The organism is Kocuria sp. SL71, from assembly GCF_026672465.1.
Lineage (GTDB): Bacteria > Actinomycetota > Actinomycetes > Actinomycetales > Micrococcaceae > Kocuria > Kocuria palustris.
Genome location: NZ_JAPPRE010000001.1, coordinates 1313740 through 1427626, shown reverse-complemented (window position 1 = coordinate 1427626; position 113887 = coordinate 1313740). Strand labels below are relative to the sequence as shown.

General features: G+C 70.6%; 103 protein-coding genes, 1 tRNA gene, 6 pseudogenes, 1 riboswitch and 1 other annotated feature (2 of these 112 running past the window's edge). Of the genes and pseudogenes, 85 read left to right on the top strand and 25 right to left on the bottom strand.

Features of this window, described 5'->3' with window-relative positions; genetic code table 11:
* Positions 1 to 107: pseudogene (locus OVA15_RS06405) on the bottom strand (integrase core domain-containing protein); its annotated part reaches 52 nt to the left of the window's first position; the annotation flags it as partial.
* 49 nt (positions 108 to 156) lie between these two features.
* Between OVA15_RS06405 and OVA15_RS06400 the strand changes: the two are divergent.
* Positions 157 to 1391, top strand: a protein-coding gene (locus OVA15_RS06400) for an IS3 family transposase (protein WP_268143815.1) whose coding sequence is annotated in 2 segments (ribosomal slippage) — positions 157 to 439 and positions 439 to 1391 — 1236 coding nt in all. Because the reading frame shifts where the segments join, the coding sequence is not laid out codon by codon here.
* Positions 438 to 534: a sequence feature (AL1L pseudoknot), on the top strand. (Overlaps the previous gene by 97 nt.)
* Before the next feature lie 14 nt (positions 1392 to 1405).
* Here the strand turns inward: OVA15_RS06400 and OVA15_RS06395 are convergent.
* Positions 1406 to 2266: pseudogene (locus OVA15_RS06395) on the bottom strand (IS481 family transposase); the annotation flags it as partial.
* 669 nt (positions 2267 to 2935) lie between these two features.
* Positions 2936 to 3643 (bottom strand): FAD-binding protein, encoded by a 708-nt coding sequence (locus OVA15_RS06390; RefSeq protein ID WP_326493264.1) that lies wholly within the window; start codon positions 3641 to 3643, stop codon positions 2936 to 2938.
* A gap of 480 nt (positions 3644 to 4123) precedes the next feature.
* On the opposite strand from OVA15_RS06390, the gene OVA15_RS06385 reads away from it, so the two are divergent.
* Both OVA15_RS06385 and OVA15_RS06380 read left to right on the top strand, forming a co-directional pair.
* On the top strand, positions 4124 to 6103 hold the full coding sequence (locus tag OVA15_RS06385) for a heavy metal translocating P-type ATPase (protein WP_442786728.1): 1980 nt from the start codon (positions 4124 to 4126) through the stop codon (positions 6101 to 6103).
* Between the two features lie 70 nt (positions 6104 to 6173).
* Positions 6174 to 6809, top strand: a complete 636-nt coding sequence (locus OVA15_RS06380) for a YdhK family protein (RefSeq protein ID WP_268143811.1) — start codon at positions 6174 to 6176, stop codon at positions 6807 to 6809.
* A 91-nt stretch (positions 6810 to 6900) separates the two neighbouring features.
* On the opposite strand, the gene OVA15_RS06375 is transcribed toward OVA15_RS06380, so the two are convergent.
* Complete coding sequence (locus OVA15_RS06375; protein WP_268143809.1) at positions 6901 to 8772, bottom strand: FAD-dependent monooxygenase; 1872 nt, start codon at positions 8770 to 8772, stop codon at positions 6901 to 6903.
* 233 nt (positions 8773 to 9005) lie between these two features.
* Between OVA15_RS06375 and OVA15_RS06370 the strand changes: the two genes are divergently transcribed.
* Together OVA15_RS06370 and OVA15_RS06365 are read left to right on the top strand one after the other, a co-directional pair.
* Positions 9006 to 9230: a hypothetical protein gene (locus tag OVA15_RS06370; RefSeq protein ID WP_024290124.1), complete on the top strand. Its 225-nt coding sequence runs from the start codon at positions 9006 to 9008 to the stop codon at positions 9228 to 9230.
* A gap of 93 nt (positions 9231 to 9323) precedes the next feature.
* Positions 9324 to 9473: a hypothetical protein gene (locus OVA15_RS06365; RefSeq protein ID WP_206391014.1), complete on the top strand. Its 150-nt coding sequence runs from the start codon at positions 9324 to 9326 to the stop codon at positions 9471 to 9473.
* 86 nt (positions 9474 to 9559) lie between these two features.
* On the opposite strand, the gene OVA15_RS06360 is transcribed toward OVA15_RS06365, so the two are convergent.
* Both OVA15_RS06360 and OVA15_RS06355 read right to left on the bottom strand, forming a co-directional pair.
* Entirely contained in the window at positions 9560 to 10060 is a 501-nt protein-coding gene (locus OVA15_RS06360; protein WP_268143806.1) for a helix-turn-helix domain-containing protein, read from the bottom strand.
* Complete coding sequence (locus OVA15_RS06355) at positions 10054 to 10752, bottom strand: hypothetical protein (protein WP_268143804.1); 699 nt, start codon at positions 10750 to 10752, stop codon at positions 10054 to 10056. The genes OVA15_RS06360 and OVA15_RS06355 overlap by 7 nt, the downstream gene beginning before the upstream one ends.
* Positions 10753 to 10866: 114 nt before the next feature.
* On the opposite strand from OVA15_RS06355, the gene OVA15_RS06350 reads away from it, so the two are divergent.
* Together OVA15_RS06350 and OVA15_RS06345 are read left to right on the top strand one after the other, a co-directional pair.
* On the top strand, positions 10867 to 11919 hold the full coding sequence (locus tag OVA15_RS06350) for a ferredoxin reductase (RefSeq protein ID WP_206391018.1): 1053 nt from the start codon (positions 10867 to 10869) through the stop codon (positions 11917 to 11919).
* A 51-nt stretch (positions 11920 to 11970) separates the two neighbouring features.
* On the top strand, positions 11971 to 13110 hold the full coding sequence (locus OVA15_RS06345) for a fatty acid desaturase family protein (RefSeq protein ID WP_081749241.1): 1140 nt from the start codon (positions 11971 to 11973) through the stop codon (positions 13108 to 13110).
* A 54-nt stretch (positions 13111 to 13164) separates the two neighbouring features.
* Here the strand turns inward: OVA15_RS06345 and OVA15_RS06340 are convergent, their stop codons facing one another.
* A complete protein-coding gene (locus OVA15_RS06340) occupies positions 13165 to 13755 on the bottom strand; it encodes a TetR/AcrR family transcriptional regulator (RefSeq protein ID WP_241180513.1) in 591 nt (196 codons plus the stop codon).
* Between OVA15_RS06340 and OVA15_RS06335 the strand changes: the two genes are divergently transcribed.
* Together OVA15_RS06335 and OVA15_RS06330 are read left to right on the top strand one after the other, a co-directional pair.
* Entirely contained in the window at positions 13660 to 14811 is a 1152-nt protein-coding gene (locus tag OVA15_RS06335) for an MFS transporter (protein ID WP_268145634.1), read from the top strand. The two genes, OVA15_RS06340 and OVA15_RS06335, sit on opposite strands and share 96 nt — an antisense overlap.
* Positions 14754 to 14996: a hypothetical protein gene (locus tag OVA15_RS06330; RefSeq protein WP_241180512.1), complete on the top strand. Its 243-nt coding sequence runs from the start codon at positions 14754 to 14756 to the stop codon at positions 14994 to 14996. The genes OVA15_RS06335 and OVA15_RS06330 overlap by 58 nt, the downstream gene beginning before the upstream one ends.
* Before the next feature lie 122 nt (positions 14997 to 15118).
* On the opposite strand, the gene OVA15_RS06325 is transcribed toward OVA15_RS06330, so the two are convergent.
* The 3 genes and pseudogenes from OVA15_RS06325 to OVA15_RS06315 all read right to left on the bottom strand — a co-directional run.
* Positions 15119 to 16534: a sugar porter family MFS transporter gene (locus OVA15_RS06325; protein WP_206391023.1), complete on the bottom strand. Its 1416-nt coding sequence runs from the start codon at positions 16532 to 16534 to the stop codon at positions 15119 to 15121.
* A 3-nt stretch (positions 16535 to 16537) separates the two neighbouring features.
* The gene (locus tag OVA15_RS06320) at positions 16538 to 17365 is read right to left on the bottom strand and encodes a YbiU family protein (protein WP_268143798.1); all 828 of its coding nucleotides are present in this window, start codon (positions 17363 to 17365) and stop codon (positions 16538 to 16540) included.
* Between the two features lie 163 nt (positions 17366 to 17528).
* Positions 17529 to 17747 (bottom strand): annotated as a pseudogene (locus OVA15_RS06315) (YbiU family protein); the annotation flags it as partial.
* A gap of 239 nt (positions 17748 to 17986) precedes the next feature.
* Between OVA15_RS06315 and OVA15_RS06310 the strand changes: the two are divergent.
* Both OVA15_RS06310 and OVA15_RS06305 read left to right on the top strand, forming a co-directional pair.
* The gene (locus OVA15_RS06310) at positions 17987 to 19108 is read left to right on the top strand and encodes an ROK family transcriptional regulator (RefSeq protein WP_206391028.1); all 1122 of its coding nucleotides are present in this window, start codon (positions 17987 to 17989) and stop codon (positions 19106 to 19108) included.
* Between the two features lie 41 nt (positions 19109 to 19149).
* On the top strand, positions 19150 to 19782 hold the full coding sequence (locus OVA15_RS06305; RefSeq protein ID WP_268143796.1) for a GNAT family N-acetyltransferase: 633 nt from the start codon (positions 19150 to 19152) through the stop codon (positions 19780 to 19782).
* A 32-nt stretch (positions 19783 to 19814) separates the two neighbouring features.
* On the opposite strand, the gene OVA15_RS06300 is transcribed toward OVA15_RS06305, so the two are convergent.
* Positions 19815 to 21179, bottom strand: a complete 1365-nt coding sequence (locus tag OVA15_RS06300) for an NAD(P)/FAD-dependent oxidoreductase (protein ID WP_268143794.1) — start codon at positions 21177 to 21179, stop codon at positions 19815 to 19817.
* A 166-nt stretch (positions 21180 to 21345) separates the two neighbouring features.
* Between OVA15_RS06300 and OVA15_RS06295 the strand changes: the two genes are divergently transcribed.
* Positions 21346 to 22236, top strand: a complete 891-nt coding sequence (locus OVA15_RS06295; protein ID WP_268143792.1) for an aminotransferase class IV — start codon at positions 21346 to 21348, stop codon at positions 22234 to 22236.
* A gap of 12 nt (positions 22237 to 22248) precedes the next feature.
* On the opposite strand, the gene OVA15_RS06290 is transcribed toward OVA15_RS06295, so the two are convergent.
* On the bottom strand, positions 22249 to 22752 hold the full coding sequence (locus tag OVA15_RS06290; RefSeq protein ID WP_268143790.1) for a hypothetical protein: 504 nt from the start codon (positions 22750 to 22752) through the stop codon (positions 22249 to 22251).
* A 219-nt stretch (positions 22753 to 22971) separates the two neighbouring features.
* Positions 22972 to 24468, bottom strand: coding sequence for a transglycosylase family protein (locus OVA15_RS13240; RefSeq protein WP_442786727.1), 1497 nt, complete (start codon positions 24466 to 24468; stop codon positions 22972 to 22974).
* A 477-nt stretch (positions 24469 to 24945) separates the two neighbouring features.
* On the opposite strand from OVA15_RS13240, the gene OVA15_RS06270 reads away from it, so the two are divergent.
* From OVA15_RS06270 to OVA15_RS06255, 4 genes are all read left to right on the top strand, one after another.
* The gene (locus tag OVA15_RS06270) at positions 24946 to 25734 is read left to right on the top strand and encodes a phage holin family protein (protein WP_006214438.1); all 789 of its coding nucleotides are present in this window, start codon (positions 24946 to 24948) and stop codon (positions 25732 to 25734) included.
* Between the two features lie 349 nt (positions 25735 to 26083).
* Positions 26084 to 27004 (top strand): DMT family transporter, encoded by a 921-nt coding sequence (locus OVA15_RS06265; RefSeq protein WP_024290132.1) that lies wholly within the window; start codon positions 26084 to 26086, stop codon positions 27002 to 27004.
* A gap of 62 nt (positions 27005 to 27066) precedes the next feature.
* On the top strand, positions 27067 to 28350 hold the full coding sequence (locus OVA15_RS06260) for a glycosyltransferase (protein WP_268145630.1): 1284 nt from the start codon (positions 27067 to 27069) through the stop codon (positions 28348 to 28350).
* A gap of 84 nt (positions 28351 to 28434) precedes the next feature.
* Positions 28435 to 28508 (top strand) — tRNA-Ile (locus tag OVA15_RS06255).
* Between the two features lie 61 nt (positions 28509 to 28569).
* On the opposite strand, the gene OVA15_RS06250 is transcribed toward OVA15_RS06255, so the two are convergent.
* Complete coding sequence (locus OVA15_RS06250) at positions 28570 to 29247, bottom strand: M23 family metallopeptidase (RefSeq protein ID WP_268143787.1); 678 nt, start codon at positions 29245 to 29247, stop codon at positions 28570 to 28572.
* A gap of 455 nt (positions 29248 to 29702) precedes the next feature.
* On the opposite strand from OVA15_RS06250, the gene rpsB reads away from it, so the two are divergent.
* The 21 genes and pseudogenes from rpsB to OVA15_RS06145 all read left to right on the top strand — a co-directional run bounded on the left by rpsB (position 29703) and on the right by OVA15_RS06145 (position 50233).
* Positions 29703 to 30605 (top strand): 30S ribosomal protein S2, encoded by a 903-nt coding sequence (gene rpsB / locus OVA15_RS06245; RefSeq protein ID WP_024290135.1) that lies wholly within the window; start codon positions 29703 to 29705, stop codon positions 30603 to 30605.
* 171 nt (positions 30606 to 30776) lie between these two features.
* Positions 30777 to 31613 (top strand): translation elongation factor Ts, encoded by an 837-nt coding sequence (gene tsf / locus OVA15_RS06240; protein WP_006214445.1) that lies wholly within the window; start codon positions 30777 to 30779, stop codon positions 31611 to 31613.
* Positions 31614 to 31885: 272 nt separating this feature from the next.
* Positions 31886 to 32680 carry a UMP kinase gene (gene pyrH / locus OVA15_RS06235; RefSeq protein ID WP_006214446.1) on the top strand — a complete coding sequence of 265 codons (795 nt, stop codon included), beginning with the start codon at positions 31886 to 31888 and terminating at the stop codon, positions 32678 to 32680.
* Positions 32681 to 32805: 125 nt separating this feature from the next.
* Complete coding sequence (frr, locus tag OVA15_RS06230) at positions 32806 to 33363, top strand: ribosome recycling factor (protein WP_006214447.1); 558 nt, start codon at positions 32806 to 32808, stop codon at positions 33361 to 33363.
* The gene (locus OVA15_RS06225; protein WP_024290136.1) at positions 33363 to 34238 is read left to right on the top strand and encodes a phosphatidate cytidylyltransferase; all 876 of its coding nucleotides are present in this window, start codon (positions 33363 to 33365) and stop codon (positions 34236 to 34238) included. The genes frr and OVA15_RS06225 overlap by 1 nt, the downstream gene beginning before the upstream one ends.
* 6 nt (positions 34239 to 34244) lie before the next feature.
* A complete protein-coding gene (locus OVA15_RS06220; RefSeq protein ID WP_268143784.1) occupies positions 34245 to 34871 on the top strand; it encodes a DivIVA domain-containing protein in 627 nt (208 codons plus the stop codon).
* 183 nt (positions 34872 to 35054) lie between these two features.
* Positions 35055 to 35384 carry a DUF485 domain-containing protein gene (locus tag OVA15_RS06215; protein WP_053448291.1) on the top strand — a complete coding sequence of 110 codons (330 nt, stop codon included), beginning with the start codon at positions 35055 to 35057 and terminating at the stop codon, positions 35382 to 35384.
* Between the two features lie 4 nt (positions 35385 to 35388).
* The gene (locus OVA15_RS06210) at positions 35389 to 37008 is read left to right on the top strand and encodes a solute symporter family protein (protein WP_268143782.1); all 1620 of its coding nucleotides are present in this window, start codon (positions 35389 to 35391) and stop codon (positions 37006 to 37008) included.
* 214 nt (positions 37009 to 37222) lie between these two features.
* Positions 37223 to 37510 (top strand): GlsB/YeaQ/YmgE family stress response membrane protein, encoded by a 288-nt coding sequence (locus OVA15_RS06205; protein WP_029643713.1) that lies wholly within the window; start codon positions 37223 to 37225, stop codon positions 37508 to 37510.
* A gap of 151 nt (positions 37511 to 37661) precedes the next feature.
* Positions 37662 to 38936, top strand: coding sequence for a 1-deoxy-D-xylulose-5-phosphate reductoisomerase (gene dxr, locus OVA15_RS06200; RefSeq protein WP_268143780.1), 1275 nt, complete (start codon positions 37662 to 37664; stop codon positions 38934 to 38936).
* Positions 38937 to 39045: 109 nt separating this feature from the next.
* Positions 39046 to 39158, top strand: a riboswitch (SAM riboswitch).
* A gap of 99 nt (positions 39159 to 39257) precedes the next feature.
* Complete coding sequence (locus tag OVA15_RS06195; RefSeq protein ID WP_268143778.1) at positions 39258 to 40133, top strand: MetQ/NlpA family ABC transporter substrate-binding protein; 876 nt, start codon at positions 39258 to 39260, stop codon at positions 40131 to 40133.
* A 35-nt stretch (positions 40134 to 40168) separates the two neighbouring features.
* The gene (locus OVA15_RS06190) at positions 40169 to 41251 is read left to right on the top strand and encodes a methionine ABC transporter ATP-binding protein (RefSeq protein WP_268145627.1); all 1083 of its coding nucleotides are present in this window, start codon (positions 40169 to 40171) and stop codon (positions 41249 to 41251) included.
* Positions 41248 to 41907 carry a methionine ABC transporter permease gene (locus OVA15_RS06185; RefSeq protein ID WP_268143777.1) on the top strand — a complete coding sequence of 220 codons (660 nt, stop codon included), beginning with the start codon at positions 41248 to 41250 and terminating at the stop codon, positions 41905 to 41907. The genes OVA15_RS06190 and OVA15_RS06185 overlap by 4 nt, the downstream gene beginning before the upstream one ends.
* Before the next feature lie 183 nt (positions 41908 to 42090).
* Positions 42091 to 43441: pseudogene (locus OVA15_RS06180) on the top strand (M50 family metallopeptidase).
* Positions 43442 to 43547: 106 nt separating this feature from the next.
* Positions 43548 to 44711, top strand: a complete 1164-nt coding sequence (gene ispG, locus OVA15_RS06175; protein ID WP_268143775.1) for a flavodoxin-dependent (E)-4-hydroxy-3-methylbut-2-enyl-diphosphate synthase — start codon at positions 43548 to 43550, stop codon at positions 44709 to 44711.
* Positions 44708 to 45589 (top strand): GNAT family N-acetyltransferase, encoded by an 882-nt coding sequence (locus OVA15_RS06170; RefSeq protein WP_053447618.1) that lies wholly within the window; start codon positions 44708 to 44710, stop codon positions 45587 to 45589. Before ispG ends, OVA15_RS06170 begins: the two co-directional genes overlap by 4 nt.
* A gap of 143 nt (positions 45590 to 45732) precedes the next feature.
* Complete coding sequence (locus OVA15_RS06165) at positions 45733 to 45924, top strand: hypothetical protein (protein ID WP_268143772.1); 192 nt, start codon at positions 45733 to 45735, stop codon at positions 45922 to 45924.
* A gap of 212 nt (positions 45925 to 46136) precedes the next feature.
* Complete coding sequence (locus OVA15_RS06160; protein ID WP_024290147.1) at positions 46137 to 46952, top strand: hypothetical protein; 816 nt, start codon at positions 46137 to 46139, stop codon at positions 46950 to 46952.
* A gap of 2 nt (positions 46953 to 46954) precedes the next feature.
* A complete protein-coding gene (locus OVA15_RS06155; protein ID WP_155930989.1) occupies positions 46955 to 47092 on the top strand; it encodes a hypothetical protein in 138 nt (45 codons plus the stop codon).
* 534 nt (positions 47093 to 47626) lie between these two features.
* Positions 47627 to 48142, top strand: coding sequence for a hypothetical protein (locus tag OVA15_RS06150; RefSeq protein ID WP_024290149.1), 516 nt, complete (start codon positions 47627 to 47629; stop codon positions 48140 to 48142).
* A 291-nt stretch (positions 48143 to 48433) separates the two neighbouring features.
* A complete protein-coding gene (locus tag OVA15_RS06145; RefSeq protein WP_268143769.1) occupies positions 48434 to 50233 on the top strand; it encodes a proline--tRNA ligase in 1800 nt (599 codons plus the stop codon).
* Positions 50234 to 50306: 73 nt separating this feature from the next.
* Here OVA15_RS06145 and OVA15_RS06140 read toward each other — a convergent pair whose 3' ends face one another.
* Together OVA15_RS06140 and OVA15_RS06135 are read right to left on the bottom strand one after the other, a co-directional pair.
* Positions 50307 to 50549 carry a hypothetical protein gene (locus OVA15_RS06140; protein WP_268143767.1) on the bottom strand — a complete coding sequence of 81 codons (243 nt, stop codon included), beginning with the start codon at positions 50547 to 50549 and terminating at the stop codon, positions 50307 to 50309.
* Positions 50546 to 51271 carry a hypothetical protein gene (locus OVA15_RS06135; protein WP_268143765.1) on the bottom strand — a complete coding sequence of 242 codons (726 nt, stop codon included), beginning with the start codon at positions 51269 to 51271 and terminating at the stop codon, positions 50546 to 50548. The genes OVA15_RS06140 and OVA15_RS06135 overlap by 4 nt, the downstream gene beginning before the upstream one ends.
* A 234-nt stretch (positions 51272 to 51505) precedes the next feature.
* On the opposite strand from OVA15_RS06135, the gene rimP reads away from it, so the two are divergent.
* From rimP to OVA15_RS06085, 10 genes and pseudogenes are all read left to right on the top strand, one after another.
* A complete protein-coding gene (gene rimP, locus OVA15_RS06130; RefSeq protein WP_051452692.1) occupies positions 51506 to 52027 on the top strand; it encodes a ribosome maturation factor RimP in 522 nt (173 codons plus the stop codon).
* 218 nt (positions 52028 to 52245) lie between these two features.
* The gene (nusA, locus tag OVA15_RS06125; RefSeq protein WP_024290153.1) at positions 52246 to 53232 is read left to right on the top strand and encodes a transcription termination factor NusA; all 987 of its coding nucleotides are present in this window, start codon (positions 52246 to 52248) and stop codon (positions 53230 to 53232) included.
* Between the two features lie 156 nt (positions 53233 to 53388).
* Positions 53389 to 53799 carry a YlxR family protein gene (locus tag OVA15_RS06120; protein WP_006214466.1) on the top strand — a complete coding sequence of 137 codons (411 nt, stop codon included), beginning with the start codon at positions 53389 to 53391 and terminating at the stop codon, positions 53797 to 53799.
* A 214-nt stretch (positions 53800 to 54013) separates the two neighbouring features.
* Positions 54014 to 56929 carry a translation initiation factor IF-2 gene (gene infB / locus OVA15_RS06115; RefSeq protein WP_268143763.1) on the top strand — a complete coding sequence of 972 codons (2916 nt, stop codon included), beginning with the start codon at positions 54014 to 54016 and terminating at the stop codon, positions 56927 to 56929.
* 175 nt (positions 56930 to 57104) lie between these two features.
* Entirely contained in the window at positions 57105 to 57590 is a 486-nt protein-coding gene (rbfA, locus tag OVA15_RS06110) for a 30S ribosome-binding factor RbfA (RefSeq protein ID WP_006214468.1), read from the top strand.
* A 61-nt stretch (positions 57591 to 57651) separates the two neighbouring features.
* A pseudogene (truB, locus tag OVA15_RS06105) lies at positions 57652 to 58568 on the top strand (tRNA pseudouridine(55) synthase TruB).
* A gap of 52 nt (positions 58569 to 58620) precedes the next feature.
* Complete coding sequence (locus OVA15_RS06100) at positions 58621 to 58992, top strand: hypothetical protein (protein WP_268143761.1); 372 nt, start codon at positions 58621 to 58623, stop codon at positions 58990 to 58992.
* A 14-nt stretch (positions 58993 to 59006) separates the two neighbouring features.
* Positions 59007 to 59534, top strand: a complete 528-nt coding sequence (locus OVA15_RS06095) for a hypothetical protein (RefSeq protein ID WP_268143759.1) — start codon at positions 59007 to 59009, stop codon at positions 59532 to 59534.
* A gap of 70 nt (positions 59535 to 59604) precedes the next feature.
* A complete protein-coding gene (locus OVA15_RS06090) occupies positions 59605 to 60138 on the top strand; it encodes a GNAT family N-acetyltransferase (protein WP_326493305.1) in 534 nt (177 codons plus the stop codon).
* 200 nt (positions 60139 to 60338) lie between these two features.
* Positions 60339 to 61403, top strand: a complete 1065-nt coding sequence (locus OVA15_RS06085; protein ID WP_268143757.1) for a bifunctional riboflavin kinase/FAD synthetase — start codon at positions 60339 to 60341, stop codon at positions 61401 to 61403.
* A gap of 121 nt (positions 61404 to 61524) precedes the next feature.
* Here OVA15_RS06085 and OVA15_RS06080 read toward each other — a convergent pair whose 3' ends face one another.
* Positions 61525 to 62433, bottom strand: a complete 909-nt coding sequence (locus tag OVA15_RS06080; RefSeq protein WP_006214487.1) for an aldo/keto reductase — start codon at positions 62431 to 62433, stop codon at positions 61525 to 61527.
* A 268-nt stretch (positions 62434 to 62701) separates the two neighbouring features.
* On the opposite strand from OVA15_RS06080, the gene rpsO reads away from it, so the two are divergent.
* The 18 genes and pseudogenes from rpsO to dapF all read left to right on the top strand — a co-directional run bounded on the left by rpsO (position 62702) and on the right by dapF (position 84362).
* Positions 62702 to 62971: a 30S ribosomal protein S15 gene (rpsO, locus tag OVA15_RS06075; protein ID WP_006214488.1), complete on the top strand. Its 270-nt coding sequence runs from the start codon at positions 62702 to 62704 to the stop codon at positions 62969 to 62971.
* 435 nt (positions 62972 to 63406) lie between these two features.
* Positions 63407 to 65668, top strand: a complete 2262-nt coding sequence (locus OVA15_RS06070) for a polyribonucleotide nucleotidyltransferase (protein ID WP_268143754.1) — start codon at positions 63407 to 63409, stop codon at positions 65666 to 65668.
* A gap of 212 nt (positions 65669 to 65880) precedes the next feature.
* The gene (locus OVA15_RS06065) at positions 65881 to 67359 is read left to right on the top strand and encodes a DHA2 family efflux MFS transporter permease subunit (RefSeq protein ID WP_268143752.1); all 1479 of its coding nucleotides are present in this window, start codon (positions 65881 to 65883) and stop codon (positions 67357 to 67359) included.
* A gap of 114 nt (positions 67360 to 67473) precedes the next feature.
* Positions 67474 to 68820, top strand: coding sequence for a M16 family metallopeptidase (locus tag OVA15_RS06060; protein WP_268143750.1), 1347 nt, complete (start codon positions 67474 to 67476; stop codon positions 68818 to 68820).
* 85 nt (positions 68821 to 68905) lie between these two features.
* The gene (gene dapB / locus OVA15_RS06055) at positions 68906 to 69676 is read left to right on the top strand and encodes a 4-hydroxy-tetrahydrodipicolinate reductase (RefSeq protein ID WP_053447609.1); all 771 of its coding nucleotides are present in this window, start codon (positions 68906 to 68908) and stop codon (positions 69674 to 69676) included.
* Positions 69673 to 70311, top strand: a complete 639-nt coding sequence (locus OVA15_RS06050; protein WP_137803024.1) for a tetratricopeptide repeat protein — start codon at positions 69673 to 69675, stop codon at positions 70309 to 70311. Before dapB ends, OVA15_RS06050 begins: the two co-directional genes overlap by 4 nt.
* A 21-nt stretch (positions 70312 to 70332) precedes the next feature.
* Positions 70333 to 71247 carry a 4-hydroxy-tetrahydrodipicolinate synthase gene (dapA, locus tag OVA15_RS06045; RefSeq protein ID WP_024290163.1) on the top strand — a complete coding sequence of 305 codons (915 nt, stop codon included), beginning with the start codon at positions 70333 to 70335 and terminating at the stop codon, positions 71245 to 71247.
* A 164-nt stretch (positions 71248 to 71411) separates the two neighbouring features.
* Positions 71412 to 73109, top strand: a complete 1698-nt coding sequence (locus OVA15_RS06040) for a ribonuclease J (protein ID WP_024290164.1) — start codon at positions 71412 to 71414, stop codon at positions 73107 to 73109.
* Positions 73110 to 73203: 94 nt separating this feature from the next.
* The gene (locus OVA15_RS06035) at positions 73204 to 76218 is read left to right on the top strand and encodes an FtsK/SpoIIIE family DNA translocase (protein WP_268143748.1); all 3015 of its coding nucleotides are present in this window, start codon (positions 73204 to 73206) and stop codon (positions 76216 to 76218) included.
* 103 nt (positions 76219 to 76321) lie between these two features.
* Complete coding sequence (gene pgsA / locus OVA15_RS06030; protein ID WP_024290166.1) at positions 76322 to 76954, top strand: CDP-diacylglycerol--glycerol-3-phosphate 3-phosphatidyltransferase; 633 nt, start codon at positions 76322 to 76324, stop codon at positions 76952 to 76954.
* Positions 76954 to 77538: a CinA family protein gene (locus OVA15_RS06025; protein WP_241180479.1), complete on the top strand. Its 585-nt coding sequence runs from the start codon at positions 76954 to 76956 to the stop codon at positions 77536 to 77538. The genes pgsA and OVA15_RS06025 overlap by 1 nt, the downstream gene beginning before the upstream one ends.
* A 206-nt stretch (positions 77539 to 77744) precedes the next feature.
* A complete protein-coding gene (locus OVA15_RS06020; RefSeq protein WP_051452693.1) occupies positions 77745 to 78107 on the top strand; it encodes a helix-turn-helix domain-containing protein in 363 nt (120 codons plus the stop codon).
* Positions 78108 to 78255: 148 nt separating this feature from the next.
* A complete protein-coding gene (locus tag OVA15_RS06015; RefSeq protein ID WP_006214502.1) occupies positions 78256 to 78477 on the top strand; it encodes a DUF3046 domain-containing protein in 222 nt (73 codons plus the stop codon).
* Positions 78478 to 78774: 297 nt separating this feature from the next.
* Entirely contained in the window at positions 78775 to 79902 is a 1128-nt protein-coding gene (gene recA / locus OVA15_RS06010; protein ID WP_006214503.1) for a recombinase RecA, read from the top strand.
* 194 nt (positions 79903 to 80096) lie between these two features.
* Positions 80097 to 80816, top strand: a complete 720-nt coding sequence (locus tag OVA15_RS06005; RefSeq protein ID WP_268143746.1) for a regulatory protein RecX — start codon at positions 80097 to 80099, stop codon at positions 80814 to 80816.
* Between the two features lie 127 nt (positions 80817 to 80943).
* Positions 80944 to 82437, top strand: coding sequence for a tRNA (N6-isopentenyl adenosine(37)-C2)-methylthiotransferase MiaB (gene miaB / locus OVA15_RS06000; protein WP_268145623.1), 1494 nt, complete (start codon positions 80944 to 80946; stop codon positions 82435 to 82437).
* Entirely contained in the window at positions 82434 to 83360 is a 927-nt protein-coding gene (gene miaA / locus OVA15_RS05995; RefSeq protein WP_235444493.1) for a tRNA (adenosine(37)-N6)-dimethylallyltransferase MiaA, read from the top strand. The genes miaB and miaA overlap by 4 nt, the downstream gene beginning before the upstream one ends.
* Positions 83361 to 83477: 117 nt before the next feature.
* Positions 83478 to 84362 (top strand): annotated as a pseudogene (gene dapF, locus OVA15_RS05990) (diaminopimelate epimerase).
* A gap of 113 nt (positions 84363 to 84475) precedes the next feature.
* Here the strand turns inward: dapF and OVA15_RS05985 are convergent.
* Entirely contained in the window at positions 84476 to 85111 is a 636-nt protein-coding gene (locus OVA15_RS05985) for a class I SAM-dependent methyltransferase (protein ID WP_268143745.1), read from the bottom strand.
* Positions 85112 to 85290: 179 nt separating this feature from the next.
* On the opposite strand from OVA15_RS05985, the gene hflX reads away from it, so the two are divergent.
* From hflX to OVA15_RS05970, 3 genes are all read left to right on the top strand, one after another.
* Positions 85291 to 87030, top strand: coding sequence for a GTPase HflX (gene hflX / locus OVA15_RS05980; RefSeq protein WP_268143743.1), 1740 nt, complete (start codon positions 85291 to 85293; stop codon positions 87028 to 87030).
* Between the two features lie 2 nt (positions 87031 to 87032).
* Positions 87033 to 89117, top strand: a complete 2085-nt coding sequence (locus OVA15_RS05975) for an ATP-dependent DNA helicase (RefSeq protein WP_326493263.1) — start codon at positions 87033 to 87035, stop codon at positions 89115 to 89117.
* A gap of 102 nt (positions 89118 to 89219) precedes the next feature.
* Positions 89220 to 90860 carry a DASS family sodium-coupled anion symporter gene (locus OVA15_RS05970; protein WP_268143741.1) on the top strand — a complete coding sequence of 547 codons (1641 nt, stop codon included), beginning with the start codon at positions 89220 to 89222 and terminating at the stop codon, positions 90858 to 90860.
* Between the two features lie 75 nt (positions 90861 to 90935).
* Here the strand turns inward: OVA15_RS05970 and lexA are convergent, their stop codons facing one another.
* Positions 90936 to 91712 (bottom strand): transcriptional repressor LexA, encoded by a 777-nt coding sequence (lexA, locus tag OVA15_RS05965; RefSeq protein ID WP_235586845.1) that lies wholly within the window; start codon positions 91710 to 91712, stop codon positions 90936 to 90938.
* A 393-nt stretch (positions 91713 to 92105) separates the two neighbouring features.
* Between lexA and OVA15_RS05960 the strand changes: the two genes are divergently transcribed.
* The 7 genes from OVA15_RS05960 to OVA15_RS05930 all read left to right on the top strand — a co-directional run bounded on the left by OVA15_RS05960 (position 92106) and on the right by OVA15_RS05930 (position 97321).
* Positions 92106 to 92693: a LysM peptidoglycan-binding domain-containing protein gene (locus tag OVA15_RS05960; RefSeq protein WP_006214513.1), complete on the top strand. Its 588-nt coding sequence runs from the start codon at positions 92106 to 92108 to the stop codon at positions 92691 to 92693.
* Positions 92694 to 92762: 69 nt separating this feature from the next.
* On the top strand, positions 92763 to 93947 hold the full coding sequence (locus OVA15_RS05955) for a histidinol-phosphate transaminase (protein WP_204781970.1): 1185 nt from the start codon (positions 92763 to 92765) through the stop codon (positions 93945 to 93947).
* A gap of 70 nt (positions 93948 to 94017) precedes the next feature.
* Positions 94018 to 94650 carry an imidazoleglycerol-phosphate dehydratase HisB gene (gene hisB, locus OVA15_RS05950; RefSeq protein WP_006214515.1) on the top strand — a complete coding sequence of 211 codons (633 nt, stop codon included), beginning with the start codon at positions 94018 to 94020 and terminating at the stop codon, positions 94648 to 94650.
* A gap of 41 nt (positions 94651 to 94691) precedes the next feature.
* Positions 94692 to 95450: an imidazole glycerol phosphate synthase subunit HisH gene (gene hisH / locus OVA15_RS05945; protein WP_268145619.1), complete on the top strand. Its 759-nt coding sequence runs from the start codon at positions 94692 to 94694 to the stop codon at positions 95448 to 95450.
* On the top strand, positions 95447 to 95614 hold the full coding sequence (locus OVA15_RS05940) for a DUF945 domain-containing protein (RefSeq protein ID WP_137803089.1): 168 nt from the start codon (positions 95447 to 95449) through the stop codon (positions 95612 to 95614). The genes hisH and OVA15_RS05940 overlap by 4 nt, the downstream gene beginning before the upstream one ends.
* Before the next feature lie 41 nt (positions 95615 to 95655).
* Entirely contained in the window at positions 95656 to 96423 is a 768-nt protein-coding gene (gene priA / locus OVA15_RS05935) for a bifunctional 1-(5-phosphoribosyl)-5-((5-phosphoribosylamino)methylideneamino)imidazole-4-carboxamide isomerase/phosphoribosylanthranilate isomerase PriA (RefSeq protein WP_024290180.1), read from the top strand.
* 4 nt (positions 96424 to 96427) lie between these two features.
* Entirely contained in the window at positions 96428 to 97321 is an 894-nt protein-coding gene (locus tag OVA15_RS05930; RefSeq protein ID WP_268143735.1) for an SseB family protein, read from the top strand.
* Positions 97322 to 97339: 18 nt separating this feature from the next.
* Here the strand turns inward: OVA15_RS05930 and OVA15_RS05925 are convergent, their stop codons facing one another.
* Positions 97340 to 97837, bottom strand: coding sequence for a DUF1844 domain-containing protein (locus tag OVA15_RS05925; RefSeq protein WP_061711563.1), 498 nt, complete (start codon positions 97835 to 97837; stop codon positions 97340 to 97342).
* Positions 97838 to 98451: 614 nt separating this feature from the next.
* On the opposite strand from OVA15_RS05925, the gene infC reads away from it, so the two are divergent.
* The 8 genes from infC (at position 98452) to OVA15_RS05885 (ending at position 106877) form a co-directional block, all read left to right on the top strand.
* Positions 98452 to 99882, top strand: coding sequence for a translation initiation factor IF-3 (gene infC / locus OVA15_RS05920; RefSeq protein ID WP_268143733.1), 1431 nt, complete (start codon positions 98452 to 98454; stop codon positions 99880 to 99882).
* A 143-nt stretch (positions 99883 to 100025) separates the two neighbouring features.
* Entirely contained in the window at positions 100026 to 100220 is a 195-nt protein-coding gene (rpmI, locus tag OVA15_RS05915) for a 50S ribosomal protein L35 (RefSeq protein ID WP_006214522.1), read from the top strand.
* A gap of 113 nt (positions 100221 to 100333) precedes the next feature.
* Positions 100334 to 100723: a 50S ribosomal protein L20 gene (gene rplT / locus OVA15_RS05910; RefSeq protein WP_006214523.1), complete on the top strand. Its 390-nt coding sequence runs from the start codon at positions 100334 to 100336 to the stop codon at positions 100721 to 100723.
* A gap of 13 nt (positions 100724 to 100736) precedes the next feature.
* Positions 100737 to 101681 (top strand): TrmH family RNA methyltransferase, encoded by a 945-nt coding sequence (locus OVA15_RS05905; RefSeq protein ID WP_268143731.1) that lies wholly within the window; start codon positions 100737 to 100739, stop codon positions 101679 to 101681.
* Entirely contained in the window at positions 101678 to 102187 is a 510-nt protein-coding gene (locus OVA15_RS05900) for an NUDIX domain-containing protein (protein WP_268143729.1), read from the top strand. Before OVA15_RS05905 ends, OVA15_RS05900 begins: the two co-directional genes overlap by 4 nt.
* A gap of 143 nt (positions 102188 to 102330) precedes the next feature.
* The gene (gene pheS / locus OVA15_RS05895; protein ID WP_058872308.1) at positions 102331 to 103464 is read left to right on the top strand and encodes a phenylalanine--tRNA ligase subunit alpha; all 1134 of its coding nucleotides are present in this window, start codon (positions 102331 to 102333) and stop codon (positions 103462 to 103464) included.
* 1 nt (position 103465) lies between these two features.
* The gene (gene pheT / locus OVA15_RS05890) at positions 103466 to 106066 is read left to right on the top strand and encodes a phenylalanine--tRNA ligase subunit beta (RefSeq protein ID WP_268143726.1); all 2601 of its coding nucleotides are present in this window, start codon (positions 103466 to 103468) and stop codon (positions 106064 to 106066) included.
* Positions 106067 to 106139: 73 nt separating this feature from the next.
* Complete coding sequence (locus OVA15_RS05885; RefSeq protein WP_268143725.1) at positions 106140 to 106877, top strand: hypothetical protein; 738 nt, start codon at positions 106140 to 106142, stop codon at positions 106875 to 106877.
* An 89-nt stretch (positions 106878 to 106966) separates the two neighbouring features.
* Here OVA15_RS05885 and OVA15_RS05880 read toward each other — a convergent pair whose 3' ends face one another.
* From OVA15_RS05880 to OVA15_RS05860, 5 genes are all read right to left on the bottom strand, one after another.
* Positions 106967 to 108514 (bottom strand): AbgT family transporter, encoded by a 1548-nt coding sequence (locus OVA15_RS05880; protein ID WP_268143723.1) that lies wholly within the window; start codon positions 108512 to 108514, stop codon positions 106967 to 106969.
* 7 nt (positions 108515 to 108521) lie between these two features.
* On the bottom strand, positions 108522 to 109544 hold the full coding sequence (locus tag OVA15_RS05875) for an alpha/beta hydrolase family esterase (protein WP_259870355.1): 1023 nt from the start codon (positions 109542 to 109544) through the stop codon (positions 108522 to 108524).
* Positions 109545 to 109746: 202 nt separating this feature from the next.
* Complete coding sequence (locus OVA15_RS05870; protein ID WP_268143720.1) at positions 109747 to 110517, bottom strand: creatininase family protein; 771 nt, start codon at positions 110515 to 110517, stop codon at positions 109747 to 109749.
* Entirely contained in the window at positions 110514 to 111221 is a 708-nt protein-coding gene (locus OVA15_RS05865; RefSeq protein WP_251714727.1) for a FadR/GntR family transcriptional regulator, read from the bottom strand. Before OVA15_RS05865 ends, OVA15_RS05870 begins: the two co-directional genes overlap by 4 nt.
* 146 nt (positions 111222 to 111367) lie before the next feature.
* Positions 111368 to 112327, bottom strand: coding sequence for a quinone oxidoreductase family protein (locus OVA15_RS05860; protein ID WP_024290188.1), 960 nt, complete (start codon positions 112325 to 112327; stop codon positions 111368 to 111370).
* Positions 112328 to 112458: 131 nt separating this feature from the next.
* Here OVA15_RS05860 and argC point away from each other — a divergent pair, with 131 nt between their 5' ends.
* A complete protein-coding gene (gene argC, locus OVA15_RS05855) occupies positions 112459 to 113511 on the top strand; it encodes an N-acetyl-gamma-glutamyl-phosphate reductase (protein ID WP_053447591.1) in 1053 nt (350 codons plus the stop codon).
* A protein-coding gene (gene argJ / locus OVA15_RS05850) for a bifunctional glutamate N-acetyltransferase/amino-acid acetyltransferase ArgJ (RefSeq protein WP_268143716.1) crosses the window boundary here: on the top strand, positions 113508 to 113887 show its 5' end (the start). 841 nt of this gene lie beyond the right edge of the window; only the first 380 of its 1221 coding nucleotides appear in the window; it begins with the start codon at positions 113508 to 113510; its stop codon lies off the right edge, out of view. The genes argC and argJ overlap by 4 nt, the downstream gene beginning before the upstream one ends.

Sequence of the window (113887 nt, the reverse complement as noted above, 5' to 3'; positions counted from 1 at the left end):
GGGGGCTGATCACCACAGGACGTATGCGGGCGATGGTAGTTGTAGTGATTCACCCACACCTTCACGGCCTGCCGACGGGCCTGCTCAGAGTCATAGGCCCTCGCGTAGTGAAGCGCCCTGGGTTTGGTTCCGAGCTTCCTGAAGGAGAATCGGATCATGCCCAAGAAGTTCACCCCCGAGTTCCGCGAACGCGCCGTGCGGATGGTCTTCGACCGCCAAGCCACCGAGGGCGGACCACGCGCGGCCTCCATCCGAGTCGTGGCCGAGTCGCTGGGCTGTGGCCCCGAGACCCTGCGCGCCTGGTGCAACCAAGCCATCACAGCAAGCAAGGCGACACCGGCACCCGCCACTGACGAGAGCCTGGGCGAAGAGAACCGCAGGCTGCGTCGAGAACTCGCCGAAGCCCGCCGCGCCAATGAGATCCTGAAAAAGGCCTCGGCTTTTTTCGCAGCGGAACTCGACCGCCCCACGACGAGATGATCCGGTTCATCGACAAGAACCGCGACGATTTCGGGGTCGAGGCCATCTGCCGCGTGATGCGCGAAACAGAATGTGGGTTCATCACCTCTCGTGCCTACCGGGCTGCGAAAACACGGCCGGCCTCAGCTCGTGCTCTGCGTGATCAATCATTGATCCCGGAAATACAGCGCGTCCATGCGCAGAACTACAGCGTCTACGGGGCGCGGAAGATGTGGCATGCGATGCGCCGAGCAGGCTGGGACCTGGGCCGCGATCAGGTCGCTCGTTTGATGCGTAGCGCCGGGTTGCACGGGGTCCGCCGGGGCCGCAAGCCCAACACCACCCGTCCAGCCCAGGCAGATGATCATCGCCCGGACCTGGTCCAGCGCGACTTCACGGCCGCGGCTCCGCATGAGCTCTGGGTCGCCGACATCACTTATGTGCGTCTCGTGTCGGGATTCTGCTATGTCGCATTCATCACGGATGTCTGCACCCGCAAGATCGTCGGCTGGTCGGTCGCTTCAACGCTGCACACAGATCGCCTGCCGCTTCTGGCTCTGGAACAGGCATTATTGACGACTGGTGCCCGTCGGGATTCTTCTGGCTTGACGCATCACTCGGATCGAGGGTCTCAATATGTGTCGCTGGCCTACTCGGATGCGCTGATTGCTGCAGGTGTGACTGCTTCGGTCGGTACGGTCGGGGATTCTTACGACAATGCCCTGGCAGAAACGGTCAATGGTCTCTATAAGACCGAGATCATCTACTCCAAGCGCGTCTGGCCCTCGGCTACTGCGGTGGAGATCGCGACGTTGGACTGGGTCCATTGGTGGAACACGGCTCGGCTCCACGAACGACTGGGGTACCGGACCCCGGTCGAGGTCGAGGCTGCTTACACTGAGGCCGAGGTGACCGCGCCCGCGGTGCCCTGACCTCGGAACGAAACCCAGGGCGCTTCATAGAGGACCTCATCGACCATCAGCCGGTTATAGCGCTCGATCTTGCCGTTATGCCGAGGCGTGTACGGGCGGATCCGCTGATGCCGGCCCGCCAGCGACTGCACCGTACGGATGAAGTCGGCGGCGCGATAGTTGTTCCCGTTGTCCGTGACCACCCGCTCCAGGTCGGTGATCCCGTGAGCGGCGAAGAACACCCGCGCCCGGGAGAAGAACCCGATTGTGGTCGCAGCACGCTCGTCAGCTAGGGCCTCGGTGTAGGCCAGGCGCGTGTGCCCATCGATGGCCGAGTGCAGGTACGTGTAGCCGACTCGCCCCTGGCGCTTGGAGGCCAGAGCCGCTTGGCTGCCACGGCCATGGGCCCACCAGCCGCCGCCATCGGGGATGCGCCCGAGCTTCTTCACATCCAGGTGCACCATCTGCCCCGGCCGCCTCGTGCGAATGCGCTGTGGCGCCCGGCGCAGCTGTTCACCGGTCGGGGTGAGATCCCGCAGTCGGGAGATCCCGAGTCGGTGCAGCCACCTGCCTACGGTGCGCAGATGCAGGTCATGGCCTTCGGCGCGCAGGTGGTGATGGATCCGTCGGGCTGACCACTTCCGTTCCCTGCGCAGGTCCTCGATCAGCCCGATGAGCAGCGGATCGAGCTGACCGGTGGTCGTGTGCGGTCGGCTGGTGCGGTCCTTCAGCCCCGGGGCGCCCTCAGCGCGGTAACGGGCCACCCAGGTCGTCACAGTCGGGCGGGAGACGCGGAACTCCGCGGCCACGTGGGCGATGGGGATGCCGCCATGGAGGTGGCGTTCGATCATGCGCAGGCGGCCGGTCGGGGTCAGTGGTGCATTAGCGTGGGGCATGAGCGGGCTCTGTCTTCCGTGGATGGGTTGTGTAGGAACTTCCATCCTGTGGCTAAGGGGCCCGCTCGCCTCATCTGAGCACGCCGCTGGTGACAAGAACCTCATGCCCCACAACACCTAGCGGGGTGGTGGAGTGGAGTGCCGCCGAAGATGCCACAGCAAGGCGAGAAGCATGATTCGTGGCCCGATGCGTGTGACCTGGAGCGAGTAATCGAAGGGTTACTGGTTCGAGTCCAGTCGGGGGAGCAGCAAGAACGAGGCCCACCAGGCATGATGCCCGGTGGGGCTTTCGTCATCTCTCATCGAGTGGCCCCGCTATGTGCGCTTCAGCGATCTCCGTCGTCGAGCGGCCCCGTGGTGTGCTTTGCCGCCCCCTAGGCCACACCAAGAGGCTTCTCGATCTGGGGCCCCACACCACGGGGCCGCTCGATGGAGGTGGGGCTCGCAGGCTCCTTCTCGAGCGGCCGATTCCGGCCCGCTCAGCGATCCACCGGCCGAATCGCCACCGTTCACGAGCCTGAAGCGGTGGCGATTCGGCCGGCGGATGGCAGAGAGGTGTGGAATCGGCCTCTGCGTCCTTGGAGTAGGGGTTGGTCATCTCGTTGTCCCGAGCCCGGATGATGCTCTCGACCGCGCTGCGGCCCAGGAGGTCGTCTCCGATGAGGGCGTTCATCCCATCGACGAGCTCGGGCAGGGTGTCCGCGATGACGAAGTCGTCGCCGTGATCCATGAATTCCTGCACCGGCCCGGGGCGGGCAGCTGGCGCCCGCGCGCATCGAGCCAGACCGACGACGGACCGGGGAAGATCCGGATCGCGTGATCGGGCCAGACGGGGTCCCAGTTCTGCAGGCCCTCCGTGCAGTGCCACATCTGATCCCGGTTCATGAGCCGGACGCCCTGATCGGTCGCGATGTCCAGCATGCGTCCGTTCACGTACTCCGGGACGCCGGCGATCATCTTCTGCGGCGGCGTGCCCAGGCGCGAGGGCCACCACTTGCGCACCTGTTCGTGATTGCCGCCGATGCCGCCGGTGGCGATGACGACGGCCTGGGCGCGCAGCTCGAAGCTGCCGACGGGACTGCGGCTGGACGGCGCACCGCGGCGGGCGGCCTCCGGCTCAAGCGCGGTCCCGAGCACGCCGGTGACCTGGTCGCCGTCGAACAGGAGGCCGTCGATCTGATGCCGGAAGGCGAAGCGCACCAGAACTGATTCGGCAACCGCCCGAGCCTTGGCGACGAACGGGTCGGAGATGCCTGTGCCGGTGCCCCAAGTACGTGGAACCTCGGCACGGAGCTGCCGTGGGCGCGTGCGGTGAGGTCGCCTCGCTCGGCCCAGCCCACGAGCGAGGTGAACTTCACGCCCTGCTCCTGCAGCCACGGGAGCTTGTCATCGGTGCGAACTCGACGTAGGCACGGCCACTGCCGGGCCCATTCGTCCTCGGGGTGCTCGCCCTCCAGGCGGTCCCAGCCCTCGGAGCCCTGCCAGTCCTGCCAGGCGAGCTCGAAGGAGTCGCGGACTCCCAGGCGGCGCTGCAAGGGGAGTCCACCAGGAACATGCCGCCGAAGGACCAGTGCGCCTGGCCGCCGAGGTTGGCCTCGTTCTCCTGCTCGTCGACAGGCGGCCGACGGGGCGGCTCGGCGGAGCCGATGCCGCTGGGGGCGGATGGCGCCGATCAATTGGAACCTATACCCCATGGGGGTATGCTTATAGGGAGGAGGAATCATGGAAGCGACGCACTCACAGCATCAGCAGCACGGTCATCCGGCCGCGCACGAGGAGCATGACCACCAAGACCATGGCGGCCATGAAGGCCACGGGGGCCATGGGGGTCATGGCGGCCATCACGACCATGTGGCCATGTTCCGCCGTCTGTTCTGGATCTCGGCGGTCCTGGCGATCCCCACGGTCCTGCTCAGCGGGGCCTTCGCGCATCTGGTGGGCTACGACCTGCCGGACAGCCCTGCCATCGCCTGGATCCCGGCGATCCTGGGCACCGTTCTCTACTTCTGGACCGGCCGCCCGTTCCTGACGGGCGCGGTCGACGAGATCACGCAGCGCAGCCCCGGCATGATGACCCTGATAGCCCTGGGCATCACCGTGGCCTTCCTGGCCTCGTGGGGAAGCCACCTGGGTCTTCTGGACCCGCAGCTCGAGTTCTGGTGGGAGCTGGCGCTGCTGGTGGTCATCATGCTGCTGGGCCACTGGGTCGAGATGGCTTCCCTGGCTCGCACGTCGAGCGCCTTCGACGAGCTGGCGGCGCTGCTGCCGGACGAGGCGGAGCTGCTGCAGGACGACGGCTCCACCCGCACCGTCGCGCCCTCGGAGCTCAGTGTGGGGGATCGGGTGGTCGTTCGCCCGGGTGGACGCATCCCGGCCGACGGCCGCGTCATCGACGGCCAGGCAGACGTCGAAGAGTCCATGGTCACCGGCGAGTCCACCCCGGTGTCCCGTGGTGAGGGTGAGCGGGTCGTGGCCGGGACCGTGGCCACCGACCGGCCCCTGACCCTCGAGGTCACCGAGATCGGCGAGGACACCGCTCTGGCCGGCATCCGTCGGCTGGTGGAGCAGGCGCAGTCGTCGTCCACCCGTGCTCAGCGCCTGGCCGACCGTGCCGCGGCGCTGCTGTTCTGGTTCGCCCTGGGAGCGGCGGTGATCACCGCGATCGTCTGGGCGATCGTGGGCACGCCGGACATGGCACTGACCCGCGTGGTCACGGTGCTGGTCATCGCCTGCCCGCACGCCCTGGGCCTGGCGATCCCGCTGGTCGTGTCCATCTCGACCGGTCGGGCCGCCCGTCAGGGCGTGCTGGTCACCGACCGCAGCGCGCTGGAGACCATGCGCGGGATCGACACCGTCGTCTTCGACAAGACCGGCACCCTGACCCGCGGCGAGCCGGCCCTGCTGGGCGTCCAGCTGGCCGACGATGCCCCCGAGGGCCTCGACGAGGACCGGCTGATCGCCCTGGCGGCTGCGGCGGAGGCTCGCAGCCAGCACCCGCTGGCCCGTGCCATCGACCGGGCTGCGCAGGATCGCGGTCTGGATATCCCGCAGGCCTCGGGGCACGACAGCTCCACGGCGATCGGCGTGTCCGCCGTCGTCGACGGCGCGCAGATCCGCGTGGGCGGGCCCGGGCTGCTCGAGCAGACCGGCGCACAGGCGCTGCCCTCCGAGCAGTGGGACCGCGACGGCCGCACCGTGCTCCACGTGCTCAGCGACGGCCGCACGATCGGCGCGCTCGCCCTGGCCGACGAGGTGCGGCCGGCGGCCCGCGAGGCGATCGAGGCCCTGCATGATCTCGGCATCGAGACCGCCATGCTCACCGGTGACGCCCAGAATGTGGCACATGCCGTGGGTCGAGAGCTCGGGATCGACCGCATCGAGGCCCAGGTGCGCCCGGAGGACAAGAACGAGCGCGTCAGCGATCTACAGTCGAAGGGCCGAAAGGTCGCCATGGTCGGCGATGGTGTGAACGACGCCCCCGCCCTGGCTCAGGCGGATGTTGGTCTGGCCATCGGCGCGGGCACAGACGTGGCGATGGCCTCGGCCGGGATCGTGCTGGCCTCGGACGATCCGCGCTCGGTGGTCTCCGTGGTGCGGCTGTCCAGGGCGTCCTATCGGAAGATGGTGCAGAACCTCTGGTGGGCCGCCGGGTACAACCTCATCTCGGTGCCGCTGGCCGCCGGCGTGCTCGCCCCGATCGGCTTCGTGATGCCGATGGCCGTGGGCGCGCTGCTGATGGGCGCCTCGACCGTGGTGGTCGCGCTCAACGCCCAGACCCTGCGCGGGCTGGACCTCTCGCCAGAGGCGTCCGTGCAGTGGGCCTCACGCCAGGGCTGACGCCCTCCCCACAGGGCCGCAAGGCCCGCCATCCAGCACGGCAACTGAAGAATCAGAGGAGATCGATCACATGAACAGCACCTTCAGGACCATCGGCGCGGCAGCTGCAGCCGCGGCAGGACTGCTGCTGCTGAGCGCGTGCGGCACCGGTGAAGAGGACCAGAGCGCCGGAGGCGGCCACGAGGGCCACTCGGCCGCTGCGTCGTCGACCTCGGAGTCCTCGGGCGCAGCCTCCGAGAACGCGCACGAGGGCCACTCCGAGGAGGGCGGGCACGCCCACAATCCTGACGGCGGGCCTGCGCCCGAGGGCATCCAGGAGGCGTCGGACCCGACCTTCGCCGTGGGGGACACGGTCCGGGTCACGGCCGATCACATGCCCGGCATGGAGGGCGCGGAGGCCACCGTCTCCGGGGCCTTCGACACGACCACCTATTCCGTGTCCTACACCCCGACCGATGGCGGCGAGTCCGTGGAGGACCACAAGTGGGTCGTGCACGAGGAGCTGCAGGACCCGGGGGAGGCACCGCTGGCCGACGGCACCGAGGTCGTGCTCCAGGCAGATCACATGGAGGGCATGGAGGGCGCCGAGGCCACCATCGACAGCTCCACCGACGAGACCGTCTACATGGTCGACATGACGATGGACGGCATGGAGATGACGAACCACAAGTGGGTCGTGGAGAGCGAGCTCGAGCCGGTGGAGTGATCCATCGGCGACAGCGTCCCGAGCATGTCGCGGACGAGCTGCGCCCCGGTCGCCAGGCGGCGGCCGGGGCGCAGGCCTGTTCGGTGAGGGGTCAGGCGGTCGGGACCACCATGTTCTGCGCGAAGAACTCGGCGATCTCGTCCGTCGCACTCAGCGGCAGGACATGGGCCACGTACATGTCCGGACGCTGGATCACCAGTGCGCCTGAGCGGTCCACCTGGCGCAGGTCGAAGATGTCGGCGTCCTGATCGGCGGCGAAGACCTCCTCGCGGTCGGTGAGCGCATATGGTCCCACCTTCGGCAGGAACAGCGACGGGACATCGGCCAGCTCGATCTGCGTGTACGGCTGCTGGTAGATGACCTTGGCGTCGAACACGCTGTTGAGATCGGCGCTGGCCGGCGTGAAGCGGCGCACGGGCGAGTCCTCGGAGCCCTCCAGCCATTCGGCCAGCTCCCGGACGGCCGAGCCGTCCTGGTCGGCGAACGCGTACAGGCGCCAGCGGCCGTCGGCCTCGAACAGGTGCCCCAGCTCTCGTGGGGACGTATCGGCCACTCGGCGCACGGGCGCGGAGTGGAATCGCTTGCCGATCGGGAATCCGGCGGCCAGATGCTGGTGGGTGTCCTGGCCGATGATCGAGGACGCCGGGTACTGCGTGGCGAAGCCGTTGGGGAACTCGGCGTTCTCGGCGTAGAAGCGCCCGATCTCCTCGGGGTCCTCGAGCTCCTCCGGGCGCTTGGACATCATGGACGACCATTCCTTGTCGAACGCGATGAGGTTCTCGGCGATCTGCTGCCGCTCGGCCGAGTACGTGGCCAGCAGCGAGGGATCGCTGCGGCCCTCGAGCACCTGACCCAGCTTCCAGGCCAGGTTCCAGCCGTCCTGCATGGAGACGTTCATGCCCTGACCCGCCTTGGCGCTGTGGGTGTGGCAGGCGTCGCCGGCGATGAACACCCGGGGGAGCTGGGCGCCGATCCGGTCCACGGGGACGTCGTCGAACTTCTTGGCGACCGTGTGGCGCACCTCGTAGACGCTGTACCAGGTCTCCTCCTTCACCTCGATCGAGTACGGGTGCAGGATCCGGTTGGCGCGCTCGGCGGCCTCCTCGACGGTCGTGGCGCGCAGCTGCTCACGGTTGCTGTCGTCGATGTCGCCCAGGGACACGTAGAAACGGAACAGGAAGCCGCCCTCGCGAGGGATCAGCAGGATCGAGCCGTCCTTGTCCGAGAGGATCCCGCACTTCTGGCGGATGTCCGGGAAGTCGGTCTCGGCCAGCACGTCCATCACCGCCCAGGCGTGAGCGGACGGGTCCTTCTCGACCTCGATGTCCGTGCAGTCGCGCACCCGGCTGCGGGCTCCGTCGTTGCCGATGACGTACTTGGCGCGCACCGTGCGCTCGCGGCCCTGGGGATCGCGCAGCAGCACCTTGACCGGATGCTCCTGGGACTCGTCCACCTCCAGCTCCAGGAACTCGTAGCCGTAGTCGGGCGTGATCCTGGCCGGGCCGCGCTCGGCGTACTCGGCGAAGTAGTCGATGACCCGTGCCTGGTTGACGATCAGGAACGGGAACTCGCTCACGCCCGAGGGCGGGTCCTCGGCTCGCACGCCGCGCATGATCCGGCTGGGATCCTCGGGATCGGGCCCCCAGAAGTGCACATCGACCAGCCGGTGCGCCTCGGCGTTGATGCGATCGAAGAAGCCGTAAGCCTGGAAGGTCTCGCTGCTTCGGGCCCAGAGTCCGTCGGCGCGGCCTACCTCCAGGCGGCCCGGGCGGGAGTCGATGATCCGCGTGCTGATGCCGGGGTAGCGCGAGAGCTGGGCGGCCTGGATGATCCCGGCGGGTCCCGCGCCCACGATGAGCACGTCCATGGTGTCCGGCAGGTCCGTCGGCCGATCGACTCCTGTGCCGGCCGGCTCCTTCACGAGCGGATCATGGGCGACGTATCCGTGATGGTGGTACTGCACAGTGCACCTCTGTCTTCCTCGCCGGGTGATGCTGCGGTCGTCGGACGGATCGGATCGATCTGCGGTCCTGACGACGCGGTAGGCATCGGGATATCTTGAACGTTACGTAGATCACACGCCGGGGTCCAATATCTGGAACTGAATGATCGGCAGCGGGGAGGGGCAGGGTCTGCTGACGGACGGTGTGATGAGCAGCGGCCGCTCCGGTCCTCCGGCTCAGCATCGGCTACGTCGTGGTGGCCTTCGTGGTGGCCGCGGGGATCGGACCGCTGATCGCCGCGGTGCCTCTCGCGCTGACCGCGGTGACTCTCGTGGGGGCGGTCTATCTGATCGTGCTGAGCATCGGAGTCCTGCGGGCCCCGCGCCCCGATGTGGGCTCGCTGGCCTCGTCGGTGCAACAGGGGCGGCGCTGGCCGCGCCGAACGGGCGATCGATCATCCGTCAGGGCGCCACGGTGAGCGCGCTGAACGCCAAGTCGCTCGTGTTCTTCGTGGCGTTCCTGCCGCTGTTCGTCTCCCCGTCGGCCGCCCCCCCCGCTGTGGGTCCAGCTGGTGGTGCTGGGCCTGACGTGGGCCGCGATGGCCGCGGTCTTCAACCTCGTCCTGGGCCTGGCCTCCCGCCGGCTGCTCACCGGTCAGCCGACGGCCGCCGGGATCATCAGCCGCATCACCGGCATCGCCATGGTGGTCATGGGGCTGTGACTGATCGGCGAGCGGATCTGGGCCCTGGTGGCCCACCAGGGCTGACCCGACGGGCCATCGCGGTCCCGAGCCGACGACCGAGCCGCTCAGGCTGTGGCGTCGTGCTCCCGGGCGCGCAGGGCGAGCTCCAGCTCGAAGCGCGACTGCGGATCATCGAGCTGATCGCCGAACAGCGCGCGCAGCTGATGCAGCCGATAGCCCACGGTCTGGCCGTGGACGCCCAGCTCCGCGGCCATGGGGGAGCGGTGCCCCTGGTGGCGCAGCCAGGACAGCAGCGTGGCGCGCAGTCGGCCCTGCGGGCCGTCCTTGAGGTGGCGCAGGGGCCCCAGCCGCTGCTGGGCGAGCTCGTCCACGAGCACCCGGTTGCTCGTGAGGATCAGCTGGGGGAGGTGGTCGGTGACCCAGCGGGCGGAGCGGTCCTGGGGCGCATCCGCGGCCAGCAGCCCGCGGGCGGTCTCGGCGAGGGCCAGGGACTCGCCGGCCGCGCTCCACGGCCTCCCGGGCCCGATCATGGCGTCGTGCCCGGCCAGCGCGGTCTCTAGCCCAGCCCGCTGCGCGGCGCCGAGCGGCTCGGGGGCGATCAGCACCGCTCCCTCGCGCGCGTCAGCAGAAGGCTGCGGTCATCGAGCCGGGTGCGCAGGCGGGCGTGGTGGTCGGTTTCCAGGACGGCGACGACGATCCGCTCCGGCAGTCTCCAGCCGGCCGCATGCGCGGCAGCGCGCACGGCGGCCTCGTCGGCGTCGCCGCGGATGAGCAGGGTGGCCGCCGCCTCTCGCAGCCGGTCCCGCTCCCCGGCGCGCTCGGAGCGCTCCATGGCGTAGCCCTCCGCACCGGCGGCGGAGAGCTCTTCGATGTAGGCGAAGACCGACTCGGCCAGCCCCACCAGCACGGCAGCGCCGTAGCCCGCGGCCATGGTGTGCTGGGACAGCGAGTGCAGGGTGGTGCGGGCCCCGGAGCGGTACGCCGCGAACAGCGCGTTCAGGGGCCGGCCCTGCTGGAACTCCCGGTGACCCAGCCCCAGATGGAGCCGGTGCTGCTCCTCCGTCAGGGCCTCGTGGTTGGTGCCGAGCACCTCTAGGAAGCGGGCGAGGGAGACCAGCACGCGCTGGCGGATCGGCTCTCGGGAGGCGCCTCGCAGCACCGCGGCGTAGTCGGGGACGTCGTGCTGGGCGGCTTCCAGGAGATCGTCGGCCACGGTCTCGAGGTGCGGCAGGAGCTCTGCCGAGAGCCCCTCCGGGAGCATGGCCCAGGGCTGCTGCCGGGTCTGCCACTTCCCCATGGGGGCTCCTCGTCGTCGAGCTCGTCGAATTCATCGCCGCACAACAGTTTACGGTGTCCGAACAGTATCCCTGATGACGAGAGCGGAAGGCCACGGCCGGAACAGACTGGTCTCATGCACCGTCCGACCCTGCTCTCCCGCGCCGCCTCCGTATTCACCACTCCCCGCTCGCCCCAGGACTTCCTGCGCCTGGTGGATCCCCTGGCCAGCTCGCGTCAGCTGCGGGGGGCCGTGACCGCCGTCGTGCCGGAGGGGCCCGACGCCGCGACGATCCGCTTCCGCCCCGGTCGAGGGTGGCAGGCGCACCAGCCGGGCCAGTGGGTGCGCATAGGCGTGGAGATCGACGGCGTGCGCCACTGGCGCTCCTATTCGCTGAGCTCGGCCGGCGACGAGGACCCGGCCATCACGGTGACGGCCTGCGGTCTGGTCTCCGAGGCCCTCGTGCGCCGGACCCGCCCCGGCAGCATCCTGTTCCTGGACCGGCCCGAGGGCGACTTCGTCCTGCCCTCGGCGCCTCGGCCCCTGCTGATGCTCACCGCCGGCAGCGGCCTGACGCCCGTGATGTCCATGATCCGCACGCTCGTGCCGCGGCGCGTCGATGCCGATGTGGTCCTGGTGCACTGCGCCCCCAGCGCGCCGCGCAGCCTGTTCCGCGAGGAGCTGGCCGAGCTCGCGGATCAGTTCCCGTCCCTGCGGGTCGTCGAATGGCTGCGCGAGGACCGCGGCCGCCGCCTGGATCTGGCGACCCCCGACGATCTCGCGGCGGCCTGCCCCGACTGGCGCGATCGCGCCGCCTACGCTTGCGGCCCGGGGAGCTTCCTCGATGACGCCGAGAGTCTCTGGGCCCGCTGCGGCGGTCACCTCCAGGTCGAGCGCTTCGCCGCCCCCGTCGCACCGGGCCCGCCCGGGGACGGGGGACCGGTGGTCTTCGAGGCCTCGACCGTCGAGACCGTCGCCGACGGCACCCAGACCCTGCTGGAGGCGGGCGAAGCCGCCGGCATCGCACTGCCCAGCGGCTGCCGCATGGGGATCTGCCACTCCTGTCTCACCCCGCTGGGCTCCGGGCGCGTGCGCGACACCCGGACCGGTCAGATCCACGGCGATCCCGGCGATCTGATCCAGACCTGCGTCTCCGCCGCGGCGGGACCCGTCAGCCTGCGCGCCTGAATGCTCGCGACCACCCCCTCAGCTCCCATCACCGCACCTGGAGGATCCTCGATGACCATCGCCCCGCAGCGCCTCGACCAGCCGCTGGAGACAGAGTCCGAGGCTCCGGCTCATCGCGAGCCGGCGCCCCGACCCCGCACCTCCGCCCACCTGAGCAGCGAGCAGATCGACGAGCTGGGCCGTGAGCTCGATGCCCTGCGCGCCGAGATCATCGATGCCCGCGGCAGCAGGGACGCCGCCTACATCCGTCGGGTGATCGCCGTGCAGCGCAGCCTGGAGCTGGCCGGGCGAGCCGCCCTGCTGCTGGCCAGGCACCGTCCTGCCTGGATCGCCGGGACGGCCATGCTCTCGGTGGCCAAGATCCTGGAGAACATGGAGATCGGCCACAACGTCCTGCACGGGCAGTGGGACTGGATGCGCGATCCGGACATCCACTCGCGGACCTGGGAGTGGGACTTCGTGACCCCGGCCCGCGCCTGGCAGCACACCCACAACGACCTGCACCACGTGTGGACCAACGTGCTGGGCAAGGACCAGGACATCGGCTACAACCTGCTGCGCATGGACGAGGATCAGTCGTGGACCCCTCGCAGCCTGGGCAACCCGCTGTACAACGCGGTGCTGGCCCCGTTCTTCGAGTGGGGCATCGCGATCTACGACCTCGAGCTCGAGGACTACCGACGGGGTCTCAAGTCCCGCGAGGATCTGGTCCTGGGCCTCAAGGCCCTCGGCCGCAAGTTCGTCCGCCAGGCGGCGCGCGACTATGCGGCCACCCCGGCCGTCGCCGCTCTCACGGGCTCGGGCCGTCAGGCGCTGACCGCGGCCCTCACGGCGAACGCGGTGCGCAACGTCTGGGCGCACGCCGTGATCTTCTGCGGTCACTTCCCGGCGGGCGCCGAGACGTTCACCGAGGAGCAGATCGAGGGGGAGACCCGGGGCGACTGGTACGTGCGTCAGGTGATCGGCTCCGCCAACATCTCCGGCTCCCGCCTGCTGCACATCATGACGGGGCACCTCTCGTTCCAGATCGAGCACCACCTCTTCCCCGACCTGCCGTCGAACCGGTACCCGGAGGTCGCGGTGCGGGTCCAGGAGATCTGCCGGCGCTACGGGCTGCCCTACACGACCGGCCCGCTGCCCAAGCAGGTCGCCTCCGCGTGGAAGCGGGTCTGCCGCCTGGCGCTGCCCTGACCCGACGGGGGCTCTGCGCGCCGCTCGCCGGCGGCCTGCAGAGCACCGCAGAGCTCAGGCCCCGGGCTCCGCGGAGCGGTGCCCCTCCGGCAGGGGATCGTGCTCGGCGGCGGCGGCCACGACGTCGTCGAAGGTCTCCCGGAAGATGCCGCTGAGCAGCGCGGTCGCGTCGTCGTCGGTCCCGGCCAGGTCGGGCAGGCGCAGGCTGAGGATGGTGTTGATCAGCATGCCGTGGGCCAGGAACGCCCGGGTGCGCTGCTGCGACAGCCTGATCTCGAAGCGCAGCAGGCGGTAGATGCTCAGGAAGCCGTCGCGGGCCATGGGCCCGAAATGCGGGTCGTGGCCCATGCTGAAGAGATGGCTGACGGTGCGCAGCACGCCGGGCTGGTGCATCAGGCGCACGTAGGCGAGTCCGAGCCGGTCATCGAGCGGAGCCTGGGCCTCGGCCTCCTGGGCCGCGGCGCTGCGGAAGGCCTCCTCCGTGCGCTCGTGCGCACGCTGGGCGACCTCGGCGAACAGCGCTTTCTTGGAGCCGAAGGTCCGTACCACATAGGCCTGGCTCACTCCCGCGGCCAGGGCCACGGCATCTGTCGTGGCGCCGGTGTAGCCGCGCTCGCCGAAGACCCGGCTGGCGGCCTCGAGCATCTGCTCCCGGCGCTGGGCCGCCGTCGGGTCTTCCTGGGCGACCTGATCATCTTCACCCTGGCCTCGATCGCCCGCGGGCTCAGCAGCGAGGTCTGGATGCTCATCCTGGCCCGAGCGATCCAGGGTGCCGGGGGAGCGGCGATCATGCCGCTGTCGCTGACCCTGCTGTCCACATCGGTCCCGGAGAAGATGCGACCCATGGCCATCGGCGTGTGGGGCGGCGTCTCCGGGCTGGGCATCGCCCTCGGTCCGCTGATCGCAGGAGCCGTGGTCGAGGGCCTGAGCTGGCAGGCGATCTTCTGGCTGAACATCCCCATTGGAGTGCTGCGCCTTCCTCCGATCCTGGCTGCACTGCCGGAGTCCTACGGACGGCCGCAGCGCCTGGACCTGCTGGGGCTGGCGATCGCCGGTGTCTTCCTGGTCGTCTTCGGCATCGTGCGCGGCGAGGAGGCCGGCTGGTCCAGCGGCGAGGTCCTGGCCTCGCTGATCGGCGGCGGCGCGCTGCTGATCGCGTTCATCGCCTGGGAGGCTCGCGCCCCGGAGCCCATGATGCCGCTGCGTCTGTTCCGCAATCGCAGCTTCGCCGTGGCCAACATCGTGGGCGTGCTGTTCTCGCTGGGCATCTTCGGGGCGGTGTTCATCCGCATCCAGTTCCTGCAGGTGGCTCAGGGCGCCTCGGCACTGAAGGCCGGCGGGCGGACCATGCCGTGGACCATGGCGCCGCTGGTCGTCGCGCCGCTGGCCGGGCTCATCACGCCCAGGATCGGCGTGCGCCCTGCGATCGTGGCCGGGCTGGCCTGCATGACGGCCAGCCTGGTCTGGATCGCGCTGGTGTGGAGGCGGACGTCGAGTACATCCGGCTGGTGCCTCCCTACGCGCTCGCGGGGATCGGCATGGGGTTGGTGTTCGCCCCGATCGCCTCCGCCGTGCTGGAGGGGATCGCCCCGGAGGACCAGGCCGTGGCCTCCGGGACGAACTCGACGGCCCGTGAGATCGGCGTGGCCCTGGGCATCGCGGCGCTGTCGGCTGTGTTCACGACCGCAGGCGGCGAGCTGACGCCCGACGGCTTCATCAACGGCGCCGTTCCCGCGATCGCGGCCGGTGCCATCGCCTTGGCCGCAGCCACATTGGCCGGGCTGTTGCTGCCCGGGTTCAAGCCGGTGCGGATCTCCCCGCTGACCGGCGAGCCGGTGGTCCGTCACCGCGCCGAGACGCCTCGGGCCAAGCACCTCCAGGGGTGAGCCGATCGACGTGGGGCCGGCGTGCGAGCCCGTGAGCCTCGCCGAGGCATGCGGCGAGGGCCCCGCCTCGGAACGTTGCCGGTGCGGGGCCCTGTGCTGCGCCTGAAGCAGGACGCTCAGACTCAGGCCACCATGTCCTCGAGCTCCCTGCCCTTGGTCTCGCGGATCATGAGCCGGACCACGAAGAACGAGATCAGCGCGAAGCCCGCATAGAGGCCGTAGGCCAGGGCCAGGCTGGCCGCCGAGAGGACCGGGAACGTCGCGGTGACCACGAAGTTCGCGACCCACTGAGCGGCGCCTCCGATGCCCAGGGCCATGGCTCGGATGCGGTTCGGGAACATCTCGCCCAGCAGCAGCCAGACCAGCGGTCCCCATGACGCCGCGAAGCCGACGACGAACAGGTTGGCGGCGATCAGGGCGATCACACCCCACGGATCGGGCAGCGACAGCGCGCCGTCGACCGTGGTCGCCTGCGAGAACGCGATCGCCATGGTTCCCAGCGACACGGTCATCACGACCGAGCCGATCATCAGCAGGAGCTTGCGGCCCAGGATGTCCACGAGCGCGATGGCGATCACCGTCGAGACGAGGTTCGTCAGCGAGGTGATCACGGAGATCGTGAACGAGTCGGACTCCTGGAATCCGACCGATTTCCAGAGGGTCGTCGAGTAGTAGAAGATCACGTTGATGCCCACGAACTGCTGGAGCACCGAGAGCAGGATCCCTGCCCACACGATCGTCTTCAGCCCGAAGCGCCCGCCCAGCAGGTCGCTGAAGCGCTGCCGGTGCTCGGTGTCGACGGTCTGCTGGATCTCCTCGATCTTCTGCTCGACGGCCGGGCCGGAGGCGATGCCCACGAAGCCGGTGAGCACCCGTCGTGCCTCGTCAGGCCGGTTCTTCTCGACCAGGTACCGCGGGGATTCCGGGAGGCTCAGTGCGAGCGCCCCGTAGACGATCGAGGGCAGCAGCGCCGAGAGCAGCATCCATCGCCACGCGGCCAGACCGAGCCACGGCTCGGCGGCGCCGCCGGCCACCCGTGCCAGGGCAGCGCCCACCAGCAGCGCCAGGAAGATGCCGGTGACCAGCGACAGCTGCTGCAGGGTGCCCAGCCGTCCGCGCAGATGCGCGGGAGCGACCTCCGCGATGTAGGCGGGAGCGATCACGGAGGCGAAGCCCACGCCCACGCCTCCCACGAAGCGCCACAGGATCAGATCCCAGACCGAGAAGGCAAAGGCGGAGCCGATCGCGGCAACTGCCAGCAGGCCGGCAGCGATCAGCATGGTGCGCACGCGTCCCACGCGCTCTGCGAAGACGCCCGCGTACCAGGCGCCCAGAGCGGCGCCCAGCAGCGCGCAGGACACGGCGACGCCGAGCATCCCCGGGCTCAGATCGAAGGCCAGCTGGATGGCGTCGACACCGCCGTTGATGATCGCGGAGTCGAATCCGAACAGGAAGCCGCCCAGGGCGGCGATGCACACGGCGAGCAGCAGGCGGCCCGAGAGCCGCCCGCTGCTCGTCGAGATTTCCCTGGTCTCCATGGATCAGTCGACACCCAGCCCGAGACCGCGCTGGCCGACCTCGTTGAGCTCCTCCGGCTGGAACCGCTCCTGCCAGTCAGTCTCGTAGTCCTCCTCGGGGAAGTCGCTCGGGGAGCGGCCCTCCTGGAAGTCCTGAGCCACCGCGGCGGCGTAGGCGCGGTTCTTCTCGCACATGGGGGCGGCCGGGATGTACATGACGTTGCCCCAGCCCTTCTGATCGTCCACCGGGGCGACCGAATGGATGACGTCGGCGTGCCACCACACCGAGTCGCCGGCCTGCAGGTTCGGGATCGGGGTGAGCGCGCGCATCAGCAGCGGGTGCCACTGCTCGGAGATGGGCAGCACGTGCTGGGGCGTGACGCCGCACAGCTCGTCCTCCGGGACATCGTCCTGCAGTGCGCGCAGGAGGATGTAGGCCATCGCCTCGGGGATGGGGACCACGTGCAGCACGCCCTGGTCGTTGTCCATGTCGGACAGCGCTGTCCAGCCCTGGAAGGTGCGGAACATCGAGCACATGGTCGTCCCGCCCTCGTACTCGAAGACGTCGGTGCGGTATGCGGCATCCCAGGGGTTGTAGTCCTCGATGTCGCCGTCGAAGACGTGGCGGAAGACCCTCTGGTAGGCAGGCAGCAGCCATCGCTCGAGGGATCCTGAGTCGGTGTGCGGACCCAGGCCGCCCGAGTCGGTGCCCGGGGCGCGGCGGCGGACGCGGTCGGGGTACATGGCGTCCTGATCCGGGTCGAACCAGGTCCTGCCTTCGGTCTCGAAGTCCCACCGGTGGTTCAGGAAGGACTGGACGGTTGCCATGCGCTTGTCCTGGCGAGCCTCCATCTGAGGGCGCGACCAGTAGATCGGGAAGATCTCCGGGCGCGAGGCGCTCCTGGCCGAGGGTTCCGAAGAAGTCGTCGCCGGGGCCGCGGTACTTGCTGTCGAAGTCGTTGAGCTCGACGTACTCCACGAGCTTCTGGTCCCATTCCAGGGCCAGGTCCCGGGGGAAGTGCTCGCGCACGACCAGGCACCCGCGCTCGCGCAGCAGCGCCGCGGTGTCCTCCGGGACCTTGCCGCCCTCGAGGTCGGCGTAGTCGACGACCGGCCATACGGGATCGCCTTCGGCTCGCAGGGCCTCGATGCGCTCGACCTTCTGCTCGACGATCCTCGACAGGCGCTCGAAGGCGTCCTTCACGTCGATCTGCGAGCGGATCTTCTGCTTCATCGCGCGGATCTCGCCGGCGACGTCCTCGGGCACCTTCGGTGCGGCGGGGGCTGTGGGCTGCTGTGACATCATTGTCTCCCAGTTCTAGTTAAGGGGATTTACTAGGAGCCCCGTGGGCGCAACGGTACAGGTGACGCAGCGCATAGTAAAGGGACTTTCCTAGAAACGTGCGGGAGGTCCGCGGCGTTCCGGTTGGACAGCCCTGCGGTAGTGTCGAGGCCCGAGCGAGAGGCGCGTCGATGATCGAAGCGGAGCAAAAGCAGGTCGGAGGGGAGCCTCGCAACAGCGATCTGGCGTTCCTGCGCGCCGTGATCGAGCACGGCTCCATCTCTCGCGCCGAGGCCGCGACGGTCACCGGGGTCTCCAAGCCCACTGCGTCGGCCGCCGCCTCCCGCCTGGAGTCGGCGGGCGTCGTCCGCGATGTCGGGAAAGGGCAAGGGGGCCGAGGCAGGTCGCCTCAGATCTACGAGGTGTCGCCGGAGTTCGGGACCGCTGTGGTGGGAGCGGCTCGGGCAGGCTCCCTGACGCTGGGGGAGGTGGACCTGCGCGGCGACCTCGTGCGCCAGCAGCGCTTTCCGCTCGATCTGCGCATCACCGAGGATGACTTCGCCCGTGTGCTGGCCTCCTCCGCGCGAGAGTTCTGCAGCGCAGCGGCTCCGCCCCTGTGCGCAGCCATCTCCGTGGCGGCACCCGTGGATCCTCGGACCTCCCGACCCGTTCGCCTGGAGGAGGCGCCCTTCCGCGCTGCGGATGTGGACGTGGTGGGCATCCTCGCGCCGTTCGTCAGCGGCCACGTGGTCGTGGACAACGACGTCAACTGGTCCGCAGCGGCAGCGTGCGAGCTGCACCCTGAGATCGCCCGCGGACTCAGCCTGCACCTTCATCTGGGGACGGGGCTCGGTGCTGCGCTCACCGTGGATGGACGACTGGTACGGGGACGTCGCGGGGCGTTCGGCGAGATCGGCCGGCTCCGCGGGGCCGGCCGCACGGTCTCGGCCCGGCTCGAGCAGCTGGCCGTGCTGGGAGGTTCCGGCCACTCGCTGGATGTCGAGCGAACGGCTGAGGTGCTCAAGGCCGACGACGCGCAGTCCGAGGACCTGAGGCAGGTGCTCGCCGAGGCCATCGGCAACGCCATCCTGATGATCGATCCCGAGCACACTGTGCTCAGCGGCCCGTTGGCAGAAGACTCGGAGGCGCTGGCGATCCTTCGCCGTCGGGTGGTCCGGACCATCGACGAGGAATCCCTTCCAGCCTCCATGGTGCTGCCCTCAGATCCCGATCCGGCTCTCCTGGGGGCCGTGGTCCACGCCCAGAGGATGCTCCACGAACTGGCCTCACAGGCGGTGGCCGCCGTCGGGTGAGCCGCAGCGGGCGCGGCCCGGGCGCAGCCTAGCATGGCCCCATGAGCGCATTCCTGAGCATCCCCGCCCTGCGGGGTCCGCTGGCCTCGCTGGTCGCCCTGGGGGACGAGCATGCCGAGGACCTCGCGGCCGCCGCTGGCCAGCCGGGCATGCAGTCGCTGTGGTACACCCGCATCCCGGCTGCCGAACCAGCATCCGTGGCCGAGGAGATCGCGCTGCGCCACCGCCAGCACGCCGCGGGCTCCATGGTCCCGTGGGCCGTGCTCGATGCCGACGGCCGCGCGGTCGGGATGACCACGTTCATGCACATCGAGCCCGAGCATCGGCGACTGGAGATCGGCTCAACCTGGCTGGCCCCCAGCGTGCAGGGGACAGGGGTCAACTCTCAGATCAAGCTGCTGATGCTGGCCCGGGCCTTCGAGGACCTGGACTGCATCGCCGTCGAGTTCCGCACGCACTGGCACAACCGCCAGTCCCGGGCCGCGATCGCCGCGCTGGGGGCCAAGCAGGACGGGGTGCTGCGCAGCCACCAGCTCATGGACGACGGCTCGCTGCGCGACACCGTCGTCTTCTCGATCACCGCCACGGAATGGGCGATCGTGCGCCGCGGGCTGCTCGAGCGGCTGCGCTCGCGGCATGGGATCGAGCCCGCCGAGGCCCTCGGCGGGCCCTGAGCGTCCGAGGGGACGGGCCCGCCGGCCGGGGCTCAGCCCTGGTGTCCCGGCCCGAACCTCCGCCTGTTCGAGTGCTCGGTGAACTCCCTGGCGGCGCGCATGGAATCGACGTTGCCGGTGACCGGATTCGGCTGGTGCCGGCTGCGTGCGGCGTAGAGGGAGATCAGGTTCATGGTCACGGCGCGGCGATTGCGTCCGCCCATGAGCTTCATGACGTGGATCCCCAGCCAGGCGAACCATCCGGCGGTGCCGGTGATCGCGACCTCGCCGGGGGCGACCACGATCGCAGCGCGTCGCCCGATCGTGGCAGCCTCGCCCAGGTTGGTGTAGTGGAACGGCCGCAGCGACTGGCCCTCGACCTCGGCGCGGACCATGCGCGCAGCATGTACGCCGGTCTGGATAGCCGGCTGGGCGAGCTGGGCCAGGGGCTCGTCGAGCGAAGCGATGTCTCCTGCGGCGTAGATGCCCGGATGGCCCTTGACCTGCAGGGTCTCCTCGACGGCGAGCGCACCGTGGCCCGTGACGGGCAGGCCCCATTCGGAGACCCGCTTCTCCGGGCCGGTGCCGGCGGCCCAGATCGTGATGTCCGATTCCAGCACGGTGTCATCGGCCAGCACCACGAAGTCGTAGCCGACGGCCTTGACCCCCTGGCCGGTGCTGAGCTCCACGCCGCGCTCGCGCAGCTCGTCGGCCGCGTAGTCGCGCAGCTTCTGGTCCTCGAACTGCTTGAGGATGTCCTTGCCGCGCTGCAGGATCCGGATCTGCAGGACGCGCTCGTCGAGCTCCGGGTACATGGTCATCAGCTCGTCGCGGCGGAAGTCGGCCAGAGCACCGGCGACCTCCACGCCCGTGGCTCCGCCGCCGACGATCGAGACGTGCAGGAAGTCATCGGGATCGGAGCGGGTCGAGCGCTCGAGCTCTGCGAAGATCCGATCGCGGATGGCCGTGGCGTCCTGGCGGGTGTACATGGGCATGGCGTGGCGTCGTGCCCCCGTGGTGCCGAAGTAGTTCGCCGAGATGCCGTTGGCAATGATCAGGTGGTCGAAGGCGATCTGCTGCGTCTGCGCACCGCCTTCCTCGACGGACACGATGCGGCGCTGCGGATCCACGCCCACCACGTCGCCCTGGCGCACACGGAGGTTGGGGGCCTTCCGTGACAGCCCGCGCAGCACCATGGTGACGTCGCCGGGGTTCAGGCCGCCGGTGGCCACCTGGTACAGCAGGGGCTGGAAGGTCTTGTAGATGTTGCGATCGATCAGGGTCACGCGAACGCGCGCATCCCGCAGCTCGAGCGCGGCATTGGCCCCGGCGAACCCGCCGCCGATGATCACGACGTGCGGCCAGGACATCCCGTCGGGCGCCGGGATGCGGCGGCGGAAGGCGGACAGCGGGGACATGGCGCTCCTTCGCAGAAGGCGGTCGGTGAGATCTGATGGCTCGGCAGGGTGTTCGGGCCCGTGGCCCGGACATCGCCGCCGGCTCCCCAGTATGCGACCTGACTCGGACGCCGCGCGGTAGCGTGGGGCGGATCACCCCGTCAGTCCCGCAGTCGAGAGGCGGAGCATGAGCCCGATCGTGGCGCTGGTCGTCCTGCACCCCGTGAGCGCCCGCGCGGCGGCAGGGCGTCCCGTGAGCGAGTGCGTCCATCCGCTGCCCGCTGAGGCACCGGCCCTGCGGGTCGAGGACCGCGGCGTCTCCCGCGGTGACGGCGTGTTCGAATCCCTCACGGCCTACGACGCAGACCCCGTGGATCTGCCGGCGCATCTGCAGCGCCTGGCCCGCTCTGCCGACCGCCTGGAGCTGCCGGAGATCTCGGGCGCCGTCGTGGAGGCAGGTGTGCGCCGCGCCCTCGAAACGGCCGGAGCGGGGGAGACGACCGTGCGGATCGTGGTGACCCGCGGCCCGGAGGGCGCCTCCGAGCCCACGGCCTGGGTCACTGCCGCCCCTGCTGCGGATCTGTCCGACCAGCGCCGCGACGGAGTGCGAGTGGTCCTGCTCGATCGCGGCATGCGCTCGGATGCTGGACGAGAGGCCCCCTGGCTGCTCACCGGCGTGAAGACGCTGTCCTATGCGATCCACGCGGCGGCAGCTCGGGAGGCGCGGCGCCGCGGGGCGGATGATGCCGTGTTCGTGAGCACCGACGGATTCGTGCTCGAGGCCACCACGGCCTCCGTGCTGGTGCGCCGAGGGCGGCGGATGATCACGCCGCCGCAGGAGCACGGGATTCTGCGGGGCACCACGGTGACCCGCGCTGCCGCGGTTCTGTCGGAGCTGGGGATGCCGCTGGAGTCTCGTGCGCTTCCGGCTGCCGAGCTCTCGGACTGCGATGCCCTGTGGCTGCTGTCGAGCGGGCGGCGCGCGGTGCCGGTGATCGAGCTCGACGGCCGCCCGGTGCCGGTGGACCGCGAGGTCACCGCGGCGCTGGAGCGGGGGCTGGGCCGCCCGCAGGACTGATGCCGGGAGTGATCAGACGAAGACGCTGCAGGACGCGGTCTTCGAGGAATCGGTGCCCTTGTGCTCGAACACGACCTCGTCGTCGAGCTTGATCGAGCACTCGAGGGACAGGTCGCTGTCCTTCGTGTCGCCCGTGACCACCAGGCGGGGCCAACTGCCTGACGGGATCTCGATCTCCTTGGACCAGCTGTCGCTGAATTCCTCGGTCTCGACCTGGCCGTCGACCTCCCACTCGACCGACCCGCCGGAGCTGGCGGCGGCCTCAAGCGTGACCTTCTGCATGGCCTCGTCCGGCAGCTCGGTCTCCTCGGTCATGGCCGAGGCATCGTCCGAGGCGCCGTCGTCAGCCGAGGCGGTGTTGACCACGAACGCCGTGGGGATCATGACGGCGGCGACTACCAGTCCGATGGCGACGGCGAAGCCGATCACCCAGCCGAGCGCTGCGGCGCTGCGGCGCGCCCAGGGGACGCGAGGCTGATCGTCGGTCGAGCCGGCGTGGTCTTGGGGCTGAGGCACGGTGGGCGTTCCTGCGGGTCTAGGGGGTGCTGCGAGTGTCCTGCACAGAATACGTCCCCGAGGGCCCCTGCGCGTGCGCCGACGCTCATGGCGGGGGGTCGTCGGGCGGATCGCGAGCCGTCTGGACGGAGGGCAAGTGCGGAGAGAGCCCTCGGCACAGGACGAAGGGCCCGGTCCCTCACCAGTTCAGCGAGAGGCCGGGCCCTTCGAGCAGGCGGGTCAGAGGAAGGTGTAGAAGCCGTCCACCTTCATGGCGTTCACCGGGTGGACCAGGGTGCCCTGGTCCGGGTTCAGGGCCGAGATCATGAGACCGTCGCCCAGGTAGATGCCCACGTGGGAGCCGTTGTTCTGGGAGACCAGGTCGCCGACCTGCGGGGTCGAGGTCTTCTGCGCGGCGCCGAACTGCTGCCAGGTCACGCGGGGGATGGAGACCCCGTTCTGGGCGTACACCCACTGCGTGAAGCCGGAGCAGTCCCAGTTCTTGTACGCGGTGCCGCCCCAGACGTAGTTGCCGCCCAGACCGCGCATGGCGGTCTCGACGATGGCCTTGCCGTCGGCGCTGGAGGCACCGTCGGTGATCGACTGCACGTCGACGGCCGTGGTGTCGTCGTTCGAGGCCGCCTGAGCCTGGGCCTGGGCCGAGGTCTCGTAGCCGGAGCCCGAAGCTGCACCGGCGGAGCCCCAGGGAGTCTGCTCCGTGTCGTCGGCGACGACACCGGCGGCGACCGCCGCGTTGAGCACGGAGACGGCCTCTGCGCGGGTGATGCCGTCCCCGACGCCCAGTCGGCCGTCGGTGTCCGGCAGGACGTCCTCGTCGTGCAGCCAGTCCAGCTCGGTGTATCCGGCCTGCGAGGCGGAGACGTCCTGGAAGCGGCTGATCTCCGGGGCGGTGTGGGCCGGTGCGCCGGCCGAGCGGTGCAGGATCAGGCCCAGGGCGGTGGAGTCCACCGGGGCGTCCGGACGCAGGGTGCCGTCGCCCCAGCCGTTGATCAGGCCCTCCTCGACGGCCCAGGCCAGTGCACGCTTCTGGTGGTGGTCGGAGCTGTCGGTGTAGCCCTCGAGGACGCTGAGATCGGCCTCGGGCTGACCGGCGAGCCGGTAGAGCATGGTCAGGAAGTCGGCGCGGGTGACATCGGCGTCGGGGCGGTAGGTGCCGTCGTGGTGGCCGACGATGACTCCGGTCGAGGACGCCCAGTCGATGTCGGCGGAGGCCCAGTACGCGTCGGTGACGTCGCGGAAGTCGATGGGACCGGTGGGGCGGGGGCCCACGGACTGCGTGGAGACCGCCGTGCCGGCGGCTGCGGAGTCGGTCGCGGCCTCGGCTGAGGACGAGGAGGTCGAGGCGGGGCCGGCCGCCATCGGGTTGGCGACGGGCTCGGCTGCGCTGCTCAGGCCCAGACGGGAGGAGCAGGCGGGCCAGGCGCCCCAGCCCTGCCCTGCCAGGACGTTCTCGGCCACGGCGATCTGCTGCTCGCGGCTGGCGTCCTGCGGCTGGCCCGTGCCGCCGAACGAGGACCAGGTCGACTGGGTGAACTGCAGGCCGCCGTAGAAGCCGTTGCCCGAGTCGATGGCCCAGTTGCCGCTCGACTCGCACTGCGCGAGCTTGTCCCAGTCGGATTCGGGCGCGGCCTGCGCGGGAACCGCGCCGAGGGTTGCGAGGGTGCCGCCGGTGACTGCGACGGTGGTTGCGACGCTGAGGGCGCGGGGAGATCTCATGTGGTGCTGCAACTTCCTGAAGGGGGGTGTGCATCGGTATCCGAGCCGGGGCTCTTATGAACTGGTCCGAGGACCGTGGGGAAGCGGTCGGGAACCTGCCCGCAGGCCAGTTCGCTGTGGTGCTGACGGGTTCCGTGTCACCTCGTCCGATGCTCAGCGTCGCGGGCGACTGAAGATCACGGTTGAGTAACGCGGATGACTCTAGGGTGTGCTCCGGGGAGGGGGAAGAAGGCTCGGTTGCCGCCGCGTTAATTTGGGGTGATTTTCCCTGGCTGCGGACGCGAATCGCCTGGTCGCAAGCGTATATCACTTTGCATGTACCAATATGCGGGGCGTTCGTCACTGAGGATCTGCCGCTTGGGCGGGTCTCGCGCGCGGCGTACCGGCTCGGCTTGTCAGCGGTGATACTTTGTTCGCGCACTGCGGTGTCCGAGTGGCCACTGCCCATGAACCATCGATACCCCCACGGAGGCGGGAATGTCCCACGCGGCGGGCTCTGATCAGGGCCGTTCGGCCGAGACGGGTTCGGCACCCATAGCGGATGTCGTGAAGGTCTTCGGCAAGCTTCTTCCCCGTCAGCTCCAGGATGAGCTGGCACTTCTCAAGCTCGAGCTCAAGGACAAGGGCGTCAGCCTCGGCAAGGGTGCCGCGCTGCTCGGCGCCGCGCTGGCCTTCGGTGCTCTGCTCGTCATCGCGCTGGTCGCCGCCGCGATCGCCGGCCTGGCGACCGTCATGCCCCTGTGGCTCTCGGCGCTGATCGTGGCCGCCTTCTTCCTGGTGGTCCTCGCGATCCTGGGCCTGATCGGCTTCCTGCAGATCAAGAAGGCCATGCCGATCAACCCGGTCCAGACCATCCGCGGCCTGAAGTACGACCTCGGCGTCGTCAAGGAGGGCTCGGCCTATACCGAGGCCCGTGTGCGCCGCGAGGAGGCCGAGGCCAAGGAGCGCAAGGCCGAGGAGAAGCGCAAGAAGGCCGACGAGGCCGCCACCGCGCCGCCCGCGCCCACCGAGGCTCAGCTGCGTCAGCGCCTGAAGGTCCGTCGCGACCGGCTCAAGGAGCTGCGCGACGACGTCGAGGGCCGCAAGAACAAGGTCCAGTCCACCACCAAGGGCTTCGTGGACCGCACCCGCAGCTCCGCCTCGGGCGTCGACCTCAAGAAGGCGGCCAAGGAGGAGGCCCTCGGCGGCCGTGCGGCGCCGATGGGCGTCGCCGCCGCAGCCGGCACTGCGTTCCTGGTCCTGCTGATCCGGCTCATCCGCCGCTGATCCGTTTCCTGCCGTCGCAAGGCGCCAGGTCCCCGTCCGAAGGCCCGGCTCCCGCAAGGGTGCCGGGCCTTCGGACTGTCCGGGACCGAGTCGGGCGTCATGCGAGGATGCCTCGAGGGGCTCGCCCGAGGTCCACGCCCGGGCGGCGGCGGCCGATCCGCACACGGCGGTGAGCCGACTGTGAGTCTGCTCATGCGGGACTGGGCGAACGGTGCGGATCCGACGCACCAGCGTGCATCGTCCCTACACTGGCGGGCAGTGTTCGTCCCGCACCCACCGGTCCGGGGCTGCGACGCGCCTTCACGGCTCGTCGCACGGAAGCCGCAAGCAGAGGGCTGGAGGTCCCCGCATGGTCTGGTGCGCCCTGGCACTCGCCGTGCTGTCGGCGGTCTTCCTGGCCCTCGGGACGCATCTGCAGTCGATCGCGGTCGTGGCCGGCGCCGCTGATGGGAAGCTCACGCTTCCGATCATGCTCGGCCTGCTGCGCTCCCCTCGCTGGGCGACCGGCCTGATCTGCCTGGGCCTCGGAACAGCCCTCAACGTGACCGCGCTGAGCTTGGCTCCGGTGAGCGTCGTCCAGCCCGTGGGCGTGCTGGGCCTGGCCCTGGTCACCCTGCTGCACTGCCGTCACGCGGGCCTGACGATCAATGCCGCGACCTGGCGCGCGCTCGGACTGTGCGCCGGGGGAGCGGCGCTGTTCGTGCTCAGCGCCATCCGCTTCACGGATCCGGCCCTTCGCATCACTCACCGCGCCGGCACGGCCGTGACGGTGATCCTGGCGGTGGTGCTGCTCGTCGTCGCGCTGGCCCTGCTCCTCCTGCGGCACAGAGGGCGCGCGCTGATGCTGCTCGTCTCGGCCGGCACGCTCTACGGCTTCGTGGCTCTGGAGATGAAGATCATCACCGCGCAGCTGCGCATCGGCGACGGCCCGTGGTGGCAGAGCATCGACCCGGTGAACGTCGCAGGCCTGCTGGTGGCCGCCGCTGTGGGAGGCTGGCTCGTGCAGTCCGCCTACGCCAGTGGACCGCCGGAGCTCGTGATGGCCGGACTGACGGTCGTCGACCCCATGGTGGGCGTGCTGATCGGCCTGTCGGTGCTCGGCGAGGCCGGGCCCGACTTCGGTCCCGGTCCCGCGGTGCTGCTGATGGTGTGCGCCGCAGCCTCGATCAGCGGCGTCTTCGTCATGTCCCAGTTCCACCCCGAGGTCCTGGCCCGACGGACCGCGGACCCCGCCCTGACCCTCAACCCTTCGGGAGTCGATTCTCCGTGAGCCCTTCCCCGGCAGATCCGCAGCCGCCCCAGGACCCCCGCGGGGTGATCCGGGATGACTACATGCTCCCGGAGCTCCCGCTGGACGGCGTGCCGGAGCCTGTCGACGGGCGCCTTCGGGTCCTGGTGGTGGCGGAGACCTACCCGCCCGACATCAACGGCTCGTCGCAGTTCTCCCACCGCCTGGCGCAGGCCATGGCGGGCAGGGGCCACGACGTCCACATCGCCGCACCGCGTCCCAGCAAGGGACGGACCATGACCCGGAGGGACGGCGGGGTCACCGAGCACCGCTTCCGCTCGCACACCGCCTTCACCTACGACACGTTCCACCTGTGCTTCCCGTGGGAGGTGCGGGGCGAGATCTCTCGGCTGATGGACGAGCTGCGCCCTGACGTGGTGCATATCGAGTGCCACTACATCCTGGGCAGGTACTTCGCCAAGGAGGCTCAGTCGCGCGGCATCCGCCTGATCGGCACCAACCACTTCATCCCGCAGAACATCGAGCAGTACCTCCCGCTGCCGGACCCGCTCCGACGCCTGTACCGCAGGTTCTCGTGGCGGGATATGGCCTCGGTGTTCCGCCGCTGCGACGTCGTCACGGCACCCACCCCGCTGGCTGTGGAGTCCATGCGAGCCAACGGCTTCGACTTCCCCATGCATGCGCTGTCCAACGGGATCGACGCCGCCCAGTACGACCTCAAGCCCGGGGAGGTCCTGCCTCCGCGGGACCGCCCGACCGTCCTGTTCGTCGGGCGGCTGGACCCGGAGAAGCACATCGACGTCCTGCTGCGGGCCGTGGCGAGCATCGCGGATCGCAGCGACGTCGGCGTGGAGATCGTGGGCCAGGGCGGTGAGTACGACCGGCTGGCCGAGCTGGCGCAGCAGCTGGGCATCGCGGATCGAACCGTGTTCCGGGGATTCGTCTCCGATGAGGAGCTGCGGGTGGCCTACCTGCGCGCCGATGCCTTCTGCCAGCCCGGCACCGCCGAGCTGCAGTCCCTTGTGTCCCTCGAGGCCATGGCGGCCTCCTCTCCGGTGCTGCTCGCCGATGCGCGCGCCCTTCCGCACCTGGTGGACGAGGGCGTCAACGGCTGGCTGTTCCCGCCCGGCGATCACGAGCAGCTGGGCAGGCTCCTGCTGCGGCTCCTCGAGCTGCCGGAGGACCAGCGTCGCGAGATGGGAGCGGCGAGCAGGAGGATGGTCGCCGAGCACAGCTTCTCGGCCACGATCGATGTCTTCGAGCAGCTCTACCGCGGCGTGGACCCGGATCTGCTGCTGGGGTCCTGGCCGCAGACCGGACCCCTCCCGATCGTCCCGCCGGCTTCGGGCCCGGGAGCGGGCGACTGATCAGGCCCAACCCGACGGCTCGACTAGACTGTCGAATCGTCGTCCTCGCGCCCGCACCGCAGTGCAGGCGCCCGTGGCGGACGAGGGGCGGTAGCTCAGCTGGTCAGAGCAGAGGACTCATAATCCTTGGGTCGCGGGTTCAAGCCCCGCCCGCCCTACGCAGCGAACCTCAGCGCCCCGAGCACCCTGGCTCGGGGCGCTTCGCGGGGCAGACGCGGCCTATGGCACGGGCAGCAGGACCGACGGCCGCTGGGCCCCCACGAACGGCAGGGGATGGACGTAATCGTCGTCCAGGCGCACGCCCCAGTGCACGCAGGCCCGCACTGTGGTGAGACAGTGATTGCGGCCGGAGAGCACGCCGATGACCTGTCCCTTGCGCACGCGATCGCCCTTCTTCAGATCCGATTCGACCGGCTCGAAGCTCGAGCGCAGGCCGTCGCCGTGATCGATGGTGATGGTCGCCCGGTCCACGACCGTGCCCACGTGGCTGACGCGCCCGTCCGCCGGAGCCAGGATCTCGCCGTTGAGGCCGACGGTCAGATCCGCGCCTCGGTGCCCAGCCAGCCATCGCTCGGACGGCGGATCGAAGTCGCGGACCACCCTGGGCTGGATGGTCACGGGCCACTGCCAGGTCCCGTGCACGGCGGCCAGCAGCTGCTGATCGGCGGCATCGAGGGAGCCCGGGACCAGCGGCAGCGCGGTGGAGATCGCGGCAGCTCGGACAGGTTGGCCGGAGGCGGCATGTGCCGATGGGGGAGTCGCCGGGGCGGCCAGCGCCCAGCTGACCAGCACCGCAGCCGCGACCAACAGCGTGCTGCGCGATCGTCGGGCCCTGGGGGACGGCGAGGGCTGCTCGGGGCCGGCGGAAGCGGTGGCGCGGGAGGCGAGTGCGTTCATGCGGGCAGGATGCGGTGGATCGCGGCAGCGCGGCTCCGACTGGGGATGCAGCGGAGCCTCGAGCCCCGCGTCACGGCCCGGACAGGCGCCTGTGGAGTCCCCGCGCCTGGCCCGTCATGACGCGGTTCATGTAGTACCCTTGATCCCGCAGTGTCACCACCTGCGCCGTCCGCATGCCTGAATCAGGCACCGGCGGCGGCGCTGGGCACTGACTTCGCGCGCATCGTCGTCGGGATCCGTCAGGCTCCGTCCTCTCGCAGACCCGACCCGCCCGCCACGGTCCTCGGCCTCCCGGTCGCAGGCGGCGGACGGAGAGCAATCCCAGGTTCTCGGGGCCGCTCCACGCGGTGCGCCAGGGACGATCCGCCGACCCGGCGGACACGTCGACCAACCGCAGACCGCGCTTCGCATGCCCGGACCAGGGGTGCGCGAGCGCAGAAATGAAGGAGCACGACATGTCTGTCGTCACCATGCGCCAGCTGCTCGACAACGGCGTCCACTTCGGCCACCAGACCCGTCGCTGGAACCCGAAGATGAAGCGCTTCATCCTCACCGAGCGCAACGGCATCTACATCATCGACCTCCAGGGCTCGCTGGCCTACATCGACCGCGCGTTCGAGGCCGTCAAGTCCACGGTCGCCCACGGCGGCACCATCCTGTTCGTCGGCACCAAGAAGCAGGCGCAGGAGACCATCGCCGAGCAGGCGACCCGCGTGAACATGCCCTACGTGAACCACCGCTGGCTCGGCGGCATGCTCACCAACTTCTCCACGGTCTCCAAGCGGATCGACCGCATGAAGGAGCTCGAGCAGATCGACTTCGACGACGTCGCCGGCTCGCAGTACACCAAGAAGGAGCTCCTGCTCATGCGCCGCGAGGCGGAGAAGCTGGAGCGCACCCTGGGCGGCATCCGCAACCTGTCCAAGACCCCCTCCATGGTCTGGGTCGTGGACACCAAGAAGGAGCACCTCGCCATCGACGAGGCGCAGAAGCTCGGCATCCCGGTCGTCGCGATCCTGGACACCAACTGCGATCCGGATGAGGTCACGTTCCCGATCCCGGGCAACGACGACGCCATCCGCTCCGTGAACCTGCTGACCCGCGTGGTCGCCGACGCCGTCGCCGAGGGCCTGCTGGCCCGCGGCGGTGCCAAGGGCGGCTCGGAGGCTCCCGAGGAGCCCATGGCCGAGTGGGAGCGCGAGCTGCTCGAGCAGCACAACGCCGCCGCCGAGGCTGAGAAGTCCGCCGAGTCGGCCGCCGAGTCCGCCAAGGTCGCCGCCGCCGGCGAGCAGACCGAGGCTCCGGCCGCTGAGGCGGAGACCGCCGAGGCCCCGGCCGCCGAGTCCACCGAGAGCTGATCCTCTCTCCGTCGGGTGCCCTCGCCGGCGCCGGACGGAGCCCGCGGGCGGAGACGATCCCACCCGCTGTTCACCTGACATTCGCTCCGATCCCGCATCATCGGGAGCGGAGCACGCCCGGAGCGGACCGTCGACGGTCTGCACAGGGCGACGATCGATCAAGGAGCTCACATGGCGAACTACACCGCCAAGGACATCAAGGAACTGCGCGAGCGCACCGGCGCCGGCATGCTGGACGTCAAGAAGGCCCTCGACGAGGCTGACGGCGATCAGCAGAAGGCGCTCGAGATCATCCGCGTGAAGGGTCTCAAGGGCGTCTCCAAGCGCGAGGGCCGCGCGACCGCCGAGGGCATCGTCGTCGGCCGCATCGAGGGCCAGAAGGGCTACCTCGTCGAGGTCAACTCGGAGACCGACTTCGTGGCCAAGGCCGAGCCGTTCGTGGCCTTCGGCGAGAAGGTCATGGACGCCGCCGTCGCCGTCGACGCCCAGGATCTGGACACCCTTCTGGCCGCCGAGGTCGACGGTCAGAAGGTCTCCGACCTGGTGACCGAGACCGGCGCGCTGCTCGGCGAGAAGGTCGTCGTGCGCCGCATCGCCCGGGTCGAGGCCCCGCTGGTGGAGCTGTACCTGCACCGCACCTCCAAGGACCTCCCGGCCCAGGTCGGCGTGCTGCTGGCCGTGGACGGCCAGGGCGCCGAGGCCGAGACGGCCGCTCACGACGTCGCCGTGCACATCGCTGCGCTCTCCCCGAACTTCCTCACCCGCGAGGACGTCCCGGCGGAGACCGTCGAGAACGAGCGCCGCGTGGCCGAGGAGACCGCCAAGGCCGAGGGCAAGCCGGAGCAGATCCTCCCCAAGATCGTCGAGGGCCGCCTCAACGGCTTCTACAAGGAGAACGTGCTGGTCGACCAGGACTTCGCCAAGGACGCCAAGCAGTCCGTCGGCGCCGTCCTGAAGGCCGCCGGTGCGACCCCCAAGGCGTTCGCCCGCTTCCGCGTCGGCGCCTGATCCGCAGCGCTTCAGCGCACAAGCGCCCCCGCTCGCGCCCCTCACGGGACCGGGCGGGGGCGCTCCGTCGTCTGCGGAGCCTGCCTCCGGCCTGGTCTGCGCCGTTGCTTCCCGTCGACCGAGCTCGCCGTGCAGGGAGAGCCCGGTCCGTGCCGCAGAGCAGATCCGAGCTGGCCGCTATGCTGGTCCGTGCCCAGCGGCCGTGACACGGCCGCGGCGCCCGCGGCCTCGCCCATCGCCGCGGGGCACGTCAGCGACTGCCAGGAGGCACCATGCCCACCACCACCCCCTCGGAGATCCGCGACGGAGCGCTGCGCGCAGGTCGCGAGACCGATCGCTCGGCCACGAGCCCGGGGGAGCGAGGGCAGCGTCGCCGCATCCTGCTGAAGCTCTCCGGCGAGGTGTTCGGCGGCGGCCGCGTGGGCGTGGACACCTCGGTGGTGCGCAACATCGCCGAGCAGATCGCCGCCACGGTCGGACAGGTCGAGACCTCGATCGTCGTCGGCGGAGGCAACTTCTTCCGCGGGGCAGAGCTCTCCCAGGCAGGCATGGACCGCTCGCGCGCCGACTACATGGGCATGCTCGGCACCGTGATGAACTGCCTGGCGCTGCAGGACTTCCTGGAGCAGTGCGGCGTGGACACCCGCGTCCAGTCGGCCATCTCCATGGAGCAGGTCGCAGAGGCCTACATCCCGCGGCGGGCGATCCGGCACATGGAGAAGGACCGCGTGGTGATCTTCGGCGCCGGAGCCGGCCTGCCCTACTTCTCCACGGACACCGTCGCCGCCCAGCGCGCCCTGGAGATCGAGGCCGACGAGGTCCTGATGGGCAAGAACGGCGTGGACGGCGTCTACACCGCCGACCCCAACGTGGACCCCTCGGCGGTGCGCCTGGAGTCGCTGACCTACGACGAGGCCATCACCCGCAACATCCGCGTGATGGATCAGACCGCGTTCTCGCTGTGCCGGGACAACAACGTGTCCATGCGCGTGTTCGGCATGCAGGGCGAGGGCAGCGTCACGCGCGCGATCCTGGGCGAGGACATGGGCACCCTCATCACCGTCTGAGCCGCCGTCGTCCCGCGGCGTGTGCACTCGCCTCGCTAGACTGGGCCTCAGTGCCCGCAGCCGCGCTGCCCACCTGATCGGTCCGGACCTCGCACCGATCCCGCAGACCACGCAAGGAGCTTGAAGTGATCGACGAGATCCACAACGAAGCCAAGACCGGCATGGACAAGGCCGTCGCGCACGCCGCTGACGAGTTCGCCGCCATCCGCACCGGACGGGCGAACCCCTCCCTGTTCGCCAACGTGACGGTCGAGTACTACGGCGCCCCCACGCCGCTGAACCAGCTGGCGTCCTTTCAGAACCCGGAGGCCCGCACGCTGCTCATCACGCCCTACGACCGCTCCGCCCTGGGGGAGATCGAGAAGGCGCTGCGCAACTCGGACGTCGGCGCCAACCCGGCCAACGACGGCAACGTGATCCGCGTGGTCATGCCGGAGCTGACGGAGGAGCGCCGCCGCGACTACGTCAAGATCGTGCACTCGAAGGCCGAGGACGGCCGCATCTCGGTGCGCAGCATCCGCCGCACGGCCAAGGAGGCCATCGAGAAGCTCGTCAAGGACGGGGAGATCGGCGAGGACGAGGGCAAGCGCGCCGAGAAGGAGCTCGACGCCCTGACCAAGAAGGCCTCGGAGCAGATCGACACCGCGGCCAAGAACAAGGAAGCAGAGCTGCTGAAGGTCTGATGCCCACCGTCGTCGAAGAGCCGTCGTCCGCCCCCGCCCAGAGGACCTCCCGCGCAGGCCGCAATCTGCCTGCCGCGATCGGAGTGGGCGCGGGGCTGATCGTCGTGCTCCTCGTCGGCCTGTTCCTGGTGCCGCCGGTGGTCGCCCTCCTGGCCGCCGCGGCCGCGGGCCTGGGCGTGTGGGAGGTCTGCGGCGCCCTGGCCCGCGGCGGCATCAAGGTGCCTCGCGCTCCCGCCGCCGTGGGCGCGGCCGTGCTGCCGCTGGCCGCCTTCGTCGGCGGGTCCGAGGCGCTGATCATCGCGCTGATCCTGGTCTGCACCGTCGTGATCCTCTGCCGCGTCTTCGGGCGGACCGACGGCATGGTCCTGTCCGTGATGTCGTCGCTGTTCGCGGTGACCTGGGCGGGCCTGCTGATCTCGCTGGCGGTCCTGCTGTTCCACACCCCGGAGGGCCCCGCCAAGGTCCTGCTCGTGATCCTCATGGCGGTCGGCAACGACACCTTCGGATACATCGCCGGCGTGCTGTGGGGCAAGCACCCCATGGCACCGCGGATCAGCCCCAAGAAGACCTGGGAGGGCTTCGCCGGGTCCATGCTGGGCTCCCTCATCCTCGGCACGGTGCTGGGCGCGCTCATGCTCGACGTCCCCTGGTGGCACAGCACCGTCCTGGCCTTCTTCCTCGTCATCGTCTCCGCACTCGGCGACTTCTCCGAGTCCATGGTCAAGCGCGAGCTCGGGGTGAAGGACATGGGCGACCTCCTTCCCGGCCACGGCGGGGTCATGGACCGCATCGACTCGATCCTCTTCGCGATCCCGGTGGGCTACGTGGTCTTCGAGCTGCTGGTCGCGGTCGGCAGGCTCGGCCAAGGAGGCTGATCCGTCATGAGCACCGCAGCCGACACCCCTGACGCCGAGGGGACCGCAGGCGCACAGGCGCCGCAGGAGGGCCTGGGCCTGGGGCGGGTCGCCTCGCGCTCGTGGGGCTACCGCGTCGCCGACGTCGACGCCTTGCTGCTCCCGCTGCTCGGCTCGGGCCCCGGGGATGACGAGCCTGACGACAGCGTGCTTCCCGAGCCCGAGACGCTGCGCACCGCGACCTTCCGGCGTCAGCGCGGCGGCTACATCCCCGCCGAGGTCGACGCGGCGATCGACCGGCTCGAGGACCGTGCGGCCGCAGCCCATGCCCGGCGCCGTCAGGCGGAGGACGGCCCCCAGGCCTGGGACGACGGCATGGACCGCCGGCTCGAGCAGATCTACGGCCGGCTCCGCCGTCCGAGCGGACACCGCTTCCGCGCCCCGTCGTCGGCCTCGACCCGTGGCTACAGCGCCCGACAGGTCGATGAGCTGTGCGAGACGGTGCTCACCGAGATCGATCGCCAGCAGGCCCCGGATGCCGACATGATCCGCCGCGCGGTGTTCGACCCCGCCTACGGCCATGACGTGTACGAGGAGAACCAGGTCGATGCCTTCCTGGACGCCCTCGTGGACCTGGTGCTGATCCTGGACTGAGCGCCGGCCGGGGGAAGTCTTGGCAACTCGATGCCATTTCTCGGAGTGGCGCCCTCAACCTTGAAGATCGCTGATTATGGTGTGTGTCACACCTGTGAGTAACAGAGCTCACGTCGACTCTTCATCGAGAGGATCCCCGTGACCGACCAGCCCCGCATCGCGGAGCCGACGGCAGAGGACTTCATGGCGGCCCAGGCTTCGCCTCAGTTCCAGTCCCTGCGCAGCACGCACCGCCGCTTCGTGTTCCCCATGACCGTGTTCTTCCTCGTCTGGTTCTTCCTCTACGTCCTGCTGTCCATCTACGCGCCGTCCTTCATGGGCCGCGAGGTGCTCGGCAACGTGAACCTCGGAGTGATCCTGGGCCTGCTGCAGTTCGTGACGACCTTCGGCATCACCGCGGCCTACGTGGTCTTCGCGAACAAGAACCTCGACAGCCAGGCGCAGGACATCCGCGCCGATCTCGAGGCCGGCGACTTCGCCTCCCGCTCCCGCAGCACCGGACAGGAGGCCTGAACCCATGAGCCCCCAGATCTCCCTGGCGGAGACCTCCTCGAGCACGGTCGGATCGCCCTGGATCAACATGTCGATCTTCCTGGCCTTCGTGGCGGTGACCCTGGTCGTCGTCATCCGCGCCTCGAAGTCCACGCAGAGCGCGGCCGACTACTTCGCCGGAGGCCGCTCCTTCACCGGCACCCAGAACGGCCTGGCGATCGCCGGCGACTACCTCTCGGCGGCGTCGTTCCTCGGCATCGTGGGCGCGATCGCCGTGCAGGGCTACGACGGCTTCCTGTACTCGATCGGGTTCTTCGTGGCCTGGCTCGTGGCTCTGCTGCTGATCGCCGAGCCGCTGCGCAACACGGGCAAGTTCACGATGGCGGACGTCCTGTCCTTCCGCCTGCGCCAGACCCCCGTGCGCATGGCGGCATCGATCTCCACTCTCAGCGTCACGCTCTTCTACCTCCTGGCGCAGATGGCAGGCGCGGGTGCGCTCGTGTCCCTGCTGCTGGGGGTGACCTCCCGCACCGGGCAGTCCGTGGTGATCCTGGCCGTGGGCGTCCTGATGATCGCCTACGTGCTGATCGGCGGCATGAAGGGCACCACGTGGGTGCAGATCATCAAGGCCTGCCTGCTGGTCGCCGGCGTGGCGGTCATGACGGTGTGGGCACTGGCGCTGTTCGGCTTCAGCTTCTCCGGCCTGCTCGGGGGAGCCGTGGACACCGCAGGCGACCACGCGATCCTGGAGCCCGGGCTGCGCTACGGGCTCAGCGAGGTCACCAAGCTCGACTTCGTCTCCCTCGGCCTGGCCCTGGTGCTCGGCGCGGCGGGCCTGCCCCACGTGCTGATGCGCTTCTACACGGTCCCCACGGCCAAGGAGGCCCGCAAGTCGGTGGTCTGGGCCATCGTGCTGATCGGCACCTTCTACCTCTTCACCCTGGTGCTCGGCTATGCGGCCGCGGCCCTGATCGGCGCCGACCGCATCGCGGCGGCTCCGGGCGGAGTGAACTCGGCGGCGCCGCTGCTGGCCTACGAGCTCGGCGGATCCCTGCTGCTCGGGTTCATCGCAGCCGTCGCCTTCGCCACGATCCTGGCGGTCGTGGCGGGTCTGGCCATCACGGCATCGGCGTCGTTCGCCCACGACATCTACGGCAACGTGATCAAGAAGGGCAAGGCCACCGGCAAGGACGAGCTGCGGGTCGGCAAGATCACCGTGGTCGTGATCGGCGTCGTGGCCGTCCTGGGCGGGATCGGTGCGCAGGGGCAGAACGTCGCCTTCCTGGTGGCCCTGGCCTTCGCGGTCGCAGCCTCGGCGAACCTGCCCACGATCCTGTTCTCGCTGTACTGGAAGCGCTTCACCACCCGCGGCGCGGTGTGGTCCATGTACGGCGGCCTGATCACCGCGGTCGTGCTGATCATCTTCTCCCCGGTGATGTCCGGGGCGGAGACCTCCATGATCGCCAGCGCCGACTTCGCCTGGTTTCCGCTGACCAACCCGGGCATCGTCTCGATCCCGGTCGGCTTCCTGCTGGCCATCATCGGCTCGCTCACGGAGCGCCGCCGCGAGAACCGCGAGAAGCAGGCCGAGATGGAGGTCCGCTCCATGACGGGAGTCGGGGCCGAGCCCCCGGTCGATCACTGAGCTGCGCGGCTCTCGGATCATCTCGGGGCTGACCTGGGGCGATTCGATGCACAAGTGCATCTGAGAGAAGTGTGAGAGACGCCTCAGCGGCTCGGGGCGAGGATGCTCGCCCCGAGCCGCTCAGGGGCTACTCTGAAGTAGATGCTCAGCAGCCTGAGCACTCGACCCCCAGTTCAAGGACGTCGCACTGGCGTCCCGGAAGAGGAGAAGCACCATGATCGGATCCATCATCGCCTGGTTGGTCCTCGGCATCATCGCCGGCGCCATCGCCAAGCTCATCATGCCCGGCAAGCAGGGCGGCGGCATCGTGATGACCATCATCCTGGGCATCGTCGGCGCCTTCGTCGGCGGCCTGATCGCCATGGTCATCCCGGGCCTGCACCAGGCCGGCAGCACCCTGTCCATCGGCTCGATCGTGCTCGCCATCATCGGTGCGCTCGTCGTGCTGTTCATCTACGGCGCCCTCACCAAGGGCAGCCGCGGCGGTGCCGTCGAGCGCTGAGCCGACGCGTTCCGCAGCACCTGCAAGCGCCCCGTCCCTCGTCGAGAGGGGCGGGGCGCTTCGTCTCCTCCCGGCCAGGGGGCGTGCGCGGAAGGGGGGGCGCGTCCAACGCGCTCCGGCAGCGCTGGAGGCAGGTCGGCATACTGGAGCCATGTCCGAGATCTCCAGCGAACAGCGTCCCGCCCCCGAGGCTCCCCTGTGGGCCGAGTCCCAGCGCCGCATCTGCATCCTGGGCTCGACCGGCTCCATCGGCACGCAGGCGCTCGACGTCGTGCGCACCGCCGCGGCGTCGGCCGATCAGCAGGCCCCATTCCGGGTGGTGGCCCTGGCGGCCGGCTCGTCGAACCTCGAGCTGCTTGCGGAGCAGGCCGTCGAGACCCGGGCCCCGCTCGTGGCGACGTCCGGCGATGTCCAGGACGCGGCGCTGCTCGAGCGCATGATCGCCTCGCGGGTCCTGGCGCTGGGGGAGGACTATTCCCCGCAGATCCTCGCGGGATCGAAGGCCGCCGTGCAGGCGGCGCGAGCGCCGGAGGCCGATCTCGTCCTCAACGGCATCACCGGCTCGATCGGGCTGGCCCCCACCCTTGCCGCCCTGGAGGCCGGCAAGCTGCTGGCCCTGGCCAACAAGGAGTCGCTGATCGCCGGCGGTGAGCTGGTGCGCCGGGCCGCGCAGGCCTCCCCGCACGACGACCCGCTGATCCCCGTGGACTCCGAGCACTCAGCCCTGGCCCAGGCGCTGCGCAGCGGCGCGTCGGCAGAGGTCGATCGGCTCGTGCTGACGGCCTCCGGCGGGCCCTTCCGCGGGCGCTCGCGCGATTCCCTGCGGGACGTGCGCCCGCAGGACGCCCTGGCCCATCCCACCTGGGACATGGGGCTGATGGTGACCACGAACTCCTCGACCATGGTCAACAAGGCCCTCGAGGTCCTCGAGGCCCACCTGCTCTTCGACATCCCCTTGGAGCGCATCGACGTGGTGGTGCACCCGCAGTCCGTCGTGCACTCGATGGTGCAGTTCGTGGACGGCTCCACCATGGCTCAGGCCTCCCCGCCGGACATGCGCCTGCCGATCGCGCTGGGCCTCGGCTGGCCGCATCGGGTCCCGGGCGCCGCCTCGCCGTGCGACTGGACTCAGGCGGCGACCTGGAGCTTCGAGCCGCTGGATGAGGAGGCCTTCCCAGCGGTGCGTCTGCTCAAGGAGGCGGCGGCTTCCGGGCCCACCGGCCCTGCCGTGTTCAACGCCGCGAACGAGCAGGCGGTCCTGGCCTTCCACGCCGGGCGCCTGGGCTTCCTGGAGATCGTCGAGCTCGTGGCCGAAGTCGTGCGGGAGCATGAGCCCATCGACGAGCTGAGCCTCGAATCGGTGCTGGCAGCCGAGGCCTGGGCTCGCTCCCGCGCTGATGAGCTGGTGAGGCAGAGGCGTCGATGAGCCGGCCTTCGGGACGCGGCCGACGTGCAATCGGTGCCTGAGCCAGAGCCGGTGCCAGGCCTCGTGGGGGGCTCGCCCGCACCGGACTCAGATGCTAGGATCTGCGCCGGATGACGAGATCCGGCGCGAAGCTCTGGCTGGCCGGACGGCAACCCTCTCACCGTGGTGGGGTGCCCCAGATGACCATCCGGCTCCGGTTCCGCACCGCGGCAAGCACGGATTTGGGTTCGTGCGCAGCATCGATGCGCACGCCTGACGTTCAGCGCCGCCGGTCACCCCGATGGGATCGGACAGCTCGCTGAACGAAAGGCAACCCCTCCCATGCGCGCACACCGTCTCTCCGCCCTGGCCGTGACCACAGTCCTCGGCCTGACCCTCGCCGGCTGCGGCGGCGGCGACTCCGATGAGGCCCCCTACGACGACGGGGTCATCAAGATCGGCGTCGTCGGCACCACCCCCGTGAACGAGGCCCTCGTGGAGAAGGCCGAGGAGGAGGGCATCACCGTCGAGCTGGTCGAGCTCTCCGAGTACAGCCAGGTCAACCCGGCGACCGTCTCCGGCGACGTCGACATGAACTGGTTCCAGCACATCGCGTACCTGGCGGACTACAACAACAGCTCCGGGGAGACCGTCACCCCGATCGCCTCGACCTCGATCTACCCGCTGGGCCTGTACTCCAACAAGTACGAGTCGCTCGAGGACATCCAGGACGGCGACGAGATCGCCATCCCCAACGACTCGATCAACCAGTCGCGCGCGCTGCTGCTGCTGCAGGCCAACGGCCTGGTCGAGTTCACCTCGGACACCACCGCCCCGACCGAGTCGGACATCGACACCGAGGCCTCGAAGGTCTCCGTCACCCCGGTCTCGGCCGAGCAGACCGTGCTGTCCCTGGAGTCCGTGGCCGGCTCCGTCATCAACAACGACTTCCTGGCCCGCGGCGACATCGATCCCGATTCGGCCCTGGCCTCCGACGGCGCCGAGAACGAGAACGCCCGTCCGTACGTGAACCTGTTCGCCACCACCGAGGCCAACAAGGACGACGAGACCCTCCACAAGGTCGCCGATCTCTTCCACACCCCGGAGGTCGAGGAGGCCGAGAAGGAGGACAGCAAGGGCACCGCGGTGACCATGGACCTCTCGCAGGAGGAGCTGGAGCAGGTCCTCTCCGATTACGAGGAGGACCTCCAGAAGTGACCCCGGCCGAGCAGTTCCACCCCGACAGCGAGCCGGTGGCCGACGCCGCTGACACGCAGCGGCGTCGGCCCGGGCCCGAGACCGAGGCGATCGTGCGCTTCGACGGCGTCACCAAGTCCTTCACCACGGGCAAGGGCAGGACCAAGCGGGACGTGACCGCAGTCGACGACGTCACCCTCGACATCCGCCGAGGCGAGATCTTCGGCGTGATCGGCTACTCGGGCGCCGGCAAGTCCACGCTCGTGCGCCTGATCAACGGCCTGGAGCCGGTGACCTCCGGCGTCGTCGAGGTCGACGGCCGCCGGGTCGACGGCCGCACCGAGAATCAGCTGGCCCCGATCCGTCGCGACATCGGCATGATCTTCCAGCAGTTCAACCTGTTCACGTCGCGCTCCGTGGCCGGCAACGTCGAGTACCCGCTGAAGCAGGCGGGCTGGTCGGCAGCCGATCGCAGGGCGCGCGTGAAGGAGCTGCTCGAGTTCGTCGGGCTCTCCGAGCGGGCGGGCAACTACCCCGAGCAGCTCTCGGGCGGGCAGAAGCAGCGCGTGGGAATCGCCCGGGCGCTGGCTGCCAACCCCAAGATCCTGCTGGCCGACGAGTCCACCTCCGCACTGGACCCGGAGACCACCCAGGAGGTGCTGGCGCTGCTGCGCCGGGCCAACCGGGAGTTCGGGATCACGGTCGTGCTGATCACCCACGAGATGGACGTGGTGCGCTCGATCGCCGATCGCGTCGCGGTCATGGACAGTGGACGCGTGGTCGAGATGGGCCCCACGGCCCAGATCTTCTCGGCCGGGCAGTCGCCCACGACCCGTCGCTTCGTCTCCACCGTCGTCCACGCCGAGCCGGACGCCGAGGAGCTCGCGCACCTGCGCGCGCACCACGACGGCCGCCTGGTGGTCCTGGAGATCCGCGAGGGCGTCGACGTCGGCACGGTGCTCAGCCGCGCCGCCGCTGAGCGTGGCGTGGCCTTCAGGATCGTGTTCGGCGGGGTGTCGGTGCTGCAGGAGCAGTCCTTCGGCTCCCTGACCGTCGAGCTGCTGGGTGATCCCCAGGCCGTGGAGGACACGATCGCCCGGCTTGCAGAGGCAACGACCGTGAAGGAGGTGTCGGCATGACCAACTGGTCCGTTCTCGGCCCCCAGCTGCTGACGTCCATCGGCGAGACCCTCTACATGGTCGTGGTGACCATGATCATCGCGGGCTTCCTGGGCCTCGTCTTCGGCGTCGCGCTGTACGTCACGCGTCCGGGCGGCATCTATGCGAACCGCCCGCTGAACACCGCGATCAACCTGATCGTGAACTTCGTGCGGCCGATCCCGTTCATCATCCTGCTGGCGGCCCTCGGCCCGCTGACGGAGACGGTGATCGGGACCAGGCTCGGGCAGAACGCCGCGATCTTCGCCATGACGATCGCCGCGCTGTTCGCGGTCGCGCGCATCGTCGAGCAGAACCTCATGTCGGTGGATCCCGGTGTGATCGAGGCGGCTCGCTCCATGGGCGTCTCGCGGTTCCGGATCATCACCACGGTGATCCTGCCGGAGGCCCTGGGCCCTCTGGTGCTCGGTTACACGTTCCTGGTCATCGGTGTGACCGACATGTCCGCCATGGCCGGTGCCATCGGCGCTGGCGGTCTGGGCGACTTCGCGCTGCGGCTGGGCTACCAGCGCTTCAACGACGAGGTCACCTGGGCTGCGGTCGCGGTCATCATCGTCCTGGTGCAGGCCGTGCAGTTCGTCGGCAACGCCATGGCGCGCAGGATCATGCGCCGCTGACCCGTCAGCGGCACCGCCTCACGGGCGCGGGCCCGGCTTCCTCCAGGGGAGCCGGACCCGCGCCCGTCGTCGTGATCCTCATCCTTCCCCGGGCCCCGTCCTGAGGGACCACGACGACGGGCGAAGCCCACGGAAGCCCAAGGGCGAGGCAACCGCTGTGCCGTCCTGCCGGTGTGGTGGGATATGCGCGTGACCGTCCTGATCTTCGTCCTCGGCGTCCTGCTGGCAGCCCTGGCCCTCATCGCCTCGATCGCCCTGCACGAGGTGGGGCACCTGCTGCCCGCCAAGCTGTTCCGGGTGCGGGTGATGCAGTACATGGTGGGCTTCGGGCCCACGCTGTTCTCGCGGGTGCGCGGGGAGACGGAGTACGGGATCAAGGCCGTCCCCCTGGGCGGCTACGTGGCCATGGTCGGCATGTATCCGCCGGTGGCCGGCCACCGAGCCGGCGTGGACTCCACCGGGGTCATGCAGCAGATGACGTCGCAGACCCGATCCGTGGCAGCGGCCGAGCTGCTGCCGGGGGACGAGGACCGGGCCTTCTATCGCCTGCCGGTGTGGAAGCGCATCGTGATCATGCTCGGCGGGCCGATCATGAACCTGCTGATCGCGATCGTGTGCATCACGGTGCTCGTCACGGGCTTCGGCTCCCAGCAGCCCACCACCACGCTGGCCACGGTGAGCCGCTGCGTGCAGGCCGTGGACCCGGCCGCCGCCTCCCAGTCCGCACCGGCCTCCGAGGGGGAGTGCGCGCAGGACGACCCCGCGGCTCCGGCGCACGCGGCGGGGCTGCGCCCCGGAGATGTCGTCGTGTCCCTGGGCGGCAGCCGGGTCGAGTCCTGGGACGAGCTCACCGAGATCGTCCGGGAGGGGGCCGGCCAGCCGATCGAGGTCGTCTACGACCGCGACGGCGAGCGCGCTTCGACCACGATCACTCCGGTGGAGACCTCGCGTCCGGCCGTCGACTCCACCGGTGCCCCGATCGTGGAGGACGGGCGCTACGTCATGCAGGACGTGGGATTCATCGGTGCCTCATCGCTCACCGAGCTGACCCCGCAGCCGATCAGCGCGGTGCCGGGGGAGGTGCTGAACGGTCTGGAGCGCGTGGCCGGCGGGCTCATCCGGCTGCCGGTCAACGTGTGGAACGTGGCCGTGTCGACCTTCACGGACGCCCCGCGCGACCCGGAGGGGCCCATGTCCGTCGTGGGCGTGGGGCGGATCTCCGGTGAGGTCGCCAGCACGGATCAGCTCGAGCTGCGGGAGAAGACCGCCACCCTGGTGGGGCTGGTGGGGTCGGTGAACCTGGCCCTGTTCGCCTTCAACCTCATCCCGCTGCTGCCCTTGGACGGCGGGCACATCGCCGGTGCGCTGTGGGAGCGGATCCGCCGCACCGCCGCGCGTGCTGGGCCGCAGGGACCCCGGGCCGTTCGATCCGCTGCGGCTGCTGCCGATGACCTACGCCGTCTCGCTGGCCATGCTCGGGATGACCGCCGTGCTGGTGCTGGCAGATCTGATTGAGCCGGTGCAGCTGCTCTGAGGCGCCGCAGTCAGGCATGAGCCGTGGCTCACTCCGCGGACGAACCGGGTTGACCGCTGGGGCACAATGGAGGCCGATCCATCCTCGACGCAATCAGGAGCCAACTGTGAGTCCGGTCAGCCTGGGCATGCCCGCCGCACCCCTTCCCGTCCTCTCGCCTCGCCGCAAGACCCGGCAGATCCGCGTGGGCTCGGTGGGTGTGGGCTCGGACTCCCCGGTGAGCGTGCAGTCCATGACCACCACGCCCACCACCGACATCAACGGCACGCTGCAGCAGATCGCCGAGCTCAACGCCGCCGGCTGTGACATCGTGCGCGTGGCCTGCCCTTCCCAGGACGACGCCGACGCGCTGCCGATCATCGCCATGAAGTCCCCGATCCCGGTGATCGCGGACATCCACTTCCAGCCCAAGTACGTCTTCGCCGCGATCGACGCAGGCTGCGCCGGAGTGCGTGTGAATCCGGGCAACATCCGCAAGTTCGACGACCAGGTCGGCGAGATCGCCCGTGCGGCCAAGGACGCCGGCGTCTCGATCCGCATCGGCGTGAACGCGGGCTCGCTCGACAGGCGCCTCATGGAGAAGTACGGCAAGGCCACCCCGGAAGCGCTGGCCGAGTCCGCGCAGTGGGAGGCCTCGCTGTTCGAGGAGCACGACTTCCACGACTTCAAGATCTCGGTCAAGCACAACGACCCCGTGACCATGGTGCGCGCCTACCAGCTGCTGGCCGAGCGCGGCGACTGGCCCCTCCACCTGGGCGTGACGGAGGCCGGTCCGGCGTTCCAGGGCACCATCAAGTCCGCCACGGCCTTCGGCGCCCTGCTCTCCCAGGGCATCGGCGACACGATCCGCGTCTCGCTGTCGGCTCCTCCGGTCGAGGAGGTCAAGGTCGGCGCCCAGATCCTGCAGTCGCTGGGCCTGCGTCCCAAGAAGCTCGAGATCGTCTCCTGCCCGTCGTGCGGGCGGGCCCAGGTGGATGTCTACAAGCTGGCCGACGACGTCACCGAGGGGCTCAAGGACCTGACGGTGCCGCTGCGGGTGGCCGTCATGGGCTGCGTCGTCAACGGTCCCGGTGAGGCGCGCGAGGCCGATCTGGGCGTGGCCTCCGGCAACGGCAAGGGCCAGATCTTCGTGAAGGGCGAGGTCATCCGCACCGTCCCGGAGGATCAGATCGTGGAGACCCTGATCGCCGAGGCCAACCGCGTCGCAGAGGAGATGGGCCTGGAGGAGGACGAGGAGTCCGGCGCCTCGCCCACCGTCACCGTCGGGTGAAGCTCTTCTCGAACGCGCAGACGCGGCTCGTCCCGCCCCACGCCGTTCCGCGCTCGGAGCTCGACCGGCTCCTCGGACAGGATCCGATCTCCTCAGTGTTCGTCGCCGAGCACGTGGCGCAGCTGCGCGACGTGCCCTCCCGCGCGACGCAGCCGGTCGTCGGACTCGCACGCGGTCATCGTCCCCGCCCCGGCGCAGCGGGGCGCTCGCTCGAGCTCTCGGGCGCCTGCTGGGTCGGCTCCAACGTGGTCCCCGTCCATCTGGGGGAGGGAGGGGCGGAGGCCGTCGGCGCGCACCTGGTCGGCGCGCGCCAGGCCCGAGCCTCCTTCTTCGGCCCCCGCGACGACGTCCTGGCGCTATGGGCAGCGGTGCAGCGCCGCTGGCGCGAGCCGTTCGCCATCCGGCAGTGCCAGCCGCTGCTGAGCATCGATCAGGCCCCTGCGATCGAAGGGCATCCCGAGGTGCGCCTGGGGCGTCCCGGCGAGATCGAAGCCGTGCTGCCGGCCAGTGCGGCCATGTTCGAGGAGGAGGTCGGTTTCTCCCCGTACGTGGAGGGCAGGGAGTCCTATGTCCGCCGCGTCCAGCAGCTGCTGGCCCGGCAGCGCACCTTCGTGCTGATGCGCGACGGTCGGGTGGACTTCAAGGCGGATCTCGGCGCCGCGGCGGGCGATGTCTGCCAGATCCAGGGCGTGTGGGTGCGCCCCGAGCTGCGGGGCAGGGGGCTGGCGGCTCCCTGCATGGCCGCCGTCGTGGAGCAGGCGCTGCAGCGCTTCCAGGCCGTGAGCCTCTACGTCAACGACTACAACACCGCCGCGCTGCGGACGTACGAGCGGGTGGGATTCCAGCGGCACGGGACCTTCGCGACCGTGCTCTTCTGAGGCCGGAGTGCCGGTTCGCGCGGCAGGTTCACAATAGTTTTTGTTGCTTCCGGCATTCGGCGCCGAGCAGCTCGTCCCGACTCGCTCGTCTGCCTTCCCGAGCGCACCCGCCGAACGGCGAGCCTGCGAAAGGCCCTCACACCATGGCCCAGCAGCTGCGCTTCCGCACCCTCTTCGCGGGCACCGCCATCGCGGCGCTCGCCCTCACCGGATGCGGCCAGGGCGGCGGCGAGTCCATCCCCGATGTCTCCAGCCTCAGCAGCTCGCAGAGCCAGGAGACCAAGGATGGTCTCGAGGGCATGCAGTCCCTGTTCGAGACCGCCTCGCAGTCCTGATCCCGAGGACGGGGCAGCCGCCTCGACGCTTTTCCTTTCGAAGTCATACAGCCCCCGCCGGCGAAACATTCCGGCGGGGGCTGTTGCGTGTGCGATAGTTATCAACATGAGGTGGCGTGCATCACACGCACCTCAGGGCGGCCGTCGCCCGCATCCATGAAGCTCTTCTCCGGCGCTCGTCGCCCGGAGCCGTCGAAAGGCTGGGACCTCCCATGGCAGCATCGCTTCGCTTCCGCACTCTCTTCGCAGGCACCGCCATCGCCGCACTCGCCCTCACCGGCTGCGCCGGCGGCGGCGGGGGAGACGACTCCTCGGGCGGCGAGGAGAGCGCCGCGCCTGAGGCTCCCACCGACTACACGACCGAGCAGGTCGAGTCCACGCTGGCGGCCTCCACGGTCGACGGCGAGGAGCTGTCGAATGTCACTCCGGCGGCAGATGCCGTGGGCGAGGACATGAGCCAGGAGGGCATCTCCATGATGGAGGGCATCCTCGAGGAGGCCGAGATCGATCCGGCCGAGTGCCAGGATCCGCTCCTGGGGCAGCTGACGGGCGGCATGCTCGAGGACGTCATGGAGGACTCGGTCATGGGCGCCACTGCCGACGGCGTCTCCATCACGGCCTACCCCATGGACTCCAAGGAGGCGGCCGACGACCACGTCAACGGCCTGCGCGATGCCTACAAGGACTGCGGCGACGTCACCATGACCCTCATGGGCGAGGAGATGGGGATCAAGACCACCACCGAGGAGATCGATGTGGAGGGTGCCGGCGCGGCCATCTCGCAGGACGCCGAGGTCGAGGCCCAGGGGCAGACCAGCACGACCTCGACCGCCATGATGAGCGTCGGCAACGTCGTCATCTCGATCTCGGATCCCAGCGCGGGCATGGGCGGTGAGGAGAGCGCCGAGCCGACCGACTACACCTCGATGCTCGAGGAGATCGCACCCACCTTCGTCGAGGGTCCGGCCGAGCCGTCGGAGGGCGCCTCGGATGAGGCATCTGCGGAGGCCTCCGACTCGGAGTCCTGACCGTGACGGCTCCGCAGCACGACGGCCGCACCCGCGCGACGCTTGCGGGTGCGGCCGTCGTCGAGCGGACGGTGCGCAGCTCGGATGTCGACGGCCAGGTGGAGCAGAGGCTGCGGGGTGAGCGAGGGGCGCGGCGCTGAAGAAACATTGCCGACGCGCGTGCGCGAATGTGCGATAGTGATCCCATGAGGTGTCATCCGTCATAGCGGCGCCTCGTCGGGCAGATCCCGCATCCTTGAGCTCGCCTCCGGCGCTCGTCGTCCGGACCCACGAAAGGCTGGAACCCCCATGGCAGCACAGCTTCGCTTCCGCGCCCTCTTCGCCGGCACCGCCATCGCGGCGCTCGCGCTGACCGGCTGCGTCCAGTCCACCGACGACGAGGGCGGGGACGACAGCTCGTCGTCCTCCGAGGAGAGCTCGGCCCCCGAGTCGAGCGCCCCCGAGGAGACGACCGAGGCCTCGGAGGAGAGTTCGAGTCCACCGACGAGGAGTCGTCGGACGACGAGTCGGCCTCGGAGGACGAGTCCGCCTCGGACGACGCATCGGCCTCCGAGGACGAATCCGAGTCCTCGGACTCCTCCTCGAGCTCTGCCGCTTCCGGCGAGGCCCCGGAGGACCTCTCGAACTCCGACCTGCTCAGCAGCCTGTCCACGCAGATCAACGGCGCCCAGCTCATGGCGATCACCGCCGACCAGCTCGCCTCCACCGGCACCGATCCTGAGGAAGATCTGCTGGAGGCTTTCGGGGAGGACTTCGCCGTCTCGCCCGCCAGCTGCCAGGACCCGTTCCTGAACGCCCTGCTGGGCGGAGTCCATGACACGGACGGCGTCCTGGCTGTGGATCAGGAGGGCTCCCTGATGGTCTCGGCCGAGACCTTCGATGACGCCGCCGCCGCAGAGGACGCCCTGCAGGCCGACCGCGACGCCGCCGATGGCTGCGGCGAGGTCGAGGTCACTGCGGACGGCACCTCCGAATCCGCTGAGCTGTCCACCTCGGATCTCGAGGTCGAGGGTGCCGACAGCGCCTACGAGGCCACCGTGGAGATCGAGGGCGAGTCCATCTCCACCGCCGGAATGGCCTATGGCAACACCGTGATCACGGTGGTCGACACGGGGCAGATCGAGGGCGATCCCGCCCCGGACAATGCCGCGCTGCTCGAGGAGGTCGCGACCGCCCTCTCCGAGGGCTGAGTCGCAGCCTCCGCAGCGTCCGGCCCCTGACGGGAGCCGCACCGGCTCGACGGCCCCAGGAGCACCTGCAGCGCCAGGTGCTCCTCGGGCCGTCGTCGTTCCCGCCCTGTCCCGGATCGTGCTGCTGCGGGGCCTCACAGCGCGCTGTCCGGACGCCCGCGGAAGCGAGCCGTCGGGGCTAGGATGGGCGGGATCCGGACCCGGACGTCAATGCTGACGGCACCGCGCACCGCCGGAAGGGCGCCGCTCATCGGCGGCGCCGAACGCGACGACCTGTGAAACGGAGCGCCTGTGGCACTGCGCCTCTCCTCCCTGTTCCTGCGCACCCTGCGCGAAGACCCGGTCGATGCCGAGGTCGCCAGCCATCGTCTGATGGTCCGCGCCGGGCTCATCCGCCGAGCCGCGCCGGGGATCTACACATGGCTTCCGCTGGGGCTGAGCGTTCTGCGGAAGGTCGAGGAGATCGTTCGCGAGGAGATGGCCGGGATCGGGGCCCAGGAGGTCCACTTCCCGGCCCTGCTGCCGCGCGAGCCCTACGAGGCGACCGGCCGCTGGGAGGACTACGGCGACAACCTCTTCCGCCTCAAGGACCGCAAGGGCGCGGACTACCTGCTGGCGCCCACGCACGAGGAGATGTTCACCCTCCTGGTCAAGGACCTGTACTCGTCGTACAAGGACCTGCCGGTGCGGCTCTACCAGATCCAGACCAAGTACCGCGATGAGGCCCGCCCCCGGGCCGGGCTCATCCGCTCGCGCGAGTTCATCATGAAGGACTCGTACTCCTTCGACATCGACGACGCCGGCCTGGAGGAGTCCTACCGCCTGCACCGCGAGGCCTATGTCCGGCTCTTCGACCGGCTCGGGCTGCCCGTCGTGGCCGTCGCCGCCACCTCGGGGGCCATGGGCGGCTCGCGCTCGGAGGAGTTCCTGCACCCCACGCCCATCGGCGAGGACACCTTCGTGCGCTCGCCGGGCGGCTACGCGGCCAACGTCGAGGCCGTGACCACCGTGGTGCCGGACTCCCTGCCGCTCGAGGGCCAGCCGGAGGCGCATGTGGAGCACACGCCGGACTCCGCCACCATCGAGACCCTTGTGCAGCGCTCCGACGAGATGCACCCCAAGGACGACGGCCCCTGGTCGGCCGCTGAGACGCTGAAGAACGTCGTGCTCGCCGTCACCACCCCGGAGGGCGAGCGGCGCCTCGTGGTCATCGGGCTGCCGGGCGATCGCGGCGTGGATCTCAAGCGCGTCGAGGCCGGGATCGGCGCCCTGATCGGCGTCGGGGGAGAGGTCGAGGTCGAGCAGGCCACGGAGGCCGATCTGGCCAAGCACCCGCAGATCGTCAGGGGCTACCTGGGTCCGGGCCTGAGCCTGGAGGAGCCGCTGCTGGGCGTGAAGTCGACCACCGGGCTGCCCTACTACGTGGATCCCCGCGTGGTCCCGGGCTCGCGCTGGCTCACCGGTGCGAACATCGCCGACCGACACGTCTACGACCTCGTGGCCGGCCGCGACTTCACCTGGGACGGCACGGTCGAGTGCGCCGAGGTGCTGCCCGGCGACCCGGCCCCGGACGGCTCCGGGCCGCTGGAGGCCGCTCGGGGCATCGAGATGGGCCATGTGTTCCAGCTCGGGCGCAAGTACGCCGAGTCCCTGGGGCTGAAGGTCCTGGACCAGAACGGCAAGCAGGTCGTGGTGACCATGGGCTCCTACGGCTTCGGCGTCACCCGCGCGGTGGCCGCGCTCGTGGAGTCGAACCACGACGACAAGGGCATCATCTGGCCGCGCCACCTGGCCCCGGCGGACATCCACGTGGTCCCCACGGGCAAGGGCGAGGAGGCCGCCGAGGCGGCCGAGCAGATCGTCGCCCAGCTCGAGGAGGCGGGCGTCAGGGTGCTGTTCGACGACCGGAAGAAGGTCTCCCCGGGCGTGCGCTTCGGCGACTTCGAGCTGCTCGGCGTGCCGAGCATGCTCGTGATCGGCCGCGGGCTGGCCGATGGCCTGCTCGAGATCAAGGATCGGGCCACGAGCGATTCCCGCGAGATCCGCCGCGAGGACGTCGTCGCGGAGGTCCTGGCCGAGATCGGCCGCTGAGTCCGTCGCACCCATGACGAAGGGGCCCGAGCCGCATGGCTCGGGCCCCTTCGCGATCTGCTGCGGTGCGGCCTCAGTCCTGAAGACCGGGCAACGGCCCCACGGGCTGGTCGTCCTGCGCCCGGGCGATGGCCAGGCGCATGAGCACTGCAGTGCCGGGGTCGGGGGAGGGGGAGTCGAGCTCCTGGGCCTGGGGATCGGATGCCGCGGCGATCTGGGCCAGGGCGGTGTCCTGGAGCTGATCCATGAGCCGGTCGCGGGCGGCATCCGGATCGTCGCGGAAGCCCTCGGGCATGCCGGGGGAGCCGTCGATCACGGACGGGTGGCGCTGCTCGAGGGCGGCGAGCCAGTCGCTGTCCTGGACCGGCAGCAGGGCCTCTGCCCAAGCTGAGGAGTCCGGCCTCTGCTGGGACGGCAGGTGCGACCAGGTCCGGGCTGCGTCCCTGGCCTGTCCGAGCTGGCGGACCAGGGCCAGCTCGGGATGCGGCGACTCTCCCGCGGCCGTCGGCGCCGGGTCCTGGCCGTCCTGCGCGGCCGGCAGGGCGTCGTCACCGGTGAGCTCGGGACGGCGCGCTCGACCTTCTTCGCATCGGCGCCGAGCTCCAGGGCCGTGGCGGCGCGATGGGCGGCGATCGAGCTGAGGACGACCTGCTGCTCGGGCGCTGCGGACGGGCCGTGGACGATCATCCGAGCACTGGACAGGAAGGCGCCTGGCAGGCCGGGGACGTAGTCGGCCTGGCTCACGCCCACGGGCGCCCCCTGCTCGTCGGCGGCCTCGAGCGCGCGCTCGGAGGGCTGCAGCGCGTCGAGCTGGTCCTGCAGCTCCGCTCGCAGCTCGTCCTGCTGCGCCTGGGGAAGCTCGTCGAGGCCCTCCGAGTCCAGCAGCTGCTCGGTGTCCCGGTAGACCTGTGCCACGGCGATCTCCCCGTCGTCGGCGGGACGCCCCGGGCCCAGTCGCCAGATCAGCACCGCCAGAAGGATCACGACCAGAGCCGCCGCGACGATCGCGGCGGCTCGGCCGCGGGAGGTCAGCTTCATGCCGGGAGGCTCCTTGCTGCTCAGGCGGGGCATCCCGCTCGGGCTCATGTGCGCCCATGGTAGGTCGCACCCGGGGGCGGCAGTGGGTCGGGCTGTCCCAGCCAGCCGCTACGCTCGTGCGCACAAGCGCTCTCGGCGGCTCGGACTCGGCCCGCGTGCCGGGAGCGGGATGCGGAGAAGCTGCCCGAACGCGGCCGGTCCCGCACCGACTACCCCAAGACGCAGGAGGACATCGTGAGCGAGCACCCCGCCCAGGACCCGCTGGCGGCCAAGCTGCAGGAGCTGCTGAGCCCCGTCGTCGAGGCTCAGGGCCTGTTCCTGGAGGACGTCGAGGTGGAGGGCTCGGGCTCCCAGCGGATCGTGCAGGTCCTGGTCGATCTGCAGGAGGACCGCACCGACGGCGTCGACATGGAGGACATCGCCCGCGCATCGCAGGCCGTCTCGGAGGAGCTCGACCGCACGGATCCGGTCGACGGTCCCGCCTACGAGCTCCAGGTCTCCTCGCCCGGGGCCGCCCGCGCGCTGGAGCGCCCGCGGCACTGGCGGCGCTCGATCGGCCGGCTCGTGGACGTGCAGCCGGTGGATCGCACCACGCACGGGCGCAGCTTCGAGGCCCGCGTGCTGGAGGTCCAGGGCGAGCAGGTCACCCTGCAGCGCAGCACCCAGGTCAAGAAGGGCATGCCCATCAAGCTGCAGGACCCGGAGACCTGGGACCTGTCGCAGATCAAGCAGGCCCGGGTCCGCGTCGAGGACTGAGCTGCTCGTCCCGCCGGGGCGGTGGTGAGCGCACCGGTGTAGACTGCCTGGCTGACACCGGCGGCGCCGAGGGCCTCGAGCACCCTTCGCAGGCACCCGCGCAGCGCCGTCATAGACCCGCGAACAGCGTTCCGTCCCACCGGACGGTGCGCTGTCGTCGCACTCGGGGTCCTCGCGCGGCGGGGAGCCCGATCGGCTCGATCCGGAAAGGCCCCTCGATGGACATCGATATGAGCGCCCTGCGCATGCTGGAGCGCGAGAGCGACATCCCGCTGGATCTGCTGATCCCCACCATCGAGCAGGCGCTCGTGCTCGCCTACCAGCGCTCGCCCGGGGCCATCAAGGACGCCCGCGCGGAGCTGGACACCAAGACCGGTCGCGTGACCATCTGGGCCGCCGAGGTCGACGAGGACGGCAACCGGGTGGGCGAGTTCGACGACACCCCCTCCGGCTTCGGGCGCATCGCCGCCTCCACGGCTCGCAGCGTGATCGTGCAGAAGCTGCGCGACGTCGAGGACGACACCGTGCTGGGCCACTTCAAGGGCCGTGAGGGCGAGATCGTCTCCGGGCAGATCCAGCAGGGCCGCAACCCCCAGATGATCCAGATCGATCTGGGCACCGTGGAGGGCGTCCTGCCCCCGCACGAGCAGGTTCCCGGCGAGAAGTACACCCACGGCAGCCGGATCCGCGCCTTCGTCGTGGAGGCCAAGCGCGGTCCCAAGGGGCCGTCGATCACCCTGTCGCGCTCCCACCCGGACCTGGTGCGCCGCCTCTTCGAGTTCGAGGTCCCGGAGATCGCCCAGGGCGACGTCGAGATCATGGCGATCGCCCGCGAGGCCGGCCACCGCACCAAGATGGCGGTCGTGGCCAACACTCAGGGGATCAACGCCAAGGGCGCGTGCATCGGCGAGATGGGCACCCGCGTGCGCGCGGTGATGAACGAGCTCGGCGGCGAGAACATCGACATCGTCGACTGGTCGGGCGACCCCGCCCGCTTCATCGCCGCCGCGCTGTCGCCGGCGAGCGTGGTGCGTGTGGACGTGCTCGACGAGCGCGGCCGCTCGGCCCGCGCTGTGGTCCCCGACAGCAAGCTGTCGCTGGCCATCGGCAAGGAGGGGCAGAACGCCCGCCTCGCAGCCAAGCTGACCGGATGGCGGATCGACATCCTCTCGGAGTCGGACGACCGCCAGCGCCGCGAGGCCTGAGCGGATCGCGAGGCCCGGCCTCCGCTGCTCCCGGCTCGACGGCACGGGAGAGGGCAGCCTCCGGGCATCGGATGGTCCCGATCCCTCCGGCCATTCGGGCCGGCCCGGAGTGCGCTGTGCGCGGCGATACTGCGCGGGCGTCCCGGGAGGAGTAGGATGGTCGTCGGTCCAGCCGCAGCCGTGCCCGCCTCCAGCAGGAGCGCTCGGCCCTCGCGGATCCGGCAGGAAGAGGTGCGTACACACGTGGGACACGTTCCGCAGCGCACCTGCATCGGCTGCCGCGAGGTCGTCGGCCAGGACCGGCTCGTGCGTCTGAGCCTCGTCGCAGGAGAGCAGGAGCCCGTCGTGGTTCCTGATCCCGCGCGTCGGCTCGGAGGTCGCGGAGCGTGGCTGCACCCTTCGCGCGAATGCGCGGACAGGGCCCTTCGACGGAGAGCCTTCAATCGGGCCTTCCGGCGATCCGTTCCGATCCAGGACGAGGCGCTGCTGATCGAGCAGATCCTCCAGGGCGATCGGGACGGCAGCACCAGCACGACCGCCGCAGTCCGCACTGCGGCCGGAAGATGACCTCATCCCGCACGGCATGGGACTGAGGACACAGGATGCACTTGATGGGGAAGCGAGCAAGAAGCTGATGGACATCCGATGAGTGCCGAACGATGAGTGCCCCAGCGCACTCGGCAATGGATGCCCTCCTACGGTCCGAGCGACTCGGAGGGTCTCCGACAGACCGTTAGTCGGTCCGCCTCCTGTCACGAGCGCGGGCCGGGACAGGAGAGAAGTGGCTAAGCAGAGAGTTCACGAGCTCGCCAAGGAGCTCGGGATGACGTCCAAGGAGGCGATCTCGACCCTGCAGGAGCTGGGCGAGTTCGTCCGGGGCGCGTCCTCGACCGTGGAGCCCCCGGTCGCCAAGAAGCTGAAGGAGTCGCCGCAGGCCAAGGCCGCGCTGGCGAAGAAGGGCGAGAAGGAGGGCTCGGCCAAGGCCGAGACCTCCAAGCCCGCCGCCAAGCCGTCCTCGACCGGTGCCAAGCCGGCAGGCGGCGCCAAGCCCGGCGCGTCCTCCGCACCGAAGCCCGGACAGTCGGTTCCCACGCCGGCGACCGCCGGTCAGACCGCGCAGCCCGAGCAGAAGACCGAGGAGCAGGCCAAGCCTGCTGAGCAGGCGCCGCCGGCGCCTGCCGCCGAGTCCGAGCCGGCCGCGGCCCAGCCGGAGAAGCCCGCCGCCGAGAAGCCCTCGGCCGAGCAGGCTCCCGCACCCGAGGCCCCGAGCAAGCCCGCCCCCAAGCCGGGCAGCGCGGCTCCCAAGCCGGGCGGTCCCCGCCCGGGCAACAACCCGTTCACGCCCAAGCAGGCCGGCGGGGCGCAGCGCCCCGCCCGCTCGCAGGGCGGCCCGCGTCCGGGCAACAACCCGTTCGCCGCCCAGCAGGGCATGGGCACGCAGCGCCCCGGCCAGGCCGCTCAGGGCGGTCCCCGTCCTGGCGCCCCGCGTCCGGGTCAGGGCGGTCCTCGCCCCGGTGCACCTCGTCCGGGCGCCCCGCGCCCCGGCCAGGGTGCCGGTGCAGGCGGCCCCCGTCCGGGCGGTCCGCGCCCCAGCCCGAACATGATGCCGGGCCACACCAGCAACGTTGCTCCGGTCGGCACCCGTCCGGCCCGCGGCGGCGGTGCTGGCGGCGGTCGACGCGGCGGTCCCGGTGGACCCGGCGGCGGTCCGGGCGGCGGCTTCCGTCCCGGCGGCGGCCCCGGTCGCGGCGGTCGCGGCGCCACGCAGGGCGCTTTCGGCCGCGGCGGTCCTTCGCGCAAGGGCCGCAAGTCGAAGCGCGCCAAGCGCCAGGAGCTGGAGCAGATGAATGCTCCCAAGGTCGGCGGCGTCTCGGTGCCGCACGGCGACGGCAATACTGTGGTGCGCCTGCGCCGCGGTGCCTCGCTGATGGACTTCGCGGAGAAGATCGACGCGAACCCGGCCTCGCTGGTCACCGTGCTCATCCACCTCGGTGAGATGGCCACGCAGACCCAGTCGCTGGATGAGGAGACCTTCGAGGCGCTGGGCGCCGAGCTGGGCTACGTCATCCAGATCGTCTCCCCGGAGGACGAGGAGCGCGAGCTCTTCGAGTCCTTCGACATCGACCTCGAGGCCGAGCAGGCCGCCGAGGGCGAGGAGCAGCTCGAGAAGCGTCCTCCTGTCGTGACCGTCATGGGCCACGTCGACCACGGCAAGACCCGACTGCTGGATGCCATCCGCAACACCCGCGTGATCGAGGGCGAGGCCGGCGGCATCACCCAGCACATCGGCGCCTACCAGGTGTCCCAGGAGGTCGACGGCGAGGATCGCGCGCTGACCTTCATCGACACCCCGGGTCACGAGGCGTTCACCGCCATGCGTGCCCGCGGTGCGCAGGTCACGGACATCGCCCTGCTCGTGGTGGCCGCCGACGACGGCGTCATGCCGCAGACGGTCGAGGCCCTGAACCACGCCCAGGCGGCGAACGTGCCGATCGTGGTCGCGGTCAACAAGATCGACAAGCCCGAGGCGAACCCGGAGAAGATCCGCGGTCAGCTGGCCGAGTACGGCCTGGTGCCGGAGGAGTACGGCGGCGACACCATGTTCGTCGACGTCTCTGCCCGCCAGTCCCAGAACATCGACGAGCTGCTCGAGTCGATCGTGCTGACGGCCGACGGCGCCCTGGAGCTGCAGGCGAACCCGAACAAGGACGCCCGCGGCGTGGCCATCGAGGCCAACCTGGACAAGGGCCGCGGCGCGGTCTGCACCGTCCTGGTCCAGTCGGGCACCCTGCGCGTGGGCGACTCGATCGTCGCCGGCGGGGCTCACGGCCGCGTCCGCGCCATGTTCGACGAGACCGGCGCCGCGGTCGAGGAGGCAGGTCCCTCCCGTCCGGTGCAGGTGCTCGGCCTGTCCACAGTGCCGCGCGCCGGCGACACCTTCATCGCGACCGAGGATGAGCGCACCGCTCGCCAGATCGCGGAGAAGCGCCAGGCGGCCGATCGCAACGCCCTGCTGGCCAAGCGCCGCAAGCGCGTCACGCTCGAGTCGTTCGACCAGGTCGTGGCCGAGGGCAAGATCGACACGCTCAACCTCATCATCAAGGGCGATGTCTCCGGTGCCGTCGAGGCGCTCGAGGACTCGCTGCTGAAGATCGAGGTGGCTCCGGACGAGGTCCAGCTGCGCGTCATCCACCGCGGTGTGGGTGCGATCACGCAGAACGACGTCAACCTGGCCACGGTCGACAACGCCGTGATCATCGGCTTCAACGTCCGACCGGCCGAGCGCGTCACCGAGCTCGCCGACCGCGAGGGCGTCGAGATGAAGTTCTACTCGGTGATCTACAACGCCATCGACGACGTCGAGGCGGCCCTGAAGGGCATGCTCAAGCCGGAGTACGAGGAGGTGGATCTCGGCAAGGCCGAGGTCCGCGAGGTGTTCAAGTCCTCCAAGTGGGGCTCGATCGCCGGCTCGTACGTCACCGAGGGGCTCATCCGCCGCAACGCGAAGGCCCGCCTGGTGCGCGACGGCAACGTCGTCAAGGAGGGCCTGACCATCGAGTCGCTGCGCCGCTTCAAGGACGACGCGACCGAGGTCCGCGAGGGCTACGAGTGCGGCATCGGCCTGGGGTCGTTCAACGACATCAAGGAAGGCGACGTCATCGAGACGTGGGAGATGCAGGAGAAGCCCCGCGCCTGATCGTCGTCGATCCCTCGTGCGGCCCGCATCGCTGGGTCCGTTCCGCAGCCGCCCTCGGGCGGACGGATCGGTCCCGCGCTGCGGGCCGCACGCTCCGGCACCGCCTCGGTGCCGCCCCTGACACTGCACTGCAGCGCACGGACCCGCGGGTCCGCGCGCGAGAACGGGAGAGATCATGGCCGATGCACAGCGGGCTTCCCGCATGGCCGACCGCGTCAAGGTGATCGTGGCGAAGGCTCTGGAGCGCCGGGTCAAGGACCCGCGCCTGGGCTTCGTGACCGTCACCGACGCCCGCGTGACCAACGACCTGCAGCACGCGACCGTCTACTACACGGTCTACGGCAGCGCCGAGGAGAAGGCCGATTCGGCCCGTGCCCTCGAGTCCGCCAAGGGCATCCTGCGCGCCGAGGTCGGCAAGAACATCACCGCCCGGCTCACGCCCACGCTCGAGTTCGTGGCCGATGAGATCCCGGAGGCGGCCTCCAACCTGGAGGACGTCCTGCGCCGGGCCAAGGAGAAGGACGCGGCTGTGGCGGCGTCTGCTGCCGGGGCCACCTACGCCAACGGCGAGAACTCCTACCGCACGGACGAGGCCGACGACGCCCAGTCCGCGGCCGCTGAGGCCGACGACGAGGATCCCAGCGGCACTCGTGAGCGCTGAGCCGCAGGCGGGCGGATCGGGGCGCGGCGCGCAGACGCCGCGCCCCGATCCCTCGCTGACCGTGCCCGAGGGACTCGTGGTCGTGGACAAGCCGGAGGGCTGGACCAGCCACGACGTCGTCGGGCGGATGCGCCGGCTGTGCGGGACGCGCAAGGTCGGCCACGCCGGGACTCTGGACCCCATGGCCACCGGTGTGCTGATCGTGGGCGTCGGGCGCGGGACCAAGCTGCTGACCCACCTGGTGGGCGCGGACAAGACCTACGAGGCCACCATTCGCCTGGGCGCCACCACCGTCACCGAGGACGCCGAGGGCGAGCTCACCGGCACCGCGGATGCGGGCGCCGTCGCAGCCGTCACGGACGAGCAGATCCGCGCGGCCGTCGCCGAGCTGACCGGAGACCTGGAGCAGGTCCCGTCCGCGGTCTCGGCGATCAAGGTGGACGGCAAGCGCTCCTACGCCCGCGTGCGCGCGGGGGAAGAGGTCGCCCTCGAGGCGCGGCCGATCACGGTCTCGCGCTTCGACGTGACGGAGATCCGCAGGCATGGCGAGACCCTCGAGCTCGACGCCGTCCTGGACGTCTCCTCCGGCACCTATATCCGGGCGCTGGCCCGCGATCTCGGTGCGGCGCTGGGCATCGGCGGGCACCTCAGCGCGCTGCGCCGCACCCGCGTGGGCGCCCTGGGCCTCGAGCAGGCCCGGGAGCTGGAGGCGCTCACCGGGATCGTCGCCGGGGAGCAGCGGTGCCGTCCACCTCCCTCGACGAGGCGGCCCGGGCCATGTTCCCGGCCCGTGAGCTCACCGCGCAGCAATCGGTGGAGATCGGGCAGGGCAAGCGCATCGGACCCACCGGCACCGGACCGGGGGAGCTCACCGCAGGCTTCGATCCGCAGGGCCACGTGGTGGCCCTGCTCGAGGACCGCGGACACGCCGAGGAGCGCACCGCCAAGTCGGTCCTGGTCTTCCAGGCGCAGGGCTGAGAACGGACCGGTCGCCACGGCGGCCGCAGGACAGGAAGCAGAGAAGACACGGATGCTGTGGGGATATGACGGGTGGTTCTGGGCCTCGGTGGTCCTGGGCGGCCTCTCGACGCTGATCTGCGCCGTGGAGGCGCTGCGCAAGCGGCCCCCGGGAGATGCGACGCAGGGCTCCGTGCTCGTGCTGGAGGCCTTCCTGCTCGTCTACCTGATCGGCTCGATCTTCCTGGGGATCCTCGGTCCGGCGGCCTCGGGCTCGGCGCTCGAGTACTGGGGCTACCTGCTGACGGCGCTGCTGATCCCGGCGGGCACCTTCATCTGGTCGCTCGTGGAGCGCTCGAGCTGGTCCAACTGGATCCTGGCGGCCACGGGCCCCACGATCATCGTGATGGTGTACCGGATGAACGTCATCTGGTACTACCAGTGAGTCGAGAGGACGCCATGCAGCACACCGACCCTGAGAGCCCGCGCTCCGCCGGCTCCGAGCCGCAGCGTCCCGGGCGACTGCAGTCGCGCTTCGGGCCGCGGGAGGGCGCACGGCGCACCGACCCGAAGTCCTCGGGCTTGGGCCGGGTGATCATCGTGGTCTACGGGATCTTCTCGCTGTCGGCCGGAGTCCGCTCGCTGTATCAGATCCTCACCCAGTTCGACGTCGCTCCGCTGGCCTACCTGCTCTCGCTGTTCTCCGCGACCGTCTACGTGGTGGCCGCAGTGGCGCTGGCGAAGACCGGGCCTGGCTGGCATCGGATCGCCACGGGTGCCGTGCTGGTGGAGCTCATCGGCGTGCTCGGCATCGGCGCGATGACCTTCGCCGCCCCGGAGCTGTTCGCCGATGAGACCGTCTGGTCCCACTTCGGCCAGGGCTACGGCTACATCCCGCTGCTGCTGCCGATCGTGGGGCTGATCTGGCTGCGCCGCACCCGCCCCCACACCGACCGCTCCACCGAGACCGCAGGAGACCGCGCATGAGCACCGACGACACCGCCGCCAGCACCAGCCAGGGGCTCAGCGTCCCGCGGCTCACCGACGGGGCCTCACCCTGCGGGAGCTGACCCCCGCCGACGCCGAGGCGCTGACCGCGAACTGCCAGGACCCGGTGGCTGTGCGCTGGACGACCGTTCCCGAGCCCTACGGCGTGGAGTCGGCGCTGTGGTACATCCGGGAGCACGTGCCGGGCGCGCTGAAGGCCGGATCGGCGATCAACTGGGCGGCCGAGGATCCCCAGGGCCGCTTCCTCGGGACGATCGAGCTGTGCCGGCTGCGCGCCGGTGCAGCGGACATCGGCCTGAACTTCGGCCCGCATGCCCGCGGCACGGGTTCCGCCGAGGCGGCCTGCCGCCTGGTGATCGATCACGCGTTCGGCACCATGGGGCTCACGCACCTGCACTGGCTGGCCTTCGACGGCAACTGGGCCTCGCGCAAGCTCGCCTGGAAGCTCGGTTTCTCCACGCCCGTTCTGGTCCGCGGTTACATGGAGCAGCGGGGCCAGCTGCGCGACACCTGGATCGCGACCTTGACCGATGCCGATGACCGCAGCCCGTCCGAGCCCTGGGGCGGCCCGGCACCGGCCTGAGGCATCCGACCCGCCGGGGAGTCGGTGTCAGCGACTACCCTGGAGCGAGTGCCGAGCGGTGCCCGTCCGGATGAGGCCCGCCGGCCCCATCCGCAGCCCGCGATCCGCTGAGCCCACCACCGTCCGACCGCCCAGATCCGCATCGCGGACGTCGTCCTGACGGACGACGCCGCGCCTGCCGAGGAGACCCGTTGCATCGCTTGCACGACCTGTCCGAGCTTCCCGAGGACCTCGGGCCCTGCGTGGTCACCGTCGGGAACTTCGACGGCGTCCATCGCGGGCACCAGGAGGTCCTGGGGATGGTCGTCGAGCGCGCCCATCGTGAGGGCGCCAGCTCGGTCGTGCTGACCTTCGACCCGCACCCGGCGCTGGTGCACCGCCCGGATCAGTACCGGGGCAGGATCATGGGCACCTCGGACAAGCTCGATGCCATGGAGCAGCTCGGCGTGGACGCTGTGCTCGTCCAGCACTACGACCTCGCCTTCGCCTCGCAGGACCCGCTCGAGTTCATGAGGCGGTACCTGCTGCGCGGGCTGCGCGCCTGCTGCGTGGTCGTGGGCGCCGACGCCCGGTTCGGGCGCGGCAATCAGGGCGATGTCTCCGCCCTGCGCCGCTTCGGCGCCGAGCACGGCTTCGACGTCGTCGTGGTCGAGGATCTCGAGTGCTGCGGCACTGTGCCGGCCCAGCTGCGCACCACGAACCTCCCGCTGGTCGGGGTCGACGGCCCCGTCTCCTCCCAGGAGGACACCGACCACGATCCTGAGGACCGGCGGATCTCCTCGACCTGGATCCGCGAGCGCCTCATCGCCGGCGACGTCGAGGACGCCGCACGCCTGCTGGGTCGTCCGCACCGCATGCGCGGCACCGTGGTCCACGGCGCCGCGCGCGGTCGCGAGCTCGGCTTCCCCACGGCCAACCTCGCCCCGGACTCCGACGGCTACATCCCCGCCGACGGCGTCTACGCCGGCTGGCTCACCGACGCCTCCGGACAGCGCTGGCCGGTGGCGGTCTCGGTGGGCTCCAACCCCACATTCGAGGGCGTCTCCCGGGTGGTCGAGGCGCACGTGATCGACCGGCCCCGCGAGCGGGTGGAGGACTTCGACCTCTACGGCCAGGAGGTCATCGTGGAGTTCATCGCCCGCCTGCGAGGCATGGTGGCCTACGAGGGCGTGGAGAAGCTCGTGCAGCAGATGAGCCTGGACGTGGAGAACACCCGCAAGATCCTGGCCCAGCACCCGGAGGGCATGGCCGACGTCGCCCCCTGACGGCGCGCTGCAGGCGCCGCCGCCTGAACGACCAGAGGCAGAGACGGACTGAGGGCCGCCCGGGGGAGTCCCCGGGCGGCCCTCAGTCCATCAGGCGGAGCGCGCGGTCAGCGCGCCCGACTCACATCTCCTCGTGCTCGTCCGGGTCGAAGCCCGAGCCGGAGAGACCGGTGTGCAGCAGGCGGATGCGCTCCATCTGCTGATCGCTGAGCTCCCAGCCGAAGACGTCGAGGTTCTCGGCCATGCGCTTGGGGTTCGAGGACTTGGGGATCGGCAGCACCGCGGACTGGATCTCCCAGCGCAGGATGACCTGGGCCGGGGTGCGGTTGACCTGCCCGGCGATCTCGGCGAGCCACTCGTGGTCGAGGATGTCGGTCTTGCGCCCCAGCGGCGACCAGGCCTGCACCAGGATCCGCTTGTCGTGGTGGTGGGCGCGCAGGGCCTCCTGCTGGTACTGCGGGTGCAGCTCGACCTGGTTGACCGCCGGGGTCTCGCCGGTCTCGGCGATCAGGCGATCCACGTGGGCCGGGGTGAAGTTGGAGACGCCGACCGAGCGGACCAGGCCCTCCTCGCGCAGGGCGAGCATGGTCCGGAAGGTCTGCACGTACTTGTCCTGCTGGGGATTGGGCCAGTGGATCAGCAGCAGGTCCAGGCGGTCCAGGCCCAGCCGCTCGAGCGAGCCCTCCACGCTGGCGCGCACCGTGGCCTCGTCGCCCTGATCGCGGCCGGGGATCTTGGTGGTCACGAAGACCTCGTCGCGGGGCAGCCCGGCCAGGGCGATGCCGCGGCCCACGCCGATCTCGTTGCCGTAGTTCACGGCGGTGTCGATCAGGCGGAAGCCCCGGTTGATGCCCTCGTAGACGCCGACCTCGGCATCGGCGTCGTCCATGGGGTAGGTGCCCATGCCGATCTGCGGCAGCTGGTGGCCGTCGTTGAGGGTGTGGCGGCGCTCGGAGACGCCCACCTGGTCGGCCAGGGCCGGATCGATCTGCGTGGTCTCGGACTCGCGGCTGTCTGCGGACTCGGTCATGGGCCCACTCCTCACTGCTCGGGACGGTGCGCCGGGGCCGCAGCGGAACGGGCCCGGAGGGGTTCGCCCTCCAGTCTTGCACTGTCCCCGGACATCGTCCGGCTCACAGCCCGTGTGGCGCGCGCCTGCTACCATGATCGGCGGTCCGCCTGCAGTCCGTGGCGGACGGGCCCCTGAGTCCGCATGATCCGCTCGTGCGAGCTCCTGCCCCGGCGCGATCACCTTCGCAGCCGGGACGCACGGCACTGGACCCCGAAGGAGTTCACACATGGCACTCGACGCAGCTGTCAAGCAGTCCATCATCGAGGAGTACGCGACCCACGAGGGCGACACCGGTTCGCCCGAGGTCCAGGTCGCGGTCCTGACTCGCCGGATCTCGGATCTGACCGAGCACCTCAAGTCGCACAAGCACGACCACCACACCCGCCGCGGCCTCATGGCCATGGTCGGTCGCCGTCGTCGCATGCTGACCTACCTGCAGAACACGGACATCGAGCGCTACCGCTCGCTGATCCAGCGTCTCGGCCTGCGCCGCTGATCGCATTCTGACCCTTGCCTCGGGCGGGGCCGCCACGCAGCTCGCGGCGGTCCCGCTCGTGGTCTACGGGCGCGGATCCCGCCACATCCGCCGCCGACGCCCGCCCACCGGCTGAGCGTCCGGACGAACACTCGCAGCCCCTCAATGCTGGTCCGCGCGTCGCGGACCTGTCAGGCTGGGTCTGCACGAACAAGCCCCGGGGCCCACGGATGGGTCCGCAGGGCATCCGTGATGGACGGCTCCAGCCGTCCTCGTCGATCCGGCCCGCACGCCGCCCGCGTCCCGGTCCTCGACAGTGGTCCACGGAATCCCCGCAGCCTCGCTGCCGCGGCCGTGGACTTCGATCGAAGACCGTGCGCCGTGCGAGCGGGGCGGATCGGACACTGCCAGATCACCCCGATCGTGGAGACGATCGCGACGAAAGGAAGGTGGCCCTTGGAGGGTCCCGAGATCCAGTCCGCCGAAGCCGTCATCGACAACGGCCGCTACGGCCAGCGCGTCGTGCGCTTCGAGACCGGTCTGCTCGCGCAGCAGGCAGCCGGCTCCACCCTGGTGTCCATCGACGATGACACCACCCTGCTGTCCACCACCGCGGTGGGCAAGAAGCCCCGCGAGGGCTTCGACTTCTTCCCGCTGACCGTGGACGTGGAAGAGCGCATGTACGCCGACGGACGCATCCCCGGCTCGTTCTTCCGCCGCGAGGGCCGTCCCTCGACCGACGCCGTGCTGGCCTGCCGCCTGATCGACCGTCCGCTGCGCCCCGCCTTCCAGAAGGGCATCCGCAACGAGGTCCAGGTCGTCGTGACTGTGCTGGCGATCGACCCCGACGAGATCTACAACACCATCGCGATCAACGCCGCGTCGATGTCCACGACCCTGTCCGGCCTGCCCTTCGGCGGCCCGGTCGGCGGCGTGCGCCTGGCCCTGATGGCCGAGGCCGACGGCACCCACCAGTGGGTCTGCTTCCCCAAGCAATCCCAGCTCGAGAACGCCGTGTTCGACATGGCCGTGGCCGGCCGCGTGGTCACCAAGGCCGATGGCACCGAGGACGTCGCGATCATGATGGTCGAGGCCGAAGCCACCGACCGCTCGTGGGAGCTCATCAAGGGCCAGGGCGCCGTGGCGCCCACCGAGGAGATCGTGGCCGAGGGCCTCGACGCCGCAAAGCCCTTCATCAAGGCCCTGTGCCAGGCCCAGTCGGACCTCAAGGCCCGCGCCGGCAAGCCCGAGATGGAGCTGCCGCGCTTCGGCGGCCACGGCGACGACGTCGCCCAGGCCGTCAAGGACGCCGTGGGCCAGCGCCTGGTGGAGGCCTATTCGATCGCCGGCAAGCAGGAGCGCGAGGACGCCACCGACGCCCTGCACCAGTCCGTCCTGGAGGAGCTGACCGGTGAGGGCAAGCCCTTCGCCGAGCGCGCCGACGAGGTCAACGACGCCTACCAGGCCCTGACCAAGCACACCGTGCGCCAGCGCGTGCTCTCCGAGAACGTGCGCATCGACGGCCGCGGCCCCCGCGACATCCGCGAGCTGACCGCCATGGTGGAGATCCTGCCGCGCGTGCATGGCTCGGCGATCTTCCAGCGCGGAGAGACCCAGATCATGGGCGTCACCACGCTGAACATGCTCAAGCTCGAGCAGCAGATCGACTCGCTGTCGCCGGTGAAGTCCAAGCGCTACATGCACCACTACAACTTCCCGCCGTACTCCACCGGCGAGACCGGCCGCGTGGGCTCGCCCAAGCGCCGCGAGATCGGCCACGGCGCTCTGGCCGAGCGCGCACTGGCCCCCGTGATCCCGTCGCGCGAGGAGTTCCCCTACGCGATCCGCCAGGTCTCCGAGGCCCTGAGCTCCAACGGCTCGACCTCCATGGGCTCGGTCTGCGCCTCGACCCTGTCGATGCTCAACGCCGGCGTGCCGCTGCGCGCCCCGGCGGCCGGCATCGCCATGGGCCTGATCACCGGCGAGGTCGACGGCAAGCCGGCCAGCGTCGCGCTGACCGACATCCTGGGCGCGGAGGACGCGCTCGGCGACATGGACTTCAAGGTCGCCGGCACCTCCGAGTTCGTCACGGCCATCCAGCTGGACACCAAGCTCGACGGCATCGACGCCGAGGTCCTGGGCGCCGCCCTGGCCCAGGCCCGCGATGCCCGCCTGGCCATCCTCAACGTGATCGCCTCCGCGATCGATGCACCGGACGAGATGTCCGAGTACGCCCCGCGGATCATCACGGTCAACGTGCCCGTCTCCAAGATCGGCGAGGTCATCGGCCCCAAGGGCAAGATGATCAACCAGATCCAGGAGGACACCGGCGCGGACATCTCCATCGAGGACGACGGCACCGTGTTCATCGGCGCCGTGGACGGCCCCTCGGCCGAGGCCGCGCGCTCGGCTATCAACGCGATCGCCAATCCGCAGGTCCCCGAGGTGGGGGAGCGCTACCTGGGCACGGTCGTGAAGACCACGACCTTCGGCGCCTTCGTCTCGCTGACCCCGGGCCGCGACGGCCTCCTGCACGTCACCGAGCTGCGCAAGCTCAACGACGGCAAGCGCGTCAACGACGTCGAGGACGTCGTGGGCGTGGGCCAGCAGGTCCAGGTCGAGATCACCAAGGTCGATGACCGCGGCAAGCTCTCGCTCTCGCCGGTCGTGGCCGACGACGACGCCGCTGAGGCGGACGAGGACTCCGCCGCCGAGTGATCCCTCCACCGGCTCGCACCTGAGCCGCACGGGGCCCCCGGGCCCCGCATCCGCCGTGGATGCGGGGCCCGACCCGTCTGAGCCCCTCGGGGGAGGCATGTCTGCGGGCGGCGTGCGGACTCGGGATCCGGGGTGCGGTCGAGGCGGGCCTGATGCTGAGGCAACGGGCCGTCTCCCCTTGTCGGGGCCTTCCGCACGTGACAGCGGATGCCTTGTCCGCACACACCTCAGACAGCCGTCCGCCTCAGGACGGGGCCAGCGGCGCGGCGGAATCGGCCTCCGTGGCGGGCGTCCTCGTCGTCCTGCTGTCCACCGCCTTCGTGATGATGCTCAACGAGACCACGGTGGCCGTGGCCCTGCCGGCGATCATGGGCGAGTTCCACGTCTCCGCGGCCACCGCCCGGTGGCTGCTCACCGGCTTCATGCTGACGATGGCCGTCGTCATGCCCACCACGGGCTGGATGCTCGAGCGGTTCTCGACCCGGGCGGTCTTCATCGTCGCCGTCGCCGCGTTCCTGCTCGGCACCCTGCTGGCCGCGCTGGCGCCGTGGTTCGGGGTCCTGCTGCTCGGGCGGCTCTTCCAGGGCGCGGGCACGGCCGTGGTGTTGCCCCTGATGATGGCGGTGACCATGACCCTGGTGGCCGCCGAGCGGCGAGGGACCGTGATGGGTCTGATCGCTGTCGTCATGGCCGTGGGTCCGGCCCTGGGGCCCACAGTGGCCGGAGCCGTGCTCTCGGCTGCCTCCTGGCACGCGATCTTCTGGGTGATGGTCCCGCTGGTGGCCGCCTCGGGCCTGCTGGGCCTGGCCAGGCTGCGCAATGTGGGGACCCCGCGCCGTCTGCCGCTGGACGTGGTCTCCGTGGTGCTCTCCGTCCTGGCCTTCGGGGGCCTGATCTACGGCCTGACCTCGATCGGGCAGATCCTCGCCGGCGGCTCGGCCGCGGTCGTCGCGCTGAGCGTGACGGGCGTCGGGGCCGTGGCGCTGGTGCTGTTCGCGCTTCGGCAGATCCGCCGGGCCCGGACCGGAGAGGTCCTGCTGGACCTGCGGCCGCTGGCCGTGCGGGGATTCACCCTGCCGATCATCGTGCTGCTGATCCTCTTCGGGGCGATGCTCGGCGTGATGAACACGCTTCCTCTCTATCTGCAGGGCTCCCTGCTGGCCACGGCCCTGGTGGCGGGGCTCGCGCTGATGCCCGGAGGCCTGGTCGAGGCCGTCGTCTCCCCGCTGGCAGGGCGGCTCTTCGATCGCGTGGGCCCCCGTCCGCTGATCATCCCCGGCCTGGTCATCGAGGTCGGCTCCCTGGTCTGGCTGTCCACGGTCGACGAGTCCACCGCGGTGGCGGAGATCATCGCCATCCACGTCGTGTTCTCGATCGGGCTGGCGGCGCTGTTCTCCCCGCTGATGACCACGGCCCTGGGCTCGCTGCCGCGGGAGCTCTACGGCCACGGCTCCGCGATCCTCAACACAGGCCAGCAGCTGGCGGCCGCGGCCGGAACGGCAGCCATGATCGCGATCTACAGCCTGGTCTCCGACGGCGCCCGGGATGCAGGCGCCGCGGAGACCACGGCCCTGGCGGACGGGGCGAACTCGGCCTTCCTCACCAGTGCCGGGCTGGTGGGCATCGCCCTGATGCTCTCCCTGTTCATCCGGGCCCCCAGATCGGGGTCCCGGACCGAGATCGAGGGCTGAGCCGGCAGTTGGCCGCCCCGCGAGCCTGGTCCTAGACTCGACGGGTTCCCGAGAGGAGCCGCGGCTGCGGCCCCCGGGGCCATCCCTCATCGCCGTCAGGAGTCGATCCCCCACATGTCGTACGCGCTGGAGCTGCGCCCGCAGGACCCCGCCGGTACGCACTCGCCCGAGCTGGTCTGGTCCGGCGACGGTGGTGCCGCCGTGCGCCGCACCGTCCTGCCCAACGGCGTGCGGATCCTCACCGAGTCCATGCCTGGGCTGCTCTCTGCCTCCGTGGGCTTCTGGGTGGGGGTGGGCTCGCGCGACGAGCAGCCAGGTCACCTGGGCTCCACGCACTTCCTCGAGCACCTGCTGTTCAAGGGGACCGCCCGGCGCAGCGCGCTGCAGATCGCGGAGGCCTTCGACGAGGTCGGCGGCGAGTCGAACGCCGCCACAGCCAAGGAGTCCACGTGCTACTACGCGCGGGTGCTCTCCGAGGACCTGCCCATGGCGATCGACGTCCTCGCGGACATGGTCACCGCGCCGCTGCTGGAGACCGATGAGCTCGAGCGCGAGCGCGGGGTCATCCTCGAGGAGCTGGCCATGGACCAGGACGACCCCACGGACGTGGCCTTCGAGCACTTCGTCGAGCACGTTCTGCACGGCAATCCGCTCTCGCGCCCCATCGGGGGCACGCCCGAGGAGATCACCGAGGTGGCCCGCCAGCGCGTGCTCGAGCACTGGCAGGAGCACTACCGCCCGGAGAACCTCGTGGTCACCGCCGCCGGAGGCCTGGATCACGACCGCGTGGTCGAGGAGGTGCGCGAGCGCCTGGCCCGCGCCGGCTGGGACCCCGAGGCTCCCGGCCGTCCGCGAGCCCGTCGTTCGGGGCAGCCCGACGGCCTGGCACAGCTGTGCCCCGAGTGGGGCCGTCACCTGCTGCACCGCCCGGTCGAGCAGTCCAATGTGGTGATCGGGCGCCCCGGCCTGGTCACCGGTGACGAGCGCCGTTACGTCATGACCGTGCTCAACGCCGCGCTGGGCGGGGGCATGTCCTCGCGGCTGTTCCAGGAGATCCGGGAGAAGCGCGGGCTGGCCTACAGCACGTTCTCCTTCTCCGGCTCCTACTCGGATGCGGGATACTTCGGGATGTACGCCGGCTGCGCGCCCGCGCGCACCGACGAGGTGCTGGAGCTGATGCAGGCCCAGCTCCAGGAGCTGGCCGCCGACGGCCCGGGGGAGCGCGAGCTGGCCAAGGTCGTCGGGCAGCTGGCCGGCGGGACCGTCATGGCGCTGGAGGACTCCGGTTCGCGCATGAGCCGCCTGGGCTCGGCGGAGCTGGGCATCGGCGAGTTCGTGGACCTCGAGGAGACCATGAACCGGGTCCGCTCCGTGACCGCGCAGGACGTCCAGCGCCTGGCCGCCGAGCTCGCGGAGGGCCCCGCCGTCGTGCAGGTCGTGCAGCCCCCCGACGGGCAGTGAGCCCCCGGGCAGGCGCCCGCCCGCACGGCATGCGGGACGATCACCATCCGAGCCGCCGATCGGCGGCGCAGCGAAGGAGCACAGCATGAGCGAGAACACTGCGAGCAGACTGCGCGTGGCCGTCCTGGGCGCCCACGGGCGCATGGGCTCGGAGGCCGTGAAGGCCGTCGAGGCCGCCGAGGGACTGGACCTCGTGGCGGCCATCGATCACAGCGACAGCCTGCAGGGGCTCGTGGATGCGCAGGCGGAGGTCCTGATCGACCTGACGGTGCCCGCGGCCTCGGAGGACAACGTCCGCTTCGGCGTGGAGCACGGCATCCACTGCGTCGTGGGCACGACCGGATGGGACGACGAGAAGCTGGCCCGCCTGGAGCAGCTGCTGGGCGAGCACCCGGAGGTGGGGGTGCTGATCGCCCCGAACTTCTCGATCGGCGCGGTGCTGGCCATGCGCTTCTCGGCCCAGGCCGCCAGGTTCTTCGAATCGGCCGAGATCGTGGAGCTGCATCACCCGGACAAGGTCGACGCCCCCTCGGGCACCGCCGCCAGGACGGCCGCGCTGATGGCCGCCGAGCGGGAGGAGGCCGGTGTGCCCGTCTCCCCGGATGCCACCCAGACCGATCCCACGGGCGCTCGCGGGGGAGTCGTGGACGGCATCCACGTCCACTCGGTGCGCCTGCGCGGGCTGGTCGCGCACCAGGAGACGCTGCTGGGCTCCGTGGGGGAGCAGCTGAGCATCCGCCACGACTCGTTCGACCGCGTGTCCTTCATGTCCGGCGTGCTGCTGGGCGTGCGCACCGTCGGGCAGCGCCCGGGGCTGACCCACGGGCTCGACGGCTACCTGGACCTGGACGCGTGAGCGCTGAGGACGTCCGGCAGTCGCGGAGTCCGCTGCGGCGGCTGGGCTGGGTGGTGCTCGTCGCAGCGCTGCTGAGCCTGCTGCTGCTCCCGCTGCCGAGCGCGTCCAAGGTCTGGATCCTGGTGGTCGTGGCCTTCGCGGGCGTGTTCACGCTGCTCGAGGCTCGCGCCCAGGGCAAGGCGCTGGCCGCGATCATGGCAGCGCTGCTGGCCCTGTATCTGGGACTTAGCCTGCAGCGGGCGTGGATCCTGCTGAGCTCGGACGTGCTGGTCTCCAAGCTGCTGGCGATCGGGATGATCGTCCTGCCCGTGCTCGGCGTGTGGGCGCTGGTCCGCGAGGTCGTCTTCGGCTCCCGGCTAGAGGGCCTCGGCCGTCGTCTGGAGGCGGAGGGCGGACTGCCCGAGGACCTGCCGCGGCGCCCCAGCGGGCGGATCGTGCGCGAGGCCGCAGACAAGGACTTCGAGCGCTGGGCGCAGGAGGCCGAAGCCGCGCCCGGGGACTGGCGAAGCTGGTACCGGCTCGGCCTGGCCTACAGCGCCTCGGGGGACACTGCGCGCGCACGCCGGTGCATGCGCGATGCCGTGGCCCTGTCGCGAGGGCGCGCCCCGCGCGGCCCTGCCAGCACCGGTGACTGACGGAGACGGTAGGGTGGTCGCATGACTGCGCACCACGACAAGCCCCTGTTCGGAACCCTGCTCACCGCCATGGTGACTCCGTTCCGCGCCGATGGTTCCGTGGATCTGGACTCCACCGCAGCGCTCGCGCAGCGCCTGGTGGACCAGGGCTGCGACGGCCTGGTGGTCGGCGGCACCACCGGGGAGTACTCGACCATGACGGATGACGAGCACGAGGCGGTCTTCCGCGCCGTGCGCGAGGCCGTCGGCGATCGGGCCGCCCTGGTGGCCGGTGCGGGGTCCAACGACACCGCGCACACCATGCACCTGTCCGAGCAGGCCCAGAAGGCCGGCATGGACGGGCTGCTGATCGTCACCCCGTACTACAACAAGCCCACGCAGGCCGGCGTCGTCGCGCATTTCGAGAAGGTCGCCGACTCCGTCGAGCTGCCGATCATGCTCTACGACATCCCCGGCCGCACGGGCATCCCACTGTCGGCGGACACGCTGATCCGGCTGGGCGAGCACCCCAGAATCGTCGCGGTCAAGGACGCCAAGGCGGATCTCACGGAGGCCACGCGCGTCATGGCCGAGTCCGATCTGCTGTTCTACTCCGGCGACGACGGCCTGACCGTCCCGTGGATGGCCATCGGCGCCGTGGGCCTGGTCGGCGTGACCTCGCACGTGGACACCCCGCGCTTCCGCCGGATGATCGATGCCATGCGCAGCGATGACCTGGCCACGGCCCGCGGCCTGGCCTACGAGCTGGAGCCCGTGGTCCGCGCGACCATGACCCACGTGCCCGGCGCAGTGGCCGCCAAGCAGATCCTGCACTGGCAGGGCGTGCTGCCCGGGCACACCGTGCGCCTGCCGTACGTCGAGGCCACCCAGGACGAGCTCGCCGTCATGCGCGCTGACCTGGAGGGCAGCGTCGTCCAGGACACGATCGGCGCCTGAGCCGTGCCTGCCGCTGCGCTGCAGCGAGTCGACGGCGCAGCCTGTCGGCGAACCGCGCTCCGCACCGCCCCGTCCTCGGGCGGCGGAGCGCGGACCCATGACATGAACAACTGAATGACCAGCAGCGCGAGATCGCGCTGACAACCGCACATGAAAGGGGTCACATGGTCCACTGGATCGAAGACCTGAAGGCACCGCCGTCCCTGTCCAAGGACACCCTGCGAGTCACCCCGCTGGGCGGCCTGGGCGAGGTCGGACGCAACATGACCGTGTTCGAGATCAACGGCCAGCTGCTGATCGTCGACTGCGGCGTGCTCTTCCCCGAGGAGCACCAGCCCGGCGTGGATCTGATCCTGCCGGACATCTCCCAGATCGAGGACCGCCTGGACGACGTCGTCGCGGTCGTGCTGACGCACGGCCACGAGGACCACATCGGCGCGATCCCGTACCTGCTCAAGCGCCGCCCGGACATCCCCCTGCTCGGCTCGCAGCTGACCCTGGCCCTGGTCGAGGCCAAGCTGCAGGAGCACCGCATCAAGCCGTTCATGCTCACCGTCCGCGAGGGCCAGGTGGAGAAGCTGGGCGAGTTCGAGTGCGAGTTCGTCGCCGTGAACCACTCCATCCCGGACGCCCTGGCCGTTTTCATGCGGACCAAGGGCGGCACGGTGCTGCACACGGGCGACTTCAAGATGGACCAGCTTCCTCTCGACGGCCGCATCACCGACCTGCGCCACTTCGCCCGCCTGGGAGAGGAGGGCGTGGACCTGTTCCTGACCGACTCGACCAACGCCGAGGTCCCGGGCTTCACGCCCACCGAGAAGGACATCGGGCCGGTGCTCTCCGGCGTCATCGCCAAGTCGACCCAGAAGGTCGTCGTCGCGTCGTTCTCCTCGCACGTCCACCGCGTGCAGCAGGTGCTCGACGCCGCCGTCGCGGCCAACCGCAAGGTCGTGCTGATGGGCCGGTCCATGGTGCGCAACATGGGCATCGCCGAGGAGCTCGGCTACCTGGACGTGCCCAAGGGCGTGCTGGTCGATCAGAAGAAGATCGACAACTACCGCGACGACGAGATCGTCGTGATGTGCACCGGCTCCCAGGGCGAGCCCATGGCGGCGCTGTCGCGCATGGCCCGCGGCGATCACCGGGTGCAGCTGCAGGAGGGCGACACCGTCATCCTCGCCTCGTCGCTGATCCCGGGCAACGAGAACTCCGTGTTCCGCATCATCAACAGCCTCATGCGCATGGGCGCTCATGTGGTGCACAAGTCCAACGCCAAGGTCCACGTCTCCGGGCACGCCTCGGCAGGCGAGCTGCTGTACTGCTACAACATCGTCGAGCCCGAGCAGGTCATGCCGGTGCACGGCGAGGTCCGCCACCTCATGGCCAACGGCGAGCTCGCCGAGGCCACCGGCGTGCCGCCTGAGAACGTGCTGCTGATCGAGAACGGCACCAGCGTGGATATGAAGCAGGGCCGGGCGCGCATCGCCGGTCGCCGCGACATCAAGTTCGTCTACGTCGACGGCTCGTCGGTGGGCATGATCACCGAGGACGACCTCCAGGACCGCATCGTGCTCGGCGAGGAGGGCTTCGTCTCGATCGTCGTCGTGATCGACCGCAAGTCCAAGTCCGTCGTCACCGGCCCGGACGTCCACGCCCGCGGCGTGGCCGAGAACGATCGCGTGTTCGACGAGATCAAGCCCAAGATCACCGCCGCGATCGAGGACGCCCTCAAGGACAAGCGCGAGCACACCACGCACCAGCTGCAGCAGACGGTGCGCCGCACGATCGGCCCGTGGGTGGGGCGCAAGCTGCGCCGCAAGCCCATGATCGTCCCGGTCGTGCTGGAGGCGGACCGGAGCTGATCCCGGCCGCCGCCCCGTGATCACCGGGCGGTCAGGCCACACCGCGGCCCGCAGACGAGCCATCGTCTGCGGGCCGTCGACTACCCTGGGGGCCATGGCGACTCGTACTTCCCCCGCCCGCAAGGGCGCCTCGACGTCGCGCGGCTCTGGCTCCAGGCCCAAGAGCGGATCCTCCAAGTCCCCCCGCGCCACGTCCTCCAGCTCCCGCGCAGCAGGCCCCGGCGCCGGCGAGCGCATCCTCGATGCCCTCCTCGGGCTCTGGCTGTGGTGCGCCCACCTGGTCGGCGGCGCCGTGCGCCGCATCGGCACCGTGCGCACCGATATGGAGCCCCAGGACCGTCGCGACGGCGGGGCCCTGGTGCTGCTGTGCCTGGCCGCGGCGATCGCCGTGGTCGAGTGGTGGAGCCTCTACGACTCCGGCGTGCCCGTGCTGGGTGCCGCCGCCTCGGGCATCCACGTGGTGGTCGCCGGGCTGATCGGCTGGGCGGCTCTTGTGCTGCCGCTGGCTCTGGGCGGCTTCGCCCTGCGGATCTTCCGCCGTCCCGTGCCCACCCCGCCGAACAACCGGATCGCGCTGGGCCTGAGCCTGGCGCTGCTGGCGGCCAGCGGGATCGCCCACGTGCTGGGCGGCTCGCCGGGCGTCGCGGATTCCTTCCAGGCCCGCCTCACCGCCGGCGGAGCCATCGGCTACCTGATGGCCGGCCCGCTGGGCGGGGTCATCACGCCCTTGGGCGCCGCGATCGTCTGCGCGCTGCTGCTGGCGATCTGCGTCCTGATCATCACCGGGACCCCGCTGTCGCAGATCGGCCCGCGCCTGGGCGCAGCCTGGCGGACTCTGGTGGGGGAGTCGGAGCCCCACAGGCGTGCGGGCACCGACCTCTCGGCGCAGGAGCACGACCGCTCCTACCTCGATGACCGCCAGTCCGAGCCCGAGTCCCGTGCGGCCCGCCGAGCTCGCAAGCGGCAGGAGAAGCAGGACGCGCAGCGCCGAGCCGAGCTGGACTCCTACCACGGCGACGAGGCCTTCGAGACGGCCGTGCTGCCGGACGGTCCCGAGGGGCAGGAGGCCGAGCAGCAGCCCCGACGCTCGGGCCGTCGCCCAGCGGCGCGGGACACGGGTGAGAGCTTCGTCTACGACGTCGAGTCCGGAGAGGCGCCGAGCCCCCAGGAGGATTCCTCGGCCGCGGCTGCCGCTTCTCAGGAGGAGCGCCCGCGTCCGGGGCAGAAGCGCCCCACCCGCGATCAGGAGGCCGCGCGTAGGCTGCTGGCGGAGCAGGGACTCGAGCCCGGCGGCGCGGCGGCCTCCGCCGCCTCGGACACCGCGGCCGGCTCCGGCTCCTCCGCGCTCGTGGACGACCAGGGCCTCGACGAGCACGAGCCCGTTGTGGGCCGAGCGGTCGTGCGCCGGGCGGAGACTCCGGTCGAGCCCATCCCGGCGCGCACCGAGCAGCTGCAGCTCGAGGGCGATGTCGCCTACACGCTTCCGGACCCGTCCTCGCTCGTGCTGGGCCCGCCGTCCAAGGAGCGCTCGGAGGCCAACGACGCCGTCGTGGCCGCGCTGACCAGCGTGCTGGAGCAGTTCAAGGTCGACGCCGAGGTCACCGGGTTCTCCCGAGGCCCCACGGTCACCCGCTACGAGATCGAGCTGGGTGCCGGCACCAAGGTCGAGCGCGTCACGGCGCTGTCCAAGAACATCTCCTATGCGGTCGCCTCGGCGGACGTGCGCATCCTCTCGCCGATCCCCGGCAAGTCCGCCATCGGCATCGAGATCCCGAACACCGACCGCGAGACCGTCGCCCTGGGCGACGTCCTGCGCTCGCAGGCCGCGCGCAAGAACGATCACCCCATGGTCATGGGCGTGGGCAAGGACGTCGAGGGCGGCTTCGTCGTGGCGAACCTGGCCAAGATGCCGCACATGCTCGTGGCCGGTGCCACCGGCGCGGGCAAGTCGTCGTTCGTGAACTCCATGATCGTCTCGCTGCTCATGCGGGCCACCCCGGATGAGGTCCGCCTGGTGATGGTCGACCCCAAGCGCGTGGAGCTGACCGCCTACGAGGGCGTGCCGCACCTGATCACCCCGATCATCACGAACCCCAAGAAGGCCGCCGAGGCGCTGCAGTGGGTCGTGCGGGAGATGGATGCCCGCTACGACGACCTCTCGCGCTACGGCTACAAGCACATCGACGACTTCAACAAGGGCGTGCGCGCGGGCAAGGTCCAGCCCGAGCCGGGCTCCAAGCGGGTCATCCGCCCGTACCCCTACCTGCTGGTGATCGTGGACGAGCTCGCGGACCTGATGATGGTCGCCCCTCGCGATGTCGAGGACTCGATCGTGCGCATCACCCAGCTGGCGCGCGCGGCCGGCATCCACCTGGTGCTGGCCACCCAGCGCCCGTCGGTGGATGTGGTCACGGGCCTGATCAAGGCCAACGTGCCCTCGCGCATGGCGTTCGCGACCTCCTCGGTCACGGATTCCCGCGTGGTCCTGGACCAGCCCGGTGCGGAGAAGCTGATCGGACAGGGCGACGCCCTGTTCCTGCCCATGGGCGCCTCCAAGCCCATGCGCGTGCAGGGCGCGTGGGTCGCAGAGTCCGAGATCCACGACGTCGTCGAGCACGTGAAGTCGCAGATGCAGACGCACTACCGCGACGACGTCATCCAGGAGCAGCCCAAGAAGCAGATCGACGAGGACATCGGGGACGATCTGGACGTCCTGCTGCAGGCGGTCGAGCTCGTGGTCACCACGCAGTTCGGCTCGACCTCCATGCTGCAGCGCAAGCTGCGCGTGGGCTTCGCCAAGGCCGGACGGCTCATGGACCTGATGGAGTCCCGCGGGGTGGTGGGCCCGTCGGAGGGCTCCAAGGCCCGCGACGTCCTGGTGGGTCCGGACGACCTGGCCGCCACCCTGGCCGTCATCCGCGGCGAGGAGCCCCCCACCGCGGCCGAGCCCGCCCCGGCGCATCCGCATCAGGGCACCGGCGGCTCCGGTGAGATCGCGTCCTCCGGCGCCGACGCCCTGGACGACTCGGACGTCGAGGCCGCCGCCGAGTACCACGACGACGCGGACGAGGAGTCCAGCCAGGACGCCTGGCAGCTCACCGGCCGCTGAGCCTAGCCTCCGGCGCTGTGCCGTCCGCGACGACGACGCGCCGGAGGCCTCATCGCACGCAGACCGACGCGGCGCATCGCGCGCCGCAGGACAGGAGCACTTCATGACCGCAGCGGCCGATCAGGGCGGACGCCCCGCTCCGTCCAACTGGAACCTGCCCAATGCGCTGACCACGCTGCGGATCGTCATGGTCCCGTTCTTCGTGTGGTTCGCCGTGCTGGGCGGCTCGTTCGGCGAGGCCTCGCTGGGGTGGCGCTGGGCGGCTGTGGGCGTGTTCGGCCTGGCCATGTTCACCGACAAGCTCGACGGCGACATCGCCCGCGCCCGCGGGCTGATCACCTCGTTCGGCAAGATCGCCGATCCGATCGCGGACAAGCTGCTCACGGGGGCCGCGTTCATCGTCCTGTCGGCCATGGGCGAGCTGTGGTGGTGGGTCACGATCGTGATCCTGGTCCGCGAGTGGGGCATCACCGTCATGCGCTTCGCCGTGATCCGCTACGGCGTGATGGCCGCCTCGAAGGGCGGCAAGCTCAAGACCGTCCTGCAGACCATCGCGCTGCTGTTCCTGCTCATCCCGCTCGTTCCCGTGGTGGGTCAGTGGTGGCCCTGGATCGGCTGGTTCTTCATGGGCCTGGCCACGATCGTCACCGTGGTCACCGGCGTGGACTACGTGGTGAAGGCGTACCAGCTGCGCCGCGATTCCCTGGCGGCCGGCAAGCCCGTGGACAACAGCTGATGAGCGATCCCAGGGAATCGCCCGTGGACACGGCGAACACGACGAGCGGCACCGCCGCGGACGGCGCGCGTCCGTCGGGGGCCGATGAGGCTCTGGCCGAGGAGACCGTCGAATCGCTGGCCTCCCGTGCGGTGCGCGCGGCCTCGGCGGCCGGGCTGAGCCTGGGCACCGCCGAGTCGCTGACCGGGGGCGCCCTGGCCGCCGCGATCGTCTCCGTCCCCGGGGCCTCGGCGGCCTTCGAGGGCTCGGTGGTCTCGTACTCGCACGCGGTCAAGCAGCGCGTGCTGGGCGTGGAGGCCGAGCTGCTCGAGCGCACCGGGGCCGTCAGCGCCGAGGTGGCCGAGGCGATGGCTTCCGGCGCGCGGACCGCGCTGGGCATCGACGTCGCCGTGTCCACCACCGGAGTGGCCGGGCCGGAGCCGCACGACGGGCAGCCCGTGGGGACGGTGTGGCTCGGTGCCGCCGGTCCTCGCGGGCTCAGCTCCCGGCTGCTGCGGCTCGAGGGCGATCGGGAGCAGATCCGCCGCCTGAGCGTGCGGGCCGCCCTGGAGATGCTCGTGGAGGTCCTGGGCGCCTCCCAGTGAACTCCTAGCCGAACGGCCGTCGAGCACGGAACAATGGAGTCCTGTCGGCGGTTGCACCCACCGACGGCCCAGAGAGGGCCATCCGGGCCCGGTCGCCGACCGGTTCGGACAACGCGGAGGCCTCGTCCTCCGCACGACCGAGGAGCCACATCATCACCACCACCAAGACCCCTGTGTCCGTCAACGGAATCATTCGCTGGAAGGACATGGACCAGACTTCGGCGCGGAAGACGGAGGCCGCTGAGCCCCGTCCCGTCGTGCTGCGTCAGGAGATCGGTGAGGTCCTGCGCTCGATCCGTCAGCGGCAGGGCCGCACTCTGCGCGAGGTCTCGCACTCCGCGCGCGTCTCGCTCGGCTACCTGTCGGAGGTGGAGCGCGGGCAGAAGGAGGCGTCCTCCGAGCTGCTCGCCTCGATCTGCGCCGCACTCGACATCCCCGTGTCGGCCATGCTGCGCGAGGTCGCCGATCACATCGCCGAGCTCGAGGGCAACTTCGCCCCGGACACGGTGCCGGCTGAGCTGCACGAGGAGTTCGGCTCGAGCTTCGCGGGGACCGTCCAGGCCTCCTGAGGCCCAGCGCCTCCCGCGGCGACCCGACTGGTCGCCGCCCCATGACCAGCTGCAGGGCCCGGTGCCGACAACGGCGTCGGGCCCTGCGCCGTGCCGGGCCCGTCGGCCGTCTGGCTCGGAGCCGATCTGAAGAGGAGCGATCGCCCGCATGCGCGTGAGCAGGTTCAACGAGATGGTCGTCCACGAGTTCGGACAGGCGCAGGGCCGGATCCTGGTGCGCGACACCGTGCTGGGGGAGCTCGGCCACCGAACCGCCGAGCAGGCGCTGGCCGACGGCGAGGATCCCAAGCTCGTCTGGTTCGCGCTGTGCCGCGAGCAGCAGGTCCCCGAGTCCCGGCAGTGGGGACCGGACCAGGAGCCGCGCTCCTGAAGCGGACCCGTCGCGACACGCGCAGGTCCGCTGCATTCGAAGAGGTGTTCGAATCGGCTATCGTGGGGCCTGCGCCCGCAGGGTCGCCGCCTCCGGCCGCATCTCGGTGTGCTGAGGCGGCGCCGGCGGGCCCCGCAGGCTCCACAGCTGCTGGTCGCAGGCCCCTTCGGGGCGGCTGATCGGCAGCCCCCACGGTCCGTCTTGTGCTGTCGGACCCCGTCCATACGTTGGTGCGCAGCAGCACCGTCGGGCCCCTCATCGAGCGGACCCGCCCCCACGATCCACGCGAGGTGAATGATGGCTCCCAAGAAGTCCGCAGCTTCGGCTGCCTCCGGCGGCTCGGACCGCGAGCAGGCGCTCGAGACCGTCCTGGCCCAGATCGACAAGAGCTACGGCAAGGGCTCGGTCATGAAGCTGGGCGAGCGCCCGGCGCAGAAGGTGGAGGTCATCCCCACCGGCTCGATCGCCCTCGACGTGGCCCTCGGCACCGGCGGCTTCCCGCGCGGACGCGTCGTGGAGATCTACGGCCCGGAGTCCTCCGGCAAGACCACGGTGGCCCTGCACGCGGTGGCCAGCGTCCAGCGCGCCGGCGGCATCGCGGCCTTCATCGATGCCGAGCACGCCCTGGACCCGGTCTACGCCCAGAAGCTCGGCGTGGACATCGACAACCTCCTGGTCTCCCAGCCGGACACCGGCGAGCAGGCGCTCGAGATCATGGACATGCTGGTCGGCTCCGGCTCGATCGACATCGTCGTGGTGGACTCCGTGGCGGCGCTGGTGCCCAAGGCGGAGATCGAGGGCGAGATGGGCGATTCGCACGTGGGCCTGCAGGCCCGCCTGATGTCGCAGGCGCTGCGCAAGATCACCGGTCGCCTGTCCAATTCGAACACCACCGCGATCTTCATCAACCAGCTGCGCGAGAAGATCGGCGTCATGTTCGGCTCGCCGGAGACGACCACGGGCGGTAAGGCGCTGAAGTTCTACGCCTCCGTGCGCGTGGACGTGCGCCGCATCGAGACCCTCAAGGACGGTGCGAACCCCGTGGGCAACCGCACCCGCGCCAAGATCGTCAAGAACAAGATGGCCCCGCCGTTCAAGCAGGCCGAGTTCGACATCCTCTACGGCCAGGGCATCTCCACCGAGGGCGGCCTGATCGACCTGGGCGTGGAGCAGGGCATCGTCAAGAAGTCCGGCGCCTGGTACACGTACGAGGGCGACCAGCTCGGTCAGGGCAAGGAGAACTCGCGCCGGTTCCTCAAGGACAATCCGGAGCTGGCCGAGGAGATCGAGCAGCGCCTGCTGGTCAAGCTCGGCATCGTCGAGGACCCGAACGAGGAGGTCGACCAGGAGGCGATCGCCACCGCGGGCATCGATGCCCCGCTGGGCGGCGACTCCGAGAAGGCCCCGGCGGACGCCGCCTTCTGAGCGGCTGCCGACCTGATGCGCTGAGCCAGCCCCCGCCGCCCGCTCGGGCAGCGGGGGCTGCTCGCCTCAGATCCGAGCTCGTGCCTGTCCACAGCGCGATGACGGTGCTGCGCCAGGCCCCAGCCCGCTGACCGGAGATCGCACGGGCCAGAGACCCTGCAGACCAGAGACACAGCTCAGGAGCGCCGATTTTCGTGGACCCAGACGACCTGCCCGTGCAGGACAGCGACCAGCTGCCGCAGGACACGCTGGCGGATGAGCTCGGCGAGTCGGACTACGACCGCCGCCGTCTCAGAGCCCAGCAGCGCGCCCGCCGCATGGGGCGTGCCGTGCGCAGCGCCCGCGACATGCCCTCGGATCCCACGGAGGCCGCTGAGCAGCAGGAGCAGCTGCATGAGACGGCGCGCGCCATCGTGCTGCGCCAGCTCACCGCCTCGGCCAAGTCGCGCCAGCAGCTCGAGGACAAGCTCGCGGACAAGGACGTCCCGGAGTCCGTGGCACGGGCGGTGCTGGATCGCTTCGAGCAGGTCGAGCTCGTGGACGATCAGGCCTTCGCGCAGTCCTACGTCCGGCAGCGGGCGGAGACCCGCAAGCTGGCCCGCCCGGCCCTGCGCATGGAGCTGCAGCGCAAGGGCGTGGACCGGGACCTCGTCGAGCAGGCCCTCGCCCAGCGCACCGATGACGACGAGCGGGCGGATGCCGTGGAGCTCGCGCGCCGCAAGCTGCCGTCGGGTCCGGCGCTTCAGGCGCAGCTGGCAGATCGCGAGGCCAAGCACAAGCTCATCCGCCGTATGGTCTCCGCCCTGGCGCGCAAGGGCTACGCCCCGGGGCTGGCCTTCGAGGTCGTGCGCGGCGTGCTGGACGACCACGGCGCCGGCGATGACGGCCTGCTCGAGGAGCCGGAGAGCCTCTGAGGAGGAGGGCCTCGGCTGGGGTGCAGCGGGGAAGCGGGAGATTTGACCGGCTCACTATCCTTGTCGCGTGACTCCCCGCCTCGATACCGCCCAGACCGGCCCCTCCACGCTCGCCCCCGAGATCCCCGTGCTCGAGGCGCCGCGCTCCTATGAGGTGCGCACCTTCGGCTGCCAGATGAACGTCCACGACTCCGAGCGGATCTCCGGGATGCTCGAGACCGCCGGCTACGTCCCCGCCCAGCCGGAGGACGAGCCGGATCTCATCGTGTTCAACACCTGCGCGGTGCGCGAGAACGCCGACAACAAGCTCTACGGCAACCTCTCCCAGCTCGTCGGACCCAAGAAGCGCAACGAGCGCATGCAGGTGGCTGTGGGCGGATGCCTGGCGCAGAAGGACCAGGATCGGATCCTGGAGACCTCTCCGGTCGTCGACGTCGTGTTCGGAACCCACAACATCGGCTCCCTGCCGACCCTGCTCGAGCGCGCTCGGCACAACGAGGACGCGCAGATCGAGATCCTCGAGTCGCTGGAGACCTTCCCGTCGGCGCTGCCGACCAAGCGGGACCAGGCCTACGCGGGCTGGGTCTCGATCTCGGTGGGCTGCAACAACACGTGCACGTTCTGCATCGTGCCGTCGCTGCGCGGCAAGGAGGAGGACCGTCGGCCCGGCGACATCCTGGCCGAGGTCCAGGCGCTCGTGGATCAGGGCGCGGTCGAGGTCACCCTGCTGGGGCAGAACGTGAACTCCTACGGCGTCTCCTTCGGCGACCGCCAGGCCTTCTCCAAGCTGCTGCGCGCCTGCGGGCAGATCGAGGGGCTGGAGCGCGTGCGCTTCACCTCCCCGCATCCGGCCGCCTTCACCGACGACGTCATCGACGCCATGGCCGAGACCCCCAATGTCATGCCGCAGCTGCACATGCCGCTGCAGTCCGGGTCGGATCGGGTGCTCAAGGACATGCGCCGGTCCTACCGCTCCGCCAGGTTCCTGCGGATCCTGGCGAAGGTCCGCGAGCAGATCCCGCACGCTGCGATCACCACCGACATCATCGTGGGCTTCCCTGGTGAGACCGAGGAGGACTTCCAGGACACCCTCGACGTCGTCGAGCGCTCCCGGTTCTCCTCGGCCTTCACCTTCCAGTACTCCGTGCGCCCGGGCACTCCGGCAGGCGAGCGCGAGGACCAGCTGCCCAAGGAGGTCGTCCAGCACCGCTACGAGCGCCTGGTGGCCCTGCAGGACCGGATCGCCGCCGAGGAGAACGAGCAGCTGGTGGGCCGCACCCTCGAGCTGCTGGTCACCGCAGACACGGGGCGCAAGTCCGAGGCCACCCATCGCCTCTCGGGGCGCGCACCCGACCAGCGCCTGGTCCACTTCTCGGTGCCCGAGGGCGAGCAGGCCCCGCGCCCGGGTGACTTCGTGACCGTGCCCGTGACCCGGGCGGCCGCCTATCACCTGATCGCCGATCCGCAGCCCGGCCAGTACCGGCTGCGCCGCTCGCGCGGCGGGGATGCCTGGGAGCGCGAGCAGGCCGCCTCCTGCGCAGCGCCTAGCGGCGGTGCCGCCGGCGGCGCGGACGGTGCGGTGAGCCTCGGCATGCCGTCACTGCCCGTGCGCGGAGCGTGAGCGCAGCGCCTCAGGTCCCGGCGGGCCAGCTGCCGGTCGTCGGGATCGTCGGGCCCACCGGGACCGGCAAGTCGGACCTGGCGATCGCCCTGGCCCAGCGCCTGGACGGGGAGGTCGTCAACGCCGACTCCATGCAGTTCTACCGGGGCATGGACATCGGCACCGCCAAGGTCACGGAGGCTCAGCGCCGGGGGGTCCCGCACCATCTCCTGGACATCCTGGACGTGCACCAGGAGGCCTCGGTGGCCCGCTTCCAGCGCGCAGCCCGGGAGTGCTTCGAGGACATCCGCTCGCGCCGTCGCGTGCCGATCCTGGTGGGCGGCTCGGGCCTCTACGTGCGCGCCGCGCTCGATGAGATCGAGTTCCCCGGCACCGACCCGCAGGTCCGCGCTCGCCTGATGCAGGAGCTGCAGGACCACGGCGAGGGGCCGCTGCGCCGACGGCTGCAGGAGGCCGATCCTGCCTCCGCCCAGCGCGTGCACGACGACCGCCGCCTCATCCGGGCGCTCGAGGTCCTGGAGGTCACCGGGCGGCCGTTCACGTCGTTCATGCCCACGCGCACGTATCACCAGCCTGCCGTGCAGATCGGTCTGGACACCGATCGCGCCGTGCTGCATCAGCGCCTGGCCGATCGCGTGCAGGCCATGGCCGAGGCCGGTCTGGAGGGCGAGGTCGCGCGCCTGCTGCCGCTCGGACTGCTCGAGAGCCCCACCGCAGGTCGTGCGCTGGGCTATCCGCAGTTCGCCGACGTCGTGCTGGGGCGCACCGATCGCGCACAGGCCATCGAGGCCACGACCGTGGCCACCCGCCAGTTCGCCCGACGCCAGCTCACCTGGTTCCGCGCCGATCAGCGCGTGCACTGGCTCGAGGCCGGTGCCGAGGACCTCGTGGAGCAGGCCCAGCGGATCCTCAGCGCGGACTAGCATGCTGGGGTGGACGCCCGCACACCGACCCAGGAGGACGACCCCGTGACTGCCGAGACCACCACCGAGACCGCTTCCGCGCAGGAGGCCCCGTCGGTCTTCGGCGAGCTCAGCGGGATGGAGTTCCTCAAGGGCCACGGCACGGGCAATGACTTCGTGCTCGTGGTGGACCCGGACGGGCAGCTGCTGCTGGGCGACGACGTGGTCCGACGGGCCTGCGACCGTCACCAGGGCATCGGCGGCGACGGCTTCATCCGCCTCATCCGCTCCTCGGCGCTGCCCGAGGGCCGCGAGCTGCTCGAGCAGGACCCGTCGGCCGAGTGGTTCATGGACTACCGCAACGGGGACGGCTCGATCGCCGAGATGTGCGGCAACGGCGTGCGCGTGTTCGTCCGGGCGCTGCTGCAGCAGGGACTGGTGGATCTGGGGGAGGGCGCCATGCTGCGCATCGGCACCCGCGGCGGCCTCAAGACGGTCGCCGCCACGCCCGACGGCTTCGCAGTGGACATGGGGCCGTGGGGATTCATCGACGGCGACCGGGCGCGCGAGCGGGCTCCGACGCCGTCGTGACGGCCCAGGGCCTGAAGGTCCCTCGTCCGGGGGTCTCGATCACCACGGGCAACCCGCACACCGTGGTGGCGCTGGCCGAGGGCGAGAAGCTCGATCACCTGCAGCTGTGGACCCAGCCGGAGGTGAGCCCCACGCCTCCCGACGGCACCAATGTGGAGTTCGTGGTCCCGGCCGACGACGAGGGCGACGGCATCGGCCGGCTGCGCATGCGCGTCCACGAGCGCGGGGTGGGGGACCCAGTCCTGCGGCACCGGGGCCTGCGCCGCCGCGGCCGCGACGCGGTTCTGGGCGGGGGCCTCGGCACCCGATGAGTACCTGGTCCAGGTGCCCGGCGGCATCGTCTCGGCGACCTTCGTGCCCGGGCCGGACGGCGCCGAGCATGTGGTGCTGGCCGGACCGGCAGAGATCGTGGCGCGCGGCGTCTTCGCCTGAGGCGCCCTCAGCGGGTTGCACGGGCGGCCGAATCTGCCCTGGACACGGCTCGACGAGCAGCGTCCTGGGGTATTGCTGGAGTCCTCCGGCGCGGCGGCCGCCAGCTGGAGTGATCAGCCCCGGGTGACGGCGAGGATCCGGAAGCCCTTGGCGGTCGCCGTGCGCCGGACCTCCCAGGGCCCCTCGGCGGCCTCCGGCAGCGCGGTGGCGAGCCAGGACTGCAGGGTGTCCGCACCCAGGTTCTTCTGCACCACCAGCCAGGCGGTGCCGCCGGAGGCCAGGCGCGGCAGCCACAGCAGCAGCAGCTCGTGCAGCGCCTGCTTGCCGATGCGGATCGGCGGGTTCGACCAGATCGTGTCGAACCGGCGGTCGTCGGGGACGTCCTGGGGGCGCAGAGCCTCCACGCCCGTCAGACCCAGGGCCGCCGCGTTGTCGCGGGTCAGACCCAGGGAACGGTCGTTGACGTCCACGGCCGTCACCCGTGCTCCCGGCTGTCCAGCCTGAGCCATGGCGATCGCCACCGGGCCCCAGCCGCAGCCCAGGTCCAGCAGCTCGGCGCCCGTCGGATCGGGGACCTCGTCGAGCAGGATCGCGGTGCCCTTGTCCAGGCCCTTGGGGGAGAACACCCCGCCGGCGATCTCGACGGAGACCTCCCGGCCGCGCAGCTGCACCCGGATCCGCGAGCGGCGCTCCTCGTCCTGCGGAGTCGTGAAGTAGTGGGCGTCAGGGGTCTCGGACATGGGGACCATGGTAGGTCGCCGGGCGATGGGCTCGCGGCCCGGCCGCTCCCGACGGCGGCCCCGGATCCCCTGCACAGGCGCCGTCGCGGAACAAACCGCGTCCGTGCTGCGCTGTACCCTTGATCGAGCCTCTGCGGCCTCCTTCCCCGAGCCCGCACACGGCGTGTCAGACCACCCGAAAAGGATCCATGACCCACATCCCCGACAGCGGTGCCGAGCCCACCGGCACCACGCCCACCGATCAGCAGCTCGAGGACGTCGTCGCTCGGGTGCTCTCGCGCGCCCAGCAGCGCCGGGACCGGGACGGCCGGTCCGCCCCCGACGATTCCGGCTCGGAGGCAGGGACCTCCCAGGAGGCTGCCGAGGGAGCTCCGGCAGGCGGCGGGCGCCGCGATGTCCTGAGCGGACGCGCCCGCGAGCTCGCGGACCGGAGCGTGCACACCGACGCCGACGGCACCCAGATGGAGCTGTCCGAGCGGCAGTCGCTGCGCCGCGTGGCCAACCTGTCCACCGAGCTCGAGGACATCACCGAGGTCGAGTACCGCGAGCTGCGCCTGGAGAAGGTCGTGCTCGCCGGGCTGTGGACCACCGGCCCGGCCTCCGAGGCGGAGAACTCCCTGCGCGAGCTCGCGGCCCTGGCCGAGACCGCCGGCTCCGAGGTCCTCGACGGCATCATCCAGCGCCGCACCAACCCGGATCCGGCCACCTATCTGGGCTCGGGCAAGGCCCTGGAGCTCAAGGACATCGTGGCGGCCACGGGGGCGGACACCGTCGTCGTGGACGAGGAGCTGGCCCCGTCGCAGCGCCGCGCCCTGGAGGACGTCGTCAAGGTCAAGGTCATCGACCGGACCGGACTGATCCTGGACATCTTCGCCCAGCACGCCAAGTCCAAGGAGGGCAAGGCCCAGGTCGAGCTGGCCCAGCTCGAGTACATGCTCCCGCGCCTGCGCGGCTGGGGCGAGAGCCTCTCCCGCCAGGCGGGCGGTCGCGCCGCGGGCGGCGAGGGCATCGGCTCGCGCGGTCCCGGTGAGACCAAGATCGAGATGGACCGCCGCCGGATCCGCGCACGCATGGCCAAGCTGCGTCGCGAGATCGCCGCCATGAAGCCCTCGCGCGGGGCCAAGAGGCTGAACCGCCGTCGCAACTCGGTGCCCTCGGTCGCAATCGCCGGGTACACGAACGCGGGCAAGTCCTCGCTGCTCAACCGGCTCACGGATGCAGGAGTGCTCGTGGAGAACGCCCTGTTCGCCACTCTGGATCCCACGGTCCGCAAGGCCGAGACTCCGGACGGCATCGGCTACACGCTCTCGGACACGGTCGGCTTCGTGCGATCGTTGCCCACGCAGCTCGTCGAGGCCTTCCGCTCGACCCTCGAGGAGGTCGCCGACTCGGATGTGATCGTCCACGTCGTGGACGCCTCGCACCCGGATCCCGAGGGGCAGATCCGCGCGGTCCACGAGGTCCTCGCGGATATCGACGCCCTCGACCTGCCGGAGATCATCGCGCTGAACAAGGCCGATGCGGCCGACCCGTTCGTGGTGCAGCGGATGCGCAACACCCACCGCGACGTCGTCGTCGTCTCGGCCCGCACGGGCGAGGGCATCGACGAGCTCAAGCAGCGCATCTCCGAGGCGATCCCGCGCCCCGATCACGTGCTGGACCTGCTGGTCCCGTACACCGACGGCGACATCGTCTCGCGGCTGCACGGCTGGGACGCCGAGATCCTGCGCACCGAGTACCTGGGCGAGGGCACGCACCTGCTCGTGAAGGTGCGCGAGGACCTGGCCGGCGAGCTGCAGCGCTATGTGTGGCAGGACGCCCAGCAGTTCGGGCAGGGCGTGCCCGGCGACGGCACGGACGCCGCGGCCTCGGACGCAGCAGAGGCCGGCTCCGCTGAGCAGGCCGCCTCCGGCGCCGAGGCGCGCTGAGCGTGGAGGGGGCCAGCACGGGATTCCGGGATGCCTCCGGACGCCCCGTCGTGGACGTCCGCCCGGAGTCGCTGCCCGGCGGAGCCGACGCGCTGCACCTTCTGGACACGGCCGTCGAGGCCCTGGGGGGTCAGCGCCGCGACGGCCAGCGCCTGATGGCGGGCAAGGTCGCCGAGGCCCTCGAGCTGAACCGCCACCTGCTGGTCCAGGCCGGCACGGGCACCGGCAAGTCGCTGGCCTACCTGACCCCGCTGGTCCAGCACGCGCGCACGGCCGAGCGCCCCGTGGTGGTCGCCACCGCCACGCTCGCGCTGCAGTCCCAGGTGGTCGGCCGAGACGTCCCCCGCCTGCTCGACGTCCTGTCGGAGGAGCTGCCGGAGGACCTCGAGGTCGCGCTGCTCAAGGGCCGCAGCAACTACGCCTGCCTGCACAAGATCGAGGGCGGCTATCCCGAGGACGAGGGCGGCGCCCTGTTCGCCATGCCCGACGACGGCCCGCATCCCCCGGCCGCATCGAGCTCCCGCGCCGGACGGCTAGGGCTGGAGATCAAGCGCCTGCGCGAATGGGCGGAGGTCACCGATACCGGTGACCGGGACGACGTCACCCCGGGCGTCACCGACGCCGCCTGGCGGCAGGTCTCCGTCTCCGCGCGCGAGTGCCTGGGCCGCAGCTGCCCGCTCGTGGAGAGCTGCTTCGCCGAGCTCGCCAAGGCCCGGGCGGCCGAGGCCGACATCATCATCACCAATCACGCCCTGCTGGCGATCAACGCCTTCGAATCCATCCAGGTCCTGCCCGAGCACGACGTCGTGGTGGTCGACGAGGCCCACGAGCTGCGGGACCGGGTGACGGGAGCCGTCTCTGGAGCCATGTCCGCGGCCACGGTGCGCTCGGTGGCCGCCTCCGTGCGCAAGCACACCACCGCCCAGCACGAGGAGCTGGCCTCCGGGGCGGACGATCTCGAGAAGGCCCTCGAAGGCGTGCCGGCCGAGCTGCTGGCCAGGGGGCTGACCGAGCCGATGTCGGCGGCCGTCGCCCGCATCCGCGAGGCCGCACGCACCGCGCTGTCGGAGACCAAGCCCGAGTCCAAGGACGGCGGGCGCGACACGGACGGCGGCCGGCAGATGACGCGATCGCGGCTGAGCGAGACCCTCGAGCTCGCGGAGCGGCTGCTCGGCGCGCACGAGGCGCGCGAGGTGATGTGGCTGTCGCGCCAGGGCGGCTGGGAGCCCGGCCGCGGCTACGTCCCGGCCGATGACTCCGATCCGGCGACCCTCAGCATCGCGCCGCTGAACGTGGGCGGGCGCCTGCGCGAGGGCCTGTTCGAGGGCCGCACGGTCGTGCTGACCTCGGCTACCCTGACGGTGGGCGAGTCCTTCGACGCCGTGGCCGGCGATCTGGGACTCAAGGGCTCCGGCGCACCGAAGTGGGACGGCATCGACGTCGGCAGCCCCTTCGACTACCCGCGCCAGGGCATCCTCTACATGGCGAAGCACCTGGACAAGCCCGGGCGTCAGCTCTCCGACGGGATGCTGCAGGAGATCCAGGATCTGCTCGAAGCCTCCGGCGGGGGAGCCCTCGGGCTGTTCTCCTCGCGCCGAGCGGCGGAGGAGGCCGCGGAGGTGATGCGCGAGCGAACCGGCCTGTCGATCCTGTGCCAGGGCGAGTCCACGCTCAGCGCGCTCGTCTCCCAGTTCGCCGAGGAGCCGGACACGTCGCTGTTCGGGACCATGGGGCTGTGGCAGGGAGTCGACGTGCCCGGCGACTCCTGCCGTCTGGTGCTGATCGACCGCATCCCGTTCCCGCGACCGGATGATCCGCTGTCCACGGCGCGCACCCGCGCGGTCGCCGACAGCGGAGGCAACGGGTTCATGGCGATCTCGGCGACACACGCCGCTGTGCGCCTGGCCCAGGGAGCGGGTCGACTGATCCGCTCCACGAGCGATCGCGGCGCGGTGGCGGTGCTGGACTCGCGGATCGCCACGGCGCGCTACGGCGGGTTCCTGCGCGCCAGCCTGCCTCCGCTGTGGACGACGACCGACCGGAAGACCGTCCACTCGGCGCTGCAGCGGCTGCACGGCCAGGACTGAACCGGCCGGGGCAACCGCGCGCAATCCATACCTCCTGCGTTTCGATCCATGTGACTCTGGATATCAGAAGAGTCGGCTCTATCGACGAAGAAGGAGCTCATCATGGCCGATGCGCGCAGCGGCGCGGACGCAGCGGGAGGATCTCGCGGGGACAGGGGGAATCCGTCCCGGCTGCGGACGGCGGCGCGTCGACGGGCCAAGGCAGGGCAGGAGGCCCGCTCGGAGGAGCGCGCCACCGCCGAGCTGCGCTCCGAGAAGTCCCTCGGACCGCATTCCCGCAAGGCCCACCTGAGCATGCGCCCGGTGTGGCTGGGGCTGGCGATCATCGTGCTGGCCGTCGTCGTGCTGATGCCGACCCCGGACGGGCTGAGCGTCTCCGGCCAGCGGGCCCTGGGCATCCTGGCCTTCGCGGTGATCCTCTGGGTCACCGAGGCCGTGTCGTACCCCGTGAGCTCGGTGATGATCATCGGGATCATGGCCCTGCTGCTGGGGGCCTCGCCGGCACCTGACGGCTCGGGGGAGGCGCTGGGGACCAGCGATGCCCTGGGCTACGCCCTCGCCGGCTTCGGCTCCTCGGCGGTGGCGCTCGTGGCGGCGGCGCTGGCGCTGGCTGCGGGCATGCAGGCCACCGGGCTGCACAAGCGCATCGCGCTCGTGGTGATGAAGTACGCGGGGGAGAAGACCAGCCGCATCCTCATCGGAGCGATCATCATCTCGATCGTCCTGGCCTTCTTCGTCCCGTCGGCGACCGCTCGGGCCGGGGCCGTGGTCCCGATCCTCATCGGCATGGTCGCGGCCTTCGGGCTGCCGACCGAGTCCCGGCTGGGCGCGCTCATGGTCATCACCGCGGCGCAGTCGATCTCGATCTGGAACATCGGCGTGCAGACCGCCGCAGCCCAGAACCTCGTGGCCGTCGGATTCATCCAGGAGTCCATGGGGGCCACGATCTCCTGGCCGCAGTGGTTCGCCGCCGGCGCTCCCTGGGCTGCGGTGATGTCCGTGGTGCTCTACTTCGTGATGCGGGCCACCATCAAGCCCGAGGTCGACCGTCTGGAGGGCGGCCGCGAGATCGTCCAGAAGTCCCTGACGGAGCTCGGGCCCATGACCGGGGCGGAGAAGCGCCTGGCGGCTGTGGCCGTCATCCTGCTGGCCTTCTGGTCCACCCAGGGCTCGATGCACGACATCGACGCCACCACCGTGACACTGTGCGCCATCGGCGTCATGCTGCTGCCGCGCATCGGGGTCTACTCCTGGAAGACCGTGGAGGAGCTCGTGAGCTGGGGGACGCTCGTGGTCTTCGCGGTCGGCATCTCGCTGGGATCCGTGCTGCTGGAGACCGGGGCGGCGGCATGGCTGTCGGCGGCCGTGTTCGACGGGCTCGGGATCACGGGTCTGCCGGTGCTCGCGATCATCGCGATCGTCGGCGCGTTCACGATCCTGATCCACCTGGGATTCGCCTCGGCCACGTCCATGTCGAGCGCGCTGATCCCGGTGTTCATCGCCCTGGCCGTGTCGATCCCGGACCTGCCCGGCGAGGGCGTGGGCTTCGTGCTGATCATGCAGTTCCTGATCTGCTTCGGATTCCTGCTGCCGATCTCCGCCCCGCAGAACATGCTCGCCTACGGCACGGGCGCGTTCACCACGCAGCAGTTCCTGCGCACCGGCATCCCGCTGACGATCGCCGGCTATCTGCTCATCCTGCTTTTCTCGGCCACGTACTGGCAGTGGATCGGGCTGCTGTGACCGGCAGGGGATGAGCGACGAGCGGCTGAGGACGGATCCGTCCTCAGCCGCTCGTCATGGCGGTGATCTGCGTGTTCAGAGGCTGCGCAGGACCGAGACGACCTTGCCCATCACCGTGGCGTGATCGCCCAGGATCGGCTCGTACTGCGAGTTCTGAGGAAGCAGCCAGGTGTGTCCGTCGCGCTGGCGGAAGGTCTTCACCGTGGCCTCGTCGTCCAGCAGGGCCGCCACGATCTCCCCGTTCTCGGCGGTGGCCTGAGCGCGCACCACGACCCAGTCGCCGTCGCAGATGGCGGCATCGATCATGGAGTCGCCGGAGACCCGCAGCATGAACAGCTCGCCGTGGCCGGTGAGCTGGCGCGGCAGGGCCATGCGGTCCTCGACCTGCTGCTCGGCGGTGATCGGGGTGCCGGCGGCGATCCTGCCGACGAGCGGCACGAACGAGACGTCCGCGGAGCCGATCGACGGCAGGTCGTCGTCCAGCTCCGGCGCCTCCGAAGCGGCCGGAGCCTCGGCGACGGCGGAGGCGGCCTCCGCCTCGGGATCGCCGAGCAGATGCAGGGGCACCAGGACCTCGAGGGCGCGCGGGCGCTTGGGGTCGCGGCGCAGGTAGCCCTGCCGCTCGAGCTGATTGAGCTGGTGGGTCACGCTCGACAGAGACTTCAGGCCCACCAGGTCGCCGATCTCGCGCATGGACGGGGGATAGCCGTGGGCGGCGACGGCGCGCTGGATGACCTCCAGGATCGTGCGCTGCCGCGGGGTCAGGCCCTTGCGCCGGGAGGACTCGGAGCCCGTCGCCCGGGCCGTGCCGCCTGAGCCGCGCTGCGTGCGACCGGTGCCGCTGGCTGCCATGTCCGTCCTCGTCTTCCGTCGATGGGCGCCTCCGGATCGCCGGGTGCGCTGCGTGCTGGGCCGCGGCGACGCGCTCGCGCCGCGCCGTGGCCGCCTTGTGCTGTCTGAGCGGTTGCGTTGACTCGTCCTCGAGGCCCCGCCAGGGCCTCCGACCTGCACAGTCCTCCCGCTGAGGCTACGTGAGCCGGACGTCACCTTCAAACATCTGTTCGATCGTGTCTCGACACGAGTCGTACACAGGTGCTAGAAATGGTCGCAAGCAGTTCGAACATGTATTCGAGAACCGGGATCGGGTCTCGAATCCGACACAGGTTCGAACACGGGAGCGGCCACCACCCGCACCACCCGCACCGTCTGTCACCGTCCGTCCCTCGGCAAGAAGGAGTGCATCCCATGTCCGTGATCAGCACCGCTGTCCTGTCGCACTCGTCCTCCACCGGCAGCATCCCCCTCGTCAGCGCCCTGCGCAGCGGGGGCCGCGCCTTCGCGCAGGAGCTCTCCTCCGCCGTGCCCGCCCTGCGCCGACGCCCCGCTGCGCGGCTCAAGGAGTCGGAGGGGCGCCGTCCGGCTCTGCGCGTCATTCCGGGCGGTCGCGCAGCTGCACCGCAGACTCGGACCCTGCCCGCCGTGAAGGAGCCGGAGGCCTCCGCACCGGCGCGATCCGCGTCCTCGCCCATGCGCCTGACCCGCCGCGGGCGGCTGCTGCTGATCGGCCTGCCGACCATGCTCGGCGTGCTGGCCGCGGCCGCACTGCTGGTCGTGCTGATCGCACCCTCCCACGTCACCGCCGGAACCGAGCCGGCCGAGGGCCCCGGGGTCGACTCCGTGACCGTCCAGCCCGGTCAGAGCCTCTGGGAGGTCGCTCAGCAGGCCGAGCCGCAGCGCGACACCCGGGACGTCGTCCTGCAGATCGTGGAGCTCAACGAGCTGGACTCCGCCCAGGTCTCCCCGGGCCAGCAGGTGCTGGTTCCCGCGGCCTGAGCCGGAGGACGGTGGGTTCGGCCGCCGTCGGATGCTGAAGGCCCCGTCCGCGCCTCGTAGACTGTCCTGGTGACTTCTCAGAGCGCGACACCCAGCACCGAGGGCGCCACGCGAGCCGAACGGCTCGCCTCGCTTCCCCTGCGCCACGACCTGCGCGGCAAGTCCCCCTACGGGGCGCCGCAGATCGACGTCCCCATCGCCCTGAACACCAACGAGAACACGCATCCGGTGCCGCAGGACGTCCAGGACGCCATCGTCGCCGAGGTCTCGCGGGTCGTGGGAACCCTCAACCGCTACCCGGACCGCGAGTTCACGCAGCTGCGCCGCGAGCTGGCCGAATACCTGGGCCACGGCCTGGACCAGGACAACATCTGGGCCGCCAACGGCTCCAATGAGATCCTCCAGCAGCTCATGCAGGCCTTCGGCGGCCCCGGTCGTCGTGTGCTGGCCTTCGTCCCGTCCTACTCCATGTACCCGCTGCTCTCGGCCGGCACGAACACGGAGTTCATCCCGGGCGTGCGCGCCGAGGACTTCACGCTCAGCGCCGAATCGGCCGCCGCACAGGTCCGCGAGCACCGCCCGAGCATCGTGCTGCTGTGCTCGCCCAACAACCCCACGGGCACCGCGCTGGAGGACGACGTCGTCGATGCCGTCTACCGCGCCGGCGAGGAGTCGAACACCGTGGTGGTGGTCGACGAGGCCTATGCCGAGTTCTCCCGCTTCCCAGAGCGCACCGCGCTGCGCCTGCTCGAAGGCCGTCCGCGCCTGGTCGTCAGCCGCACCATGTCCAAGGCCTTCGCCCTGGCCGGGGCGCGGATCGGCTACTTCGCCGCCGCACCGGAGATCGCCGATGCCGTGCGTCTGGTGCGCCTGCCGTATCACCTCTCCGCGGTGACCCAGGCGACCGCTCTGGCGGCGCTGCGCCATCGCACGACTCTGCTCGCCGACGTCGCCGACATCCGCATGCAGCGCGACCGGATCGTCGATGACCTCAAGCGGATGGAGCTGGACCCGGCGGAATCGGACTCCAACTTCGTGTTCTTCGGCGGCGGCATCGACGCCCCGGCCCTGTGGCAGGACCTGCTGGATCGAGGCGTCCTGATCCGCGACGTCGGCATCCCCGGGCACCTGCGCGTCACCGCCGGCACCGAGGAGGAGACCACCGCGTTCCTCGACGGCGTCCGCGCGCACCTGGAGGACCGGTCCGCCGCTGCGAGGGACTCCGAGACAGAGCAGGACCCCGCGAACCGCTGAACCGCCCGCCGCTGACGCCCTCGCACGTCGGCCCGGCACAGAATCCCATCCCGCCGCAGGAGGCCCCATCATGAGCGATCAGCCCACCACCGCAGCGAGCGACGGCGCACGCACCGCCTCGCTCGAGCGCGTGACGTCGGAATCCAGCATCCGCGTCGAGCTGAACCTGGACGGCACCGGCCAGCACTCCATCTCGACCAGCGTGCCGTTCTACGACCACATGCTCACGGCGCTGTCCAAGCACTCGCTGATCGACCTGACGGTCCAGGCCACCGGCGACACCCACATTGACGTCCACCACGTCGTGGAGGACACCGCGATCGTGATCGGCGAGTGCCTGCGCACCGCCCTCGGCGACAAGCGCGGGATCGCACGCTTCGGGGAGGCCTCCGTGCCGCTGGACGAGGCGCTGGCCCACGCGGTCGTCGACGTCTCCGGGCGCCCGTACTGCGTGCACGTCGGCGAGCCCGAGGGCCAGCAGTACCACTTGATCGGCGGGCACTTCACCGGCTCCATGACCCAGCACGTCTTCGAGTCGCTGACTCATCACGCCGGGATCTGCCTGCACATGGAGCTGGTGCGCGGGCGGGATCCGCATCACATCGTCGAGGCCCAGTTCAAGGCCCTGGCCCGTGCGCTACGCGCCGCCGTCGAGCCGGACCCGCGCGTCACCGGCATCCCCTCGACCAAGGGCGCGCTGTGATCCGCCGCCCGGAGGACGCGGTCGACGACAAGGGCCGCACGATCCCCGCGCCGCACACGGTGGGGGAGCCGCTGCCGCAGGAGCCGGCCTCGTCGGCGCCGTCCGTGGTCGTGCTCGACTACGGGGCCGGCAACGTCCGCTCGGCCGTCCGCGCGCTCGAGGAGGCCGGTGCCCGCGTCCTGCTCACGCGCGACCCGGAGCTGGTCTCCGGCGCCGACGGCCTGCTCGTTCCCGGAGTGGGCGCCTATCAGGCGGTGGCCGAGGGGCTGCGCGAGATCGGCGCGGTGCGCCTGATCGAGCGCCGGCTCATGGGCGGGCGACCGGTCCTGGGCATCTGCGTCGGACTGCAGGTCCTGTTCGAGCGCGGAGTCGAGCACGGCACGGAGACCGAGGGCCTGGGCCAGTGGCCGGGCACGGTCGAGCGCCTGGACGCCCCGATCGTCCCGCACATGGGCTGGAACACGGTCGAGCCGCCCGAGTCCAGCGTGCTCTTCCGCGGCATCGAGCAGGAGCGCTTCTACTTCGTGCACTCCTTCGGCGTGCTGAAGTGGGAGTTCGAGCAGAACAGCGAGCACATGCTCCCGCCGCAGGTCACCTGGTCGCGCCACGGAAGCCCCTTCATCGCCGCTGTGGAGAACGGGGCACTGTCCGCCACGCAGTTCCACCCGGAGAAGTCGGGCCAGGCGGGACTCCAGCTGCTGCGCAACTGGCTCGAGACGCTGCCGCGCACGGGCCGACTGGACGCGGCCCTCGCCGCGCGGGACGCGCAGACCGCTGGTCATGAGGAGAGCGACGCATGAGCTGGGCCGTCATCGTGATGGCGCTGGGAGCCTTCATGGCCGGAGGCACCTACTCGTTCCACAAGCAGGGCTTCCCGCGCTACACCGTCGTGATCATGGGGGTCATCGCCGCCGCCCTGATCATCTACGGCGCCTTCGCCTGGTACACAGGCAGCCGCGGCTGAGCGCCCCCCCCCGAGACATCCGCATTCGATCGAGGAGAGCAATGACCGAAAACACGAACCACGCCGAGCAGACCGGCCCGCGCCTCGAGCTGCTGCCCGCGGTGGACGTCCGCGACGGCCAGGCCGTGCGCCTCGTCCAGGGGGAGTCCGGCTCCGAGACCGGCTACGGCGATCCGCTGGAGGCCGCGCAGGCCTGGCAGGACGCAGGGGCCGAGTGGCTGCACCTGGTCGATCTGGATGCCGCATTCGGCACCGGGGACAACATCGACGTCCTCACGAGCGTGGCCCGGTCGCTGTCGCTGAAGATCGAGATGTCCGGAGGCATCCGCGACGACGCCTCCCTCGAGCGAGCGCTGTCGCTCGAGCCGGCCCGGATCAATCTGGGCACCGCCGCGCTCGAGGATCCCGAGTGGACCCGACGGGTCATCGCCGAGCACGGAGACGTCATCGCCGTGGGCCTGGACGTGCGCGGCACCACGCTGGCCGCCCGCGGCTGGACCCAGGAGGGCGGGGACCTGTGGGAGGTGCTCGAGCGCCTCGAGGCCGACGGCTGCTCCCGCTACGTCGTCACCGACGTCACCAAGGACGGCACGCTGAAGGGCCCGAATGTCGAGCTGCTGCAGCAGGTCGCGCAGCGCACGGGCAAGCCCGTCGTGGCCTCCGGCGGCATCGCTTCGCTCGAGGACATCGCCGCGCTGCGCCGCCTGGTCAGCTCGGGTGTGGAGGGCGCGATCATGGGCAAGGCCCTCTATGCCGGGCGCTTCACGCTCGAGCAGGCCCTGGATGTCGCGGGACGCCCGGAGGTCTGAGCCCGTGAGCAGTGCTCGGCCGAACGACGACCCTCCGACTCCGCGAGGGCCCGCGCGCGAGCTTCCCTCGCACATCCAGGCGCAGCTGCGCTCGGCAGGCGGGCAGACCGACACCGGGGGACAGCCGTGGCAGGGCCGCGACCTGGAGCACGGTCACGGTCATCTCTTCCCGGGCGACAGCGGCGCAGTCGACGCCGCGCTGGAGTCGGCCCTGGCGGCGCGCTCGCGGGGAGAAGCCGATGAGGCGGAGGTCGTCGCCGCGCTCGCAGCCGCCCGGGTCTTCGTGCCGGTGGTCGCCGAGGTCTCGGCCAGCACCGTCACCGACGAGGGGCTGGTGGCCGACAAGGAAGCGGACATGGCGCTGGTGCGGCTGTCCTCTCGCAGCGGTCGCAGTGTTCAGCCGGTCTTCGGCTCGGACGTCGAGGTCACGCAGTGGCACCGCCAGGCGCGGCCGGTGGCCGCCGATGCGCGGCGGGCCGCTCTGGCTGCCGTCCAGGACGGCGCCCAGATGCTCGTGCTGAATCCCGGCTCGGAAGCGCCCTTCGTGGTGCGCCGCCCGGCGCTGTGGGCGGTCGCCCAGGGGATCGAGTGGACGCCGAGCTACGACTCGCAGGAGGTCTCCCGGGCGGTGCTCGATGCCGCTCTGGGACTGCCCGGTGTGGCCGGGGCCCACGTGCGGCGGGGCCGCGGCGCGGACACCCCGCTGAGCGGGGGAGGGTCGCTGCCCGGCGGGGGCGAGGGCCCGGAGCTGACCGCCGTGCTCGAGCTGCTGCCAGGACTGGACCAGGGGCAGCTCGACGGTCTGGTCCGGGCCTTCCAGGACAGGCTCTCCCAGCACACCGTGGTGGCCGAGAAGGTCGACAGCCTCGAGGTGGCGCTGGAGGCCCTCGAGATCTGACGCGCCCGGCGGGTCAGCTCAGGAGAAGACGGGGCCCGTGAACTTCTCGCCGGGGCCCTGACCGGGCTTGTCCGGGTAGGTCGACGCCTCGCGGAAGGCCAGCTGCAGCGTGCGCAGGCCGTCGCGCAGCGGGCCCGCGTGCTGCGAGCCGATCTCCGGCGCTGCGGCGGTGACGAAGCCGGCCAGCGCCGTGATCAGCTTGCGGGCCTCGTCGAGGTCCTTGAGCGCCTCGGCATCCGGGCCCTCGGCCAGGCCGCACTTCACGGCGGCGGCGGACATGAGGTGCACCGCAGACGTCGTGATGACCTCGATCGCGGGGACCTCGGCGATGTCGCGGACCTGCTGGGTGACGGCGTCCAGGGCCTCCTGGCTCAGCGGGCTGCCCTCATGCGGCTCCTGGGCATGGTCGTGATCGGCATGCTCGGGCTGCGCGGAATCCTGGGCGGGCTGCTGCGCTGCGGCCCGGGCGTCGTCGTCCGAGGCGCCGTCGAAGCGGAAGGTGCTCTGAGAAGTCATGGCCCCAGCCTAGGTGCTGAGGGCGATCACGTCGGCGACGCATGCTCCGCCGGCCCGGGCCCCTGCCCGCACGAGCCCCGTCCGAGCGGTTCGGCCATCGACTGACCGAACTCATCACAGGTGTTGCGATAGCCCCTTGAGACCGCCCCTCCGTGCGCACGCTGGGAGGCCACTCGAGTCGCCCACGATCTCAGACGCACTTCAGCGGGCCACTCGATGGGCTCGGCTGGATCGACGTCACGCTTCCGAGGCCGTCGAGGCGGACCTCGGGGCAGCGTGGAGGCTGCGGTGTCGGCTCGCTGTTGCAGCAGCACCGGTCATGCGGCCGGGGTGTGCGCCGAGGCAGGGTCGGTGTACGCACCGGCGCCCTGGCCGATCCGTCGATTCCTCGGCACCGAATCTCGCGCGTGGCCGGATCCTGCCCGCCGCAGCGTCATCGTGTCCCGGGGAGAAGCTTTCGTGTATGATGTTCGGCAGTGTGCAAGCGGAGGTGACTCCCACCCGCGCTGACCGCGATCTCAGGATCGACAGGGTCTCCGGGTCAAGACGACGCAGCAGCGTCCGCGCCGTGCCAGCAGAGATGCTGTCGGCGTCCCCGTTCGATCGGGGGATCGGTGGTTGCCGATCCGGATGCCTCGGCCTCCGCTTGCCCTGGGCAGCGGAGGCTTTTTCGTTGCCATCCGCACCAGGGCGCGGAGCTCGAGCACAGCTCGGGGGCCGTCGCCGCAGATCGCCGGATCAGACCGGCACGACTATCTCAGGAGCAGAGCATCAGCGATCCACGCATCAATGAGAAGATTCGCGTCCCCGAGGTCCGCCTTGTCGGGCCGGCGGGCGAGCAGGTCGGCATCGTCCGCGTCGAGGACGCCATGCGACTGGCCCGTGAATCCGATTTGGATCTGGTTGAGGTCGCCCCCACCGCCAAGCCGCCCGTCGCCAAGCTGATGGACTTCGGCAAGTACAAGTACGAGGCGGCGGTGAAGGCGCGCGAGTCGCGCAAGAACCAGTCGAACACGAGCCTCAAGGAGGTTCGGTTCCGCCTGAAGATCGATGACCACGACTACGAGACCAAGGTCGGGCACGCCAAGCGCTTCCTGACCGAGGGCGACAAGGTCAAGGCCATGATCCAGTTCCGCGGCCGCGAGCAGTCGCGTCCGGAGATGGGCGTGCGCCTGCTCGGCAAGCTGGCCGAGGACCTGGAGGAGTTCGGCCAGGTCGAGTCCAGCCCGCGCCAGGACGGCCGCAACATGGTCATGGTCCTCGGTCCGCTGAAGACCAAGTCCGAGGCCAAGTCGGCTGCCCGCCGCGCCAAGGAGGCGGAGTCCGATCAGGAGAGCCGTCTTCCCTCGAAGGTGAAGTCCTCCCGTCGCGATCGCGAGCGCGATGCTCGTGAGTCCGGCGCTCCGGCCACCGGCGATGCCGAGAACCCGCTGCCCGTGGGCGGCAGCTCGATCGGGGAGTCGATCCCCGAGGAGCTGCGCGCGCTGGCTTCGGCCAAGTTCGAGGTGCCCGAGGGCGCCCCGCCGCTGAAGGTCTCCGAGGATCAGCCGCCCGTCGTGCTGCCCAAGGAGGACAAGCGCGAGCCCCGCGGCGGCGGTCGCGGTCGCCAGGGCGGGCCCCGCTCGAACGATCGCGGCGGCTCAGATCGCGGATCCGATCGCGGCGGCCGTCCCTCCGGCGGCTCGGGTCGGCCCTCGTCGGGCCGCCCGGACTCCGGTGGCGCCTCGCGCCCCAGCGGCGGTCGTCCGTCCTCGTCGGGTCCGCGCACCGGCTCGGAGTCGTCCAGGCCCCCGCGCTCGACCTCCGGGACCCCGCGTCCGGCCTCGAGCTCGCAGGGCTCCGGGCAGGGCGGTTCGCCCCGTCCGGCCGGCGGCCCGGGCCGACCCTCGGCACCGCGCCCGTCGGGCGCCCCGACCCCGGATCGACGCCCAGGCCCGCACCCAAGCCGGGAACGGCGCCCAAGCCGGGCGGCGGACCCAAGCCGGGTGGAGCGCCCAAGCCGGGCGGACCCAAGCCGGGGCAGTGACCCCGCTGCCCTGACATGAAAGCTTCGACCCGGTCCCGCTGGACGGGACCGGGTCGGTGACCGCGGAGTCGTCGGCTCACCCAGCCGATGACCCAGACCAGGCCGCCCCAGAGGCGGCGCACCGCGACAGCGGTGAGACCGACAGCAAGGAGACGGCCCACCATGCCGAAGATGAAGACCCACTCGGGTGCCAAGAAGCGCTTCAAGATCACGGGTTCGGGCAAGGTCAAGCGCCAGCAGGCCAACCGCCGCCACTACCTCGAGCACAAGTCCTCGCGCCTGACCCGCCGCCTCGCCGGCGACAAGATCGTGGCCCCGGGCGATGCCAAGGTCGTGAAGAAGATGCTCGGCCGCTGAGCCGAAGCACCTCGCAGAACATCCGCTGACGGTCTCGCCGCAGCACCCCTGAACACCGAGCGACCCCCGGCCAGGACCGGGACGAGTCGCTCCCGCACCGAAGGAGCACACACGTGGCACGTGTGAAGAGGGCGCTCAACGCCCACAAGAAGCGTCGTACGACCCTGGAGATGGCCTCCGGCTACCGCGGACAGCGCTCGCGCCTGTACCGCAAGGCCAAGGAGCAGGTCCTCCACTCGTACACCTACAACTACGATCACCGCCGCACCCGCAAGGGCGACTTCCGCCGGCTGTGGATCCAGCGCATCAACGCCGCCGCTCGCGCTCAGGGCCTGACCTACAACCGCTTCATCCAGGGCCTGAAGGCCGCTGAGGTCGAGGTCGACCGCCGCATGCTGGCCGAGCTGGCCGTCAACGACGCCCCCGCGTTCAACGCGCTCGTCGAGATCGCCAAGAAGAACCTGCCCGCGGACACCTCCGCTCCGCGCTCCGACGCGGCCTGATCCCGCTTCGAGCGTGAGCATCGCGCAGCGCCTCGCCGACTCCGCGCTGATCAATCCCGGTTCCGACCGGGTGCGATCGGTCGCGGGACTGGCGAGGCGCTCTGCGCGTTCCAGGGCCGGTCGATTCCTCGCCGAGGGCCCGCAGTGCGTCCGCGAGGCCCTGCGCGCGCACCTGGGGGAGTTCGAGTCCCTCGTGCCTGCACCTCGGGACGGGGTGATCGACGCCCTCTACATCACCGAGCGCGCGCTGCAGCGCCACCCGGACATCGATCAGCTCGTCGAGCGCGTGCTCCAGGCCGAGGGCTCCCCGCGGGTCTTCGTGCGCATGGTCTCCGACGAGGTCCTTGCGGCCATGTCGGATGCCGAGCACCCGCAGGGCGTGCTCGCGGTGTGCCGGATCCCCGAGCTGACCTGGGCGCAGGTCGCCGAGCGTCGGCCCCGCCTGGTGGCGGTCATGTGCCGCGTGCAGGACCCCGGCAATGCCGGGACCGTGCTGCGCGCCGCTGATGCCGCCGGCGCCGATGCCGTGGTGCTCACCGCCGGATCGGTGGACCTGCACAACCCCAAGGTGGTGCGCTCGACCGCCGGCTCCCTGTTCCATCTGCCCGTGCTCACCGGCCTGGATCCGGCCGAGCTGGTCGGCCGCCCCGTGAGCGATGCCGCAGGCGGTGAGCTGCAGGTGCTGGCCGCGGACGGCTACGGCGCCCTGGATCTGGATGAGCTGCAGGATGCTTCGGCAGCTGGCCGGGAGGCGGCTGTCGAGCTGGCGCGCCCCACGGCATGGCTCTTCGGCAATGAGGCGCAGGGGCTGTCCGAGCAGGAGAAGGCCCTGGCCTCCCACCGCGTGGCGGTGCCGCTGCACGGGGCCGCCGAGTCGCTCAACGTGGGGACGGCGGCCACCCTGTGCCTCTACGCCTCCGCCCGCGCTCAGCGCCGCACCGCCGAGGGCGCCGCATGAGCCTGCGGCACGACGACGAGCGCACGTTCCGCACCCAGGTCGTGGCCGCCGCGCTGCTGGACGACCCGCACCGGCCCCAGCGGCTGATCGCGGCCCAGCGTGCCTATCCGGAGTCCCTGCGCGGGCTGTGGGAGCTGCCCGGAGGCAAGCAGGAGCCGGGGGAGACGGTCCAGGAGGCGCTGCACCGGGAGTGCCGGGAGGAGCTGGGTGTGCGGATCCGCCTGCTCGAGGAGGTCCCCGGACCTCATCGGCAGGGATGGCCGCTCAGCGAGTCGGCCGCCATGCGCGTGTGGACGGCCGTCGTCGTCGGAGCCGCGGAGGAGCAGGAAGCGGACGCCGACGCCCTGGGCACGGGCCGTCAGCCCGAGGGCGCGGATCATCTCGAGCTGCGCTGGGTGCGCATCGGCCCGGAGCCGATCGAGGGCCTCCAGGAGGCCGAGGCCCTGCCGTGGATCCCCGCGGACCTGCCGATCCTGGACGGCATCCGACGTCACCTGTCCGGCTGAGCAGGCGGCCGGCGACCCATGCGAGTCGCCCACAGGCACTGTGCCGGGGCCGGACGAGGGCCTTGCGGGGACTAGACTTGGACCGCCCGCGTTCTGGCGCCGGGCCGATGAACCGAACCCGAGAGCGAAGGCACCTGTCGCACATGTCTGAGAGCACACCGGAGGGCGGGCCTCAGCAGGCGCCCTCTGCCGCCGCCCAGGCCGAGACCCCGACCGGTCAGGCCGAGACCCCGACCGTCGCGGAGTTCGATCCCACGGATGAGCAGGCCGTCGGCCGCGCCGTGGAGGAGGCCCTGGACGCTGTCCAGGCCGCCGCGGATCTCGATGAGCTCAAGGCGGTGCGCCTGGCCCACGCCGGCGATCGCTCGCCGCTAGCCCTGGCCAACCGGCGCATCGGCTCGCTCGAGAAGTCCCAGAAGGCCGCCGCGGGCAAGCTCATGGGCCAGGCCCGCGGCCGGGTGAACAAGGCGCTGTCAGCGCGCACCGGGGTGCTGGAGGCCGAGCGCGCCGAGCGCATCCTGGTCGAGGAGTCCGTGGACGTCACCGCCGCGAGCAGCCGTCGCCGGCTGGGCGGGCGCCACCCCATCAGCGCCATGATGGAGACCGCGCAGGACATCTTCGTGGGCATGGGCTGGGAGGTCGCCGAGGGCCCCGAGGTCGAGTCCGAGTGGTTCAACTTCGACTCCCTGAACTTCAAGCCGGACCACCCCGCCCGCGAGCTGCAGGACACGTTCTTCGTGGACCCGCCCGAGGCCCACCTGGTCCTGCGCACCCACACCTCCCCGGTCCAGATGCGCACCCTGCTGAGCCGTGAGCTGCCGGTCTACGTTGTGGCCCCGGGGCGGGTCTTCCGCACCGACGAGCTCGATGCGACCCACACGCCCGTGTTCCACCAGGTAGAGGGCCTCGCCGTCGACAAGGGCCTGACCATGGCCGATCTCAAGGGCACGCTCGAGCACTTCGCGCGCCAGATCTTCGGCCCCGATGCCCGGATCCGGCTGCGGCCCAACTACTTCCCGTTCACCGAGCCCTCCGCCGAGATGGACGTGTGGCACCCGCAGGCCCAGGGCGGTCCGCGCTGGATCGAGTGGGGCGGCTGCGGCATGGTCCACCCCAACGTCCTGCGCGCAGCCGGCGTGGACCCCGAGGTCTACTCGGGCTTCGCCTTCGGCATGGGCATCGAGCGCACGCTGATGTTCCGCAACGGGGTCCCCGACATGCACGACATGGTCGAGGGCGATATCCGATTCAGCCAGCACTTCGGAATGGAGGTCTGAGATGCGGGTTCCGCTGTCCTGGCTGCGCGAGTTCGCGCCGCTGCCCGAGGAAGCCACCGCCGAGCAGCTGCTGGAGACCATGGTCTCCGTCGGCTTCGAGGAGGAGGAGGTCCTCCGCCCCGGCGATGAGCTCACCGGGCCCATCGTCGTGGGGCAGGTCCTGTCCCGCGAGCCCGAGGAGCACTCCAACGGCAAGACGGTGAACTGGTGCTCCGTGCGCGTGGTCCCGGAGGGCCAGCAGCAGACCCTGACCGGCGAGGGCATCGAGCCCTCCGGCGTGCAGGGCATCGTCTGCGGCGCGCACAACTTCGAGGTCGGCGACAAGGTCGTCGTGACCCTGCCCGGTGCCGTGCTGCCCGGCGACTTCCGGATCAGCCCGCGCAAGACCTACGGCCACACCTCGGCGGGGATGATCGCCTCGGCGCGCGAGCTGGGCATCGGCGAGGATCACGACGGCATCCTGGTGCTCGGCGATCTCGGCCTGGACCCCGAGCTGGGCACGGATGTGCGCGAGGTGCTGCAGCTCGACGAGTCCGCCGCCGACATCAACGTCACCCCGGACCGCGGCTACGCCCTGTCCATGCGCGGTGTGGCCCGCGAGTACTGCCACGCCGTCGGCGCTGCGTTCGAGGACCCGGCGCTCGCCCTGTCCGAGGCTGCACCCGCGCCGACGGAAGACGCGTTCCCCGTCGTGCTGGCCGACGAGGCGCCGATCCGCGGCGAGCAGGGCTGCACGCGCTTCGCGACCCGCGTGGTGCGCGGCATCGACCCGTCCCGGCCCACTCCGGTGTGGATGTCGACCCGTCTGCGCCTGGCGGGCATGCGCTCGATCAGCCTGCCCGTGGACATCTCGAACTACGTGATGCTCGAGCTCGGCCAGCCGCTGCACTTCTACGACCTGTCTCGGGTCGCCGAGCAGATCACCGTGCGCCGCGCCCGTCAGGGCGAGCAGCTGACCACGCTGGACGGCAAGCAGCGCGCGCTGGATCCCGAGGACCTGCTGATCACCGACGCCACCGGCCCCATCGGGCTGGCCGGGACCATGGGCGGCGAGTTCGCCGAGGTCGGCGATTCCACGACCGACGTGCTGGTCGAGGCTGCGCACTTCGATCCCGTGTCGGTCGCGCGCACCGCGCGCCGCCACCGCCTGTCCTCCGAGGCCTCCCGGCGCTTCGAGCGCGGCGTGGACCCGCAGCTGCAGGCCGCCGCCGCCGAGCGCGCCGTCCAGCTGCTCGTCGAGCTCGCCGGCGGCACCGCCGGACCCGAGGTCGGCGACGTCCGCGTCGAGGAGGCGGAGGCGCCCGTCACCATCCGCCTGGACGCGGGCTATCCCGCCCGGCGCGTGGGCGTGGACTACTCGGCAGAGCGCGTGGAGTCCCTGCTCACCGAGATCGGCTGCACGCTCGAGACGCTGAGCCCGGCCGTCGAGGTCGAGGAGGAGCCCAGCGCCGCCGGGCAGGACGGCTGGCTGGTCACGCCCCCGTCGTGGCGGCCCGATCTGCGCGAGCCCGAGGACCTGGCGGAGGAGATCGCGCGCCTGGACGGCTACGACAAGATCCCGTCGCGGCTTCCCGTCGCGCCTCCGGGACGGGGTCTGAGCGCCGAGCAGGCCGGTCGCCGGCGCGTGCTGAGCGCCCTGGCCGCCGCCGGCCTGACCGAGGTGCTCGCCTACCCGTTCACCACGCCGGCCGACAACCAGCTGTGGGCCTCGCCCGAGCCCGGGACCGAGGTCGACTCGGTGCGCCTGGCCAATCCCATCGCCGAGTCCCGCGGCGTGCTGCGCGCTTCGCTGATCCCCGGCCTGCTGGAGATCCTGCATCGCAACCGCTCGCGCGGGTTCCGCGATCTGCAGCTCTTCGAGTCGGGACTCGTCTTCCGCCCCGGCGCCCAGCTGGGCACCGGATCCATCCCTCCGGTCGGTCAGCGTCCGTCCGAGCAGGTCCTGGCGGATCTGCGAGGCGGGATCCCGGAGCAGCCCCTGCATATCGCAGCCGTCTTCGCCGGCGACGATGCCCCGGCGGCCCCGGGGTCCGACCCGCGAGCGCTGGGCTGGCGGGACGCCCTCGAGATCGCGCGTCTGGTCGGCGACGTCCTGGGCGTGCGCCTGAGCGTGGAGCAGGGCCGCCATCAGGCCTTCCACCCTGGGCGCACGGCGGTGCTGCGCCTTCCCTCCGGGGGCCTCGTGGGCACAGCCGGCGAGCTGCACCCGCAGCTGGTCGCTCAGCAGGGCCTGCCCGAGCGCACGAGCGCCATGGAGCTGGAGCTGTCGGCGATCCTGGCCGCCCGCGACGGCGCGATCGCCGCCGAGCCGTTGAGCGTCCAGACCCCGGCCACGCAGGACGTCGCGCTCGTGGTGGATGCCGCTGTGCCGGCTGCCGAGCTGATGGTCACGATCCGCGAGGGCGCGGGCGAGCTCGTCGAGGACGTCCGCGTCTTCGACGTCTACCAGGGCGAGCACATCGAGACCGGGAAGAAGTCGGTGGCCCTGGCCATGCGGTTCCGGGCGCCCGATCGCACGCTGACGGCCGAAGAGGCCTCCGAGGCTCGCACGGCGGCGGTCGAACTCGCCGCGTCGAGACACGGCGCCGTCCTGCGCGGCTGAGCAGCCCGGGAGACCATCCAGCAACCGATGACCACCCTTCGCCAGGCCCCCGCCTGCGGGGGAGGAGAAGCACATGAGCACTGAGAACACCCCCGGGGCCTCCGCCGGGGAAGCCGAAGGCAGCCGTCGGCTGCAGGAGAACGGCCGTCGCGGCGATGGCGCGTCCACGGCGTTCCGCGACGCCTTCTCCCTGCGCGGGGGCACGGACGGCGACCCCGAAGGAGATCCGCTCGAGGATCTCGGTGCGGGCGAGCGCGAGGAGGCCGTCGAGGCCCGTGCCACCTGGCTGCCCGTGATCGCAGTCGTGCTGGGCATCATCTTGGCGCTGGTGCTGGCGATCGCCTCCTACTCGGCGTTCCAGCGCGCGGGGCAGCTGCAGGGCTGGGCCAATTCGACCTACGCGGTGACCGGCACCTACACCGACATGACGCACGATCTGCACTCGGAGTCCTTCAACCCCAAGTACGCGATCACGCTGCCGGACGACGAGGAGATCTCGGCTCAGCGCTTCGACAACGGCCTGCAGGACCTCTACACCCCGGAGCCTGGGGAGGCCGTCGAGGTCCGCGGCGAGGGCCGCGGCGCCTCCGTGGACGACTTCGACCAGGAGGTCGACGTCCTGCTCGGCGTGCAGGACGGGGAGCTTCAGGTCCTGTCCACCGCGGAGGCAGGCTCGCTCGGCGGCGGCGTCACGGATCAGACCGTGTCCGCCCAGAAGACCCGGGGCGGACTGTTGGCTGCGGCCTCGGTGCTGGTGCTGGGTCTGGGCATCGCCGGCGGGGTCATCCTGCGGCGGCGCAGCCTGCGCTGAATCAGGGTCTGCGCCTTTCGAACATGAAGCTGCGGGGCCGCACCCACGACAGATGTCGGGTGCGGCCCCGCAGTCGCGAGCAGGTCGGCTCAGCGCACGGGCGCACCTGGCCCCAGGGGAAGCCCGAGCATCCACCAGGCGAGGAACAGCAGCGTCCAGGAGAGGGTCATGCACACCGCCAGTGGCAATGTATAGGAGGCCAGGGTCCCGATCCCGGCTGATCGCCGGTACTGCTGCAGGAACCCCAGGGCCAGGACGAAGTAGGGACTCATGGGTGTCACGGCCGTTGAGCCCGAGTCCGCGATTCGGAACAGAGCCTGCGTGGTCTCCGCTGGGACTTCCACGAGCATGAGCATCGGCACGAGCACCGGGGCAGTGATGGACCACATCGCCGAGCCGCTGGTGATCAGGATGTTCACCACGGACAGCAGCCCCAGCACCAGCAGGAAGACGACAGGGATGGGGATGCCGGTGGAGTCGAGCAGAGCAGCGGACTCCACCGCGATCACGTCGCCGATGTATGACCACTCGAAGTAGGCCAAGAACTGTGCGATCGCGAAGAACAGGACCAGGACCGGGGCGATCTGTTTCACGCCCGAGGTCATCATCGCCGGCACGTCTTCCCACGCAGTGATCTCGCCGCTGAGCCAGCCGTAGACCATGCCTGCCAGGGCGAAGAGCATACCAACCAGAACGCCGATCCCATCCAGGAACGGCGAGTCCGTCAAGGACCCGCCCTCGCCGCGCAGCGGGGAGCTGGCAGGCAGAAGCAGAATGGTCGTCACGATCAGCACAGAGATCACTGCCAGGACTGCGATGATCATGGCCTTGGTCTCCCTGCCGCTCAGGCGCAGCGAGGTCTCGTCCACGTCGGCTTCCGGATCCGGATCGAGGTCTGGCCGGCGGGCCAGCACGAGATTGGTCACGAGTGTGATCACAAGTGCTAGAAGCAAGCTCGAGGCGATGTTGAAGAACCAGTTGCTCAGCGGGGAGACGTAGGCCTCCGGGTCGATGATCTGGGCTGCCTCGGTCGTGATCCCTGCGAAGATCACGTCATTCGGAGTCGGGATGGGGCTGGCATCGTAGCCGGAGGCGATCGAGGTGTAGGCGACGACGATGCCCAGGATCGGGGATCGACCGACAGCGCGGAATGCCACGGCCCCCAGCGGGACCAGGATGGCGTAAGCAGCGGCGCTTGCCACGTGGGACATCGTGCCCGTGAAGGCAACTGCGAAGACGACCAGGAAGGCAGGGACCCGGGAGATCGTGACCCGCATCAGGCCGTTCAGGAACCCGGTGCCCTCTGCCACGGCAACACCCATCATGACCACGACGATCGTCGCCATCGGGCCGAATTCGGCGAAGTTGCCGATGGCCGTGGACAGCGCCATGGACAGGCCTTCGACGCTCAGCAGATTGCGAACGACGACCTCTTCGCCGTCGCTGGGGGAGATCACCGAGACGCCCGACGCGGACATGATCGCGCTGATGACAGCCAAGATCGCGGCCAGGATCCAGAACAGCCAGAACGGATGGGGCAGGGCGTTGCCGATTCGCTCGATGACGCCCAGGATGCGCAGCACGCGGGGCAGCTTGTCGCCGTCGCGCTGTCGCTCGGAGAGATTGGCAGTGGTCATGATGGATTCACCTCGGCAGTCGGTAGTGATTCAGGGTGTTCCAGAGCAGGTCGGTGGCTTCGACGCTGTGGGTCGTGGCACCTCCGCCCGAGTAGGCGTCGGCTCCTGGCCAGGTATGGCCGCCTCCCTGCACCCGCACGTGCGTGACTTCTGCTCCGCGGTGGCAGCCTCGGTGCCTGTCGATCTCGATGTCCGCGGCGGGGGAGCTCGTCGTGACGGCGCCGCGGCAGCCATTGCGCTCGGCCCAGGCGGCCGTCCAGCCGGGGATCGACGGGAGTCCTCGGGCCGGATCGCCGTCGTAGGGGATGGTTGCGTCAGCCGTGCCGTGCATCTCGACCACGGGCACCGGACGAGACGGTGAGCACTCCCGATGGCCGGTCGCGTAGAAGGCCCCGGCCACTGGAGCGATGCCCGTGATCCGCTGCGAGCGCTCGCAGGCCAGGATTCCGACGAAGCCCGCGCCGTTGGACTTCCCGGTCGCGTAGACCCGTGAGGTGTCCAGACACAGATCTCCCTCGAGTTGATCGAGCAGGTCGTCTACGAAGGCCAGGTCATCGACTCCTTCAGCCGAATAGGGGGCTCCCTCCCAAGCCTGGCGTGGATCCTCGAGGCTTCCGGGGACGCCGTCGGCGTAGACGACGACGGCCGGCAGGCGGTCCAGTCCCGAGAACTCCTGGGTCTCGGCGGCTGTGCTGCCTCGGCCGTGGAAGACGAGGACCACGGGCCAGGTCTTCTGGGCGCTGTAGCCCTCAGGCAGGTGCTGGATGTAGGTGCGCTCGAGCCCTCCGCTGCGAACAGAGCCCGGCTGGGAGCCCGCGGCAGTCTCCTGCTCGGAGGGGGCCCTCCGGCCCTTCGCGCATCCGGCGGAGGATCCGGGTATGTCGCCCTGAGCGTGGGGCTGCTGGGGTCGGGGGTCCTGGGGGTCGAGCACGTCGATCGAGCCCGTCGCGCTGGCACTGGGAGCCATGGACATGCCGATCAGCAGCACGAGGGCGGCGACGCGTGCGGCGATCCTGGGCGATCCGGACATGAGGGAACTCCTGTTCGCTGATGGGGCTGAGAGGACGAAGCAGACGGCTGCGATGTCGGCGTACGCGGTCGGCGGAAGGCTCTGGAGGGGCCTGTTCGGGCGCATGAGGGTGCACAGGATCGCGGGCGGGGCCGCGACGACGGCCCGTCCTTATGTCCTGCGGATGCTGCTGTGGGTCAGGGGAAAGGGAGCGTGAGGTTCGTCAGAGCTGAGCCCAGCGGCCCAGGAAGTCGCAGATCCTCTCGGTGATGGTCTCGATCAGCTCGGCGCCGACCTGCTCGGTAGCCTGCCGGGGGTCGCCAAGCACGCCGTTGGGCGTCAAGTCGTCCCAGGAGCGGGTCAGGGTGGGATGGGAGACGCTGCGGGCCAGGGCGCTGAGGGGGTCGAGATCCTCGGGACGCGTGGGGCCAGGCTCGAGCAGATCGCGGCGCACCAGGTCGGGTGCCACCTCGAGCATCTGGGCGGTCTCGGCCTCACCGCAGTGCCCGTGCACCGCGCTCACTCCGGCGGAGCGCACGATGTCCGCGGCCACACTGGTCAGCGGGGTCCAGGCGAACTCCAGATCGGGATCGGATGCCAGCAGGTCCTGGGCGATCGTGGTGAGGCTGGCGTTGTTCCCGCCGTGCCCGGTCACGACCAGGATCCGGTGGAAGCCCTGACGGTGCAGACCCACTGCGATCTCGCGGACCAGCGCCGTGAAGGTCCGCGTAGTGAGGCTGACCGTGCCGGGGAACCCGAGATGGTGGGGAGAGACGCCGATCGGCAGCGTGGGGCCCAGCACGGCGTCGTCCGGAAGCCTGCTGACCACACGCTCGGCCACGGCGTCGGCGCGATAGGTATCGGTTCCCAGCGGCATGGCCGGACCATGCTGCTCGAGGGCTCCCACGGGCAGCACGACGATCCGGCCGGCCCGCGCGCTGGCTGTGGCCTCGGCGGAGGTCATCTCCGCCAGGCGGGTGGCTGCGGGGCTCATCGCTGCTCGCCTCCGTCAGCATCCTGGGGATCCGCAGGGGCCGAGGTGGCGATGGCATCGCGAATGCCCTGCAGATGAGCGCGCGTCAGCTCGGCGGCGCGATCGGCGTCGCGCGAGCGCACGGCCTCGAGGATCTCGAGGTGCTCGGCATAGTCGCGCTCGCGATCATCGAAGCGCAGGCGGATCTCCATCTGCTCGCCCATGCGCTGCGACAACAGCGCTTCGATGGTTTGCTCGAGCAGCGGATTGCCCGTGCAGGCAGCCAGCTGGGTATGGAAGTGCAGGGCGGGGCGGGCCCTTCGCGGCGGATCCACGAGAGCATTGGAGGCCGACTGGGTCAGCAGGCTCAGACCCTCGCGGGTGCGGTGCTCGGCAGCGCGGGCGGCGATGGGCGGCTCGAGCGATAGTCGGGCATCGGCCAGCTCGAGGATGCTGCGCAGGGTGATCGGCGGCTGGTGGGGGTTGCTCATGACCGAGCGGGTCAGGCCATCGGCGACGTAGACGCCGCTGCCGTGGCGCATCTCGACCACGCGGGCGGCCTCCAGGCGCCGGAGAGCCTCCCGGATCGTCGGTGTGGTGACCTCGAAGCGCTCGGCGAGGGATCGGGAGGGCTCAAGGGAGTCGCCGGGCTGCAACTGCGAGGCATGGATGTGCTCGACGATCGACTGCGCCAGGCGCTCGGAGAGGGATGTGGTGTGCGGCATGAAAGTGACTAAATCACTTTCCGTCAGGTGAGGCAAGTCACCTTCCGCATTGACGATCCGTAGCGGAACGTCGCAGCCGCAGATGACAGCGGCAGGGGCCGCAGTGATCGGAAATCGCCACGGCCCCCGTCGTCTGCGAAGGCGACTCAGAAGCTCAGCAGAAGCTTCCCCTGGGTCCTGCGGGATTCGAGGTCGCGGTGCGCCTGAGCGGCGTCGTCGAGGGAGTAGGTGCCGCCCACGCGGATCTTCAGGCCGTCCTCGATGGCCTCGAACATCTCGCGCGCCCGCCACTGCCGCTCCTCCTCGGTGTGCATGTAGGCGTTGAGCGACGGGCGGGTCACGTACAGCGAGCCCATGGCGTTGAGGCGCTGCAGGTCGAACGGGGGGACCTGCCCGGACGACCCGCCGAAGAGAACGACCATGCCGCGCAGGTGCACGGCGGCCAGGGACTCGTCGAAGGTCGTCTTGCCCACCGAGTCGTAGACCACGTCGGCGCCGCGGCCGCCGGTGATCTCCTCGACGGCATCGGCGAAGCCCTCGTAGGGCAGGACATGATCGGCGCCCAGCGATCGGGCGGTGTCGGCCTTCTCCTGGCTCGAGGTCAGCCCGATCACGGTGGCGCCCTGGCGCTTCATGAGCTGGATGGCCACGCCGCCCACGCCGCCGGCGGCGGCGGTGATCACGGCGGTGGTCTCCGGGCCGACCGGGAAGGTCGAGCGGGTCAGATAGTGGGCCGTGAAGCCCTGCAGCGGCAGCGCGCCCGCGGCATCGTCGGAGACGGACTCGGGCACCACCACCACGCGATCGGCATCCACCACGAACTTCTCGGCGTAGGTGGCCCGGCCCTGCGAGGTCGTGATCCGCTGCCCGACCTGCAGGGAGTCGACGCCCTCGCCCAGGGCGATGACTTCGCCGCTTCCCTCGGTGCCCGGGGTGAAGGGCAGCTCGACGTCGTAGACGCCCTCGCGCTGGTAGGTCTCGATGAAGTTGACCCCGGTGCGGCGGGTGCGCACCAGGACCTCTCCGGGTCCCGGGACCGGATCCTCGACCTCGCTGACGGTGAGGACCTCCGGGCCCCCGTGCTGCGTGAGGGTGATGGCGCGCATGCTGGTCTCCTTCTCTCGGGGCGGACGGAAGCCGCCGGTCGGTGCGTTCCTGACCACCGAGCCTAGTCTTCGCCGCCGCGCCGAGTGCATAAATATCGACATACCTGCATAATCTTGCGTAGGATGTCCGCATGACCTTCACCGCAGCAGTCTCAGGAGCCAGCGGCTACGCCGGGGGAGAGGTGCTTCGTCTGCTGATGCAGCATCCCCAGGTGGAGATCGGCGCCGTCGCGGCGCACTCCAGCGCCGGTCAGCGGCTGGGCTCGCTGCAGCCGCACCTGCACGGGCTCGCCGATCGGATCATCACGGACTCGAGCCTCGAGCAGCTGGCCGGGCACGACATCGTCGTGCTCGCCCTGCCGCACGGCGCCTCGGCCGAGATCGCGGCCCAGCTTCCCGAGTCGACCATCGTGATCGACGCCGCGGCCGATCACCGGCTCGAATCCGCCGAGGCATGGGAGCAGTTCTACGGCAGCGCGCACGCCGGGACCTGGCCGTACGGCCTGCCCGAGATGATCGTGGCCCCGGACGGCACCCGGCAGCGCACCCGACTGGCGAAGGCGAGCCGCATCGCGATCCCCGGGTGCTATCCCACCGGCTCCCAGCTGGCCCTGGCGCCGCTGGCCGCGGCCGGGCAGATCGAGCTGCAGGACATCGTGATCGTGGCGGCCTCCGGCACCTCGGGGGCGGGGCGATCGCTGAAGCCGCACCTGCTGGCCGCGGAAGTCATGGGCGGCATGTCCCCCTACGGCGTGGGCGGCGTGCACCGGCACACCCCGGAGATCGAGCAGGGTCTGGGCTGGGCCTCGGGCCGCAGCGACGTCGCGGTCTCGTTCACCCCCACCCTGGCGCCTATGCCCCGCGGCATCCTCACGACCGCCACGGCCCGGATCGCCGAGGGCGCCGGTGCGCAGTCCGTGCGCGAGGCACTGGAGGAGGCCTATCGCAACGAGCCCTTCATCCATCTGCTGCCCGAGGGGCAGTGGCCCACCACCCAGGCCGTCCTGGGCTCGAACCACGTCCAGATCCAGGCGGCCGTCGATGCCCGCGTGGGGCGCGTGATCGTCAGCTGCGCGCTGGACAACCTCGTCAAGGGCACGGCCGGCGGAGCCGTGCAGTCCATGAACATCGCCCTGGGCCTGCCCGAGCAGACCGGGCTGACCCAGCAGGGAGTCGCACCGTGAGCACCGTCCACCCCTCCCAGGACCCGGCGGCCGGGCTGAGCGTCGACACCTCCCGCGGCGTCACCGCAGCCGCTGGATTCCGCGCCGGCGGCGTGACCGCCGGATTCAAGGCCTCCGGCGGCGACGACCTGGCCGTCGTGATCAACGACGGCCCCAGCGCGGCCGCCGCCGCCGTGTTCACGTCGAACCGCGTGGCCGCGGCCCCCGTCCACTGGTCGCGCCAGGTCGTCGCCGACGGCGCCGTCCGCGCGGTGATCCTCAACTCCGGCGGAGCCAATGCCTGCACGGGCCCGCAGGGCTTCCAGGCCTCGCACGAAACGGCCGAGCTGGTCGCCGAGGGCCTTCAGATCGGCGCCGGCGACGTGGTCGTGTGCTC

What these genes read in the sequence shown, in the direction of transcription:
- OVA15_RS06040 (WP_024290164.1), top strand. Translation starts at nt 71,412, where the DNA reads ATGGTCCACTGGATCGAAGACCTGAAGGCACCGCCGTCCCTGTCCAAG.
- OVA15_RS06100 (WP_268143761.1), top strand. Translation starts at nt 58,621, where the DNA reads ATGCTGTGGGGATATGACGGGTGGTTCTGGGCCTCGGTGGTCCTGGGC.
- OVA15_RS06305 (WP_268143796.1), top strand. Translation starts at nt 19,150, where the DNA reads ATGAGCGCATTCCTGAGCATCCCCGCCCTGCGGGGTCCGCTGGCCTCG.
- OVA15_RS06095 (WP_268143759.1), top strand. Translation starts at nt 59,007, where the DNA reads ATGCAGCACACCGACCCTGAGAGCCCGCGCTCCGCCGGCTCCGAGCCG.
- OVA15_RS06225 (WP_024290136.1), top strand. Translation starts at nt 33,363, where the DNA reads ATGCCCACCGTCGTCGAAGAGCCGTCGTCCGCCCCCGCCCAGAGGACC.
- OVA15_RS06185 (WP_268143777.1), top strand. Translation starts at nt 41,248, where the DNA reads ATGACCAACTGGTCCGTTCTCGGCCCCCAGCTGCTGACGTCCATCGGC.
- OVA15_RS06160 (WP_024290147.1), top strand. Translation starts at nt 46,137, where the DNA reads ATGGCAGCATCGCTTCGCTTCCGCACTCTCTTCGCAGGCACCGCCATC.
- rpsO (WP_006214488.1), top strand. Translation starts at nt 62,702, where the DNA reads ATGGCACTCGACGCAGCTGTCAAGCAGTCCATCATCGAGGAGTACGCG.
- OVA15_RS06345 (WP_081749241.1), top strand. Translation starts at nt 11,971, where the DNA reads ATGACCATCGCCCCGCAGCGCCTCGACCAGCCGCTGGAGACAGAGTCC.
- OVA15_RS05900 (WP_268143729.1), top strand. Translation starts at nt 101,678, where the DNA reads ATGAGCCTGCGGCACGACGACGAGCGCACGTTCCGCACCCAGGTCGTG.
- OVA15_RS13240 (WP_442786727.1), bottom strand. Translation starts at nt 24,468, where the DNA reads ATGAGATCTCCCCGCGCCCTCAGCGTCGCAACCACCGTCGCAGTCACC.
- pgsA (WP_024290166.1), top strand. Translation starts at nt 76,322, where the DNA reads ATGACCGCAGCGGCCGATCAGGGCGGACGCCCCGCTCCGTCCAACTGG.
- OVA15_RS06135 (WP_268143765.1), bottom strand. Translation starts at nt 51,271, where the DNA reads ATGAAGCTGACCTCCCGCGGCCGAGCCGCCGCGATCGTCGCGGCGGCT.
- hisB (WP_006214515.1), top strand. Translation starts at nt 94,018, where the DNA reads ATGAGCGATCAGCCCACCACCGCAGCGAGCGACGGCGCACGCACCGCC.
- OVA15_RS05865 (WP_251714727.1), bottom strand. Translation starts at nt 111,221, where the DNA reads ATGCCGCACACCACATCCCTCTCCGAGCGCCTGGCGCAGTCGATCGTC.
- OVA15_RS06325 (WP_206391023.1), bottom strand. Translation starts at nt 16,534, where the DNA reads ATGGAGACCAGGGAAATCTCGACGAGCAGCGGGCGGCTCTCGGGCCGC.
- OVA15_RS06350 (WP_206391018.1), top strand. Translation starts at nt 10,867, where the DNA reads ATGCACCGTCCGACCCTGCTCTCCCGCGCCGCCTCCGTATTCACCACT.
- dxr (WP_268143780.1), top strand. Translation starts at nt 37,662, where the DNA reads ATGTCCGAGATCTCCAGCGAACAGCGTCCCGCCCCCGAGGCTCCCCTG.
- OVA15_RS06355 (WP_268143804.1), bottom strand. Translation starts at nt 10,752, where the DNA reads ATGGGGAAGTGGCAGACCCGGCAGCAGCCCTGGGCCATGCTCCCGGAG.
- rpsB (WP_024290135.1), top strand. Translation starts at nt 29,703, where the DNA reads ATGTCTGTCGTCACCATGCGCCAGCTGCTCGACAACGGCGTCCACTTC.
- lexA (WP_235586845.1), bottom strand. Translation starts at nt 91,712, where the DNA reads ATGGCAGCCAGCGGCACCGGTCGCACGCAGCGCGGCTCAGGCGGCACG.
- nusA (WP_024290153.1), top strand. Translation starts at nt 52,246, where the DNA reads ATGGACATCGATATGAGCGCCCTGCGCATGCTGGAGCGCGAGAGCGAC.
- OVA15_RS06150 (WP_024290149.1), top strand. Translation starts at nt 47,627, where the DNA reads ATGGCGATCACCGCCGACCAGCTCGCCTCCACCGGCACCGATCCTGAG.
- OVA15_RS06025 (WP_241180479.1), top strand. Translation starts at nt 76,954, where the DNA reads ATGAGCGATCCCAGGGAATCGCCCGTGGACACGGCGAACACGACGAGC.
- OVA15_RS05970 (WP_268143741.1), top strand. Translation starts at nt 89,220, where the DNA reads ATGGCCGATGCGCGCAGCGGCGCGGACGCAGCGGGAGGATCTCGCGGG.
- OVA15_RS06195 (WP_268143778.1), top strand. Translation starts at nt 39,258, where the DNA reads ATGCGCGCACACCGTCTCTCCGCCCTGGCCGTGACCACAGTCCTCGGC.
- hflX (WP_268143743.1), top strand. Translation starts at nt 85,291, where the DNA reads ATGACCCACATCCCCGACAGCGGTGCCGAGCCCACCGGCACCACGCCC.
- OVA15_RS06165 (WP_268143772.1), top strand. Translation starts at nt 45,733, where the DNA reads ATGGCCCAGCAGCTGCGCTTCCGCACCCTCTTCGCGGGCACCGCCATC.
- OVA15_RS06385 (WP_442786728.1), top strand. Translation starts at nt 4,124, where the DNA reads ATGTTCCGCCGTCTGTTCTGGATCTCGGCGGTCCTGGCGATCCCCACG.
- OVA15_RS06120 (WP_006214466.1), top strand. Translation starts at nt 53,389, where the DNA reads ATGGTCGTCGGTCCAGCCGCAGCCGTGCCCGCCTCCAGCAGGAGCGCT.
- OVA15_RS05885 (WP_268143725.1), top strand. Translation starts at nt 106,140, where the DNA reads ATGAGCACTGAGAACACCCCCGGGGCCTCCGCCGGGGAAGCCGAAGGC.
- dapB (WP_053447609.1), top strand. Translation starts at nt 68,906, where the DNA reads ATGAGCGAGAACACTGCGAGCAGACTGCGCGTGGCCGTCCTGGGCGCC.
- OVA15_RS06205 (WP_029643713.1), top strand. Translation starts at nt 37,223, where the DNA reads ATGATCGGATCCATCATCGCCTGGTTGGTCCTCGGCATCATCGCCGGC.
- OVA15_RS06250 (WP_268143787.1), bottom strand. Translation starts at nt 29,247, where the DNA reads ATGAACGCACTCGCCTCCCGCGCCACCGCTTCCGCCGGCCCCGAGCAG.
- OVA15_RS05860 (WP_024290188.1), bottom strand. Translation starts at nt 112,327, where the DNA reads ATGCGCGCCATCACCCTCACGCAGCACGGGGGCCCGGAGGTCCTCACC.
- OVA15_RS06220 (WP_268143784.1), top strand. Translation starts at nt 34,245, where the DNA reads ATGAGCACCGCAGCCGACACCCCTGACGCCGAGGGGACCGCAGGCGCA.
- OVA15_RS06210 (WP_268143782.1), top strand. Translation starts at nt 35,389, where the DNA reads ATGAGCCCCCAGATCTCCCTGGCGGAGACCTCCTCGAGCACGGTCGGA.
- argC (WP_053447591.1), top strand. Translation starts at nt 112,459, where the DNA reads ATGACCTTCACCGCAGCAGTCTCAGGAGCCAGCGGCTACGCCGGGGGA.
- OVA15_RS06035 (WP_268143748.1), top strand. Translation starts at nt 73,204, where the DNA reads ATGGCGACTCGTACTTCCCCCGCCCGCAAGGGCGCCTCGACGTCGCGC.
- pheT (WP_268143726.1), top strand. Translation starts at nt 103,466, where the DNA reads ATGCGGGTTCCGCTGTCCTGGCTGCGCGAGTTCGCGCCGCTGCCCGAG.
- rbfA (WP_006214468.1), top strand. Translation starts at nt 57,105, where the DNA reads ATGGCCGATGCACAGCGGGCTTCCCGCATGGCCGACCGCGTCAAGGTG.
- OVA15_RS06295 (WP_268143792.1), top strand. Translation starts at nt 21,346, where the DNA reads ATGAGCCCGATCGTGGCGCTGGTCGTCCTGCACCCCGTGAGCGCCCGC.
- OVA15_RS05870 (WP_268143720.1), bottom strand. Translation starts at nt 110,517, where the DNA reads ATGAGCCCCGCAGCCACCCGCCTGGCGGAGATGACCTCCGCCGAGGCC.
- OVA15_RS06060 (WP_268143750.1), top strand. Translation starts at nt 67,474, where the DNA reads ATGTCGTACGCGCTGGAGCTGCGCCCGCAGGACCCCGCCGGTACGCAC.
- OVA15_RS06260 (WP_268145630.1), top strand. Translation starts at nt 27,067, where the DNA reads ATGCTCCCGGAGCTCCCGCTGGACGGCGTGCCGGAGCCTGTCGACGGG.
- OVA15_RS06270 (WP_006214438.1), top strand. Translation starts at nt 24,946, where the DNA reads ATGTCCCACGCGGCGGGCTCTGATCAGGGCCGTTCGGCCGAGACGGGT.
- dapA (WP_024290163.1), top strand. Translation starts at nt 70,333, where the DNA reads ATGACTGCGCACCACGACAAGCCCCTGTTCGGAACCCTGCTCACCGCC.
- OVA15_RS06380 (WP_268143811.1), top strand. Translation starts at nt 6,174, where the DNA reads ATGAACAGCACCTTCAGGACCATCGGCGCGGCAGCTGCAGCCGCGGCA.
- OVA15_RS06015 (WP_006214502.1), top strand. Translation starts at nt 78,256, where the DNA reads ATGCGCGTGAGCAGGTTCAACGAGATGGTCGTCCACGAGTTCGGACAG.
- OVA15_RS05875 (WP_259870355.1), bottom strand. Translation starts at nt 109,544, where the DNA reads ATGTCCGGATCGCCCAGGATCGCCGCACGCGTCGCCGCCCTCGTGCTG.
- OVA15_RS05940 (WP_137803089.1), top strand. Translation starts at nt 95,447, where the DNA reads ATGAGCTGGGCCGTCATCGTGATGGCGCTGGGAGCCTTCATGGCCGGA.
- priA (WP_024290180.1), top strand. Translation starts at nt 95,656, where the DNA reads ATGACCGAAAACACGAACCACGCCGAGCAGACCGGCCCGCGCCTCGAG.
- pyrH (WP_006214446.1), top strand. Translation starts at nt 31,886, where the DNA reads ATGCCCACCACCACCCCCTCGGAGATCCGCGACGGAGCGCTGCGCGCA.
- recA (WP_006214503.1), top strand. Translation starts at nt 78,775, where the DNA reads ATGGCTCCCAAGAAGTCCGCAGCTTCGGCTGCCTCCGGCGGCTCGGAC.
- OVA15_RS06340 (WP_241180513.1), bottom strand. Translation starts at nt 13,755, where the DNA reads ATGCTCGAGGCCGCCAGCCGGGTCTTCGGCGAGCGCGGCTACACCGGC.
- OVA15_RS06215 (WP_053448291.1), top strand. Translation starts at nt 35,055, where the DNA reads ATGGCGGCCCAGGCTTCGCCTCAGTTCCAGTCCCTGCGCAGCACGCAC.
- tsf (WP_006214445.1), top strand. Translation starts at nt 30,777, where the DNA reads ATGGCGAACTACACCGCCAAGGACATCAAGGAACTGCGCGAGCGCACC.
- OVA15_RS05960 (WP_006214513.1), top strand. Translation starts at nt 92,106, where the DNA reads ATGTCCGTGATCAGCACCGCTGTCCTGTCGCACTCGTCCTCCACCGGC.
- rpmI (WP_006214522.1), top strand. Translation starts at nt 100,026, where the DNA reads ATGCCGAAGATGAAGACCCACTCGGGTGCCAAGAAGCGCTTCAAGATC.
- OVA15_RS06020 (WP_051452693.1), top strand. Translation starts at nt 77,745, where the DNA reads ATGGACCAGACTTCGGCGCGGAAGACGGAGGCCGCTGAGCCCCGTCCC.
- pheS (WP_058872308.1), top strand. Translation starts at nt 102,331, where the DNA reads ATGTCTGAGAGCACACCGGAGGGCGGGCCTCAGCAGGCGCCCTCTGCC.
- OVA15_RS06320 (WP_268143798.1), bottom strand. Translation starts at nt 17,365, where the DNA reads ATGGAGGCTCGCCAGGACAAGCGCATGGCAACCGTCCAGTCCTTCCTG.
- OVA15_RS06080 (WP_006214487.1), bottom strand. Translation starts at nt 62,433, where the DNA reads ATGACCGAGTCCGCAGACAGCCGCGAGTCCGAGACCACGCAGATCGAT.
- OVA15_RS06310 (WP_206391028.1), top strand. Translation starts at nt 17,987, where the DNA reads ATGATCGAAGCGGAGCAAAAGCAGGTCGGAGGGGAGCCTCGCAACAGC.
- OVA15_RS05880 (WP_268143723.1), bottom strand. Translation starts at nt 108,514, where the DNA reads ATGACCACTGCCAATCTCTCCGAGCGACAGCGCGACGGCGACAAGCTG.
- OVA15_RS05985 (WP_268143745.1), bottom strand. Translation starts at nt 85,111, where the DNA reads ATGGTCCCCATGTCCGAGACCCCTGACGCCCACTACTTCACGACTCCG.
- OVA15_RS06300 (WP_268143794.1), bottom strand. Translation starts at nt 21,179, where the DNA reads ATGTCCCCGCTGTCCGCCTTCCGCCGCCGCATCCCGGCGCCCGACGGG.
- OVA15_RS06265 (WP_024290132.1), top strand. Translation starts at nt 26,084, where the DNA reads ATGGTCTGGTGCGCCCTGGCACTCGCCGTGCTGTCGGCGGTCTTCCTG.
- OVA15_RS05925 (WP_061711563.1), bottom strand. Translation starts at nt 97,837, where the DNA reads ATGACTTCTCAGAGCACCTTCCGCTTCGACGGCGCCTCGGACGACGAC.